The organism is Paenibacillus sanfengchensis (assembly GCF_036864765.1).
In the GTDB taxonomy this organism is placed as follows: domain Bacteria; phylum Bacillota; class Bacilli; order Paenibacillales; family Paenibacillaceae; genus Fontibacillus; species Fontibacillus sanfengchensis.
In genome coordinates this window covers 1-115,343 of sequence record NZ_JBAGJC010000012.1, presented here as the reverse complement: position 1 = coordinate 115,343, position 115,343 = coordinate 1, and the positions used below count along the sequence as shown (strand labels likewise).

92 protein-coding genes, 9 tRNA genes, 1 rRNA gene and 1 pseudogene (1 of these 103 running past the window's edge) are annotated in these 115,343 nt (G+C 53.5%); 26 read left to right on the top strand and 77 right to left on the bottom strand.

Going from position 1 to position 115,343, the window contains the following annotated elements; translation table 11 throughout:
• The 14 genes from rnr to secG form a co-directional block, all read right to left on the bottom strand.
• Nucleotides 1-1,961, bottom strand: partial view of a ribonuclease R gene (gene rnr / locus V4U84_RS21135; RefSeq protein WP_334077916.1) — the 5' portion only. Its footprint begins 673 nt before the window's first position; 1,961 of the gene's 2,634 nt are visible here — the first part of the coding sequence; it begins with the start codon at nt 1,959-1,961; its stop codon lies beyond the left edge, outside the window.
• Nucleotides 1,962-2,151: 190 nt separating this feature from the next.
• Complete coding sequence (locus tag V4U84_RS21130) at nt 2,152-4,518, bottom strand: ABC transporter permease (protein ID WP_334077915.1); 2,367 nt, start codon at nt 4,516-4,518, stop codon at nt 2,152-2,154.
• The gene (locus tag V4U84_RS21125; RefSeq protein ID WP_148455853.1) at nt 4,515-5,198 is read right to left on the bottom strand and encodes an ABC transporter ATP-binding protein; all 684 of its coding nucleotides are present in this window, start codon (nt 5,196-5,198) and stop codon (nt 4,515-4,517) included. The genes V4U84_RS21130 and V4U84_RS21125 overlap by 4 nt, the downstream gene beginning before the upstream one ends.
• 95 nt (nt 5,199-5,293) lie before the next feature.
• Nucleotides 5,294-6,550 carry a sensor histidine kinase gene (locus V4U84_RS21120; RefSeq protein ID WP_334077914.1) on the bottom strand — a complete coding sequence of 419 codons (1,257 nt, stop codon included), beginning with the start codon at nt 6,548-6,550 and terminating at the stop codon, nt 5,294-5,296.
• 4 nt (nt 6,551-6,554) lie between these two features.
• The gene (locus tag V4U84_RS21115; protein WP_334077913.1) at nt 6,555-7,253 is read right to left on the bottom strand and encodes a response regulator transcription factor; all 699 of its coding nucleotides are present in this window, start codon (nt 7,251-7,253) and stop codon (nt 6,555-6,557) included.
• Nucleotides 7,254-7,298: 45 nt separating this feature from the next.
• On the bottom strand, nt 7,299-10,079 hold the full coding sequence (locus tag V4U84_RS21110; RefSeq protein ID WP_334077912.1) for an insulinase family protein: 2,781 nt from the start codon (nt 10,077-10,079) through the stop codon (nt 7,299-7,301).
• Nucleotides 10,076-11,023 carry a radical SAM protein gene (locus V4U84_RS21105; RefSeq protein ID WP_334077911.1) on the bottom strand — a complete coding sequence of 316 codons (948 nt, stop codon included), beginning with the start codon at nt 11,021-11,023 and terminating at the stop codon, nt 10,076-10,078. The genes V4U84_RS21110 and V4U84_RS21105 overlap by 4 nt, the downstream gene beginning before the upstream one ends.
• A 3-nt stretch (nt 11,024-11,026) precedes the next feature.
• Nucleotides 11,027-12,436 (bottom strand): radical SAM/SPASM domain-containing protein, encoded by a 1,410-nt coding sequence (locus V4U84_RS21100; RefSeq protein WP_334077910.1) that lies wholly within the window; start codon nt 12,434-12,436, stop codon nt 11,027-11,029.
• Nucleotides 12,397-13,851 carry a radical SAM/SPASM domain-containing protein gene (locus V4U84_RS21095; protein ID WP_334077909.1) on the bottom strand — a complete coding sequence of 485 codons (1,455 nt, stop codon included), beginning with the start codon at nt 13,849-13,851 and terminating at the stop codon, nt 12,397-12,399. The genes V4U84_RS21100 and V4U84_RS21095 overlap by 40 nt, the downstream gene beginning before the upstream one ends.
• A 22-nt stretch (nt 13,852-13,873) precedes the next feature.
• On the bottom strand, nt 13,874-15,172 hold the full coding sequence (locus tag V4U84_RS21090; RefSeq protein WP_334077921.1) for a radical SAM/SPASM domain-containing protein: 1,299 nt from the start codon (nt 15,170-15,172) through the stop codon (nt 13,874-13,876).
• Nucleotides 15,173-15,205: 33 nt separating this feature from the next.
• Nucleotides 15,206-16,540, bottom strand: coding sequence for a radical SAM/SPASM domain-containing protein (locus V4U84_RS21085; RefSeq protein ID WP_334077908.1), 1,335 nt, complete (start codon nt 16,538-16,540; stop codon nt 15,206-15,208).
• Nucleotides 16,541-16,750: 210 nt separating this feature from the next.
• Nucleotides 16,751-16,879, bottom strand: a complete 129-nt coding sequence (locus V4U84_RS21080) for a hypothetical protein (RefSeq protein WP_263639022.1) — start codon at nt 16,877-16,879, stop codon at nt 16,751-16,753.
• A gap of 171 nt (nt 16,880-17,050) precedes the next feature.
• Nucleotides 17,051-18,778, bottom strand: coding sequence for an ABC transporter ATP-binding protein (locus tag V4U84_RS21075; protein ID WP_334077907.1), 1,728 nt, complete (start codon nt 18,776-18,778; stop codon nt 17,051-17,053).
• 280 nt (nt 18,779-19,058) lie between these two features.
• The gene (secG, locus tag V4U84_RS21070) at nt 19,059-19,292 is read right to left on the bottom strand and encodes a preprotein translocase subunit SecG (protein WP_334074058.1); all 234 of its coding nucleotides are present in this window, start codon (nt 19,290-19,292) and stop codon (nt 19,059-19,061) included.
• A 249-nt stretch (nt 19,293-19,541) separates the two neighbouring features.
• On the opposite strand from secG, the gene V4U84_RS21065 reads away from it, so the two are divergent.
• Nucleotides 19,542-21,569, top strand: a complete 2,028-nt coding sequence (locus tag V4U84_RS21065; protein WP_334077906.1) for a methyl-accepting chemotaxis protein — start codon at nt 19,542-19,544, stop codon at nt 21,567-21,569.
• Nucleotides 21,570-21,632: 63 nt separating this feature from the next.
• Here V4U84_RS21065 and V4U84_RS21060 read toward each other — a convergent pair whose 3' ends face one another.
• Both V4U84_RS21060 and V4U84_RS21055 read right to left on the bottom strand, forming a co-directional pair.
• Complete coding sequence (locus V4U84_RS21060) at nt 21,633-23,297, bottom strand: glycoside hydrolase family 13 protein (protein ID WP_334077905.1); 1,665 nt, start codon at nt 23,295-23,297, stop codon at nt 21,633-21,635.
• Between the two features lie 574 nt (nt 23,298-23,871).
• Nucleotides 23,872-24,414, bottom strand: a complete 543-nt coding sequence (locus V4U84_RS21055) for an ASCH domain-containing protein (RefSeq protein ID WP_416367281.1) — start codon at nt 24,412-24,414, stop codon at nt 23,872-23,874.
• 248 nt (nt 24,415-24,662) lie between these two features.
• Here V4U84_RS21055 and V4U84_RS21050 point away from each other — a divergent pair, with 248 nt between their 5' ends.
• The 4 genes from V4U84_RS21050 (at nt 24,663) to V4U84_RS21035 (ending at nt 29,373) form a co-directional block, all read left to right on the top strand.
• Entirely contained in the window at nt 24,663-25,703 is a 1,041-nt protein-coding gene (locus tag V4U84_RS21050) for a hypothetical protein (RefSeq protein WP_334077904.1), read from the top strand.
• Nucleotides 25,704-26,375: 672 nt separating this feature from the next.
• Nucleotides 26,376-27,716, top strand: a complete 1,341-nt coding sequence (locus V4U84_RS21045; protein ID WP_334074053.1) for an ABC transporter substrate-binding protein — start codon at nt 26,376-26,378, stop codon at nt 27,714-27,716.
• A gap of 89 nt (nt 27,717-27,805) precedes the next feature.
• Nucleotides 27,806-28,849: a GDSL-type esterase/lipase family protein gene (locus V4U84_RS21040; protein WP_334074052.1), complete on the top strand. Its 1,044-nt coding sequence runs from the start codon at nt 27,806-27,808 to the stop codon at nt 28,847-28,849.
• 179 nt (nt 28,850-29,028) lie between these two features.
• Nucleotides 29,029-29,373 (top strand): sigma factor-like helix-turn-helix DNA-binding protein, encoded by a 345-nt coding sequence (locus V4U84_RS21035; RefSeq protein WP_334074051.1) that lies wholly within the window; start codon nt 29,029-29,031, stop codon nt 29,371-29,373.
• 174 nt (nt 29,374-29,547) lie between these two features.
• On the opposite strand, the gene V4U84_RS21030 is transcribed toward V4U84_RS21035, so the two are convergent.
• Both V4U84_RS21030 and V4U84_RS21025 read right to left on the bottom strand, forming a co-directional pair.
• On the bottom strand, nt 29,548-30,630 hold the full coding sequence (locus V4U84_RS21030; protein ID WP_334074050.1) for an acyl-CoA dehydrogenase family protein: 1,083 nt from the start codon (nt 30,628-30,630) through the stop codon (nt 29,548-29,550).
• Nucleotides 30,631-30,722: 92 nt separating this feature from the next.
• Entirely contained in the window at nt 30,723-31,715 is a 993-nt protein-coding gene (locus V4U84_RS21025) for a phosphotransferase (protein ID WP_334074049.1), read from the bottom strand.
• 209 nt (nt 31,716-31,924) lie between these two features.
• On the opposite strand from V4U84_RS21025, the gene V4U84_RS21020 reads away from it, so the two are divergent.
• From V4U84_RS21020 to V4U84_RS21000, 5 genes are all read left to right on the top strand, one after another.
• Nucleotides 31,925-33,718 carry a cache domain-containing sensor histidine kinase gene (locus tag V4U84_RS21020; protein WP_334074048.1) on the top strand — a complete coding sequence of 598 codons (1,794 nt, stop codon included), beginning with the start codon at nt 31,925-31,927 and terminating at the stop codon, nt 33,716-33,718.
• Nucleotides 33,719-33,735: 17 nt separating this feature from the next.
• Nucleotides 33,736-34,545 (top strand): response regulator transcription factor, encoded by an 810-nt coding sequence (locus V4U84_RS21015; RefSeq protein WP_334074047.1) that lies wholly within the window; start codon nt 33,736-33,738, stop codon nt 34,543-34,545.
• A 130-nt stretch (nt 34,546-34,675) separates the two neighbouring features.
• On the top strand, nt 34,676-35,557 hold the full coding sequence (locus tag V4U84_RS21010; protein ID WP_334074046.1) for a carbohydrate ABC transporter permease: 882 nt from the start codon (nt 34,676-34,678) through the stop codon (nt 35,555-35,557).
• 16 nt (nt 35,558-35,573) lie between these two features.
• Nucleotides 35,574-36,401 (top strand): carbohydrate ABC transporter permease, encoded by an 828-nt coding sequence (locus V4U84_RS21005; RefSeq protein WP_334074045.1) that lies wholly within the window; start codon nt 35,574-35,576, stop codon nt 36,399-36,401.
• Nucleotides 36,402-36,430: 29 nt separating this feature from the next.
• A complete protein-coding gene (locus V4U84_RS21000; RefSeq protein ID WP_334074044.1) occupies nt 36,431-38,797 on the top strand; it encodes an FAD-dependent oxidoreductase in 2,367 nt (788 codons plus the stop codon).
• A 647-nt stretch (nt 38,798-39,444) separates the two neighbouring features.
• Here the strand turns inward: V4U84_RS21000 and V4U84_RS20995 are convergent.
• Nucleotides 39,445-39,678, bottom strand: coding sequence for a PH domain-containing protein (locus V4U84_RS20995; RefSeq protein WP_334074041.1), 234 nt, complete (start codon nt 39,676-39,678; stop codon nt 39,445-39,447).
• Nucleotides 39,679-39,834: 156 nt separating this feature from the next.
• Nucleotides 39,835-40,128 (bottom strand): hypothetical protein, encoded by a 294-nt coding sequence (locus V4U84_RS20990; RefSeq protein WP_334077903.1) that lies wholly within the window; start codon nt 40,126-40,128, stop codon nt 39,835-39,837.
• A 316-nt stretch (nt 40,129-40,444) separates the two neighbouring features.
• Here V4U84_RS20990 and V4U84_RS20985 point away from each other — a divergent pair, with 316 nt between their 5' ends.
• Nucleotides 40,445-40,633: a hypothetical protein gene (locus V4U84_RS20985; RefSeq protein ID WP_334074039.1), complete on the top strand. Its 189-nt coding sequence runs from the start codon at nt 40,445-40,447 to the stop codon at nt 40,631-40,633.
• A gap of 326 nt (nt 40,634-40,959) precedes the next feature.
• Here V4U84_RS20985 and V4U84_RS20980 read toward each other — a convergent pair whose 3' ends face one another.
• The 10 genes and pseudogenes from V4U84_RS20980 to V4U84_RS20945 form a co-directional block, all read right to left on the bottom strand.
• On the bottom strand, nt 40,960-42,225 hold the full coding sequence (locus V4U84_RS20980; RefSeq protein ID WP_334074038.1) for an ABC transporter substrate-binding protein: 1,266 nt from the start codon (nt 42,223-42,225) through the stop codon (nt 40,960-40,962).
• Nucleotides 42,226-42,253: 28 nt separating this feature from the next.
• Nucleotides 42,254-42,565 carry a hypothetical protein gene (locus tag V4U84_RS26995; RefSeq protein WP_416367284.1) on the bottom strand — a complete coding sequence of 104 codons (312 nt, stop codon included), beginning with the start codon at nt 42,563-42,565 and terminating at the stop codon, nt 42,254-42,256.
• A gap of 161 nt (nt 42,566-42,726) precedes the next feature.
• Nucleotides 42,727-42,996: pseudogene (locus tag V4U84_RS26990) on the bottom strand (group II intron reverse transcriptase/maturase); the annotation flags it as partial.
• On the bottom strand, nt 42,981-43,214 hold the full coding sequence (locus V4U84_RS26985) for a hypothetical protein (protein ID WP_416367280.1): 234 nt from the start codon (nt 43,212-43,214) through the stop codon (nt 42,981-42,983). The gene V4U84_RS26985 and the pseudogene V4U84_RS26990, both read right to left, overlap by 16 nt.
• Nucleotides 43,215-43,696: 482 nt before the next feature.
• Nucleotides 43,697-44,986, bottom strand: coding sequence for a phosphopyruvate hydratase (gene eno, locus V4U84_RS20970; protein WP_334074037.1), 1,290 nt, complete (start codon nt 44,984-44,986; stop codon nt 43,697-43,699).
• A 70-nt stretch (nt 44,987-45,056) separates the two neighbouring features.
• Entirely contained in the window at nt 45,057-46,604 is a 1,548-nt protein-coding gene (gene gpmI, locus V4U84_RS20965; RefSeq protein WP_334077902.1) for a 2,3-bisphosphoglycerate-independent phosphoglycerate mutase, read from the bottom strand.
• A gap of 1 nt (nt 46,605) precedes the next feature.
• A complete protein-coding gene (gene tpiA / locus V4U84_RS20960) occupies nt 46,606-47,358 on the bottom strand; it encodes a triose-phosphate isomerase (protein ID WP_334077901.1) in 753 nt (250 codons plus the stop codon).
• A 27-nt stretch (nt 47,359-47,385) separates the two neighbouring features.
• Entirely contained in the window at nt 47,386-48,567 is a 1,182-nt protein-coding gene (locus V4U84_RS20955; protein WP_334074034.1) for a phosphoglycerate kinase, read from the bottom strand.
• Nucleotides 48,568-48,805: 238 nt separating this feature from the next.
• Nucleotides 48,806-49,816: a type I glyceraldehyde-3-phosphate dehydrogenase gene (gap, locus tag V4U84_RS20950; protein WP_334074033.1), complete on the bottom strand. Its 1,011-nt coding sequence runs from the start codon at nt 49,814-49,816 to the stop codon at nt 48,806-48,808.
• A 91-nt stretch (nt 49,817-49,907) separates the two neighbouring features.
• Nucleotides 49,908-50,972, bottom strand: coding sequence for a sugar-binding transcriptional regulator (locus V4U84_RS20945; protein WP_334077900.1), 1,065 nt, complete (start codon nt 50,970-50,972; stop codon nt 49,908-49,910).
• Between the two features lie 732 nt (nt 50,973-51,704).
• Between V4U84_RS20945 and V4U84_RS20940 the strand changes: the two genes are divergently transcribed.
• Together V4U84_RS20940 and V4U84_RS20935 are read left to right on the top strand one after the other, a co-directional pair.
• Entirely contained in the window at nt 51,705-52,934 is a 1,230-nt protein-coding gene (locus tag V4U84_RS20940; protein WP_334077899.1) for an ABC transporter substrate-binding protein, read from the top strand.
• Between the two features lie 344 nt (nt 52,935-53,278).
• On the top strand, nt 53,279-54,613 hold the full coding sequence (locus V4U84_RS20935; RefSeq protein ID WP_334077898.1) for an extracellular solute-binding protein: 1,335 nt from the start codon (nt 53,279-53,281) through the stop codon (nt 54,611-54,613).
• 230 nt (nt 54,614-54,843) lie between these two features.
• On the opposite strand, the gene V4U84_RS20930 is transcribed toward V4U84_RS20935, so the two are convergent.
• From V4U84_RS20930 to V4U84_RS20900, 7 genes are all read right to left on the bottom strand, one after another.
• On the bottom strand, nt 54,844-56,550 hold the full coding sequence (locus V4U84_RS20930) for an ABC transporter substrate-binding protein (RefSeq protein WP_334077897.1): 1,707 nt from the start codon (nt 56,548-56,550) through the stop codon (nt 54,844-54,846).
• Nucleotides 56,551-56,653: 103 nt separating this feature from the next.
• A complete protein-coding gene (locus V4U84_RS20925; RefSeq protein WP_334077896.1) occupies nt 56,654-57,592 on the bottom strand; it encodes a carbohydrate ABC transporter permease in 939 nt (312 codons plus the stop codon).
• A 17-nt stretch (nt 57,593-57,609) separates the two neighbouring features.
• Entirely contained in the window at nt 57,610-58,569 is a 960-nt protein-coding gene (locus V4U84_RS20920) for an ABC transporter permease (protein WP_334077895.1), read from the bottom strand.
• 217 nt (nt 58,570-58,786) lie between these two features.
• On the bottom strand, nt 58,787-60,733 hold the full coding sequence (locus V4U84_RS20915; protein WP_334077894.1) for a glycosyl hydrolase: 1,947 nt from the start codon (nt 60,731-60,733) through the stop codon (nt 58,787-58,789).
• A 152-nt stretch (nt 60,734-60,885) separates the two neighbouring features.
• On the bottom strand, nt 60,886-62,457 hold the full coding sequence (locus V4U84_RS20910) for a response regulator transcription factor (protein WP_334077893.1): 1,572 nt from the start codon (nt 62,455-62,457) through the stop codon (nt 60,886-60,888).
• Nucleotides 62,435-64,237, bottom strand: coding sequence for a sensor histidine kinase (locus V4U84_RS20905; RefSeq protein WP_334077892.1), 1,803 nt, complete (start codon nt 64,235-64,237; stop codon nt 62,435-62,437). Before V4U84_RS20905 ends, V4U84_RS20910 begins: the two co-directional genes overlap by 23 nt.
• A gap of 89 nt (nt 64,238-64,326) precedes the next feature.
• Nucleotides 64,327-65,292 carry a glycosyl hydrolase gene (locus V4U84_RS20900; RefSeq protein WP_334077891.1) on the bottom strand — a complete coding sequence of 322 codons (966 nt, stop codon included), beginning with the start codon at nt 65,290-65,292 and terminating at the stop codon, nt 64,327-64,329.
• Between the two features lie 360 nt (nt 65,293-65,652).
• On the opposite strand from V4U84_RS20900, the gene V4U84_RS20895 reads away from it, so the two are divergent.
• The 3 genes from V4U84_RS20895 (at nt 65,653) to ade (ending at nt 68,608) form a co-directional block, all read left to right on the top strand.
• Nucleotides 65,653-65,727, top strand: a tRNA-Arg gene (locus tag V4U84_RS20895).
• A 319-nt stretch (nt 65,728-66,046) separates the two neighbouring features.
• On the top strand, nt 66,047-66,643 hold the full coding sequence (gene clpP, locus V4U84_RS20890; RefSeq protein ID WP_334074022.1) for an ATP-dependent Clp endopeptidase proteolytic subunit ClpP: 597 nt from the start codon (nt 66,047-66,049) through the stop codon (nt 66,641-66,643).
• A gap of 138 nt (nt 66,644-66,781) precedes the next feature.
• Entirely contained in the window at nt 66,782-68,608 is a 1,827-nt protein-coding gene (gene ade, locus V4U84_RS20885; protein ID WP_334077890.1) for an adenine deaminase, read from the top strand.
• Between the two features lie 1,003 nt (nt 68,609-69,611).
• Here ade and V4U84_RS20880 read toward each other — a convergent pair.
• The 12 genes from V4U84_RS20880 to V4U84_RS20825 all read right to left on the bottom strand — a co-directional run bounded on the left by V4U84_RS20880 (nt 69,612) and on the right by V4U84_RS20825 (nt 81,716).
• Entirely contained in the window at nt 69,612-70,712 is a 1,101-nt protein-coding gene (locus V4U84_RS20880; protein WP_334074020.1) for a PdaC/SigV domain-containing protein, read from the bottom strand.
• Between the two features lie 183 nt (nt 70,713-70,895).
• Nucleotides 70,896-71,945 (bottom strand): ABC transporter substrate-binding protein, encoded by a 1,050-nt coding sequence (locus V4U84_RS20875; RefSeq protein ID WP_334077889.1) that lies wholly within the window; start codon nt 71,943-71,945, stop codon nt 70,896-70,898.
• A gap of 121 nt (nt 71,946-72,066) precedes the next feature.
• On the bottom strand, nt 72,067-72,873 hold the full coding sequence (locus V4U84_RS20870) for an ABC transporter permease (RefSeq protein WP_334074018.1): 807 nt from the start codon (nt 72,871-72,873) through the stop codon (nt 72,067-72,069).
• Nucleotides 72,873-73,721, bottom strand: a complete 849-nt coding sequence (locus V4U84_RS20865) for an ABC transporter permease (RefSeq protein ID WP_334074017.1) — start codon at nt 73,719-73,721, stop codon at nt 72,873-72,875. The genes V4U84_RS20870 and V4U84_RS20865 overlap by 1 nt, the downstream gene beginning before the upstream one ends.
• Nucleotides 73,718-74,686: an ABC transporter ATP-binding protein gene (locus tag V4U84_RS20860; RefSeq protein ID WP_334074016.1), complete on the bottom strand. Its 969-nt coding sequence runs from the start codon at nt 74,684-74,686 to the stop codon at nt 73,718-73,720. Before V4U84_RS20860 ends, V4U84_RS20865 begins: the two co-directional genes overlap by 4 nt.
• Nucleotides 74,687-74,956: 270 nt before the next feature.
• Nucleotides 74,957-75,712 carry an SIMPL domain-containing protein gene (locus V4U84_RS20855; protein ID WP_334077888.1) on the bottom strand — a complete coding sequence of 252 codons (756 nt, stop codon included), beginning with the start codon at nt 75,710-75,712 and terminating at the stop codon, nt 74,957-74,959.
• A 212-nt stretch (nt 75,713-75,924) separates the two neighbouring features.
• Nucleotides 75,925-76,194, bottom strand: coding sequence for an HPr family phosphocarrier protein (locus tag V4U84_RS20850; protein ID WP_114497387.1), 270 nt, complete (start codon nt 76,192-76,194; stop codon nt 75,925-75,927).
• Nucleotides 76,195-76,301: 107 nt separating this feature from the next.
• Entirely contained in the window at nt 76,302-77,231 is a 930-nt protein-coding gene (gene whiA, locus V4U84_RS20845) for a DNA-binding protein WhiA (RefSeq protein WP_334074015.1), read from the bottom strand.
• 6 nt (nt 77,232-77,237) lie between these two features.
• Nucleotides 77,238-78,182, bottom strand: a complete 945-nt coding sequence (locus tag V4U84_RS20840; RefSeq protein WP_334074354.1) for a gluconeogenesis factor YvcK family protein — start codon at nt 78,180-78,182, stop codon at nt 77,238-77,240.
• A gap of 78 nt (nt 78,183-78,260) precedes the next feature.
• On the bottom strand, nt 78,261-79,154 hold the full coding sequence (gene rapZ, locus V4U84_RS20835; RefSeq protein WP_334077887.1) for an RNase adapter RapZ: 894 nt from the start codon (nt 79,152-79,154) through the stop codon (nt 78,261-78,263).
• Nucleotides 79,155-79,224: 70 nt separating this feature from the next.
• Nucleotides 79,225-80,175: an ROK family glucokinase gene (locus V4U84_RS20830; protein WP_334074013.1), complete on the bottom strand. Its 951-nt coding sequence runs from the start codon at nt 80,173-80,175 to the stop codon at nt 79,225-79,227.
• A 233-nt stretch (nt 80,176-80,408) separates the two neighbouring features.
• Nucleotides 80,409-81,716: a DUF438 domain-containing protein gene (locus tag V4U84_RS20825; RefSeq protein WP_334074012.1), complete on the bottom strand. Its 1,308-nt coding sequence runs from the start codon at nt 81,714-81,716 to the stop codon at nt 80,409-80,411.
• Nucleotides 81,717-82,173: 457 nt separating this feature from the next.
• On the opposite strand from V4U84_RS20825, the gene V4U84_RS20820 reads away from it, so the two are divergent.
• From V4U84_RS20820 to V4U84_RS20800, 5 genes are all read left to right on the top strand, one after another.
• Nucleotides 82,174-82,854, top strand: coding sequence for a response regulator transcription factor (locus V4U84_RS20820; RefSeq protein ID WP_334074011.1), 681 nt, complete (start codon nt 82,174-82,176; stop codon nt 82,852-82,854).
• A complete protein-coding gene (locus V4U84_RS20815; protein ID WP_334074010.1) occupies nt 82,851-84,266 on the top strand; it encodes a sensor histidine kinase in 1,416 nt (471 codons plus the stop codon). The genes V4U84_RS20820 and V4U84_RS20815 overlap by 4 nt, the downstream gene beginning before the upstream one ends.
• Nucleotides 84,267-84,793: 527 nt before the next feature.
• Nucleotides 84,794-85,708 (top strand): ABC transporter ATP-binding protein, encoded by a 915-nt coding sequence (locus tag V4U84_RS20810; protein WP_334074009.1) that lies wholly within the window; start codon nt 84,794-84,796, stop codon nt 85,706-85,708.
• Nucleotides 85,705-86,418, top strand: a complete 714-nt coding sequence (locus V4U84_RS20805; protein WP_334074008.1) for an ABC transporter permease — start codon at nt 85,705-85,707, stop codon at nt 86,416-86,418. The genes V4U84_RS20810 and V4U84_RS20805 overlap by 4 nt, the downstream gene beginning before the upstream one ends.
• Nucleotides 86,419-87,153 carry an ABC transporter permease gene (locus V4U84_RS20800; RefSeq protein ID WP_334074007.1) on the top strand — a complete coding sequence of 245 codons (735 nt, stop codon included), beginning with the start codon at nt 86,419-86,421 and terminating at the stop codon, nt 87,151-87,153. It abuts the gene before it with no gap.
• A gap of 80 nt (nt 87,154-87,233) precedes the next feature.
• On the opposite strand, the gene trxB is transcribed toward V4U84_RS20800, so the two are convergent.
• The 11 genes from trxB to V4U84_RS20745 form a co-directional block, all read right to left on the bottom strand.
• A complete protein-coding gene (gene trxB / locus V4U84_RS20795) occupies nt 87,234-88,190 on the bottom strand; it encodes a thioredoxin-disulfide reductase (RefSeq protein WP_334074006.1) in 957 nt (318 codons plus the stop codon).
• 135 nt (nt 88,191-88,325) lie between these two features.
• Entirely contained in the window at nt 88,326-90,080 is a 1,755-nt protein-coding gene (locus V4U84_RS20790) for a tetratricopeptide repeat protein (protein WP_416367279.1), read from the bottom strand.
• Between the two features lie 506 nt (nt 90,081-90,586).
• Nucleotides 90,587-91,411 (bottom strand): histidinol-phosphatase HisJ, encoded by an 825-nt coding sequence (hisJ, locus tag V4U84_RS20785; protein ID WP_334074005.1) that lies wholly within the window; start codon nt 91,409-91,411, stop codon nt 90,587-90,589.
• Nucleotides 91,412-91,426: 15 nt separating this feature from the next.
• On the bottom strand, nt 91,427-92,167 hold the full coding sequence (gene hisIE / locus V4U84_RS20780; protein ID WP_334074004.1) for a bifunctional phosphoribosyl-AMP cyclohydrolase/phosphoribosyl-ATP diphosphatase HisIE: 741 nt from the start codon (nt 92,165-92,167) through the stop codon (nt 91,427-91,429).
• Entirely contained in the window at nt 92,164-92,922 is a 759-nt protein-coding gene (gene hisF / locus V4U84_RS20775) for an imidazole glycerol phosphate synthase subunit HisF (protein ID WP_334074003.1), read from the bottom strand. The genes hisIE and hisF overlap by 4 nt, the downstream gene beginning before the upstream one ends.
• An 18-nt stretch (nt 92,923-92,940) precedes the next feature.
• On the bottom strand, nt 92,941-93,684 hold the full coding sequence (gene hisA / locus V4U84_RS20770) for a 1-(5-phosphoribosyl)-5-[(5-phosphoribosylamino)methylideneamino]imidazole-4-carboxamide isomerase (RefSeq protein ID WP_334074002.1): 744 nt from the start codon (nt 93,682-93,684) through the stop codon (nt 92,941-92,943).
• 247 nt (nt 93,685-93,931) lie between these two features.
• A complete protein-coding gene (gene hisH, locus V4U84_RS20765) occupies nt 93,932-94,612 on the bottom strand; it encodes an imidazole glycerol phosphate synthase subunit HisH (protein WP_334074001.1) in 681 nt (226 codons plus the stop codon).
• A complete protein-coding gene (gene hisB, locus V4U84_RS20760; RefSeq protein ID WP_334074000.1) occupies nt 94,613-95,242 on the bottom strand; it encodes an imidazoleglycerol-phosphate dehydratase HisB in 630 nt (209 codons plus the stop codon).
• A complete protein-coding gene (gene hisD, locus V4U84_RS20755; RefSeq protein ID WP_334073999.1) occupies nt 95,232-96,539 on the bottom strand; it encodes a histidinol dehydrogenase in 1,308 nt (435 codons plus the stop codon). Before hisD ends, hisB begins: the two co-directional genes overlap by 11 nt.
• A 41-nt stretch (nt 96,540-96,580) precedes the next feature.
• The gene (gene hisG, locus V4U84_RS20750) at nt 96,581-97,216 is read right to left on the bottom strand and encodes an ATP phosphoribosyltransferase (protein WP_334073998.1); all 636 of its coding nucleotides are present in this window, start codon (nt 97,214-97,216) and stop codon (nt 96,581-96,583) included.
• Nucleotides 97,217-97,522: 306 nt separating this feature from the next.
• On the bottom strand, nt 97,523-98,725 hold the full coding sequence (locus V4U84_RS20745; RefSeq protein WP_334073997.1) for an ATP phosphoribosyltransferase regulatory subunit: 1,203 nt from the start codon (nt 98,723-98,725) through the stop codon (nt 97,523-97,525).
• Between the two features lie 327 nt (nt 98,726-99,052).
• On the opposite strand from V4U84_RS20745, the gene V4U84_RS20740 reads away from it, so the two are divergent.
• Complete coding sequence (locus V4U84_RS20740) at nt 99,053-101,098, top strand: methyl-accepting chemotaxis protein (protein WP_334073996.1); 2,046 nt, start codon at nt 99,053-99,055, stop codon at nt 101,096-101,098.
• A 105-nt stretch (nt 101,099-101,203) separates the two neighbouring features.
• Here the strand turns inward: V4U84_RS20740 and V4U84_RS20735 are convergent, their stop codons facing one another.
• Nucleotides 101,204-102,421 (bottom strand): acyltransferase, encoded by a 1,218-nt coding sequence (locus V4U84_RS20735; RefSeq protein ID WP_334077886.1) that lies wholly within the window; start codon nt 102,419-102,421, stop codon nt 101,204-101,206.
• 313 nt (nt 102,422-102,734) lie between these two features.
• Between V4U84_RS20735 and V4U84_RS20730 the strand changes: the two genes are divergently transcribed.
• Nucleotides 102,735-103,259: a sigma-70 family RNA polymerase sigma factor gene (locus V4U84_RS20730; protein ID WP_334073994.1), complete on the top strand. Its 525-nt coding sequence runs from the start codon at nt 102,735-102,737 to the stop codon at nt 103,257-103,259.
• Nucleotides 103,252-104,646, top strand: coding sequence for a DUF4179 domain-containing protein (locus V4U84_RS20725; protein WP_334073993.1), 1,395 nt, complete (start codon nt 103,252-103,254; stop codon nt 104,644-104,646). The genes V4U84_RS20730 and V4U84_RS20725 overlap by 8 nt, the downstream gene beginning before the upstream one ends.
• An 85-nt stretch (nt 104,647-104,731) precedes the next feature.
• Here V4U84_RS20725 and V4U84_RS20720 read toward each other — a convergent pair whose 3' ends face one another.
• The 7 genes from V4U84_RS20720 to V4U84_RS20690 all read right to left on the bottom strand — a co-directional run bounded on the left by V4U84_RS20720 (nt 104,732) and on the right by V4U84_RS20690 (nt 110,854).
• A complete protein-coding gene (locus V4U84_RS20720) occupies nt 104,732-105,052 on the bottom strand; it encodes a carboxymuconolactone decarboxylase family protein (protein WP_334073992.1) in 321 nt (106 codons plus the stop codon).
• Between the two features lie 36 nt (nt 105,053-105,088).
• A complete protein-coding gene (locus V4U84_RS20715; RefSeq protein WP_334073991.1) occupies nt 105,089-105,610 on the bottom strand; it encodes an acyltransferase in 522 nt (173 codons plus the stop codon).
• The gene (gene ppaX, locus V4U84_RS20710; RefSeq protein WP_334073990.1) at nt 105,607-106,263 is read right to left on the bottom strand and encodes a pyrophosphatase PpaX; all 657 of its coding nucleotides are present in this window, start codon (nt 106,261-106,263) and stop codon (nt 105,607-105,609) included. Before ppaX ends, V4U84_RS20715 begins: the two co-directional genes overlap by 4 nt.
• Before the next feature lie 19 nt (nt 106,264-106,282).
• Nucleotides 106,283-107,317, bottom strand: coding sequence for a prolipoprotein diacylglyceryl transferase (lgt, locus tag V4U84_RS20705; protein ID WP_334074352.1), 1,035 nt, complete (start codon nt 107,315-107,317; stop codon nt 106,283-106,285).
• Nucleotides 107,318-107,328: 11 nt separating this feature from the next.
• Nucleotides 107,329-108,270, bottom strand: coding sequence for an HPr(Ser) kinase/phosphatase (gene hprK, locus V4U84_RS20700; RefSeq protein ID WP_334073989.1), 942 nt, complete (start codon nt 108,268-108,270; stop codon nt 107,329-107,331).
• A gap of 233 nt (nt 108,271-108,503) precedes the next feature.
• Entirely contained in the window at nt 108,504-109,622 is a 1,119-nt protein-coding gene (locus V4U84_RS20695; RefSeq protein WP_334073988.1) for an ABC transporter ATP-binding protein, read from the bottom strand.
• Nucleotides 109,623-109,744: 122 nt separating this feature from the next.
• Nucleotides 109,745-110,854 carry a PucR family transcriptional regulator gene (locus tag V4U84_RS20690; protein ID WP_334077885.1) on the bottom strand — a complete coding sequence of 370 codons (1,110 nt, stop codon included), beginning with the start codon at nt 110,852-110,854 and terminating at the stop codon, nt 109,745-109,747.
• A gap of 157 nt (nt 110,855-111,011) precedes the next feature.
• On the opposite strand from V4U84_RS20690, the gene V4U84_RS20685 reads away from it, so the two are divergent.
• Both V4U84_RS20685 and V4U84_RS20680 read left to right on the top strand, forming a co-directional pair.
• The gene (locus tag V4U84_RS20685; RefSeq protein ID WP_334077884.1) at nt 111,012-113,327 is read left to right on the top strand and encodes a nitric-oxide reductase large subunit; all 2,316 of its coding nucleotides are present in this window, start codon (nt 111,012-111,014) and stop codon (nt 113,325-113,327) included.
• Nucleotides 113,328-113,500: 173 nt separating this feature from the next.
• Nucleotides 113,501-114,232, top strand: a complete 732-nt coding sequence (locus tag V4U84_RS20680; protein ID WP_334073985.1) for a Crp/Fnr family transcriptional regulator — start codon at nt 113,501-113,503, stop codon at nt 114,230-114,232.
• Between the two features lie 86 nt (nt 114,233-114,318).
• On the opposite strand, the gene V4U84_RS20675 is transcribed toward V4U84_RS20680, so the two are convergent.
• The 9 genes from V4U84_RS20675 to V4U84_RS20635 form a co-directional block, all read right to left on the bottom strand.
• Nucleotides 114,319-114,391, bottom strand: a tRNA-Lys gene (locus tag V4U84_RS20675).
• A gap of 6 nt (nt 114,392-114,397) precedes the next feature.
• Nucleotides 114,398-114,483, bottom strand: a tRNA-Tyr gene (locus V4U84_RS20670).
• Between the two features lie 12 nt (nt 114,484-114,495).
• Nucleotides 114,496-114,568: transfer RNA gene (locus V4U84_RS20665), tRNA-Phe, on the bottom strand.
• A 77-nt stretch (nt 114,569-114,645) separates the two neighbouring features.
• Nucleotides 114,646-114,722, bottom strand: a tRNA-Asp gene (locus V4U84_RS20660).
• 13 nt (nt 114,723-114,735) lie between these two features.
• Nucleotides 114,736-114,811 (bottom strand) — tRNA-Thr (locus tag V4U84_RS20655).
• Between the two features lie 22 nt (nt 114,812-114,833).
• Nucleotides 114,834-114,909: transfer RNA gene (locus V4U84_RS20650), tRNA-Val, on the bottom strand.
• 7 nt (nt 114,910-114,916) lie between these two features.
• Nucleotides 114,917-114,993, bottom strand: a tRNA-Met gene (locus tag V4U84_RS20645).
• 17 nt (nt 114,994-115,010) lie between these two features.
• A tRNA-Ser gene (locus V4U84_RS20640) sits at nt 115,011-115,102 on the bottom strand.
• 117 nt (nt 115,103-115,219) lie between these two features.
• Nucleotides 115,220-115,343: ribosomal RNA gene (locus V4U84_RS20635) — 23S ribosomal RNA — on the bottom strand; the annotation flags it as partial.

Sequence of the window (115,343 nt, the reverse complement as noted above, 5' to 3'; positions counted from 1 at the left end):
TCGACCGTGTTCTCCAGCTCGATGAACATCCCGAAGCTCGTCACGCTGCTGATAATCCCGGGGAATTCCTCCCCGACCTTATCCAGCATGAACTCCGCTTTTTTGAGCTGTTCCGTATCCCGCTCGGCCTCCACGGCCACCCGCTCCCGCTCCGACGATTGCTGCGCGATTTCCTGCATGCGGCTGGCGAGATACTCCATCCGCTGCTCCGGCAGGGCTCCGCCGTGTTCGATGACCTCCCGGATAATCCGGTGGATCACAAGGTCCGGGTACCGGCGGATCGGCGACGTGAAGTGCGTGTAAAACTCCGCCGCCAGGCCGAAGTGGCCGGTGCTCTCGGCATCGTACTTCGCCTGCTTCATGGAACGGAGCATCATCGTGCTGATGACCGTCTGCTCCTTCGTGCCGTGGATATCCTCCAGCAGCGTCTGCAGGGCGCGGGGATGCACTTTATTGCCCTTCCCGCCCTTGACGGTGTAGCCGAAGTTGGCCACGAAAGCCATGAAATTCATCAGCTTTTCCTGGTCGGGATCTTCGTGAATCCGGTAGATGAACGGCACTTTCAACCAGTGGAAATGCTCCGCCACCGTTTCGTTCGCCGCCAGCATGAACTCCTCGATAATCTGCTCCGCAATGGAGCGCTCGCGCTTGACGATATCTACCGGCTTGCCGCTTTCGTCCACGATCACCTTCGACTCTTCAAAGTCGAAGTCGACGGCGCCGCGGCGCATCCGGTTGCCCCGCAGCTTCAGGGCCAGTTCGCGCATGAGCTGGAACGTCTCCACCAGGTGGCTGTAGCGCTCCGTGACTTCGGGATCCTCTTCCTGGAGGATTTTGCGCACATTGGTATAGGTCATCCGCTCGGTTGTGCGAATCACACTCGTAAAAATATCATGCTTCACGACCTTCATCTGGTCGTTGAATTCCATCTCGCAGGACAGTGTAAACCGGTCCACCTTCGGATTCAGTGAGCAGATGCCGTTCGACAGCCGGTGCGGCAGCATCGGAATGACCCGGTCGACCAGATACACGCTGCAGCCTCGGTTGTACGCCTCCTGGTCCAACTTGGAGCCTTCGCGCACATAATAGCCGACGTCCGCGATATGGACGCCCAACCGGATATGGCCGTTCGGCAGCCGCTCCACGTTGACCGCGTCATCGAGATCCTTGGCGTCTTCGCCGTCGATCGTCACGATGATTTTGTCGCGGAGATCGCGCCGCCCCTGCTTGGCGATTTCCGCCTCCTCGATCACGTCGGGCGCCTGCTGCGCCTCCGCCATGACGTCGTCGGGGAACGCCTCCGGCAGCTGATGCTTGCGGATGATCGACAAAATATCGACGCCCGGGTCATCCTTATGCCCGAGGATCTCGATGATTTCGCCTTCCGCGGCGGAACGGCCTTCCGGATAGTTAACGATTCGGGCAACGACCTTTTCCCCGTCCACGGCGCCCCCAAAGGCCTCCTGCGCCACAAAGATGTCACGGTTAATCCGCTTGTCGTCCGGAATCACGAACCCATAGGTCTCGTTGTGCTGGAACACCCCGACCACCTGGGTGATCGCCCGTTTTACGATCCGCACAACTTCGCCCTCGAGCTTGCCGCCGCCCGCGCTCTTGGAGCTGATCCGCACCAGGACCGTATCGCCGTTCATCGCGCTTTTCAGATCGTTCGCGTGGATGTAAACGTCGGGGTGCTCCCGGTCATCGGGGATCAGGAACGCGAAGCCTTTCGCGTGGGCTTGGAGCCGTCCCCGGACCAGATCCATCCGCTCCGGCACACCGTAGCGGTTCGTCCGGGTCAGGATAATCTGCCCCTCCTGCTCCAGCCGGTTCAGCAGCTTCAGGAACTCTTTAAAACCGGCGGCGTCCGCAATCTGAAAATGCTCCTCCAACTCCTGGTAGGTCATCGGTTTATAGGCCGTCTCCCGCATAAAAGCGAGCAGTTCTGTCTCTGTGATCAAATTCAATAAATTCACCTCAAACCGGCTTGTCCTGTAAGCCTGGATGTTTTATATTCGTACAATCCAAGAACTTCCTATATACGTATATAACCCTAGTATACACGAATTTCACATCCGGCATCCGTTTATCCGGGAATCCGCAAACGATGAACAGGCTCCGCCCGTCTGTAATAACGGGGGAGCCTGTTCGCTATAGTGAACTTACCACTTCGGAAACGCTCATTTGCTTAATACGCTTTAACGGCCCGACCACCGACAGCACCGTGACGCCTAGGATAATGAAGAAGATCAGCAGCATTTGCCCGGCAGGAAATCTCCAAATCAAATGAAGATCGGATAACATGCCGTTAATCAACACCCTTTGCAGCAGAATGCCGAAAACCAGACCGGCAAGGGCCCCGGACAACGAGTAGACGGCCGCCTCCGTGACCACCATCCGACTCAATTGCCCACCGGACATGCCAACCGCCCGCATTACTCCGAAATAACGGACTTTCTGAGCTACGCTAGTGTTCATCGTGTTCACAATGTTCAAAACGCTAATGAGACCGATCACCGCGACGAACCCGTAAATAAACACGGCCATCGTCAAGAATGTCTGATCGTTCTCGGCGTTTCGCTGCCGGCTGTCCAAGTATTCCACGTCGGGTGTAACCAACCCTTTGATCTTCTCCACAGTCCGGGTCTCATCCCGCCCGGTAAGCTGGACATCGATCGCCCTGTATCCCGACTGTCCGGTCAGCTTCGGGAACTGTTTCTCCGTGGTGATAAACGTTGCCGCCACGGTTTCGGACGAACTGAATGGAACCGTCCGAAGCACGCCCGTCACCTTTAATGACTGAACCCCTTGCGGCGTGTTTATTTTGACTTCATCCCCAACTTTGAGATTTAACGCCTCGGTTCTTCGGTTTTTGCTGAAGATGGATACCACTGCAATCACGCCGTTCTCTTCGTCCATTTTCGCTTCCGACAGCACCCCGTCGACAAGATCGTCCTTGGCCCAATTCAACTGGGTTTGATCGTAGGAAATGAGCCACGATCTTTGGCGGCCCTCCGTCGGTTTTCGGTTATCGAAATCCGCTTCCGCATACCCCATCATCCGCCCGTAAACATGCTTGATCCCGTCCATGTCCGTTAAAGCCTCATACGTCTCTTTGCCGATCACGCCTTCCTTGGCCGTTAGGGAAATATCCGGCGTGTAAGGTTTGGTCGTCTTAATGCTGGTATGCATAAAATCCACCAAAACCTGAAAACCCAGGAACAACACGATGCTGATGGCGATGGAAGAAGCCATTAATACCAGTGTCTTTTTCTTCATCATGGCATTATTGACCCCCAGCGCCAATTCCGCGCGGAACATCCGCGTCAGCAGACCGCGCTTCCGGCGTTTGCGCGGTTTGAATTCCTCGCTTCCGGTCACGGCGTTGACGGGGGAAATGCGGGACGCCTTTCGGGCCGGCAGCAGGGAAGCGATGTAGACCGTCAGGAAACCGACGACCACCCCGGCGGCGATCCCCAATACGCTTACGCTGAACAGCGGGATGTCCGCGAACAGCTCGTCATTATAGAACTTCAGTATCGCCGAACACGCAAATGTAATGAGCATCCCGGCCAGCACCCCGAGCGGAATGGCCATCAGCGTGATCCTCAGCCCCTCCCGCCGGACCAGTTTGCGGATCTGGGATGCCGACGCCCCGATACATCTTAGAAGTCCGAACTGCCGCACGCGGTCCATGACCGAAATATTGAAGATATTGTAGATCATGACTACCCCGGCGATCAGCACAATAAAGAATAAAACCGCGCCGGTGGCGTACAAACTCATGACCATATCGCTGCCGCCCTGACCGGTTACCGCCAGCAGCCGCGTGTTAAATCCGACCCGATCCTTGGGAATACCGAGGCGGTGTATGATGTCTTTGGCGGCGTTGTTCACATTGACCCCATCCTTGAATTGGACCAGCAGGGTCACTTTCTTCTCCCCGCCAGCGATGGTCTCCGCCGCCGCGGCGGACAACAGGACCCCGGGCGAGCCCGAAGCCTTGCGGCTGCTAAGGTCACGATAAACCCCGCTTACCACGAATTCCGTTTCCTTCAGGCCGGACAGGGCCACCTGTACCTTGTCGTTCAGCCTGGCATTCAGAAACAGCGGATCGGTCGCCCACTGTTCGATCATGATCTCATTGGGCTTGACCGGAAAGTGACCTTCCAGCAGGCGGACATTCATATTTTCAGCGAACTGTTCGTCAATCGCTCCGAATTCGCTGTCCACCCCTTTCACCGTTCCCTCCTTCAGCCCGAACCATCTTCCCGTTCGCTCCACGTCGAGCCGGGCCGATACGCCCTCAATCTCCTTGGCCGTGGGTGCCTCGATCCCCAAATGATAGTTGCCGAAGTCGTGAATCACCTGGGTCTTTTCGAATTTCAGCGCTACATCGAGCATGGAAAAAATACCCGTCACCAGCGCGACCGAAATGGCCACGCTCGCCACCGTCAGCCGGGTTTTTCGCGGGTGCGCCGATAAGTACTTTCGCACCAGCCCCAAATAGCTCTTCATTGGCTATCGCCCCCCAGTTCGGTCACGATGCCATCCTCCACGTTCAGCACCCGGTCGGCGACGGAGGCGAAGCCCGGGTTATGCGTAATCATCACCAGCGTCTGGTTGTACCGCTCCACCGACAACCTCATCAGCTTGATGACATCCTTGCTGTTTCTTGTATCAAGATTTCCCGTCGGTTCGTCGGCCAAAATGATCTTCGGCTTCGCCGCCAAAGCCCGGCCGATCGCCACTCGCTGCTGCTGTCCGCCCGAGAGCTGGCTGGGCAAGTGATGCCTTCGTTCGGCGAGCCCCAGCAGGTTGAGAAGTTCCGTCAAATAATCGGCATCGGGCTTCTTGTGGTCCAGCAGCAGCGGCAGCGTCATGTTCTCCTCCACGTTTAACTCGGGTACGAGGTTAAACGCCTGGAACACGAACCCGATATTGCGTCTGCGAAAGACGGAAAGCTCCTTCTCCTTCATCCGGAACACTTCCCTGCCGTCCAGAACCACGCTCCCCGCGCTGGGGAAATCAAGCGCCCCCAGCAAGTTCAGGAGCGTGCTCTTCCCCGAACCGGACGGCCCGACAATGGACACAAACTCCCCCTTGTTGATCGAGAACGAAGCGTTTTTGAGCGCTTCGACACGGGTTTCTCCTTGACCGTACGTTTTACTTAACCCGTTTGCTTTTAAAATTTCCATCATGGCTATCCCCCGGTCTATGATTGGTTAAGATAAGAACTTGCGCCTGCCCCATCATGTTAAACGCGGGAGCTTACCGGCCGATGAAATTCCGCTTACAAATTTGTAAGCTTCGGGAGATGGATCGTAAATTTCGCGCCTTGTCCGGGCTTACTGTCCAGTGAAATAAATCCGCCGTGCATCTCGATGATCGTCTTGGCCAGACTAAGACCGATGCCGGTGCCCTGCTTGTCCTGCGAAAAACGGCTGCGATAAAACGGATTGAACAGAAAATTGGCGTCATCAGGATGCACCCCTTCGCCGCGGTCGACCACCTCGATCTCCACCAGCAGCGGCGTTTCAGCAAGGCGCGCTGTGATTACGCCGCCCGGGGCGGAATGGTCGATCGCATTGGTCAGCAGATTGCTGACGGCCTCCAGCAGCCACTCAGGGTCGCAGGAAAAGCTCACCTGTCCGGCGCTTTCGAGATTGAGCCGTTTTTGCTCCCGCTCCAGACGAGTCTCCAGGCTGTCCGCCGCCCTGCGGATCAGCTCGTTCAACCGGACCGCCCGCTTTTGCAGTTCAATAATGCCGGCGTCCAACCGGGCCATTTTCAACAAATTCGCAATCAACCGCTGCATCCGCTCCAGTTCCTGCCCGCTTTTGTCTAGAAACCGGGTCACCGTGGCGTTGTCCACCAACTCCCCCTGCATAATTTCGTTGTACATAAACAGCGCGGACAGCGGGGTCTTGAGCTGATGGGAAATGTGCGTCATCGTGTCCTTCAAGAACAAGCGGTTCTGCTGCTCCTTATGGAGATGGGTCTGGAGGGAAGCGATCATCGTATTGATCGCCCCGGCCAGCCTGGACAAGCTACCCTCCTGGGTATCGTCGATCCGGGTCGACCTTCCCCCGTTCATGATGCGGTGCACTTCTTCCTGATACCGGTCGATCGTCCGGTACAAACGCAGGAGGAAACGCAGCACCGCAAGCAAAGCGAGCACGCCGGCAAGCGCCCAAGTCAGGCCGGTTCCGAGCGCATGAAGGCGGTATGATGACCAGACAGCCGGAAGCAGCCGCATCGCCGTGTCGGCCGTGTAGCCGGCGTCCGCGAGAATCGCCCTCCCGGCCTCGGCATCCTCCGCCTCTGCCGCTGCGGTGAATAGCGAGGCGATTTCCCCGCCGGTCAAGCCGGGATAAGCCCGCGTGATCCGCCCGGCCAGTTCGGCGTCCCGCTCCGTAAATACCCGCTGAATCCCGGCGGACTGACCGTAAACTAGCCATTGTCCCGCCAGCAAACCCGCGGCCCACACTAGCACCAGCGTCAGCAACAACGGCTTGACGCCTTTGTTGTTCAGTACGTCCATGGCCATTCCTTTACTTCACGACATTCCATCGGTATCCCATCCCCCTGATCGTAGTTAAAAATTCCGGATTCTTCGGATCATCCTCGATCTTCTCGCGCAGCCTGCTGATATAAACCGCCAGGGTGTTGTCGTCCACGTAGCTGTCGCGGCTGCCCCACAGCCTCTCCATCATCTGCTCCTTGGTCAACACGAGCTTCGGGTTGCGCATAAACAGACAGAGCAGGCGGTACTCGGCCGCCGTCAGATCCAGGTCGATTCCGTCCTTGATCGCGCGCCCCTCCAGCAGCTTGACCGTGATTCCGTTGCTTTTCAAGGTCGCTTCCTGTTCCGGCGGAGGCTCGAAGCCCGGCCCGGAGCGCCGCCAGGCCGCATTCATTCGCGAGATCAGCTCATTCAGTTTCAACGGTTTGGTCATATAGTCGTCTCCGCCGAGATCGAGCCCCATCACGACATTGGCTTCCTCGTCCGAAGCCGTCAAAAATATAACCGGCACCTCCGAGGTTCTCCGAATTTCGCGACACAATTCGAAGCCGCTGCCATCCGGCAGCATGACATCGAGCAACACCATGTCAAACGAATCGGCCGCGATACACGCTTCCGCTTCGGCCACCCCTCGAGTCACGATTACCTCGTACCCCTGCTTCTCCAGAAAATAACGCAAACCCTCGATCAGACTCAGGTCGTCCTCCACTAGCAGTATTTTTTTCATAGACACCCCTACCCTTGTACCCAAATGCCTGCCTTGCCCGTCCTCCTATGGGATCAGCAGCTCGTCGATCGACGAGAACAAGCGGCTGTTATTTTTTACCTCCTTGCTATTTCCAATTATACAATAGCTTCCGGCTTCGGCCACCTTGTCCGCCAGATCTGCAACCCGGAGAAGTTCTTCCTCTTCGGCGGTGTCATCCGCTCTTCCTGCGAAGGCGGACGACCGCTCCTCCCAGTTCCCCGGGGAAGTTAACTGTTTTACGGTCGCTAGGTCATTCCAAGGTGTGCTTCGCATAGGCTGTGTCCTTCCGTGATGGAGCCGGGCGTAATCCGTCAGGGCGTTCCTAATTGCCGCTAGGTTCGTCCGTATATACTTCCCCGTACTGCGAAACGCCTCCAGGGTCGGCTCCAGATGGGGGGCTTTCATGGCGGCGAGGAGCAGGTGATTCTCGATGACGCTCATTTCGCAAGCGTACACGTCCAATCGTTGACGCAATACAGGAAGAAGGTAATGATCATTAACTAGCCCGCATAAAGCTTTTAGTCGCGGCGAAGCCTTCAGGCCGCTTCCCGTCAGGTCCGAGCACAACACCATTTGTTGGGTGGGACTGGCGGAAATAAAGCCCTCGCGCCGTCCGTGTAGCGCCTTAAACTCCATTCCCGAGGGCCAGGCACAACCTGGATCGAGGGAGCGCACCATCCGCTCGATCGGTTGCAAAACGCTCCGTTGATCGCGCGCATACACGCTGACAATGAGCCGGGAACGGGTGAAGACTGCGGCTGCGATTTCGGAGAGACGCCGGGCGATCACATACGGTCCGCCGGCCTCCCGCAATAAGGCGGAAAGGCTGCGGTAAAACGCAATGCCCCTTAGCGCGTCTTTTTGATGGCTGCAGCCGGACGTGTACGATAAGGCCCGCAACAGGATTAAACTTCTGACATCGGTCATCAGGTTAAGGTCCAGGTTGGCTTTCATGATACTCAGCTCTCTTTCCAGCCGCAGACCGTCCGCCAGTAGGGAGGGGAAGTCCATCATGCGGCGGCATTCGTGCAACAACCGGTCGAACCGGCTCAGCGAGTCTCCGGAGAGGCTCACCCGCAGAAAGGACCTTCCTTTCGCTCGTTCCTCGTCCTGGCAGGTGGTGCAGCTTACCCGGATTTCTTCCCCGAAACCGTAAGCGGACAACCACAGGTTCATCGAGCGCGCCAAAATAGTGGCCCACGCCCATTGACCGGCCTTTAAGTCGCTGATCTCAAAATAAAGATGGCCATAATGTCCTCCGTCCATTTGCGGATACATGTAGCCGGCAATTCCGGCTATGACCGTTGGCTCGCATTCCAGCGGACGCTCAGGGGGCTCATTGGAAAGTCGGGAGGGAGATTGGACGGACAAAGGAAACGGGGGGGCGACGGTTCGCAGGGACTGTGGGGCGGCATCCACGGGGGCGGGAACACTGCTCGGCGAAACCGTAGCGGCGGCAGCCGGCGGCTCGGTGGCAGCAGTTTCGCCACCATGGGCATCCCGGCCCGGTTTAAGGCAGACGACCGCACAGCGGGAATCGCGAAACTGCGTTTCGAAAAGCGCGCTCCAGCGTTGGCGGTCCGTCCGCTCCGCGCTTTCCCGGATGTAAGCGAAGGCGGGCAACCCGCCGAAATGCGCCTCCACGAGATAATGTCCCAGTTTTAGCAAGCCAGCCCGGCCTCTGCCCCGGTCGATTAGCCGGGCGATGTAATTGGGGATGTCCGTGCGTCCCGCCTCAGGGCCGATGCGGTCGAGCAGCGCGGATGAATATCGGACGGCCGCCTCGCGAGCCTCGCCCGGACAGAAGCCGTACATGAGCGCAAGATAGGGGCGGAGCAGCGAGTTTTTAAAGACGGCTTTGCATATCTTGCCGGGACAATCGGCCGCCAAGTCGTCCGTCGCCGCTTCGGTCAATCGCTTTTCCAGCCAGTAGTAAGCATTGTACTCCCCCTGGGTTCGGGGCTTGGCCAACGGGTAATTGACGCCGATAAAATCATGCCCGCTTACGGATTCGTGGACGGCCGGATAGCCGCTTTCATAATAGGGAATCGGCCGGCAAAAGACCGGGTCGGATACGCTGGAGACGGCGGAGACAGCGGAGGCGTTGGCGGCGTGCCGAAACCCTTCCGTGAAGAAGCGGTCCACCGCTTCCAACACCCCGTCGTAATCCAGGTTGCCGTAGATAAACATGCAGCACCGTTCAGGGACGTAATACGTCTCGTGATACCCGATCACTTCTTCATAAGTCACCTTGACGATTTCCGCGGGTAACCCGCCGGCGATATTTCCATGCACCGAATTAGGATATAGCGTAAAAGGAGCCAGCTGAATCAGCCGATAGATCGGGGACGATAGCAAGTCCGTCACCTCGTTCAGCACGACCCCCCGGACAACCCGGCGTCCTTGTTTCTCTTCCGCCCGCCATCCCTCGCGCAGAAAGATCGTTTTGTCGGCCTTAAAAGCGGGGGTGAAGATGCCTTTCAACACAAGCCGGATTTGTTCGGGCTCCCCCCGCTCCAGAATAAACTCGTAACTGGTCTTATCCTGATAGGTGGCGGCGTGCCGCCGGAGTGCCCGCAACCCCTTGGGAGGCTCGGCGGCAATGCAATGCTCGACGATATGGGAGGCTCCCTTGTGATCGATGGCCGGAGTCCCCACCGTTATATTTACGGCGATTTCGGTGCTATGGCTGTCATGAAACAGCAGGAGGGTCATCCCGCTTTCGTGCCGGAATGCCCGCCCCTCCACTTCAACGCCGGCCTGGTTCAGGCCGGTCTGCTCTATCAGCCGAAAATTCATATTCATCCCCTTGCGGCTCCATAGGCCGATTCCAGCCGTTCCACCACTTTGTCCAGCTCGGGCAGCCAGCGTTCATCCCGAAACAGTTCGTAGCAGGCGTGGCAAGTATCCACCAGATTCTCTTCCAGAGGAATCGGTATGTTATGCTCTTTGATGTAATCGTAGTAGGGCTGGACGCCGTGCTTGCGGATAAAACGGTTATGCCGGTCCTGTTCCGCCCGTTCAATGAGCGAGGCCATGGATTGCTCGGCGAGCGAGCCCGTGAGCCGGCCGGGAACGTTCGAACACATGGACCCGCAGGGGTAGACGTTCCCCTCCGGAGTAACGATCAGCATGCCGCTGTCCCGGCAGGAAGTCATGGCCCGCTTTTCGTGGATAAAGTCTTCCTTTCTAAACATTTCCCGCGCGCGGCCGATCGGATAGCAGGTCTGTTCCATCAGGATCACCCCGGTGGCGGCATCCTGAATATGCTCCAGCAGCCCTTTCAGACGGGAACTGTTCTTCAACGAGGTGCAGCCGAGCACGATCTTCACTTGCAGCTCCTTGGCCGCATTCAACACATTGGCGATATTCTCGTAAGGAATGTACCGGCCGTGGAACTCGTCGGAGCTGATCTTGATATGTCTGACCCCGACGTTTCGCAGCGCATCCAAGATGACATAAGCCCGGTCGAAGGAACTCCCCCAATAGCCATTGCTGGTCAAGGTGATATTCATGCCCAGGCCATTAGCGTAGCTGGAGAGCTCGAGAATTTCGTCCAGGTAGAGCAGCGGCTCTCCGCCGGCCACACCCAGCATTCGCATGCCCAGCTCCTTGCCTTCCCGGACATAGCGCATCGCCTCCTCCAGTTCCATCTTCTCTTCCCGCTTCGGAGCGCAGTAATAAGTGCATATGTCGCAGGACGCACAGCAATTGTAGGTGTATAGCAACGCCAGCATATAATAAGACATCCGTTACCCCTCCTTAAGCTGAACCTTGCGATTTTTCATAAACGAATAATATTTTAAGCCGTATTCCGTGATCAGCTTCGCGTATTCGCACATCACGGAATCGTCCCGGTCCAAATAGCAGCCGCCTCCGCACAACCGTCTGGCCCAGCAGCCGAGGCATTTCTCCTCGGGCGCATATTTCCGTTGGAACCTCCCCCAATCAATGCCATCCCTGACGTTTCCGGCACGCTCCTCCGCCTGCCGTTCCGTAAAACTGCACTTGTATACTTCCCCTTCCGGCGTGAACTGCAGAGAGAACGCGTTGAAATAGGTGCATTCGCCTTTCAGCGACCTGTTGTCGATCGACTCGTACAGATCGGTAATCGAACGGATAATCTTCGAGTTCCCTTGACGCTCTTCTTCCTTCATCTGCTCCAGCAACCCGTCGAACTGTCTCCGCAACTCCCGCAGCGAAGGCGGATCGAGCGCAAGCTTGGGCGAGTCGGATTTGACCGGGTCGACAAAAACATGATTGAACCCCATCCGCCAAAGAAACTCGACATCCTCCCGCAGGGAATACACGCCCTGTTTCGTCAGCGTCATTCTGGCGATCAGATTGTGATATCCCCGCCCGCGAATGGCCGCCAAATTCTTCGCGATGGTTCGGAATGTCCCGCCGCCGCTGCCAAACCTGCGGTGCAGGTCATGCGTATGCTCTCCCCCGTCGATGCTGATGTTGACGTACATCCGGTTTTCCGTCAGCGCCCGCAAAATATCCTCGTCCAGAAGGGTCCCGTTGGTGGTAATGATGTAATGAATGCTCTTCCCCGCCTCCCGGGCCTTCCCGTTGATGTAGTCGACGGCGTAAAGAAACGTCTTCTTGTTGAGCAGCGGCTCTCCGCCAAAAAAATTCACATTATACTTATCCGCTTGCCGTGCCGCGTATTTGAAAAAATAATCAATGCACGCTTTCGCGGTCTCCTCCGACATCATCACTTTGTTCCGGAGCCCGTAGCCGCCGAAACAATAGGCGCACTGCATATTGCAGCCCTCGGTTAGGGACAGCCACAGTTTCGTCAGCGCCTTCCCGGCAAACCAGTCATCCTTGCTCACGCTCTTAGGCTTCCGAACCTGATGGCTCCGCGGCGTTGCCGGTGCTGTCCCGGCCGCGGACAGCTGGGACAACACGCCAAGGCATTCTTCGATTTCCCGGAGATCATCCCCTTCCGCAGCGAGTACGCTCCGCGTCGCCCCCTCATCCAGGCCCGTGTTCATCAGCCGCACGGCGTCGTGAACCAGTCTGTTCGCGCCGTAAACCATCCCCGTGTCTGTATCGTACAGATAATATTGCCCGTCCGTCGTATAAGGAAAATATTTCGGATCATGCATGGCGATCAGCTCCAATTGAAATATTGCTTGGCTTTTTCGGGACATTCCACCTGCATGCGGGCGTAGAACTTCAAACTCTGTTTCAACATGATTTTCGTTTTGGCGCACCAGGCTTCGGCCGGGACTTCCGGATCGCCGGTGTAAATCTCGTTCTCGTAGGCGCAGCCGTCGCCGCAGTAGAGCTGTGCCCAGCATGCGGAGCACTTGGAAACCCGTTCCTTTTTGAACCGGTTATCCAGCAGCGCCAACCCGGAATCTTGGATGCTTCCCAGCTTGTACTCGGGATTGCCGATGTACCTGTAACATCGATACGCATCCCCTTCCGGCGTGAATATAAAGGCCCCATTCTGCCAAAGGAAGCAGGAATCGGAGAACTTCTTCTTATGAATCCTGCCCGCAAGTCTGACTAAGCCATGATAGGTATAAGGCTTGTCGTCCATAATGTTGGCGAAGGTCATCGCCGCGAGCCTGCCGATCTGCTGCTCATATTCGGCAAAATCCTCATACTCGTAGATTTCGTCCTCATGAAACACCAAATTGGAATGCACCCGGTTGACCCCGGCCTCCCACAGCATCTCCACCGATGGCGTCAAAAAGGGGATGTCCCGCTTGCGGACCGTAATCTGCGAGGATAGCGGCGAGAACTCGCGTTTGAGCTCCGCTATATTTTGCAGAATGCGGCCAAGGCTGCCCCGCCCGCTGGCGAAGGGTCGGTTCCTGTTATGTATCTTCTCGATGCCGTCGATGCTGATGCTCACAAGAAAGTCGTTGTCCTTGAACAACCGCAGCAGCTTGTCATTCAGGATCGTTCCGTTAGTCGTAATGTTATACCGCACCCGGCCGCTATGACCGGACATCAACTGGTTGATGTATTCGACTGCGAAAAAAAGAACCTCCTGATTCATCAAAGGTTCCCCACCGAAAAAAGCGACATCAAACAGCTTTTGGTCTCTATTCAAATGAGCGTACCAATAATCAATGCACGCCTTGGCGGTTTCCCGGGTCATCAGCATGCGGCTGTGCCCGTAATCGCCGCCGTTGCCGAAACAGTAGGTACATCTCAAGTTGCAGTCATGGGACAAATTCAGCCATAAACAACCGCCGAAATACCCGTTTTGGGCGCTTTCATATTTTTCATCGAACAGCTCGTAGATTTTGTGTTTATGTTGCAGAAAGCCCTGTCGGTTAAAAGCTTGAATCGCCCCGACAGCCTCGTCGATTTCTGCTTCCGCATATTTGGGGGTTAACAATTCTCTCAGCTTAACCAGATCCTCTTCCCCGTAAATGTCGTAAATGGGAGAGAGATTCAAAATATCGTAAACCAGCTTGCCGATTCGGGACATTACCCCGCTGCTTCCGTCAAATACGAAATACTCTTCACTCTCGGTGAAAGTCAAAAAAGGACTCGCCAGCGTCGCAGCCCGGCCTTCGGGGCCGGCAACGGCTTGTTCCGTTCTCACAGGGATCCTCCTCCTTAAAGCTTCAGTATTTGCTGAACTCAAAACCTTCCGCCTGGTGGACAAGTGCGTCATAGATGTGCAATTTGAGCGAAAAGATATGGCGTTTCAGCTCGCATCGCAAAGCGCGCTGCTCCCGGTTGTCCCAGAGCTTGTCCGCCAGACATTCGCCTCCGCATAAATACCGGGCCCAGCAACCGTCGCATTCTCCTTCATCCGCCAGCCTTTGCTTCAGACCGTTAATGCTGCCCGGGTCGGCCCCCTGCTCGGTATCCCCTAGGCAATAGTCGTCCCACATCAACATGTCGCACGGATAAATTTTTCCGTCCGGAGAAAAGGCGACCCTACGGTTGAGCGTGCTGCAAACCTGGAGCACCGGTCTGCGGGTATGAAGCTTGTTCAAGTCCTTCAGCAGCGGATAGCAGCCTACCCGTTCGCCGGAGATCAACTTATCGAGCAGCAAATCCGCGAGCTGATCGTATTCCCGTTTCAGCTCCTCGATTTGTTCGGAAGTGAAGCACATGTCCTCGCGATCGCTTTTGACCTCGGTGAAGTGAATGTAATTGACGCCTCGCGCGAACAGATGCCGGGCGATTTCGGACAGGTTCATATTGTAAGGGGTTACGGTAACATTAATGCGAATGATCTCGCGCTCATCCAACGCATCCCAACGCTTCATAATCGCGTCATAGGCGCTCCCCCCGCTTCTGTCCCCTCGCAGGAAGTCATTCGTGGCCCGGTCGTGACTGTCCAGACTGATGATATAAGCCACATCGTATTGATGAAGCAGCTCCAGCGCCCGTTCCGTGAGCAAGGTGCCGTTGGTGGTTGTGGCGAAGCGCATCGTCTTGTTCCGTTTCCCGGCTTCCCGGGTTCCGTAGCTGGCGACCTCCTCGAACACCTTCAGGTTCATCAGCGGTTCTCCGCCGATGATCGTGACCTTGAGCTGGTCGTTGTCGCCCGCGTGATCCAGCACATAATCGACGACCTCTCTCGCCCGCTCCCGGGTCATCGCCCCCCGCTTGCCATGGCTGCCGCCTTCGGCAAAGCAATATTTGCAGTTCAGATTGCAGCCGTAAAACACATTGATATCGCAGCCCGCAATGTTCAAATCCCGGTCCATGTAATCCGCCTGGGCGGCTTCGATCCGCCGCTTGGCTTCGGCATCGCGCTGGGCATAGCCGCGAAGCAGCGCCGCATTGCCGTCCTCTTCCACGGCTCCCCGCTTCAGCCGGTCAACGGCGTCCTCGACCTCAGAGCCACATGCAAACATCATCAGCGAGTGGCGGAAGAAGAGATACGATTTATCCTTTACATGGATCATCTCAAGCACGATATCCATCTCCCTTCTCGGCGATTAGCCCATCCGGTACGCCAACTTAAATAGCTGAGGTTCTTTCTCATGCAAAGTGGCATAGAGCTTTAAATTCTCCCAGATGACCATGCGGGTAAACTCGCAGGAAATGTCATAGGGAGTATTCAAATCGCTGTGGTACATCCAATTCACTTGCGAGCATCCCACGCACAGATGCCGCGCCCAGCACTCAGAACATGCGGGAGGTTTCGGTTTGGCGTTATCGTACCTGTCCCAATCGATATCCGTATGGATGTTCCCGTAGTGAAACTTCGGGTCTTCAATCAATCTGTGGCATTTGTAAATCTCCCCGTCGGGCCCAACCATCAAGCTGTTTTTGGCGTAAAAAACACAGCTGTTATACTGGTGGTTATGCATCGCTTTCGCGTATTTGGTCAATGTGCCGACGTATCTTTTCCGCCGGTGGACGAAGTTGCCGTAGACTTCCCGGGCCAATCGTTCCAATTGTGGTTTCAGGAGCTCGAGATCCTCCGCGGTAACCTTGAATCTGTCGTCGGGGGAGGAGACCAAATCAAAGTTGACATTGCTGATGCCCAAATCCCACAGACTGTGCACCGTCTCGGCCAACTTCGGAACATGCTCGTGAACCAGTGTCAATCGGGCCGTAATCGGCAGACCGCTTCCTCCCAGGCGCGCGACCGACTCGCCGATCCTGTCGAAGCTGCTGCCTTTGCCGGACGCGAACGGTCTTGATCGGTCCTGGATCTCCTTGTCCCCATCAAGACTGATCGTGATTCGGAAATCATTGTCGGCAAACAGCCGCAGTAGCTCCTCATCCAGAATCGTACCGTTCGTGGTCATGGCGTAGCTGACATTCGCCCGGTCGCCGAGCACGCTGTTAATATAACTGACGGAGAACATCAACACCCGCTTGTTCATCAAGGGCTCCCCGCCGAAAAAGACGATTCTGTACTCTTCCGCTTCCTTGTCTGCCCGGGCATACCAGTAGTCGATAATTCGCTTGGCCGACTCGACCGTCATCAGCTTTCTCCGGCCCCCGTAGGCCCCGCCGCTGCCATAGCAGTAAACGCATCGCAGATTGCAATCATGCGAAATGTTCATCCACAGGGAGTCCAGTACCTTCCCCCCCTCCCAAGCTTCCAGGGAAACCTTACCGTAATGTGCCGCTTGTTTCCGCCGCTTCCTATCCATCTTCGCCGCCCACTGCCGTAACAACTCTAGCTGTCCGCGGACCAGCTCCTCCGAATAACGGCCGCCCAGTTCACGGCACGCCTTCTCGGCGTCAGAACCGTCCAGCCGATGGGCCAGCTCAAACAGCAGGTCGGAGTGTTCGAACAAAGCCGTCAATTCAGGCATAAAAATATACCTGGTCCCGCTGTAGTTATGCAGAGTGCATACCTCAGAATCCATGGTATTTATCATATGGGCTGCCGTTGTCCGGCTTCCCTCCCTAACCCGTATTATGGGAACCGGCTTCAACCGGCGGGTTGTCATCACCGATTGAAGCCGTCCATCAAAAAAACAACTGCTCATTTTGCCAAAAAAAGTGGAAACGATCTGCTTGAATTAATGATAAGTCGGATCACAAACGCCTACACAATCATCACAGACATCATCAGAGCCGCACAAAATCCATTCGTTCTTGTCCTCGTTGATTTCCTCGTTAATAGGTTTGATCAGCGCGTTTTCTTTCATGATCATTCTCCTCCTTTGATTTTTGGAACGATTGAAGCAAGTTGTTCGACAGAGCGACATGGAAAGTTATCAATCTCTTCCTGGCCAGTGAAAGAAATAACTTTCACAAACAAATATTACCAAGTTTATCCTACTATTTCAACCCTTTTATACTATTTTTTTAATATAAAGTTATATTATTACATTTTCTCTTTTCTCGTTTGTCGGGACGTTTGAACAGATTACGGCGGTGTGATATTTGGTGAACTCCCAATAATCGGCGAATTCGGTGAGATGCCCGTCTTCCAGATAAAATAATTTGTCGGCGTTCTCAATTGTATGCAGCCGATGGGCAATTACGATAACCATCCGATCCTCCGCAATCTCATCGAGCAGCTCCGTGATGATGCGTTCATTCTCCGGATCCAGAGCCGAAGTAGGCTCGTCAAAAATATAAAGAGACGGATTTCTGACCAAAATTCGAGCAATGGCGACCCGTTGTCTTTCTCCGCCGGACAGATTGATGCGCTCATTGATGATCGTATGGTAGCCCTGATCAAGCGAGGCGATTTTCGCATCGAGCTTTAATTTTCGGCATGCCTCCTTTATCGCTTCGTCTGCGATATGTGCATCTCCACACCGGATATTGTCCAGAATACTCGCGTTATATAAATCGATTTCTTGCGATATGTAGCCGATTTGCTCTCTTAGCCGGGCTACGCCAATATGTCCGATATCCCGCGAGTTAATGATGAGCTCCCCGCTTTGCGGGGCGTAAAGGCCAAGGATAAGCTTGATCAGGGTACTTTTTCCGCCGCCGGAAGGGCCTATAAAAGCAAACTTGCCCCGACCGGACAGATGGAAGCACACCCCGTTCAAAATCCTGCTGTTCCCATAGGCAAAATGTACGTCTTTGAACCGGATTTCGCCGATTGGGCCTATCGGCCGAACCTCCCCCCGATCCTCCGCGGACAGCTCGTCATACTCGGCGATCCGGCCGAGGATAGGAACGATCCGCTGATATTCAATATAGCTGTTGATTAGCTCATTAACGGGGCTGATGAGCTGCTGGATATAGATGCTCAGACTGATGACGGCCCCAAGGGTCAAGTTCGTACTCATGACCAGCCAGGTGCCATAGCCGTACGTTATCGACAGACACACGACCATCAGCAAAGAAGACAGGTTATTCACCAGAGTGATATACAGGGCGTAACGCCGGTTGTCATTCAAACTTTTGCTTAAGATGAGGTCAAAACGGGAGAGAAAGTAACTTTCGGAGAGAAACGTCTTGATCGTGGCAATGGAAGCGACCATTTGCGATACAGCCACACACATGGCGTCGTTATTTTGCTGAATATCCAGGGAGATTTTTCTGAATTTGTGCTTGACAGTGAACTTCAGGGCAAAAAACAGCGCATAGACCCCAAGAATCAGCAGGCTGATCCGGGCAGACATCATAAACATGCCGGCCAAAATCATAACAATCATGAATATATCCTTTATCAAAGAAATGAAAATGCTGCCGATAAACTTGCTGACCCCTATGCCATCATTGACGATACGGGAGACCACTTCCCCACCTTTCGCCGTATCGAAAAAGGTCATCGGAGCCCGCAGTACACTGCCGTACAATTTGGTCCGCAAATCATAGGTAATTTTCTCGGTGATGGTTCGAAACAGGTAATCCTTTGCGAAGCCCAATGTCGGCTGACAGGCCATCACCGCTACAAATATGCCGATGCCCGCGAGCAGTCCTTCCCGGGAGCGGTTGGGCAGCACATCGTCGATCAGATATCGGGAAGCCAGGGGAGTGGCAAAAACGCATAGCGTATAGAGGACGGTCAGCAGCAGACCAAGAAATTCGAGGGCCAGATACGGCTTAATCAGGAGGAAAATATTTCTCGATATCTTATTCATCGCAACAACCCCGCTATCTTTATTGGATTTGGAGAGAGGTCAAATGCAATCCCCTGTTTTTTCCTTCCCTTATAGATTAATGCAGATGTTATGGAAAGAACAATCATTTTAACAAAATTGCCTTTTTTATCCTTTCAGGATACATCAGGCATGCGTCGCATCACGGCAGGGACGCCTTTCCGATGATCCCCATTGACCGTTCCGAGCCTTCGCCTTTTACCACGCACAAAAAAGCCCCGTTTCCTGACGGAAACGAGGCCCTGATCTAAGCTTCAATTTACTAATGGACGACAACGGCTACGACGATCGCCAATATGAAAAAGCCTGCCGCCAATCCAACGGTCACCCGTTCGAGAACGAGTTCCATACCGCGCGCCTTAGTCTTACCGAAAAGATGTTCCGCTCCTCCGGAGATGGCACCGGAAAGACCTGCGCTCTTCCCTTTTTGCAGCAGAACGACCGCAATCAGACCGATGGAGAAAATTACGAGCAGCACTTCCAAAAACATATTCATCCAAATCCACCTCCTAAGTGGGAATACATGCTATATAAAACACAGTATTTATATTTTATCACACCATACCAACATTAACAACTCCGCTAGACAAGTAACTGAGTTTTGAAAATTTCAATGCCTTTTGTCATTTTTTGCTGGAAAATGCCGAAAATAGGACCTTTAAGTTTCTCACTATTGTACCAAAATACCCTATTTTTTCATGATACCATTAGTTGTATAATTCACAAGACTCATGGAGGTCAGTTTATGTCCACAAGCAAAGTCCCATCCCAGGCCCGATTTACCGTTAAGGGGAGAGGTATGCCTTTTCAAACCAAATTGTTAATTATCATTCTCGCGATTTCCCTCCTGCCTCTACTTGCCGCCAACACGTTCCTAATCGACTATTTCGGCCGGGAAACGAAGGACAACGCCGAGAAAATTGCGAAAAAAACGTTGGAGCTCCACATCTCGAAAATTGACGAATGGATGCAGTCCAAAATTTCGGCCGTGGAGGAATTAATCAAACAGAATTCTCAATTTCAGCACGTCCAGGCCGACACGATTTTTCCGATATTAAATATCTTGGAACAAAGCGATACCCAATCGGAGGGCTATAGTCTGATAGATCAAGGCGGTACACTCACGAATATGCAGAACATGACGGCGGACATGTCGAAGAGCGATTATTTTGTGAGAGCCAAACAAACCAAGACCCCGGCTATTGCCGAGATGTCCTATCTCGAGCCGTTGGACAAATACATCATCCCGGTGGTTGTGCCGATTAACGATAAAAGCGGCCAGTTCCTCGGCGGAGTCGCCTTCTCGGTCACGCCTGACATCCTCACAGAGCAGAGCAACAGCATTCACCTCGGCAAAACCGGCTTAGGCTATTTCGTTTCGGATACCGGCGTCTACTATAGTTACCCGGATGCGGAACGCTTCGGCAAGAATATGAAGGATTACGCCAAAAGCTCCGGAGAAAAGCTGGCCGTCGAGCGTATTTTGGGCCAAAACGAAGGTTCAATCACTTACAAGGACGGCTCCGGCAAAGAGATGATCGCTTACTTTGGAACCGTTCCTACTACCCAATGGAAAATGGTCATTACCGTTCCGAAGAGCGAGATCATGGCTGAGGTTCATCAAGCCCGGACGCTGTCCATAGTCCTGGTCGCTGCCGTCATGGTGGTCGTGGTCATCGTATCCGTGATTTTGGCCAAGCTGGTGGTGAAGCCGCTCCTTGCCGCCTCCCACGTCGTCAAAAGAGTTGCCGAAGGGCATCTGGATGAACGGGTCACCGTTAAATCCCGGGATGAAATCGGCCGGATGAGCGAAAATATCAATTTGATGATCGATTCGTTATCCGGTATGGTGCAGCAAATCCATCAGACCGTCGGGCGGGTCGCCACCTCCTCGGATGAACTTGCGGCCGCATCCCGCAAGTCATCGCAAGCCGCCATGAATATCCAGACGGATATTCAACATATGGCGAACGGATCCGCGTCCCAAGTCCAAGGTGCGGAGCAGTCGGCCCGGTCCACGGAAGAAATGGCTACCGGCGTCCAGAAGATTGCCGAGGCGGCCGGTATGATATCGGAGCAAGCCGAAACGGTGTCGAGCGAAGTCGAATTCGGTTATGTCGAAATTCAGTCCGCTATCGAGCAGATGAACATCATTCGTCAATCGGCGGACCAAACCGCGGCGGATGTCGAACAATTCGTCAATCGTTCCAGGGAAATCGAACAGATTGTCGATGTCATTTCCGACATTTCCAATCAAACCGCGCTCCTATCCTTAAATGCTTCCATTGAAGCCGCGCGTGCCGGAGAGCATGGGCGCGGATTCTCGGTCGTTGCCGGAGAGGTTAAGAAGCTGGCGGAGCAAACCAGCCAATCTATTTCACATATCGTCGAGCTGATTCAGTTTATCCAACATTCCAGTACTCAGGTAACGGGATCCATGAGAAGCAATATCACCGATATTTATAACGGAATTGACCGAATGAAAAAGGTCGGGGACTCTTTTGACCACATCCGCCAATCTATCCGTCAAGTCTCCTCGCAAATGCAGGATGTTTCGGCGACGACCGAGCAAATCTCGGCCGGAACCGAGGAGATTGCCGCCACCATGGGTGAAATGCTGACGGTGGCGCAACGATCGGCGGAGAGCGCCCTCTCGGTAGCGCAATCCTCCACGGAACAGTCAGCAATTATGGAAGGGATCGAAAGTGCGGCGCAGAACCTCAATGTGATGATGAACGACTTGAAGGAACAGATTCAGGTTTTTAAATCCTAATACTATGCCTATGCCAAGAACAAAAGCAGCCTATCCTAGAGTGAGGATAGACTGCTTTTTTGCTTAATTCATTTTGTAAACCCGTGCCTCGTAAGGACGCAGAGTCAATTGGTGGAAGTCTTCTTCGGCGGACACCTCGTAGTTGCTGATCAGCACTTCCCGGGTTTCGTACGCAATACGTTCGCTTAGCGCGAACTCCGCCGGTTTTTCATAGAAGTTCAAGATAACCAGCAGGCGTTCTTTATTCAAAGTACGGAGAAAAGCATACACTTGCTCATCCTCTGCATTCAGCAGCTTATAATCGCCGTACACGATGATTTCGTGTTTTTTCCGCAGCTCGATTAATTTCCGGTAGTAATGCAGGACCGAGTTCGGTTCGTTCAGCGCCCGCTCCACATTGATTTCTTTGTAGTTCGGGTTCACGGCGATCCACGGCTTACCGGTGGTGAATCCGGCTTGCGCTTCCCCGTTCCACTGCATCGGAGTCCGGGCGTTGTCGCGCCCCTTGGCGTAGATCGACTTCAGAATATCTTCCGACGCATGGCCTTTGTCAAGATATTCCCGGTACATATTGAGCGTTTCGATATCCCTGTATTCCTCAATCGTCTCAAACCGCACATTGGTCATCCCGATCTCTTCCCCCTGGTAAATATACGGGGTCCCTTGGAGCGTGTGCAGCAGCGTAGCCAGCATTTTGGCCGCAACATTATGATGCTCGCCGTCATGCCCGAATCTCGACAGGAGACGGGGCTGGTCGTGATTGTTCAAGTAAATGCTGTTCCAAGCCTTGCCGTGAAGTTGGGTTTGCCAGCGGCTGACGATCTCCTTGAACTTGGGCAGCTTCCAGGGCAACACCTCCCACTTGCCGGACGGCCCCGAGTCGATACCCATCAGTTCGAACTGGAACACCATGTTTAGCTCCCCGCGATCCTCACCCGCAAAAAGAACCGCATCCTCCGGCGAGACGTCGATCGTTTCGCCCACCGTCATAATGTCATACTTGGACAGTACCTCCCGGTTCATCTCCTGCAAAAACTCATGAACCCGCGGCCCATTGATATAATGTTCGCCGCCCCCCGACCCGTGGGCCGTGTCCGGAAGTCCCGGCACTTTGGAGATCAGGTTGATGACATCCATCCGGAAACCGTCGATCCCTTTGTCCAGCCACCAGGTCATCATGTCGTACACCTCGCGGCGAACCTTCGGATTCTCCCAGTTCAGATCCGGCTGCTTGGTCGAAAAAAGATGCAGGTAGTATTCGTCCGTCCGGGCATCATATTGCCAGGCCGGCCCGCTGAAGAAGGAGAGCCAGTCATTGGGCTCGCGGCCGTCTTTGCCCGGGCGCCAGATGTAGTAGTCGCGGTACGCGTTGTCCTTGGACTGGCGCGACTCCACGAACCAGGCATGCTCGTCGGAGCTGTGGTTCACGACGAGGTCCATGATCAGCTTCATCCCTCTCGCATGCAGCCCGGCCAGCAGCTCCTCCCAATCCGCCAACGTGCCGAATTCGCCCATAATGCCCTGGTAGTCGCTGATATCATACCCGTTGTCGTCGTTAGGGGACTCGTAAACCGGACACAGCCAGACCACGTCGACCCCCAACTGCTTGAGGTAATCCAGCTTGGATATAATTCCGCGCAAATCCCCGATCCCATCCCCATTGCTATCCATAAAACTCCGGGGATAGATTTGATACACAACGCTTTCTTTCCACCATTTTTTCTCCATTTCGCTTCTTCTCCTCTCGCGGGGTGCCCCGTTTTATCTTATTATTACCTTTTGTAGCCCTTATCTAATTGCTATAAGTCGACACTTTATGCGGTGCTTTCTACATGTGATCTACTTTCTTACCGTAAACGTTTACGTTACATACATAATTCCATTTGCCCACCGATAGTACTCTCGCGTCTTGGGTTTATATAAGACCTCAAAAGGCCGCTATGTGGACAACGGGGGTGAAAAATACCATAAGAGCGTCCGTTTAAACCACTATCGCTTCAATAGATTCGAAAAACGGGGACGTAAACGTTTACCTAAACTATAAAATACCCTTCCCTCGTTGTCAATGCGACTTGAGAGGGTGGGGCCCGTTTCTAACGGAAATGATAGCCGCTATTTTACGAAAAATAGCCCTTCCCGATTTCTGACGGACGTCATAGCGCCTATTTGCCACTCTTACCGCCAAAACGGCTGATTTTTACTATAATAGGGGCTATTATTTCCGTTAAAGCCAGTAGTGGGGCCTGTTAACCAGAAATAGCGGCTACTATTTCCGTTAGAACGGTTCAAGCCGGAACTCGTCCTACCAGCGGGCCTCCCAGTTCCACAGTCCCTGCTTCCCCGCAGCGGGGACCGGCTCCGGCAGCTTTCGCACTTCGGCCAGCTCCCATCCGTATCGCCCGAGCGCGAAGTCCCCGAACCGGTACTCTTGCCCAGCCACAACGAGAGCGCGATCTCCGCCTTCCCCGCCGGCTCCACGCTCCTTCCCGCCTTGACCAGCTTTACCGAGTTCGCCTACGTTGCCGCTTCCGCCACCTGCTCCCAGTCCGCCACCTTCGCCGACATCCAGCACGGCTGTTTCGCCATCATTGGCCATCACCGGGTAGCAGCCGGCCAACCTGCCGACCGCCACCACTGCGCCGGTCGGCAGGTTGGCCGCGGAGTAACCGGACGCCGCCAGCAGCGACCGCACCGGTTCCGCCAGGCAGGCCGCCCGATCCACCCGTTTTCCGGCATGAATCGCCAATTCCCCGCGGTAGTTCGTTTTCCAGCCCCGCGTTTCCAGGCGCTTCTCGCCTATGGCGATAAGCGTCGCCCACGGTTGGCGTATCGTAATGCAGCGCACGTGCATCGCTCCCTTCCGTTACTGTCCTCACATTCTCGTTCTTCCAACTCCTACTAATGTATAACAGAGGGCCGGGGATGACAAACCTTCGCGCCGGATGTCGTATGTCTTTTTCCCTGTTCCCCCGGAAAAATAGTCCAAAAGTTCCGTAGACATCATGGACTATTGGAACCTGCCGCACATTTGGATAAAATACCCTTAATTCGTATATCACATAAAATCACATCATATGGAGGGTAACAACGATCATGAGGAGAAATGGTCAACTTAAAGGATTTTTAAGAAAAGGCTTGATGCTGGTTTTGAGCTTTCTGATGATGACGATCGCCTTCCTGCCGGCGGGTTCCGCTCAAGCCGCCGACAGCAAGTGGATCAATGCGGTATGGAGCAAATACAAAAAATATAACACCACCGTAAATGCTTCCTACAACACCTATATGGCGCAGCTGATCAAGGACTACAATACATATTTCAAGAGTCAAAACGACCGGCTGGCGGAACTGGAGCGCATCGTATTGGAAGACCAGAAGAAGTGGAACGAGAAGTTTGAAGCGGATTGGACGGAACTTAAGGCACGGTATGAAAACAACGATGACTTAAGGGGTGAACTGCGGGAATTCGAACGCAGCATCAACCCGAATTCGCTCAGCAGCCCGATGGGAGTTTATGTACGGGCGGCCAACCGCAATTCGCTCAGCAGCACGATGGGAGTTTTCGCCCGGGCGATCAACGAGAACTCACTGAGCAGCTATATGTACGAATACAAAAAAGCGACCAACATCAATTCTTTAAGCAGCCCGGCTTATGCCCTGCACAAAACGGTGACGGACACCTACTTGTCCAGTCCGATGTATGCGTTGATGAAAAACTCCAGTACCAACTATCTTTCCAGCCCGATCTATGTCTATTCGCGCGGGAGAATCAGCAAGGCGAGTGCTCAAAAGCAATACGCCAAACTGTTTACCCAATACACGGCACAAATTTCCCAGGACTCGGCCACGTATAAGCAACAGATTGCCACGACGGCCCAATCCGCGCAGCAGAAGATTGAGGCGCTCTATCTGGATACGGTCAAACAGCTGGAAACGCAGCGGAACGAGACCTTGCAGGCCATCTCCGACAATCGCAAAAAATTGACCGGCGAAGGCTTCACCTGGGAACCGTTGCTGGTGGCCCCGGTAGAGGGCTCCACGGGAGCTTCGGCGGGATCTCAGGCGGGCAACTCGGCGAACCCTTCCGCGGAAAAAGCGCCGGATGCCAACCAGGGAACGACCGCGCAGCAGCCCTAATATCGACAACAAAGGACCGGCACCCGAGCCGGTCCTTTGTTCTGTCCGGATCGGCACCGTTCCTCCGCCGGAGGGCCACTATCCCACATGCCGGGGCATGGCCGAGCAAGTGCTTGGGATTGCCCAAGTACACCGGGGTTGTCCGTCTCCGGCGGTTCGCATTTCCGGATTCGCCATGCTTTTCGTGGCCGGGCCGCTTGGCGCGCCTGGGTCGGGAGCGGGGCCGCACGCCAGTGAGCGCGGGCCCAGGGGGCCTGCCGAATTAGCGGGAATTCCTCCCGTTAATTCGGCCAAACCCGCCGGCGGTCCACATTTACCGGGAATTCCTCCCGTTAATTCGGACCGCCAAGCCCTTTCGCCCCTATTGGCGCGGATTAGCTGGAGAAATTCCAGCTAATTGCCCCGCCAGGGGCGCCCCCCGCAACATTAACGGGAGAAATTCCCGTTAATGCCTCTCCAGCCTCTCCAGCCTCCCTCGCCTCCCTCCGCCTCCCAACCTCCCCATCCGCGGCCCCCTTTTTCCCCCATAGAACGATTTATTCCACTCTCTCTCCCTTTACGTAGATATGTTCCATGGACTTCGCGTTTTTGTTCCTTCTGGCGGTTTTTCCGGTCTGTTATCCTTGATCCATCAACATGAAATTAAGGATTAACTCAGGGAGGTTGGCGCTTTTGAAAAAGAAAGGTTGGGTCGCAGGATTCACCGCGTTTGTGCTCGTCCTGGGCTTATTGGCGGGATGCTCGGGCGGAGGAGACGGCAGCGGCGGCAATGCGTCCGGGAAAACCGGGGAGAACGCCGGCGGAAACGCCATATCGGGGAACGCGGTCACGCTAAAAATGTGGGGCGGGGTTCCGCCGGAAGCGGGGCCGCAGCAGGTCATCGACGCTTGGAACAAAGAGCATCCCGATATCCAAGTCGAGTACGTGCGCTTCGTTAATGACGACGACGGGAACCTGAAACTCGATACGGCGATGATTACCGGGCAGGATGTCGACTTGTTCGTCAATTATTCGATCTCCCAGGCGTCCAAACGGGTGGAATCGAACCTCGCCCTCGATTTGAGTCAATTCAGCGACTACAATATCGACGAGAAAATGGGGCCCGACGCGGAAAGCTGGAAGATCGACGGGAAGTATTACGGGATGCCGACCACAAAGAGCCCGTTCTTCATCGCGCTGAACAAGGATGCGCTGGACGCCGCAGGCCTGCCGGTTCCCAAGGACTGGACCTGGGACGAGCTGCGCGAATACGCCAAGAAACTGAAAACCGGCTCGAACTACGGGTTCATCCAGAACATGGAGCCGTTCGTCGACCCGATCGATTCCGTCCTGTCGCAGGAAGGATACACCAAGCCGGACGGCACCTCCAACCTGGATCACCCGCTCGTCAAAAAATGGCTGGAAACGCTCGAAACCATGATGAAGGAAGACAAGACCACACCGCCGCTCGGGGAACAGTTGACCTCCAAAATGCCGGTGGAGCAGGTCTTCCTCAGCGGAGAGGTGCCGATGCTCAATATTGGAGCGTGGCTGCTGCGCAGTTCGAACAACTTCACCGACTTCCCGCGCGATTTTAAAATCGCCTTCGCCCAGGTACCGCGGCTGGCGGACAGCGCGGACAACTATGTCACGCGCGGCGGTCTCGGCGATTACATTTCGATTAACGCCAAATCCAAGCATCAGGCGGAGGCGTGGGAATTCCTGAAATGGTATTCCGACGGCGGCATGGCGCCGATGGCCGCGGGCGGACGGCTGCCGGCCTCCAAGGATGCCAACCAGGAGGATGCGCTGACCAGCCTGCTCGGCGACAAAAAGGACACCTATGACCTCGAATCGCTCATGTACGTCATGTTCGAGGACAAAACGCCGACTTATGTGCGAAGCCTGCCGCAGGAGGTCATGGATATGCGGGCGCAGGAATACGAGAAGTTCTTCCTCGGCGCCCAGTCCCTGGACCAGACGATCCAGGCCATGGTGACGCGGCATAACGACTTTTTGAAGCAGAACAAATAAAACTAGAGGCTTGCAAGCTTAGGGGTCGTCGTTTCCGCGGCGGCCCCTTTTCCATGGCTGATTTCAAAACAGAAAGTGAGGGAGTATTTATGATCCATGAAAAAGTGGAACTGCACAATGTGGAGGAACTGGTTCGTGTGGAAGGGCGACCCGGGCTGCTGATGCAGCGCGTCCCCGAATCCGTCAGAGCCGGGTTACTGGAAAAAGGTCGCGAACAAATTCGCCGGGCCGCCCACCTGGAAATCCGCTTCGGCCTGGAAACGGGAACCGCGGCGATTACCTTGGCCAGCTTTGGCGGCATCAGCCAGGTTAAGGTGTTTTACGGCGATTATGAGGTGGAGAGCCGCCAAATCGGGGATACGCCGGCAACGATTGAAATCGCGGAGGAGGGACCGGAGCCCGGATTTCAATTCAGGCAACCTTGGTCCGGAGGGGTCCCTCGTCCCTCCTTCGGCCCCATTTGGCGGATCCTCGTACACGGCCACGAGGTCCACCTGCTCGGCCTTGAAGGCGAGGGACTCCGTCCCCCCGCTCCTCACGAACAGCCAGCCCTCCGCTATCTGGCCTACGGGACCTCGATCACCTTCGGGATCGCGGCTTCCTCGCCCGAGGTGACCTATGTCGCGCAAACGGCCTGGCGCCTCGGCTTGGACGCTTTAAACCTCGGCATGCCGGGCTCCGCGCATTGCGAGCAGGCGATCGCGGAGCATATCGCCGCCAGAGGCGATTGGGACATCGCTACGTTGTGCATCTCGGTCAATATGCTCAATCAAGGCATCCCGGCCAGCCGGTTCGCCGACCAAGCGGCGGCAATGATCCGGACGATCGCCGTCGCGCATCCCGGTAAGCCGCTGGTTTGCATCGGCCTGTTCCCGAGCTTCGCCGATCTCGGCTGGACTTGGCCGGAGCGCGAGGTGCGCTCCACCAGCGGCGAGTATCGGGCGGCGCTTCGCGACGCCGTGCAGCGCTGCGGGTTTCCGCAGGTCAAGTATGTGGCCGGCGGCGAGCTGCTGGACGATTGGCGCGGCTTGTCCCATGACCTGCTGCACCCGGCCGGCACCGGCATGGTCCAAATCGGCGAACGCCTCGCCCTGGTGTTGCGCCCTTTACTGCCCGAGGTTCCGAAGATATAGGTTCGCGTGAATCACTGAGAGGAGTATTCGTACTCTTCTTTTTTTGTATCCTCTGTATTAAAACTAAAAATGTTGGTATAATAAGAACATACGTTCTTGTTTTTATATCCTTTGGTTGTAAAATACCCTAATTATTACCCTATATATAAATAAATAACTATCACAGAGGAGGGGTTACTTTGGAAAAAAAGTATAGTACCGTTTACGAACAATACAGAAGCGAGATTTACCGCATTGGCTGGAGAATACAGTACCGTACGAAAAAAATAAGATATAGAGAACGCCCTCTCTATGAAAATAGCCAATTTCCTTCTCCTTACTTTACTCGCTCATCTGAAGAAAAAATAATGGTCAGAGATCTTATCGATCAATTACCTCCAAGAGGGAGATTTATTATAGAGAAGCTGTACTTTCAGAATCTAACCGAAGAAGAAGTCGCACAGCATCTGAATATTAGTCAACAGGCGGTGAGTAAATGCAAGAAAAAAATGATACAACTTCTATCTCAGACCGCGAATTATTGAAACTACTTGAGTCAGCCAAACAGCGGGATACGGAAGCCATGTTGAAACTCGTAGAAGTATTCAAGACAGATATCTTGCGTATCAGTAAATTTATTTATTTGCCGGAGGAGGATGCCGTGTCGGAGGTAACGCTGGAGTTCCTCGAGTATGTTCTAAATGCCGAGGTTTCTGAATTTAATGGCCCCCTTCCTCCTCCTCAAAAGAAACCAGCAGCACATGATGCGCAACGGTGTGCAGATCCCGCCAGATCCGATTGACGGCCGTGTCTTCCATCACCGCGTGCATGCCCAGATACGGGAACAGTTCGCCGGCGCAGCGGACGGCCGTGCGGGCGGCCTGTTTACTGATCCGCCCGATTTCCCGCTGGGCTTCTTCCGTCAGCGCACCGCCCTTCTCCACCTGTTCCCAGGACTCGCGAACCGCCCGGTAGAACGTATCGCGGGCTTGATTCCATTCCGTCTCCATCCGCTCGATCCGTTTGCGGACAAACGAATACCGTTCAGCTCGGGCAGCTTCCCATCCCGTCTTGTTCGCTTCCGCCAGACCGGACGCCTCGTCCAGGAAATGACGCACCAGCCCCAGGGCCATCGCCGCGAACGACGTCTCCGCAAACGGAAGGAACGGGTACCGGTAAATGGCGTGATCCCCGAACCCCTTTTGCTCCGCAAGATCAAACGTCCGCTCTTCCGGCACGAAAATCCGGTCCACCCTCATGGTATGAGACTCCGTCGCCTTCAGGCCAAAGGCGTTCCAATCCGGAACGATCTCCACCTGCTCCGGCTTAAACACAAACGAACGGACCGGTGCCTCCTCGTCAGGCTCCGCCTCTCCTGTGGCGATGCGGCAGTTTGCCGTAAACAGCGTCGCATAGGAAGACCCGCTGCAGTATTTCCACGAGCCGGTCACGGTATAGCCGCCCTCCGTCTTGCGGGCCACGCCCGAGGGTGCTCCGCTGCCGGCAACCACGGCCGCTCGGGGAGAGAACAACTCCCGTGCCACCTCCGGCTCCATATAAGCCGCAAACATGCCACCGCCCGATCCGATCGTCACCAGCCAACCCAAATTCCCGTCCAGCCAGGCGGCCTCCTCAAACACCCCCAGCGCTTCCGGAAGCGCCAGCATCCGGCCGCCCAATTCCTCCGGCACAAACAGTTTGAACCAACCAAGCTCATGAACCGCTTGTAGCAGACCAGGGTCCAGCCTTCTCGTCCGCTCCATCTCCGCCGAACAGGCGCGCGCCGTTTCCTCTGTGATCATCCCTAGTTCCCCCTCCGTATATAAGTCGCGAGCCCTTGGCGGATTCGCAAACACACCCAAACACTCCGAACGCTCCCGAACCTTGGGAAGCCTTACAATCCCTCAAGTATCGCCGGCAAATCCTTTACATGGCGAGCCAGCCACTCCATTTCCTTGGCGAACCGGACAGTCGTGTCTCCTTCCCTATCCATCTCCGCATGAATCCACCAGACGCATTCCATGTACCACAATAGCTGCATAGCCTCGGTCAAGAACCCCGGGGCCGCAGGCCGTTCTTCCGTATACCCTGCCATGAAGGCCCGGGCGAGCGAGGCATCCAACCGCCCCTGAACGTCGAGGGCGCAAGAGAGCACCGCCCGGGCCGCATCGAGCGCCGGATAATCGTAATTCAGCCGATCAAAATCAAGCACAGCCGCTACCCGGTCCTCAAAAAACAACAGGTTGTCCACCCACAAGTCCCGGTGCGCCCACCCCGTAGCAACGCCCGTAAACCGATCCATGTCCGCCCCTTCCGTCGCCCGGAGTTGGACTTCGATCTCCCGCACAAGGTGATCATCCCCCGCCGCCGAAGCCGTTTGCTTCAGGGATCGCCAAAGGCTCATCCGCTCCTCGCGGCTCGGCGGAACAAACTGCGGGCTTGCCTTCGCGCTCAGCGTCCCGTCGTTCAGCAAGTGATGCATCCGGGCCGTGACGAGGCCCAAGTCATGGATCTGCCGCTCACGGACCCGGCCGGGCGGAATCAGACTTCCCTCGCTAAACTCCATCACCAGAAAGCGTTCGCCGCCCTCGCTGGTCACAAATACCTCCCTGTGGTCCGACAGCAACCGGGGACATGGCAGCCCGCTCTCCCTTAGCCTCATCTGCTGCGAAACAGCCCGGAGCAATTCTTCCGACTTGTAAAGTCTAAACCGCTCCCTGTTGTACTGTTTGATCAGAAGCTGTCCCGCATCCGTACTCACTTTCCATTTCAGGTTTAACCATCCCCGCCGGATCGGCGTGCGTTCGAACACCTCGATCCCGAAGCGGCGGCGGAGACTATTCTCAATGTCTTCCCAAATCTGTTCTTCCGATTCCGTTGGATCCACCCGATTCACCTCACGCGGTGGTGCAATTTACTAATTTCCATCTTAGGCGACGTCCCGCCTTTTGTAAATCACCTTAAAAGCGCTCCCATCCAATAGAACAAATCTTTGTTCCTCTACAAAACAACGCAATTTACCCCAAGGCCCTCTGTCCCTTTTTCCCTATGCTATAATTGAAAAAACACCCCACCTTAAGGGAGGCGGCAGCCGAGATGCCACGAGCGTTCCGTTTTCTGATTCCCCAAAAGCTGAAGTACCGCTTGTTCGCCGCGTTTGTTTTTTTGATCCTGCTTCCCTTCTGCGCTTTGAACTTATATAACTACCAGCGGATCGAACTGCTCGTGCAGCAAAAAATCAGCCAGCAGAGTCATTATCAGCTGGAGCAGATGTACCGGACGCTGGAGGAACAGATCGGCGTGGCCTTTAAAACGCTAATTTTCCTGCAGCAGGACAGCACTGTCAAATCCGTGCTGACGCATCCCGAACAGCGCAACCCGCTGGAGAACAAGAGAATGATCGAGAGCATTTTCAACAATTTGAACAACAGCTTTTTCCTGTACAATCCCTCCGTGTACTTTACGCTTCTGGATTTAAATGAAAGCGTATACACGTCTTATTCGCCCAGAGCCGTGCTGGATTACCGGTCCATGAGGGACAATCCGGGATTCGCACGGAATTCCATGAACGGAGGCTCCTACCGCTGGGTGCCTAACGACGAAAATTACGTCCTCCGGGATATTTCGGCCAGTCCGTACCTGCTGTCGGTCTATGCTTATTTGGAGGATGCGCAAAAGACACCCTATGGCCTGGCCCGCATCAGCATCGACTACTCCTCCTGGTTTCAGTCGGCGCAGAAACAGTCGGCGCTACAGCAGGAGTATTTTCTGGTGACGAGCTCGGGGGACACGATTTCCCGGTCGGCGCAGGATAGCCGATTGTCCCACAGCGTCTTGTCCCGCATTTCCGCCCGGCCGGAGCAGAAGTATTTTATCGACAAGCCGTCCAATTCCCTGATCAACTACATTTATGTGGAATCTTTAGACTGGTACATCGTCAACCGCATCCCTCTCTCTGTGCTGTTCGTCGAGATCGAGGATTTGAAGCGGCAGTATTTTCTCACTTTCTTTTTGCTGATGGGCGTGTTCCTGGTGATGACCTTCCTTATTTCGGCGACGATTACCCGTCCGCTGTCCCATTTGCAGAACAAGATGAAGGCCGTCGTGCAGAAGAACTTGAAAATACGCCTGCCCGAACATAAATTCAGCGGCGAGATCCTGGATTTGACCCGGACCTTCAACACGATGCTGGACGATACGAACGAGTTGATCCGACGGCTGAAGGCCGAAGAACGGCTGAAAGAAGCCGTGCATTTTCAAATGCTGCTGGCCCAAACCAACCCTCATTTTTTGCTGAATACGCTTAATACGATCAAATGGATCTCCATCCGCCACCAGAATGAGGAGATTACGAACATCACGCTGTCCTTGGGCAAGCTCCTGGAAGCCAGTCTGAACACGGATAAAGATCTGATCCATCTTCAGGACGAAATGGAACTAGTCCAAGCCTACGTCCACATTCAACAGGTGAGGTACCGCGACAGGTTCGAGGTGACGTATGACTACGAAGACACCGTCCGGTATGCGCTCGTTCCGAAGCTCAGCCTACAGCCGCTGGTGGAGAACGCGATTATCCACGGGTTAAGCCCGCGGCCCGGTTCGGGGCGAATTCAAATCAGGGTCTATCAAGAAACGCCGGATCAACTGACGGTGGAAATCGCGGACAACGGCGTCGGCATGGAAAAAGCGCAAGCCGCCAAGGGAGCCCGCAGGCGACCGGGCATCGGACTCGGGAACATCCGGGAGCGATTGCGTCTTCTTTTTAAAGAGAAAGGCACAATGAAGATTTGTTCTTCCGATCAAGGCGTGACCGTCCGCTTATCGTTTCCGCTGCTGCTCTCGCCCCCTTACGCCCATGAGCCATGGAATCAAGCCCAAGGGCATTCCTAATACCGGGAGGAATATTCATGTGGAATGTACTGCTCGTCGAAGATGAAGTGTTCGTGCGGGAATCCGTGCGGGAAATTATCGCCTGGGAGGAACTCGGGTTCACGGTATCCGGGGAGGCCGGCAACGGCGCGGAAGCGCTGGAGCTGATTCGGCGGGAACCGCCCGATCTGGTCCTGACGGACATTATTATGCCCGAAATGGACGGGGTCGAGCTGTTGAAACGCAGCCGGGAAGAAGGCTACGACTCCCGCTTCGTCATGCTGACCTGCATGAGCGATTTCGAATACGTCCGCCAGGCCATGGAATACGGCGCATCGAACTATATTTTGAAGCTGTCGATGAGCGTGAACTCGCTGCGGGAGACGTTGCGAAAAATCAGCGCCGAATTGCAAAAGGATCGGGTTCAGGGAAACCGGCCGGCTGTGAGCCCGGCAAAATCGGCGTCCCGCCCGGCACTGCCGCCCCTGCTGCAAGAGAATGTGACCACCCATCCGGAAATCCAGAAAATCCTGCAGTACATCCACGTCAACTTCGCGCAGGATATCACCGTCAAATCCATGTCCCAATATGTGATGATGGGGGAGAACTACGTCAGCTCGCTTTTCAAAAAGAAAACCGGCCACACGCTCATCCATTACCTGCATCAAGTCCGGGTCAACCAAGCCAGCCGGTACCTGATCGAGACCGACCTGCCCGTACATGAGATCGGCCACCGGGTCGGATTCATGAACGACAATTACTTCATTAAAATTTTCAAACGGCTGACCTCGCACACGCCCAGCAAATACAGGCAGTTGAACAAAACGGATGATAGAACAAAACTGTAGGACGCTTTACCCGACCACCGCCGCAAATGCGCATTTCTGTCGCATGAAGTCGGTGGTTTTGTTTCTTATGCCCTTTGGGTCCCGCTGATAAGCTGTAGGGGAGATCAAGTTTAAAGGGAGTGGGGCTTTTGTGAAAACATCCTGGATGAAACGTCAGCAATATCTCGGCTACTTATTTATCGGGCCTAATATGTTGGGGGTGCTGCTGTTCTTTATTGTTCCTGCCGCGTATTCATTCTACCTCATGTTCACCGACTACAAGTTTATGAACCCGGATACGAATTTCATCGGAATGGCCAACATTCGGCGCATGCTTCAGGATGAGGTCTTCTATACCGCCATCGGGAACACGCTGTTGTTCCTACTGTCGGTTCCGCTGTCCATCGGCCTCGCTTTTATCGTCGCCGTCATGCTCAACCGTTCGGTTTTTCTCAAAAAGACGCTGCGCGCCTTGTATTTCATGCCCTACATTACAAGCGGGGTAGCCGTCGCCTTTGTCTGGATGCTGCTCTTCCACCCGAACAACGGCCCTATTAACGGCATTCTGCGCTCGCTGGGCGTGACCAATCCCCCGGGCTGGCTGTCCACAATGGACACGTCCATGTACGCCATCGACATCATCTGGATCTGGTTTATGCTCGGGTACAACATGATCATCTATCTGGCCGCCCTGCAGGAAGTATCCGGCGAACTGCTGGAAGCCGCCAAAATCGACGGAGCCCGCACCTGGCAAACGGTCCGCACCATTCTGTGGCCGCTCGTCAGCCCGACGACCTTCCTGCTGCTGATTACCGGACTGATTATGTCGATCAAGCAGTTCGGCATTATCCAGGCGATCACGCAGGGCGGGCCGGGCAACAGTACGACCGTGCTCTCGCTGTTCATCTACCAGAACGCCTTCCGTTATTACGAAATGGGCTACGCCTCCGCCATCTCCTGGGCTTTGTTCCTCATCATCCTGCTGTTCACCACGGTCCAATGGATGGGACAAAAACGCTGGGTCCACTATTAAGGAGGGAAAACCGACAATGACTAGAGCCCTGATGCAAAAAATCGTTCTCACGCTGCTTATGCTGTTTTTCAGCATCGTCATGATCGTTCCTTTCCTGTGGATGATCAGCACCTCGTTCAAAACGCCGGCGGAGGTGTTCCATTACCCGATCCGGTGGATTCCCACCGATTTCCACTGGGAGCATCATCTGAAAATATGGACAGGACCGAACAGCTTCGTGCATTATTACTTGAATTCGCTGAAAGTGGCGCTCCTCGGTACAGCCGGGGCGGTACTGCTCTCCGCCTTGGCGGCTTACGGCTTTGCGCGGATCGAATTTAAGGGCCGGAACGCGCTGTTCCTGATTTATTTGTCCATGATGATGGTTCCGCCCCAGGTTCTGTTCGTGCCCAAATTCATCATGTTCGACTGGGCCGGCATTTACAACACCCATTGGGCGCTGATTCTCCCGGGGATGTTCACGATTTTCGGCGTGTTTATGATGCGGCAGTTTTTCCTGTCGGTGCCTTACGAGATTTCCGAGGCCGCCTTTTTGGACGGAGCCGGGCATTTCCGCATCTTCTCGCAAATTATTCTGCCGATGGCCAAACCTTCGTTGGCCACGCTGGCCATCATCGATTTCTCCTGGCATTGGAACGATTACGAGAACGCACTCGTGTTTCTGATCGACCAGGATCTATTCACCGTTCCGCTCGGTCTGCAGAATTTCATTCTTGAAAATAACGTCGACTATAACGGCATGATGGCCGCGGCCACCGCCGGGATCATTCCGATGATTCTCGTCTTCCTGATCGGCCAGAAGTACATCATTGAAGGCGTGGCCAGCTCGGCGGTTAAGGGTTGAACCTAATGAGGAAGGGAGTGCTTTGGAACATGAAATTGGAAAAGGTTCATAACGATATCACCGTGGTCGGCGGAGGGCTGGCCGGCGTATGCGCCGCCGTGGCGGCGGCCCGGCTCGGGCGGAAAGTCGCCCTGGTCCACAACCGCGGGGTGCTGGGCGGCAACTCCAGCAGCGAGGTGCGGGTATGGGTCTGCGGAGCGACCGCGCACGGGATTAACCGGTACGCCCGGGAGACGGGAATCATGGGCGAAATGTTCGTCGAGAACCAGTACCGCAACCCCGACGGCAACCCGTACCTGTGGGATCTGGTTGTCCTGGAAACGGTGCGGGCCGAACTGAACATCTCGCTATATCTGAATACCGACGTGCATGAGGTCGAAGCGGAGGGGCCGGACGAAGACCGGCGAATCCGGTCGGTGACCGGCTGGATGATGGGATCGGAGCGGCGGATCACCTTCGAGAGCCCGATGTTTCTCGATTGTACGGGCGACGGACTCGTCGGGTTTCTGGCGGGAGCGCGGTACCGGATCGGCCGGGAAGCCCGGCATGAATTCGGGGAAGCGTGGGCGCCGGAGGAAGCCGATGAGATTACGCTGGGCAGCACGCTGCTGTTCTACACGAAGGACGCGGGACATCCCGTCAAATTCGTGCCGCCTTCGTTCGCCAAGGATATTACCCGAACGCCGATTCCGCTGAAGCGGATCATCCGCAGCGGGGACTCCGGCTGCCACTATTGGTGGATCGAGTGGGGCGGCGAACTGGACACGGTGCACGATAACGAGCGGATCCGCGATGAGCTGTGGTCCGTAATCTACGGCATCTGGGATTACATCAAAAATTCGGGCCGATTCGACGCGGACCGCCTGACGTTGGAATGGGTCGGCTCCCAGCCGGGCAAGCGCGAATATCGGCGATTTACGGGAGATTACGTCCTGACGCAAAACGACATTATCGCCCAGCAACGTTTTGATGACCGGGTCGCCTTCGGGGGCTGGTCCATCGACCTGCATCCGCCGCAGGGGATGTATGCCGAAGCCAGCGGCTCCAAGCATATGCACGCGGACGGCAACTACCACATCCCGTTCCGCAGCCTCTATTCCGCCAACGTGGCGAACCTGCTGTTCGCCGGGCGGAACATCAGCGCGACGCACGTCGCCTTCGGCACCACCCGGGTGATGGCCACCTGCGCCATCCTGGGGGAAGCCGCCGGAACGGCGGCCGCGCTGTGCGCCGAGCGGAACATGACGCCGAGAGAGATGTCCCGGCACCATACCCCGCTCCTGCAGCAAACGCTGCTGCGGCAGGACGCCTCCGTGCTGGGGCTCGTCAACCGCGACCCCGGCGATTTGGCCCGGCAGGCGGTCGTACGCGCCTCCTCGCATCTCTCGCGGATCGCCGTGGAGACCCCGCGGGAGGCCTACCCGCTGGAGAACGACATCGCCGTCCTGCTGCCGGCCGACCCGGGGCTACGCGGCAAGCTGGAATGGCTCGTCGACGCGGCCGGCCCGACGGAGATGACGGTCGAGGTGTGGAGCACCGGGCGACCGGAGAATTACGTTCCTGCCGCGCTAGAATACCGAGCCTCGGTGCAGGTTGCCGAGGGTCCGAAACAGTGGGTCGCGGTGGAGCTCGACTGGATGCCGGACGAAAGCCAGAACGCTTTTGTCATCGTGCGCGGCAATCCCTTGCTCCAGTTGTATCTGTCGAACTCCACAGTGACAGGCCTGCTTGCTTTTGAGCGGGGCGTAGGGTCCGGCGTATCCAAAGATTTGGAGGATCACGACGACACCCAGCCGGTCGTGGAATGGAGCATGAAGCGGCTGGCGCGCCGGCTTTTCTGCCTGCGGGCGGACTTCCCGACGGAGGCTTACCGCCCCGAACGGATCATCGATGGCTACAAGCGCCCGTATGGGGGGCCGCATATGTGGCTGTCCGGGCCGATGTCGGCGGCGACGGTGACGGCGGCGACGGTGACGGCGGCGGTGGATGCGGTGGCGCTGACGGCGGGGGGAGCGGTTACGGAGAGCGTGTCGGCGACTGAGGACGCGGTGACACCGGAGCAGCCTGCTCCCTGGATCGAGCTAAGCTGGGACCGGCCCCGGGAAATCCGGGAGCTGCACCTGATTTTCAATGACGATGTGAACGAGGACCTGATCAATCTGCATCATCACCGGACACCCTTCGAAGTCATCCCGGAACTGGCCAAATGCTACCGGATCGAGGCCCTGGCGAACGACGGAAGTTGGACCCCCGTGCTCCGCGAAACCGGCAACCGCCGGCGAAAACGGGTCCACACGCTTGCCCGCCCTTTGACCGCGGCGGCCGTTCGGCTGGTCATTGAAGAGACCCATGGCTCGGCTTACGCGGAGGTCATCGAAATCCGGGCCTATGAGTAGACGGCGGTAGTGTGCAGGCAGGCGTAGTGTGGAAGCGACCGTTGGGTGCAGAGGCCGTAGTGTGCAGGCGCCGTTGGGACCTGTTACAAAGAAATGGGGCCTTCTATGACTGCTAGCGTGGCATTAAAACTGACATGGGTGCTAACCTTGCCAGCCTTTATGAGACTTATTCGCCGGCTTTAGTGACGACGTGGCGAACTAGGCCTGGTACCCGCAGCTTCTCTTGCCGGCCGCCAAAATAACTGCCTTCTGGGCAATGACGTTGCATCAACCCTTCCTTGATGCTGCCCATTTGGGGCCAATCCGCCGCTTCGGCAAGCAACATGTCGAACTTAGATCGTCGTCTCCGCCTCTAAACCATGCTAACGGTCGCCACAGCCGTTATTTGCCCTGTTTGCGCTGAATCCAAATTCTAACGGCCGCCACGGCCCCTATTTCATATAAGTATGGCTGTTTTGGTCGAAATGAAGGTAAATAACGGTCCACACGACCGTTAAAATCCCATTACGTGATTCAATCGCAACATAACGGCTCTCACGGCCGTTAGACTTTCTAACTGCAGAACCTTGTTTAAAAGCCTGTACTTTTTTGCGAAGTTCTTTAAAAGCGATTAAGGCATCAAGCTCCGTTGTAATCATGTGTCAGGGTTAATGCAACGCAAGTGACTTTTGGGCCGTTATTTTGGCTCGATTCGGCTCCACGGCATAATAGCGGTCAAAAAGGGCCTTATTTACCTTGTACGAAACCCAGATCAGGGTTTGGGCCGCTTTTTTCCAAAAATAAGCGCCTAAAGAGCCAAATTCGACAAAATAGCGCCTTAAAAGACCCTTATTCACCTCCCCTACCTCAAAACGGAGTTGACCGCTGACAAATTTGCTCAAGTTTTCCGCACCGAAGCCTAATTGGCAGAAAAAGCGTCCAATTAGGCCGCTATTTTCGGAGAGCAGCCCGAGAAATCAGCCGGGCGTCGGCTCCAGTCCATACCTCAATTCCGGACCAACTTCACGTACGCCGTCCCCACGTTCTCCTACTCCACCTTAACCCACGATCGCATCGTTATTGGAATGGCCGCTAATTTCAAAAAATTCGGTCCCAGCTGGATAGGCGTTGGACCAGGTCGACCTGCTGGAGGCGGAGAAGTTCTCGTCATCCGAGAAATGCTCCACCTCGCCTAGCTTCTCCCCGATTTCCGCCGCGGGTACGCTTTCCTCCGTAACCCGATAACTGTCCCCCTGCCACCGGACGAAGGCATAGGCCCAATCCCCGCTGCCTGTAGCGGCCCGATCGGAGCAACCCGCGACAAGGCTCGAGAACAAAACCATAACCGCCAAAAACAGGCGTCCCAAAATTCCCACCCCGTTTCCTAAAGTAAAAGTCTGCATTTTTTACCATTGTACCTTGCATTTACTTGGGGTGGTACGTGCGAAAGGTAGAAGATTAGTTAGTGGAGTAAGGTGTTTTATCGGCGGGTTAGGAGGAACGGGCAGCGCGATTAAGCAGGGGGCCGGAATGGGCTAGGAAGTAGATTCCTGCATTTTTGCATCCTTTGCTTATGTTCTTACTTTCCGGCAACCTCGGCCCATTCCGGCCCGGTCAACTGCATACGCTGCCGACTTCCGGCTACTCGGGAGTGTGTCGCCGTCCTACTTGGAGCGAGCGCTTGCGTTTGTCCACCGGGGCGGGATCTGGATCGCCGGGCCTCCGACCGGCGGACGGACGGCCGAGCATACCGTTCTGACCGATGCCGGGCAAACCTTCGGCGTAGCCGCCCCGCTCTCCGCGCGGGGTTTGAGCCGGCCGGAAGCGACCTCGGTGGTCGGGGGCTGGATTTTTTGACGGAGCGGCCGATCTATTAGTGAGCGCGTGCTGGCCCCCAATACCAGTACAAAGAACCCCTGCAGGTAATGCAGGGGTTCTTGTCCAATCACGCATATTTGCATTCAGCGAGATCGTCCAATTAAAATTGTGTTAAATCGAGCAATATCGAATTACCGAATTGGATATATAGATAAAATTAATAAAGTGCAAAGGACTGATTTAGGTGCTTGTGGAAGTGATGTTTGGCACTTAGAGAGCTAAATGGGAAGGGTATTGGGAAATATGTCCCCAGTTCGTTTTCCGACCTACGCTTTAAAAAATATAAAAGTAAAAATGGTTATCTTCTAGTGATTGATAATAGTTTGAATCTCGTTTTGCAGTGAAGATAATAGCTCTTTCATATTTATATCGTCATTAATAGCCTTCCACAGTTGTTGATTAGCAATTTTGAAAATCTCGTCATTTTGCTCAGTACTTATTGGAATATTGGGAATATCTGACGGGGTAATACTATAAAATGCTTTCCAATTCTTATTAAGCTGACTATAGTATCCATCCCGTGACAGGAGTACGGAAAAATCGTTACTCGATTGATATGTGTTTGCAAATTCTGAACCATTGATATACTCAATAAATTTCCAACTTTCTTCCATTTTACTCGATCCGGAATAAATTCCAAAAAGGGCATTTGGCAAAATAGCTGAGGCGCTCTTAGAATAGGCTGGATCTACCGGCGCGGTGACAACGTCCCACTCGAAATCCGCATTTAATAGATCATCCATCAGATAGGAATAGTCAACCGTCATAGCTATGTTTCCGGATGTAAATGGAAAGTTACCGGGATTTTCTTCAATTTTATTAATGCTTTCTCTTGTTTTCAAAGTTCCCGCTTTAGCCCCTTCCAGAATAGGACCCAAAACATTCTCCCAACTCGAAGTATTTATTGTTGCTTGGCTTCCTGCTGTACCTATATAACGAACCCCTTGTGATGCTGCGATATCAACAGCCATACCAAACAAAGTTTTATCATAATATAGTCCTACAAAATCACTTTTATTTGTAGCAGATTTCGTTATAGTAGTAGCCAATTTAAAGACATCTTCCCAACTCACTCCATCGACTGGATAATCCACACCATATTGATCAAAAAGCCTTTTGTTATAAAATAGTGCCTTTGCTGAAAATGTTGGTGTTAAAGCATAAATGTTACCTTGACCTTTTGAGCGTAAATATTCCAGCAAATTGGGGTTTACTTCCTCAATTTTTAAATTTCTAGATTTGTTAATGTATGGATCAAGTTTCACCAACATTCCTTCAGAAATAATGGAGTCAAAAAACGTTTCCTCCACATAAACTATATCAGGTTGTTCGGTTTTTATTAACTGTTTAAGCGTTTTCTCGCTCAGTCCCTGCTTATAATAATCAGATAATGGTATGACTTCAAAATCTATATTGGGATGCTTTGCACTGAAGACATTTCCGTATTTGGTCATAAACTCATCAGTATCAAAATAAAGAACCCTGAGTGTAACATCTCTTTCCACTGGTCTATTCGCACACCCCGATTGCATCAACATAATGACCACAAGGATCACAATCCATCTTTTCATACTAAAATCTCCTTAATACAAATATTTATTAAAAAGATAATGCATTCTGTTTATTTTCCACGTACCACTTGGCTTGGGTCAAATACATGTTTTTGTAGTAACCATTTTTGCTCATCAGCTCAGAGTGTGAACCGCTTTCTATAATTTCACCATCTTTTAAAACAATAATATTATCTGCCTGTTTACAGCTCCCCAGTCTATGGGTCACAGTTATAGTAGTCATCCCTGCAGTGATCTTATAGAACAGATCCAGCATATTTGATTCAGCTATTGGATCCAGTGAAGACGTAGGTTCGTCAAAAAAAATAATTTCAGCCTCTTTAAATAGCGCTCTCGCAATTGCTATCCTTTGCCACTCCCCACCGGATAAGTCTATACCATTAGTAAATCTCTGTCTAAGCCATTTGTCTTCGATAGGAGGTTGTCGCTCTCAATTTGCTGGAGTATAGATAGCACCTTCTCATCCGAATCAAAGCTTTCCACGTCTGTTAAGCTTATATTTTCCCTAAGCTCCCGGATTTTCTCCTTAAACCGTGAGATCGTCTTGGGAGCCAGTCGAATCGTCGCCTGCTTAATGGATAGGAAGCTAAATCCGAGGAATTTGCGCCTCCATGGCCTGTCAACCGCACTTTTCTCCCGATTCACTTTTAGTTTCAGCTTTCCTTCTACAAAGCGAGTTATCGATTTCATTACACGTTCGCCTGCCCATCTACTCGCGACGAAGATGTTGCAGTCGTCTGCATAGCGGACGAATTTCAAGCCACGCTGGGAGCTCCTCCGTTTTGCACCACTCGGTTATAGGCGAGCCTAATGTTCTCTCCTTCGAGCATTCGCTCTAGCAAGTCGTTCTGTGCTTGGCGATAGGAAGGGGCGATTTGTGCCGGTGGATAGCTCGGCGCTCCAGCATACCCTGACGGCTTCACCGTTTCTCTTTGCTGGCAGCTCCCTTCCGGGATATTCGGCTGTCTTTGCTCTCCACTCGAACGCATCGGTTTCCTCTCTCCTTTCGGCTTACGCCCTTCCGCTTTCCGGCGTCCCGTACTTACGTACTATGGCCTCTGCTGACTCCTGTGGGTTCAGCGCAACCTCTCGGTTGCGGTTACGAAGTGACTTCGCATTTTTTTCCCACAGGCCTCCCCAGATAAGAGCGTCATCTTTCCGCCCGCGACCACTGGAGTCTATAAGATTAGCCCTTGGCGGCTTTGGATTTTGTTGTGTCTAGGCAACTCATCCGACTAATCCTGCCTCAAATCCAGTTCGTGTACCTTGGCCCGTGCTTTTGCCTCCGGCTTCCTTCAGATTCCACCTCGCGATGGACACCCTTGCTTTTGGCTAACGGTAGGCGCCTCGCCAGCCCCCGTTCAGGACTCTCACCCTAGAGATGACGCCCATGCTGGGCGTACAATAAATAGACCCGTCCGCTTAAGCGGACGGGTCTATTTTGTATGTGTATTGGCGCGTTATTTTGATCTTAAGAACGCTTCAGGTTGTAGAAGGATTTCAAGCCGTTGTATTGAGCCAGTTCGCCCAATTGATCTTCGATGCGGAGCAATTGGTTGTACTTCGCAATACGGTCGGTACGGGAAGGCGCACCGGTTTTGATTTGGCCGGCATTGGTAGCAACCGCGATGTCAGCGATCGTGCTGTCTTCGGACTCACCGGAACGGTGGGAGACAACCGCTGTATAACCAGCGCGTTTTGCCATTTCGATCGCGTCGAAGGTTTCAGTCAGCGTACCGATTTGGTTCACTTTGATCAGGATCGAGTTACCGATGCCGTCTTTGATCCCTTTTTCCAGACGCTCAGTGTTAGTTACGAACAAGTCGTCGCCAACGAGTTGGATTTTGTTGCCCAATTTTTCAGTGAGCAATTTCCAACCTTCCCAGTCGTCTTCAGAGCAGCCGTCTTCGATGGTGATGATCGGATATTTGTCAACCCAAGAAGACAAGAGGTCAACGAACTCAGCAGGCGTAAAGGATTTGCCTTCGCCTTCGAGATGATATTTGCCGTCTTTGAAGAATTCGGTGGAAGCTACGTCCATGCCCAGGAAAACATCTTCGCCTGGTTTGTAACCAGCTTTCGTAATAGCTTCCATAATGGAAGACAAAGCGTCTTCGTTGGAAGTGAAGTTAGGAGCAAAACCGCCTTCGTCGCCAACAGCCGTGTTCAAGCCTTTAGCTTTCAGAACGGATTTCAGGTTGTGGAAAATTTCAGCGCCGATACGAAGAGCTTCTTTGAATGTAGGAGCGCCTACAGGCAATACCATGAACTCTTGTACGTCAACGTTGTTGTCGGCATGTGCGCCGCCGTTAACGATGTTCATCATTGGAACCGGCAGTTGTTTAGCATTGAATCCGCCGAGGTAAACATACAGAGGCAGGTCCAAAGCGTCAGCTGCAGCGCGGGCTACAGCCATGGAAACGGCCAGGATGGCGTTAGCGCCGAGTTTGCCTTTGTTTGGCGTGCCGTCCAAAGCGATCATCAGTTTGTCGATGCCGAGTTGGTCCAGCGCGTCCATTCCGATCACTTCAGGAGCGATGATTTCGTTTACGTTCTCAACGGCTTTCAGAACGCCTTTGCCGAGGTAACGGGATTTGTCGTCGTCGCGAAGCTCAACCGCTTCGTGAGCGCCTGTGGAAGCGCCGGAAGGAACGATCGCGCGTCCGATGGCGCCGGATTCCAAGTATACTTCAACTTCTACTGTCGGGTTACCGCGGGAGTCGAGGACTTCGCGAGCGTATACGTCAGAGATAATAGTCATGTGTATATTCTCCTTTTGATTTTCAATTTTTTAGGATTGTACTGCTATCTATATCCAATATATCAAAATCTTAAGCCTTGCGGCCAGCAATCATCGATTGACCGGTCATTTCCGCCGGCTGCGGCAGACCCATCAGGTCGAGGAGCGTCGGTGCCACGTCGGCCAGAATGCCGCTTTCGCGCAGGATCACATTTTCGTCAGTGACGATAAACGGAACCGGGTTGGTCGTGTGCGCGGTAAACGGACGGCCGTTCTCGTCGAACACCATGTCCGCGTTGCCGTGGTCGGCGATGATCACAACGACCCCGCCTTTGGCCTTAACGGCGTCCACCACTTTGCCCACGCACTCGTCGGTCACTTCGACCGCCTTCTTCGTCGGTTCCAGCATGCCGGAGTGTCCGACCATGTCCGGGTTGGCAAAGTTCAGAATGATGGCGTCATGCTTGTCTGCTTCAATTTCCTTCACGCAGGCTTCAGCCACTTCATAAGCGCTCATTTCCGGCTTCAAGTCATAAGTCGCCACTTTCGGCGAATTGATCAGGATGCGAGTTTCGCCCGGAAGCTCCACGTCGCGCCCGCCGCTGAAAAAGAAAGTTACGTGCGGATACTTTTCCGTTTCCGCGATACGGAGCTGCTTCTTGCCTTGTTGTACCAGCACTTCGCCGAACGTGTTGTCTAGATTCTTAGGCGCATAGGCCACGAAACCTTCCACCGTTTCCGCAAACAACGTCAGGCAGACGAAGTGCAGATCCTTCGGAAATTTCGGTCCGCGGTCAAAGCCTTGGAAGTCCTTGTTCGTAAACACGTTGGACAACTGGATCGCACGGTCGGGACGGAAGTTCAGGAACACGACGGAGTCGCCGGATTCCACCAACGCGATCGGTTGGTCATGACCATCCACGATCACTGTCGGCATCACGAACTCGTCAAATACCGACTTCTCGTACGATTCCGTTACGGCCGTAACCGGATCGGTATACTTCGGACCTTCGCCGTATACCATCGCACGGTACGATTTCTCAACGCGTTCCCAGCGTTTGTCGCGGTCCATGGCATAATAGCGGCCTTGAACCGTAGCGATCTTGCCTACGCCTACTTCTTCAATCTTCGCGATCAGACGCTCGATGAAGCCTTTCGCGCTGTCCGGAGCTACGTCACGTCCGTCCAGGAAAGCATGGATATACACTTCGTGCATATCTTCTTTCTTGGCCAGGTCGAGCATCGCGAACATATGGTCGATGTGACTGTGCACCCCACCGTCGGAAAGAAGCCCGTACAAATGCAGTTTCTTGCCTTTCGATTTGGCGCTGCGAACGGCAGCAACCAGGGTTTCGTTCTGGAAGAACTCGCCTTCGCGGATCGACTTGGAAATACGGGTCAAATCCTGATAGACAATCCGTCCGGCGCCGATGTTCAAATGCCCCACTTCGGAATTGCCCATTTGACCTTCAGGCAAACCTACGGCTTCGCCGCAAGCGGTCAGGGTCGTATTCGGATATTGCTTCAGGTAACGGTCGTAGTTAGGCTTGTTTGCCTGTGCGACCGCGTTGCCTTCCACCGTATTCCGAAGTCCAAAGCCGTCCATGATGATCAGTGCTACTGGTTTTGGAGTGGACATCTTACTTTGCCCCCTCAACCAATTGAATATAGGAAGCCGGTTGCAGACTGGCACCGCCTACGAGCGCGCCGTCGATGTCGCTTTGGCCCATATATTCCTTCACATTTTCCGGCTTCACGCTACCGCCGTATTGAATGCGAATTTTGTCGGCTACTTCCGCACCGTACAGGTCTTTCACCAGGCTGCGGATATAGGAGATGACTTCATTGGCATCTTCCGAAGTGGAAGATTTGCCGGTGCCGATGGCCCAGATCGGTTCGTAGGCGATAACGACTTGAGCGGCTTGCTCCGCGGACAATCCCTTCAGGGCCGCTTCGGTTTGGACCTTCACGACATCCTTCGTTTGACCCGCTTCGCGCTCTTCCAGCTTTTCGCCGACGCACGGGATTGGCGTCAATCCGTGTTTGAATGCGGCATGTACCTTCTTATTGACGATTTCGTCGGTTTCGCCAAAATAAGCACGGCGCTCGGAATGTCCGATAATGACATAATCCACGCCCAGCTCTTTCAGCATTCCCCCGCTGATTTCGCCGGTGAATGCACCTTCGTCTTCAAAGTGCAGGTTTTGCGCGCCGATTTTGATCGACGTGCCTTTGGCGGCTTCCACCAAAGCCGGAAGATTCGTAAACGGAGCGCAGATCACGCTCTCTACGCCTTCAACTTCCGCTTTCCCTTTGATGCCCTCGAAGAAAGCTTTTGCTTCGGAAACGGTTTTGAACATCTTCCAGTTCCCGGCAATAATAGGTGTTCTCATGGAGCACACTCCTTCGTTAAAACTATCTTATTTATCGTTCAGAGCCACAACGCCCGGAAGCGCCTTGCCTTCCATGAATTCCAGGGAAGCGCCGCCGCCTGTGGAGATGTGGTCCATTTGGTCGGCCAGTTTGAATTTCTCTGCCGCCGCCGCGGAATCGCCGCCGCCGATAATGGTGTAGCCTGTTGTAGTAGCACAAGCTTCAGCCACTTCTTTGGTGCCGTTCGCGAAAATATCGATTTCGAAGACGCCCATCGGTCCGTTCCAAACGACCAGCTTGGAATTTTTGATGATTTCGGCATATTTCGCGCGGGTTTTCGGCCCGATGTCCACGCCTTCCCAATCCGCAGGAATGCTGTCGATGTCTGCATTTTTATGGTTGGCATCCGCGCTGAAATCGTCAGCGATGACTACGTCAACCGGCAGAACGAAGTTCTTGCCGAGCTTTTTCGCTTTCTCGATAAAACCGAGAGCTACCTCCAATTTGCTGTCATCCAGCAAGGATTGGCCGATTTCATAGCCTTGGGCTTTGAAGAAGGTATAAGCCAGGCCACCACCGATCAGAACGTTGTCGGCAATGTTCAGCAGATTGTCGATGACGTCGATTTTGTCTTTAACCTTGGAACCGCCGATGATCGCTGTGAAAGGACGGTCCGGATTCGACAAGGCCTTGCCGAGCACGGACAATTCTTTTTCCATCAAGAGACCGGATACAGCCGGCAAATGGTGAGCAATGCCTTCTGTGGAAGCATGCGCACGGTGAGCGGCACCGAATGCGTCGTTAACGAACAGATCGGCAAGCTCCGCAAATTGCTTAGCAAGCTCCGGATCGTTCTTTTCTTCACCCGGATAGAAACGAACGTTCTCAAGGACGAGAACATCGCCATTGTTCATCGCGGCAACTTTCGCTTTTACGGCATCGCCGATCGCTTCGTCCGCTTTGGCCACTTCCTTGCCCAGCAGTTCGCCAAGGCGCTTTGCAGGCAGCGTCAAACGCATATCCTCGTTCACTTGACCTTTCGGACGGCCCAAATGGCTCGCCAAAATCACTTTCGCGCCGTTTTCGATCAGATACTTGATTGTCGGCAGCGTTTCGCGAATCCGGGTATCATCGGTAATTTGGCCGTCTTGCATCGGCACATTGAAATCCACGCGGACAAACACGCGTTTGCCGGTTACTTCCACATCACGTACACTTTTCTTGTTCATCTCCACGTTCCTCCTAATAGGTAAGCGCTGCGCTTTGATACGCTCGGCACGGTCAACGCGCTGCGCATTTCCGGCTATACTACTTCGACGCTTGATTTCTCTCCTAAGCGGTACTGCTTCTCTATTTTTTTATAAAAAGGTGTGTGTGAATGTCGATAAAACAAAAAAATCATGAACCAAAGAGGAGTCCCTTGCAAAGGTTGCTCCTCTTTGGCGTGGTTATCAAAGAAATCGGGGATTACTTAACTTTTTTTGCGAAGTATTCCAAAGTACGAACCAATTGAGCGGTGTAGGACATTTCGTTGTCGTACCAAGCAACGGTTTTAACGAGTTGTTTGTCGCCAACAGTCAGTACTTTAGTTTGCGTAGCGTCGAACAGGGAACCGAATGTCATACCTTTGATGTCCGAAGATACGATTTCGTCTTCCGTGTAGCCGTAAGTTTCCGGATCGGAAGCGGCTTTCATGGCTTCGTTTACTTCAGCTGCAGTAACTTTCTTGTCAAGAACGGTTACGAGCTCAGTCAAGGAACCAGTCGGTACAGGCACGCGTTGTGCAGCTCCGTCCAATTTGCCTTGCAGTTCCGGAATAACCAGACCGATCGCTTTTGCAGCACCAGTTGTGTTAGGGATGATGTTCTCAGCCGCTGCACGAGCGCGACGGAAGTCGCCTTTAGCATGAGGAGCATCCAGCGTGTTTTGGTCGCCAGTGTAAGCATGGATCGTAGTCATCAAGCCTTCAACGATGCCGAATTTGTCTTGAAGTACTTTAGCCATAGGAGCCAAGCAGTTAGTAGTACAAGAAGCACCGGAAATTACGGTTTCCGAACCGTCAAGGATTTCATGGTTTACGTTGTAAACGACAGTTTTCATGTCGCCTGTAGCAGGTGCGGAAATAACAACTTTCTTAGCTCCGCCTTTCAGGTGAAGTTCAGCTTTCTCTTTAGTAGTGAAGAAGCCTGTGCACTCCAGAACGATGTCTACGCCAAGCTCGCCCCAAGGCAATTCTTCAGGGTTGCGGTTAGCCAGTACTTTAACTTCTTTGCCGTTAACTTTGAAGAAGCCGTCATGAACTTCAACTTCGCCTTCAAATTTGCCTTGCGTCGTGTCATATTTCAACAAATGAGCCAACATTTTAGCGTCTGTCAGGTCATTGATTGCTACTACTTCGATGCCTTCCACGTTTTGAATACGGCGGAAAGCCAAGCGTCCGATACGTCCAAAACCGTTAATACCAACTCTTACACTCATGAATAGATCCTCCCAGTGTTCGTTTTTTTTATTAATCAAGACGGGTGAAGTACCCGTCATGAGTAAACAGGTTCAGGCTGAATCTCATTGCTTAAGATTCCGTGTTCTTGTTCATGCTCTTGATACCTTCGAGTTCCTTCATAATATCCTCGGCCGCCGCTTCGTCCGTGACAAGAATATCTTCCTGTCCGTACAGCAACACCGCCAGGATCGCCTTCGCTTTGCTTCTTCCGCCCGCGATGCCGATGACCGTTTCGGTCCGTCGAATATCTTCCAGGCGAAGACCCAGGGTTAGCATTTTGTGAACGACGGCGCCATTCGCATTAAAATAGTAACCGAATGATTCCGCAATCGCGCCCTTGTTCTGCAGTTCCTGAACTATTGACTCCTCCAGCTTGCGACGCCGGGCCATCTCCATAGCGTCTCCGATACCGTGGACGACGATCCGCGCTTTGCGGATCATTTCAACGATGTCCTGGATGTTCGGATCACCCACTAACGATTCATACGCTTCCTTGCCGAGCAAATCGGGGACATGCAGCAGACGGTAGCCCGCCCCCACCCGTTTGGCCATAAGGGAAGCAATCGTGTTTGCCTGGATTTCCAGGCTTTCCCCGAGCCCGCCCCGCGCCGGTACGAACCAGCTCTGCTTGAGCGACAAGCCCGCCGGGTGACTCAATTGCTCCGCGACTTCGGCAATCGTACTGCCGCCGGTCACGGCAACGACATCCTCGCTGCGCATAACGCCGAGCAGCGCCTTGGCTCCCGCGCGGCCAAGCTCTTTCTTGGTCAACGGGGAAGCTTCGCTGTCGCCGGGAACAATCACCACTTTGCGAAGTCCGAAGGCTTCTCGGATTCTTTCTTCCCACTCGGACAATCCGAAGATTTCCTTCACTACCGGCTCCAGATCCTCCAGCAGTTTTCTGCCCGAATCACTGATTCTCATGCCTATATTCTCGATTTCAATCAGGCCCTGAGCCTTCAGGAGATCCGTCTCGGCCCGCAACACTCGTTCCGTCATGTTCAGGGATACCGCAAGCGTTCTGCGGCCGACCACATCCGACAACAAGATCTGGTGAAGAATGGTGTACCTTTTCTTGAGAATTTCCATGAGATCAGGAAGAAGCTGCTTTTGCATTTCTAAAATAGTTCGCATGCTTTCAACTCCTGCAAGCTTCGACTTCTCTCTCCTTCTCCTTGGCCTTAAAATGTCCCGGGTTAACTTTTTAAGTCCCACCGTTATTTTAACCAATTTTTAGAGTGGTTGCAAGCCTGACGTCCGTAGAATTCTCATTCTTTGGGCGTGTTATACAAACCTGTCTAAAAACGGGGGATTGTAATGGCCAACCATTTTTAACACTTGAAAATTACAGCCGGTGTAAAGGGTTCCTTTCACACGCTTGGCCTACAACTCATGGTTTGGTTCAAATTAACGGGATTTCTTCCCGTTAATTTGGTGTGTATACGGCTGCAGAGGCGATTTAGCTGGAAAACCTCCCGCTAATTCGTCTGAAATTGTGTATATCAGCAAAAGGGCTGCGAAATAGATGGAGCTTTTCCAGCTAAATCCGATCCAAGAGCCAAGAGCGGTATATTAACGGGAGATTTTCCCGGTAATGTTATAGATTCGGACGGTGGCACTTTATATCTACAATTGTGGATGTTAGCAACATATCTACGAAACCATTTCAGCATCCTTACCCAACGCCAAGCAATATGAATACAATGGGATTTCCCTCTTTTTTCAAAAATTTAGCGTTCCACGTGTCTATAGTATTGCATGCAAAAATATGTAAGCAAGGAAACAAGGAGGCAACCTTAGGTGCATCATATAGCGACAAAAATTGACTATCAATATTTCTGATATTAATATAAATAGTGGGAATAATTGAATTTATTGGAAGTGGAGTTGTTAAGGTTGCGCAGCTTTCTATTACTTCTTCTTACTTTAACTTTGACGATTTTATCAAGTTGTACCGAGAAACCGTTACCCCTGGAAAATAAAGAGGCGGTCAAATTAAACATCGGCTATTTCTCTGAGCAACACTTTGATGATAGATACGCTTCTCTTCTAGCGCTGGAATATCCGAATTTAGAGTATACCATCGTTCCAACAAGCGATATCTTAAGAAGAAAAGTAACCGTAAGTGAATGGGCGGAAAGCAATGATGTGGATATGATTTATTTGCCTTCAAATCAATTTCAGCAGGCTATAAATAACGGATTACTTCAACCCCTCGACAATTATATAGATCGGGAATCATTTCCTTTGGAAAATATGGTGCCGAGTGTCGTAGATTTAACAAAACAATATGGCACCGGCAAACTGTATGGATTGCCTCCTACTTTTTACAGCAGCGCTTTAGTATATAATCAGCAGCTTTTTGATCAATACGGTGTGAACTACCCCACTGAACAGATGACATGGGAAGATATTATCGTTCTGGCTAACCGGTTTCCAAAAGGGTTATCCCTACCCTATCCGTCCCCAGCCGATTGGTTGATCGACATAGGCCAAACCGAAAATCTTCATGTTTACAATGAGCAGACGAAAACCATCTCTTTAAACACCCCGTCCTGGGCAAAAGTACTAGAGTTAATAGAAGTACCATTAAAACGCGGGAATATTGCATTTAACGACATCAATAAAAATTCCTTCATTTCAGAAAATTATGCAATGGCTGTTGTTAATTACGAGGATGTTAACAGTTTAGAGCAGCAAGGCTCCGAACTAAAATGGAAACTGGTTACCATGCCAGTCAGTCCTGCTTCTCCCCAATCCGGTCACCATGTTTCGCTAGGGGGACTCTGGTCCATTCCCAGCACTTCATCACAAGCCGACGCTGCCTGGGAGTTGATCCGATTTTTCATGTCCGATAAAGTCGCGGAGTGGGAATATCGCTCCGTATACGGCTTCTCCTCGTTAATTTCTTATACTTCCTTAGGGGATCGTGACAGAAATTTTGAAGCATTTTACAAGCTGCGGCCCATAGAGAAAAACAATGTTGTTCCCGATCCAATGTATGATCTTATAAATGAATCCGTCGAACAAATCTTGTCCGGCCATAAAACGGTCCAAGAAGTTTTAGACGAGATGCCGAGTGAGTTAAGCCAGTAAGGGGAATGGGTTGTTTTAGGAGACATGTTGTAGATGGGGGATCCAATCTCCCTTTGTACGCTACGACATCCAACACAAAAATGACAAAGTTGACTGTACAAGGTACATTTTATAAGTCCGGTAATAAAAAGGAATCCGGGTCGTCATCAACTACGAAAAGAAATTCCGAAGCTACATGGTACACGAAAGATGGCGTATACTCCGATTCTGGATCGTACAGCTTGAACACAGCGTCGAGAACGTATTTTTCCGGCGGAAAGTACGCTCAAGATTACGCGTCGGATAGCTGGGGGTAATCTCTAAGGGTGGGCATCCCACCCTTCTTTCGCAAAGGGGAACTAAATATGCTCAGAGAAATTCGGATGTTATTATGCTTGCCGCTTATAACAATACTACTGTCAAGCTGCCAACCGCGTCAGCCGGAGGAGCCTGTCATTCTCAAAGTTGCTTATCCGTCCGCCAAGCAATTTTATGTTAACTTTGGTTATGCATTCGAAAGCAAATATCCCAACATCGATATTCAAGTGATTCCAAGCGATCCGGTATCCGAAGAAACGGGTTGGAATCGTGAAGGGGATGTTATTTACATAAATGGTATGGAGCAGTATAAGAGGGCTATTAAAAAGGGGATTTTAAAACCGATTTTTCCCCCGTTAACCAATGGAACGGAATCCGGCGATCTTTCTCCGATTGTTACGTCACTTTTGGGAGCCGCGTCGGACAACGGCCAGTATTATGCTCTTCCACCTACTTTCCATAGCGAGGCGCTTTATTACAACAAGAAGCTATTTGATGCTTATCATATCCCTTATCCCCGGAATGGAATGACTTGGGAAGAGGTGTTTGCATTAGCTGAACGGTTCCCGACTGAAGATGATCAGGGGGAACCCCTTTACGGAATACAAATGAACTATTATCGCAATGTTACCATAAACTTTATTTTAAAAGCGGGGCAAACAGAAAACCTAACTTATTTCGATCCAAAAACCATGAAAGTCACGATGAATACGGATAAATGGAAGTCCATCTGGACCGCCGCGGTGAAAGCTTTTCGTGCCGGGGTAGTTTATGATCAGGGAGAAGAACCCGATTCGATGGAACACCCCAAGTTTTTAACTGAAAATGCCGCTATGACCGTCACTTCCAATGCTCTTGCCTATAATTTTGAACCGTTCTCCCATTTTGAAGATGCTACCTCAATCGACTGGGGAATGGTTACAGCTCCGGTGGATCCTTTGAATCCGGATTATATGAATTTCTACGAAATATTTGACTTTTTTGGCGTTTCCTCAAGCACAGAACACGGAGCCGAAGCGATGAAATTGGTTAAATTCATAGCTGGAGATTCGGTGAACAGCCAACTATTGGCCAGGAACCAGCCAAATTATGGATTGCCCGCTGTAACCGATTACGTGGCGCAAGTTGGGGACCATGATTTGTCTCCTCTTTACACCCTTAAAGCAAATCCCAATTATGTTGACCTGTATACCCAAGTCGATGCCGAAGTTCTCGACGCCTTTCAGGATGCTGCCCAAGGCGTATTGGATAAGCTTCTGCAAAATGAAATCACTTTGGATGAAGCCCTTGCCGAGGTGGAAGTTAAGGGACAAGAGGCCGTTGACACCGCGGTCTTTACCCTTGAGCAAAAAAAGAAAAATAACCAAGGTGACCTCCAATAAATGCCGGACCACAATACATAAGAAAAACGCCTGACGGCGTCCTTTAGTGGCTCTGACTTCTACTTTGGAGTGATTGGAGGGATGGGTTCCCATCCCCTCTCAACCTTATCCGCCCACTTCGCCGCAAACTTGTATTCTGCCTTCGGCGTCAGGGGTTTTGTTTTTTTGGCCCCGCTCGCTCTCCGTCGTTGAACAATACAACGGCGAGCGAGCCGATCTTGGTTTTTACTCTATTTGGCTTCTCCGCTCCAAAGCTTAACCCGGTCTTTGACGAACTGGCCATAGGCTTCCTCCATCTCTTTCACACCGGCCTTTTCCAGCTCCGCCATATACTCGTCCCAGATTCTATCGAACTGGTCCGGTTTGGCCATAATGGCTTCCGGAACACGCTTCCAGGTAATATCCTTCATTTTTGCTCCGAGAATCGTGGCTACGCTGTCGCTAGGCGGAGATATGTTATAAACCGCACCCGCTTTTCTTTCCGGGAACTCTTCCTCTTTCGGGAACAAATCTTTCCAGTGCTCGATCTTGTAAGCCGCTAACGCTTCCTTCTCCGGCTGGCTGTAAGTAGCGGTCAATAACTCTTCGTTATTCTTGGTAAAGTAATTTCCGGTGGAGTCCTTGATTCCGTCCCCGTAATGAACCGTCAGGTTCCAATATAATCCAAGGCCGGATTCTTTCAAGTAGCTGTTGCCTTCTTTATCCATTTTTTGCTGCGTTTCCGGAGGTACTATTCTTTTGCCGTCCTTAACGATGTAGTCTGTTCCTTCAATGCCCCAGTTAATAAGGATTTGTCCTTCTTCGGAGGCCAAGTAATCGAGGAACTTGATCGCCTTTACCGGGTCCTTGCACTTGCTGGAAATCGCTATGCCGTAACCGCCGTCAAAGCCGGCCGGCCAGAAGCTGGTATCCTTGTATTCTTTGGAAACCGTCACCGGATAATGACCGTAAGTTTGGTCGAATTTCTCGGCCGATTTCAGAGCCTGTTGCGCCTCGCCATAGTCCCATGCCGGATCGATCAGGCCGAGCACCCGGCCGGAAGCGACCTTCGCTTTAAACTGGTCCGTCTTTTGAACAAAACTTTCCTTATCCAGCAAACCGATATCGTTCATATGGTTCAGCCAGCGGAAATATTCCCGTTCCTCCGGACGGCGGAAATGGTAAGTCACATCAAAGGTGTTCTGATCGACGTAATATTCACCGTCATCCGGTGCGCCTGTCGTAAAGAAACCCATATTCGTCACCTGATACATATGCCAATCATCCGCGTTGAGCGTTAGCCCGATATTTTTGTTGCCGTTCTCATCCGTCGGATGCTTGGCCAAATAATCCTTAATGACCTTCTCGTAATCCTGAACCGTGCGGATTTCCGGGTAACCCGCTTCTTTCACGACGCGATGCTGGAGCTGGAAGCCATACTCGGCTTTTAATTTCCGCTCGTCGACCGAGGACCAGGTCGGAATCGCGTAGATCGATTGGTCTTCCAGGCTGTATTTGGTGCGAACGATCTTGTCGCCCAACATCTTTTTGATGTTCGGAGCGTGCTCCTCGATCAAATCCGTCAGATCGAGTACCGCACCTACGTCAACCAGCTTGCCGAGGTCCGCCTTGGCCGCGATGAGGTCCGGAACCTCGCCGGTGGCCGCCATAATCGACACCTTTTGAACGGGATCGCCTACCGCGAATTCCGCGTCCAGGATGACGCCCGTTTTTTCCGTGATCACCTTCCCTATTCGATCCTGCATATTATTCCAGTTGGAGCTGGCATCTTCGGAAAAATAGGTTAACGTAACGGGGCCGGACTTTGAGCCGCCTGCCGGATTAGCCGAATTTCCTCCATCGCCGGACTTGTTGCTACCGCTACAGCCGACGAGCTGGCCGAGCAAGAGCACGGCCGCCAGCAGAGAGACCGCCGTTCTTTTGGATTGGATCTTCATGATAGCTAAACACTCCTTTTAAAATGATTGGGTTACGGAACGGAATCACCTTAACATACCTGCATTCCACCCATTGCAGGCTCTTTCGCAAATCCTCGGCGCATCAGCTTTTCACGGCGCCCAGTGTCATACCTTTAACAAAGTACTTCTGCAAAAACGGGTACACGACAAGAATCGGCACGGTCGCGATAATGGTGATCGCCATCTTAACGGAATCCGGCGACACTTGAGCCATCAATTGGTTCATATTATCGCCTCGGACGTTATTGGCGTTCGTCGTGGTGCTCTGCAAAACTTTCATCAACTCATACTGCAGCGTGGTCAGACTGTCGTTGGAGCCGTTGAAAAGGTAGGTATCGAACCAGGAATTCCATTGGTTAACGGCGAGAAACAGCGCAACGGTGGCAAGCGCGGGTTTGCAGAGCGGAAGAATGACCCGCCAGTAAATCGTAAAGTCGTTCGCGCCGTCGAGTTTAGCCGATTCTTGAAGCGCATAAGGGATTCCATCGATGAACGAACGAATGACGAAAATGTTGAATGCGCTTACGAGCCCCGGCAGAATATACACGGCGAACGTATTGATCAGGTCCAGGTTCCGAATCAGAATGAAGCCCGGGATCAATCCGCCGGATACGTACATCGTGATAGCCAGAAACACCGAGACAAAACGTCTTCCTTGAAAATCCTTGCGGGCCAGCGTATAGGCAACCATCGAGCCACTGACCAGGCCGGCCAGGGTTCCGACGACGGTGCGGAGTACCGAGATTTTAAACCCGGTAACAAGCCCGGTGTAACTAAAGATCAGCTTGTAATTTTCCAGGGTAAATTCCCGCGGAAAAATAGTGAGTCCGCCTCGGACGGTATCTACGGAATCATTAAAAGAAATAGCTAGCACATTCAAGAACGGGTACAGGGTGACGACCGTAATAATGACGATCAGCACATACACAACCGTATCGAAAATCCAGTCCCGGAGAGGCCTGGAAGCCAGCTTCGACCTCTTGGCTTTGATATGAGCGGTAGAGGAACCGGCTGTTTCCATTTCAAAATCCCTCCTTATTACATGATGCTTTCATTGGCAAATTTCTTGAACATGCCGTTTGCGACAAACAGCAGGATCACACTAATCACCGAATTGAAGATATTTATGGCGGTACCGAAAGAATAGCGTCCCATGGACAAGCCATAATTTAACGCATATAAATCCAGCACTTCGGAATAATCGCTCACCATATGGTTCCCTAGCAGGAATTGCTTCTCGAACCCGATCCCGACCAGATGACCGATCGACATAATCAGCAGAACGATGATCGTCGGCCGAATGCCCGGTAACGTGATGTGCCATATTTGCTTCAAACGGCTCGCTCCATCCACCCGCGCCGCCTCATACAATTCCGGTCCGATGCCGGAGATCGCCGCCAAATAAATAATCGCGTTCCAGCCCGTCTCCTTCCAGACATCCGCTCCGGTCACAATCCCCCAGAACAGATGGCCATTCGACATAAATTGGATCGGTTCCTTGATGATATGAAGGTTCATCAACAAAGAATTGACAACTCCGCCGTCCGTCGACAGCATCTTGGTGACGATCCCGGCCGCCACGACCCAGGATACGAAATGCGGCAGATATGAGACCGTTTGCACAAACCGTTTCATAAACTGAATGCGCACCTCGTTAAGCAGTAAAGCGAAAAATACCGGAAACACGAAGCCTGCCACAAGCCCCATAAAACTCATAGCGAGCGTATTTCTCAGCACAAGGTAGAAATGGTCGTCATGAAACAGCATTTGAAAATGCTCCAGACCGACCCATTTTTGCTCCAGAAACCCCTTGCCTGGCTTATAGTTTTGAAATGCCATCGTCCAGCCCCAAAGCGGCAAATACTGAAACACGAAAACCCAAAGTACAAAAGGAATCGACATCATATAAAGGTATTTCTGGTTTTTGAATATTTTCCATTTTTGCGGTTTGTTTCTTGGCCCGATATCGGTTTGACTTCTTGCTGTTATCGCTTTCATCAGCTTGTTCCCCCCTCTCAGCAATAATTATAAAGCGAACGCTGGTTAGGAAACATAACGCGGATTCCGCACAAATTCATTCTAAAATCTTCAATGCTTTCAGAAACAATCACTGATTTGCAAGCAAATAAACTGAATCCCCCTGACGGTTGCAGCATCCGCATGACCGTACAGGGGATTCCGTTCCTTACTATGATCCGCCGGGCAAACCGCCGCTTCAGCCGGGGTTCTTCGCCGTGGATGCCACGTGCGTCAGCTTCACATAATCTATACTCACCCCGCCCCCGAGAGGCTGGATATCTATCGTGTTCTCGCCCTTTTGAAGGGTAATTTGTCCCAAAGCAACATTCTTCCACATCTTCGTTCCCGTAAATGTAGGATTCATTGCCGGTCGGTTGTTCACCATGACTTTGCTCTTCTTCCCACCGTTGTCCGCCTTGTAGCGAACCGTAAGCGTGTATGTTCCGGGCGCAACATTCGCCTTGATCCGCAGCTTTCCTCCCGCTCCTTCCGGACCGGTGACAGAGCCGTCCCTTGCATGACTATTCTGTCTATTCAGGGACATCCCGACCGATTCGCTATGCTCCGCTTGATACGTAAGGCTGGAGTACAAATCCGCCGGAAGCTCATCAAGTGTCAGAACGTAGTCGTGGTGATATATCTTTTTCAGATGCTCCAAAGTATTTGTCTTACCGTCCCTTATATGTTCGCCGGTCCATGTGTTGAAGAAGTTCCAATCGGCACCATACGCCCGCAGCAAATCGGGGTCCGGAATGGGGCCATTCTCCGCCAGGGCCACGATTTTCTTATGGTTCGTCAAAGTAAGAAGATTGTCGTATTTCGCGATGTTCGGGTGGTAGTCGCCCGCAGGGTTGTAAATATCGACACTTACGATATCCACGACTTCGTCGCCAGGATACCAATCCTTCTTCTCGGAGTTCCATACCCAAATCAAATTGTTCAGCTTATGATGGTTGGTCAACCGATCATACATCAGTCTGTACAGCCGCTTCGCCGGCTCCGGGCCTTTCGCCCCCCACCAGAACCAGCCGCCTTCCGCTTCGTGCAGCGGTCTCCATAGCACCGGTATATTATGATCCTGCAGGCGCTTCAACTGAACCGCGATCGCGTCAATGTCCCGGATGAGGAGCCTGTAGTCCTCGGAATCCGGATGCTCGAGTGCGTATTCTACGTCAAAGGTCGTAAACTCGGTATAAAATCCTCGCCACCATTCGCGTCCGGGATCGTCGCCTCCAATCCCCTTCGGCGCGTTCCAGTGCCAGAGCAAAGACACGATACCTCCGCGTTCATGCCATTGGATCAACTTCTCGATTTCCGACGAGGTTGCGCCCTTTTCGACACGGGAAGGAGAGTAATCCATCAGGTCGCCGGATAAAATCGCCGGGGATTTGCCGGTCTGCTGCTTAATCCACTCCGCATCCTCAAACGTTTGTTGTCCGGAAATGATCTTCCGTCCATACTGGTTAAGCATATAGTTCATCAGCGCCCTTGCTTCGAGCGTCGCGTCCGGATTGGTCAATACGTCGGTCGCTTTCTCATGACCGGGTACGGGGGGGGCCGCCGGTTCTAGCTTGATATGTTCAATGCCATAGTAACCCCATCCCCGCAAAATTTTGACGGTATTGCTGCCGGCGTTCAGCATGACTTTGGTGATCATCTTTTCCGCCCGGACCGTGCCTGCCGCCGGCGCATCGAGTGTCAGTTCCCCGGCTCCCGCACCATTTATCTGGATGGCCGTCACTTTGTCACCGTTCCCCTGGGGAAGATAATACCCCACACTCAGCTTATATAGGCCCCCCTCGGGGACGTTTACAGTGAATGTCGCACTTCCGACCGGCTTGGTAGCGTTTGCAACTTCCTCGAAAAAGAAGGAAATATAGCCTTCGCCGTCATACAAGGTGTCCTTCTCTTCAGGGACGCGGCCACGCTTCTCGATTCCATACCCTTCCAGAACCGCCTCTTTATAAGTAACGGTTACGGCCTTCGCCGGTTTGGCGGAAGCCTTCACGGTCGAGGAAGAAGCCGCTCCCACCGAACCGGTATACCCCATCGTCCCCAACCAGAAAAACAGTGTCAAACAAAAAACAAAGCTTGTTTTTCCCCGTTTCGCAGCCAGTGCAAAAGGTTTTTGCATCCTGTTCATTTTCTGTAATTTCCCCTCTCTTACACTTGTTTTATTGGCACCGCTTTCACTTCTGTCGTTATCTCCTCCCCCTTCGTGCTTCAAGCATAAGGCATCTCGGAAGCGGGAGACCATATCGCGAATTCCGCCGGTTTTCATTCCAAAATCACCATTCATTTCAGAAACCGCCAACGATTTTCATGAGAACCGTTCTTTTGAAAAGATGACGGCGACTGTCCCTCCATCTTTTTAAACTTGTTGTGAAAATAATTCACGTTAGAATAGCCGGCCTTTTCAGCGACTTCATATACCTTCATACCCTGTGCCAGCAGCTCCTTCGCTTTTTCGATCCGAACCCTGTCAAGATAGGTGTTGAAATATTCCCCCGTCTGATTTTTGAAAAGCTGACCCAAGTAAGAGCTGCTATAATTGAATACTTCCGAAAGCGTCTCCAGCTTTAGGTTTTCGTTATAATGCCGTTCAATATAATCGAGCATTCGCTTGATTTCATTGTCCCGGCTGGAATAATCGGCACAACGGGCCAGTCTTTCCAATATACCGGCAACATAGGTGACGAGCTCCCGGAGGGTCCGTTGGCTGGTGATGCCCGTTAAAAATTCGGACGGCCCTCCCGCATAACCTGATTCTTCCCAAAGGGGGGCAGGGACTTTTCGGGACGTTTCATTTGCGAGGTAAAAGAACTGTTCCCGAATTTCCGCCTCCCCCTTCCCCTCGGCTACCATCTGTGCAGCCGCTCCGTCCAGAAGCGACTGGATCGCCTCCGTATGTCCCACATCTACCAAATAGTAAATACGGAAGGCCAATTCCTTCTTGTCCGGCAAATTACCGCCTAGAGCAGCCGTTAGGTAGCTGGGTGGAGTCTCCGATGTAAGCAGCCTTCCTTTATCGTAGAAAAAGCTGCGTTCCAACAGGGAGCGGGCGGTCTGAAACGAATCAGGGATATCGCGAAACAGCCCCACCGTTTGGCCCGCCGCGGCATTCATCTCCCCTCGCAGCTCCTCTGCCAGGAGTTGCAGTTCACGGTAAAAGCGAGCCCGTTCGACATCGCCCACAGGCGGGCTTCCAAGGAGCAGCACGATATACGAGGCAAAGGCCAAAACGACGCTGCGGGCGTCCGAGGCGTATGTCTTGGCCAACCGCTCCCGAAAGCGGCCAATTCGCTCGTCCTTCTCCGACCGGATGCCCGGAAAATCCAACATGACGACCTGATACCTCGGCCAATCCATTCCAAGCGAGCCGGACAAGGTGTCGAGGGCCCCGCCTTCCGCTTCAAACGAACCGGACAGCAGAGAATACACCAACCATTCCCGGGTGTACGTCTCCCGCTGTACCTGTTTCTCCAGTTGTTCCGCAGCCAGTCGGGCATGGAGCTTTTCAAGAAGGGCTGACATTTCCTCTTTATTAACGGGCTTGAGCAAGTACCCCTCGACGTCATACTGCAGCGCACGGCGGGCATATTCAAAGTCGGCATACCCGCTGAGCACGACCGCATGCACGTTCCATCCCCGCTGACGAATCTCTTGGAGCAGTTGCAATCCGTTCATCCCGGGCATGCGGATATCAACCACAAGCAAGTCAGGAACCACTTCTTCAAGAGCCCGAAGTGCTTCTTTTCCGCTAGCCGCGGTATCCGTCACCTCATAGCCCAGCTCCTTCCACGGAATCAAGGTTTGCAGGCCAAGACGCAGTTTTGGCTCATCGTCAACGATCATCACTGAGAACATTCGATTCTCCTCCCCTAGGTATGCAAAATGAAATCCGGGTTCCCTCACCCTCTTTGCTTTCAATCGAAAGTCCCGAGCCTTCACCATAGGTAAGCCTCAGGCGGTCATGGACATTGCGGAGCCCAATCCGCTGACCGGTTTCCTCCGGTTCCTGGAGCTCTCTTACCAAGCTTTCAAGTTTCCCCGGCACAATCCCTGCCCCATCGTCCGAAATCTCCACAAGCACCTGGCCGTCTTCGCTATAGTCCGCCCGTATAGTGATAGATGTGGGGCCGTCCTCTTTCTGATCCAACCCGTGGAGAATGGAGTTCTCCACCAGCGGCTGAATGATCAGGGGCAGGATCTCGACCTCCCCAATCCCCGGCGCAAGTTCCAGCTTATACTGCAGCCGGTCCTCATAACGGAATTTTTGCAGCTCCAAGTAACAGCGAACCATGGCAATCTCCTCGGAAAGCGGAATTTTTCCGTTGCCGACTTCCAAACTGCTGCGGATCAACGTGCTAAGCTGCCAGATCGCCTGCGCTATATCTTCCTCTCCCCGCAGATGGGCCTCCATCCGAATCGATTCCAGCGTATTGAACAGGAAATGGGGGTTGATTTGGCTGGCCAACATCTTAAACTTGATCTCGCTTTGCTTTTGCTCCAGCAGCCGCTTCTGCCGGTTGGTCTCCTCCACTTCCAGCATCAGTTGGCTAAGCCTGCCGACCAGAGCGTTGAACCGGTGGGACAGCTGGCCGATTTCATCTTTGCCGTCCAAGTCGAGATAAGCATTCCAGGAACCTGTTCCGACTTTGGACATATGCTTGCTCAAACGCAGCAGCCGGCCCGTTATGAGCGATGCCGATGCCTGGACGAGCAAGACGGCGACGACGAGGCAGCCTCCGATGACCAAGGCGGCTAGCCGGATAACACCGTTTGCATCACGGACGATGTCCGATACGGAAAACACCGAGATCACCCGCAAGCCGTTCCAACTGCTCTGCGGAATTAAACTGGCGATGACGACCTTGGACGCCTTCCCGTCCATGACGGCATCGAAGCTTCCTTCGCTTTGCGTAAGCATACTGTCACCGGCGTGCACTTCGGCGAGATTTTTGCCGTACAGATTCGGCCGGTTTGCTGCCACGATATTGTTGTGGTCGTCAACGATCATGGTTTGAAAGGATTCCTGTGAAATAATCGAGTTCAGCAGGGCTGTATTAACATTGATGACAAGCACGCTTTCCTGACCGGGATCGTCGAGGCTGATTTTTCTCACCAAGCTCAGGTAGTACTTCTGATCCCGCTCATCCTGTATGAATCCCCAGCCGGCCAGCCCTTTTTTGCCCAAAGCCACCTTGTACCAATCCGCCTGTTCCGTCTTGGCATCGGGTTGCATGAACTCCCAGTTGTTCAGCATCGTCGGGTTTGGCGTATAGAGCCGGATGGCTTTTACCTCCTTGTACAGCCTCATGTAGTCCCGGATTTCCGTATATTGGCGGTAGGTCTGGATCACCTCGATGTAACTGTCGTAGCTGCGGCTCACCACCGATTTCAATCGGCTGTCATTGGAAAGTTGATAGGAGATATCGAGCGGCACCTTGATGACTTCTTCGGTCCGTTTCCGTACGCGATCCACATTGTCCGCCGCTTGCTTGAAGGCATCCTTGACCATGATTTCGCGCAGCTTGCCGGTAAAGAATACCCCGCTAACCAGCAGCGGAATAACCGCGACAGTGATAAAGGTCAGAGACAGTTTGTTCCTAAGCTTAATGTCGTTCAATACTCTGACAAAGTTCATGTCTTCCGCCCCTCGGTGTCATGAATACAAAAACGGCCCCTTTTCGACAAGGGGCTGTTTACGCTTCTTCGCAAAATTTCCTCAACGGATTAATATAGCTTAGGCAGCCGATCCAGTGTAACGGCGTATTCGTGATGGTAAGCCCGGCGCAGTTCTTCCTTCGACGTGAACAACTCCGTCTTGCCGAAATCGTTGGACCAGGTCATGAACCACAGCCACGGAATTCGCGATTCCGCAAGATCGGGCACACTGGGGATGGATCCGATTTCCCCCAGAGCCGCCAGTTTCTCCGTCGGCGTAATTTGGATCAACTCCTCGTACTCTTTCCGAAGGTCGGTATGCTCATGAGCCGGCGGGTACAAGTCCCTGGAGATAATATCCACTTTATCATCCCCGACATACCCTTCCGGCAGCGGCGAATTCCAAACCCAGATCAAATTGTTCAGCCCATGGAAACGAGTGTACCGGTCATACATGAGAAGATACAGCTGTTTGGCCACTTCCGGGCCCTTGCTGCCCCACCAGAACCACTCCCCTTCCGCTTCATGAAAAGGACGCCACAATATCGGAATCCGTTTATCGCGGAATTCCTTAAGGATGTCGGCCACATAGTCCATATCCGACAACAACGCCTTGTGCTCGGCGGTTCCTTCCACAATCGCCCGAGAAGCATCAAAATCGGTATGCTCCGCATAGAAGCTCTTATCCTTCCCGCCGAGCGGAGAGAACCAATGCCAGGTAAATGTGAGCAATCCTTTTTCGTTGGTCACCCAATCCCAGGCGTTTTGCAGCGTATTTTTGTTTTCATTGACTTCAAGCAAACATTCCTCGCCGCTCATTTCATAGTTAATGTTCGGGGAATAGCTCAAGAGTTCGAAACCGCAGAGGGCGGGGAGCTTCCCTGTCGCCTCTCGAATGTAATGCAGTTCCTCCTGTGTTGTGGTTTGCGTATGCTGCCCCGTGATAATGCCTTTGCCGGACAACCCGCTCAAATAATTTAATAGCGCTTTCACTTCTTCAGTTGCTTGGGGATTGCAAGGAACAGCTTGAGACATGGTAAGTCCATCCTTTCTTTTACTCCGGTAATTGATTTTAATAACATCGTTGTTATATTTGTTATTAGCACATTATTTTATTGACAAAACAAATATACTCCTTGTTAAGATAAAGGTCAATTACTACACAAAAAAACAATTTTATTTTGACTAACAAAATTTTATAGTATTGCTATTATTGTTATTTTAGTTTTCATTACAAAAGGCATTTCGATCTAAAAATTTTCAAAACTGCTTTCAAAAAAACCGAAGAAACACCCAAGTTTTACAAACCCCAATTGGTGCCTTTTAACAGCGCAAAATATAACTTGCAATCCGTAAACGGATGTCCTATAATAAGTTTTGTTGTTCTTAAATCATGCGCCCGTGGTCCAATGGATATGACGTAGGCCTCCGGAGCCTGAGATCGAGGTTCGATTCCTCGCGGGCGCGCCATCTTACTTAAATGACAGACATCCGCAGCACTGAACTGGGTTGCGCAGCCTGTTATCATCATCGCCCTGAGTTTGGGCTTTTTTATTACCTAGAGTTTGACTTTCTTTGACTTTCTGTTTGAAATTGTTTATGATGAGGTTAATATTCATCGATTCCGTCAATTCTTTAATTGATTGAACCGATTGGGCTCAAGGCTGACACACGGCCTTTCCCGGGATATAAGTCTGGCGCGAACGGGCTACGGGATTCCCGACGATGCTTGGGCCAGGAAGTGGTTCTGATTTATTAAACTTGATCCATTAATGAGGAGGTTTTATCGGTGAGTTATATTCCTATGGTCGTTGAACAAAGTAACCGCGGCGAACGCGCTTACGACATTTACTCCAGACTGCTGAAGGACCGCATCATTTTCTTGGGCTCCCAGGTGAATGACGTTGTCGCCAACTCCATCATCGCTCAGATGCTGTTTCTGGACGCGGAGGATCCGGGGAAAGACATCCATTTGTACATTAACAGCCCTGGAGGTTCCATCACAGCCGGTATGGCCATTTTTGATACGATGCAATTCATTAAGTCCGACGTTTCCACCATCTGCGTGGGTCTCGCGGCTTCCATGGGCGCCTTCCTGCTGAATGCCGGTGCGCCGGGCAAACGCTACGCGCTGCCGAACAGCGAAATCATGATTCACCAACCGCTTGGCGGTGCCGAAGGCCAGGCTACGGATATCGAAATCCGGGCCCGCCGCATTCTGAAAATGCGCGACAAGCTGAACAAAATTTTGGCGGAACGGACCGGTCAGCCGTTGGAACGGATCGAAAAGGATACGGACCGCGACTACTTCATGAGCGCCGCCGAAGCCAAGGAATACGGCTTGATCGACCGCGTGATCGAGAAGGTTACGCCGCAGGGCGTGTAATCGAATAACCGCTAACGGCAAGACTGCCTCACGAGCCCTTGCGCTCGGCGGGGCAGTCTTTTTCTTGCTTTTACGCGAATTCGGTGGAAGAATAAGTACATTACTTTTTAGCCAGTTTACCCAGCAAGGAGTGAGCGAATGAAACCAGTCAAGAGAAGCAAGTTAACCGAAGTGAGCCGTCAACTGGCCGAGGTGGCCGCGGGCACCCGCAAAGCCGATCTGGTCGTGAAGAACGGAACTCTGGTCAACGTTTATACGGGAAAGCTCCAGGCGGGCACGGATGTCGCGATCGCCTGCGGAAGGATCGCTTATGTCGGCGATGCCAGCCATACGATCGGCGAGCGGACCGCGGTCATCGATGCGGCGGGACGGTTTATCGTTCCCGGGCTGCTGGACGGCCACATGCATGTCGAGAGCACGATGCTCTCGGTCACCGAATTCGCCAAAGCGGCCTTAGCCAAAGGGACGACGGGCGTGTTTATGGATCCGCATGAAATCGCCAACGTCTTCGGAGCGGACGGGGTACGCTGGATGCATGAGGAAGGCCGGGGACTGCCGCTCAAGGTATATACGACCTTCCCTTCCTGCGTTCCGGCCACGGATCATCTGGAAGATGCCGGGGCGGCCCTGGATGTCGCCGACATTGAAGACGGGATGACCTGGGATGGCGTCGAAGGCCTCGGCGAGGTCATGAACTTCCCAGGGGTCGTGTACGGCGATCCCAAAATGACCGGCGAGATCGCGGCCACGATCCGGGCCGGCAAGGCGGTCACCGGGCACTTTCCGAGCGAGGAGGAGCCGCTCCTCCAGGCTTATATCGCCTCCGGGGTGACCTCGTGCCACGAGACCGTCACGAAGGAGCAAGGGCTGCTCAAGCTGCAGCTGGGCATGCACCTGATGATCCGTGAAGGATCGGCCTGGCATGATGTGAAGGAAGTGATCAAGGTCGTGACCGAAGACCATGTCTATCCCGGCAACATCATGCTGGTGACGGACGACGTGTACCCGCAGACCCTGATTGAGAAGGGGCATATGAACCATGTCGTCCGCCGGGCCATCGAGGAAGGCGTCGATCCGGTGACCGCCATCCAGATGGGGACGATCAACACGGCGCGTTACTTCCGGGTCGACGGGGACGTCGGCGGCATCGCGCCGGGCAAATGCGCCGATCTGCTGCTGATCGGCAGCCTTGAGCGCATGGAACCGTCCACCGTGATCGCGGACGGTTCGGTGGTGTACGACGGCGGCCAGCTTCGGCTGGACTTTCCGGATTACGCGTATCCGGAGGCGGCCCGCCGGTCGGTGCACCTCGCGCGGCCGCTGGAGGCGCGGGATTTCGCGCTGCCGAGCGCGAAGCGCGGCGCGGCCGCCGGGCCGGCCGAGACCCGGGTCAATGTGATCCGGGTCATCGAGAACAGCGCGCGCACGGCCCGTGGCGGGGCGCGCCTGGCCGTCGAAGACGGCTTCATCCGCCCCAGCGTGGAGCGGGATGTCCTTGCGCTGGCCTGCATCGACCGTCACCGCGGCAGCGGCGAGATCTCGCTGGCCTTCGCCCAAGGCTTCGGCCTGAAGCGCGGTGCGGTCGCCTCGACCGTGGCGCACGACAGCCACAATCTCCTGGTCATGGGCGCCGACCCGGAGGATATGGCCTTTGCCGCCAATGAGCTCGCGCGTCTGGGCGGCGGCATGATCGCCGTATTGGACGGCCAGGTCCTGGCGGCCGTGCCGATGGCGATCGCCGGGCTCATGTCCGACCAGCCGCTTGAGGTCGTCGTCAAGCAGGTCCAGGCGCTGGAAGAAGCCTGGCGGACGCTCGGCAGCCCGCTGAACGCCCCGTTCATGACGTTTTCGCTGATCGCGCTGCCGGTCATCCCCGAGCTGCGGATCACGAACCGCGGTCTGGCGGATGTGGAGCGATTCAAGCTGATTCCTGTCGAAATCGCGGATGAAATGAACCTGCCCTAATGCGCGAAAACTCGGCATAAACGGGAATTCTTTCCGTTAAATCCGGGGATTTCGACCCTCATGTCCTAGCGTTGCAATAAGCAATTTGATCACGAAGAATAACTGGGGAAATTAAGCCTGCGCATTCTCCTTTTAGGCCGCCGGCTTCCCTATGTGAACCGTGCAGGTGGTGTGCAGGTAAATAAGGGCGTTATGCGGCGCTATTTTGTCGAATTCGGCTGGTCGATGTGAAATAGCGGCTTTTTAGGGTCCTATTGTTGGAAAAAGCGGACCCAACCATCATTTTGGGGCCAGCAACAGGACAATAAGGCCCTTTTTGATCGCTATGATTCCCCCGAAGCCGAATCGGGCGGAAATAGCGCCGCAAAAGCCACTAGCGATGAACTAACCCTAACATGAAAGAAGAGGGTGGTTAAAAATGGGAGCCCCATCTTACGCAAGGCGTAGTCTTCCTTTTTTTTCGGGGAATTTTATTTTGCCTTTCCAGCTGGTACTAATGCCTGAGAGGACTCTAACGGCTGTAGCAGCCGCTATTTAACGAAAAGTAGCCCTTTCGAAATTCTAACGGTTGTGAGCGCCGTTATTCCCCTGGATTCTCGCCTTAACAGCCTGTTTATGCGAAAATAGGCGCCGTGGCGACCGTTAGAATGGGAAATTGGCGTTTTCAGGACAAATAACGGCTGTGGCAACCGTTAGCGTTAATTTTCGTCTTTCTTGCAAGGCTGCTCATGCGACGGCGGTTAGGGAAATGGGACACGCCGGATCCAACTCGCCACACCGAGGCGACAAGTTTCAAAATAAGTAGCACCCTGTCAGGTTTGATGCAACTTCAGTGCTCAAAAGGCCGCTATTGAGGGGGCGGCTAGAGAAGTTGGGTACGCGCCGACCCAGCTCACCACGCCGACCCAGCAAGGGGTTCCCGCTATTTTTGCGTCCATCGGATACTCAGCAAAAAAGCCTGCCGAATCGGCAGGCTTTTACTTTATTGCTAAACCTCTTTCCTCTACCTGATCCCCAGCTCAGGGAAGGAGAAATAAAACTCGGGAAAGCCGAACACGTATGGCAGATAGTCATACAATTGGAAAAAGATGACCACCCCGTTCTCCTTCAAATAGAAGTCGGGATTGTTCCCGATCGTTTCGAAACCGCCGAAATACCCCTCCGTCGCCTGCAACTGTTTGGCGATTGATGGATCAACGATGCTGCGAAATCCGGGATTCGCCCGGAGCACTTCGTCCAAGGTCAGCAGCTTGCCATCGCTCAGCCGGAAAGTTAGGCCTTCCCGGAAACTGATCCCGTGTGCTCCGCCGGTATAGGCGTATGTTTGTTCCAAGATGCTCAGCAGTCCGCCCCGGTTATAGGTCACGGTATAGTTCCCCAGGTATTCGTAAGGACTGCCGTTCGGTGACGGTTGATTCTCCTGGGCCTCCTTCAAGGAGGCTTGAACGAATTTTTCCGCTCTGGATTGCAGCAGGGCGTTGATTTTGCCCTCCGCCTCCTTGCTGCGAAGCCCGCTGACCTGCGGATACTCCACTTTGATTGTCGCTTCGGGAACATTTTTCTCAATCGTCCGCGTTTCGATCCGGATGTCATTCAAGCGGTGCGGAATCAGGTCTAGAGTCTTTCCCGCATCTTTCCAGGAGGAGGTGAAGCCCAGATGATCGGTCAGCACTTTCACCGATACATAAGGTTGCCCGTTCACGACCTTCCATTCATAAGGAAGCACCTGCGTGCTGCCGTCCACAACCGCCTTGGCCCCCGTTTCGGCGGGTTGAAGCGTTACGGTTACGTTTTGCTTCTTTAACGTATACGTGTTGGTCCCGGCATCCTGTTTGACCTTCACTTTAAGCCCCTTGCGGATCAGCTCCAACGGCAGCAGTACATCCTCCTGCCCTTGCAGCCCCTGCTGTTTCAGGCCTTTCCCTTTCAGCGTAATGTTAACCGGCTGCCCTTCGCGGATTGCAGAAGACTGCCCCTGGGGCAACAGAACGCCGGTTGGGCGCGCAGCCGGGAGGGCCGATGCTTCCAGACCCCCTATGCCATAGGGCAAAGCCAATGCAAATGCCGCAATCAGGGTACCCGTGATCTTCACAAACTTGTTCATAAGGTAGCTCACCTCTTCTTGGAGTTACCCCAATTATTTCCCCGCATGGCGAAAAACATGCTTCTTTTCCTTCCGCGCCGCCTTAAATCAGCCACCAGGAGGTTTTCTGCCTGTATATTTGTACATTTACCCGTTTCCGGGCAAAGAAAAAAAGCGTGCTTCCACGCTTTTCCCCCGACTCGGTTACTCCCGACCGCTCTTTAGCTCGGTCCAGAAACGGTCGTAAATTTGCAGTTTATCGCCGACATCGCCCAACCATTCGGTCCGGGACAATTCCTCCGGCGACAAATTGATCATTTTATCGCTATTGTATTCCTCGCTGTGGAACTCATGGGCTTTCGTATTCGGGTCGCTGTATCCGATCGATTCATAGTTTTTGGCGCTGTTCTCCGGCTCCAGCATAAAGTTGATAAACTTCTCCGCCAGTTCCTGATTTTTGGCGCCTTTCGGAATCGCGTAGTTATCGGACCAGATCGTTCCGCCTTCCTTCGGCACGACGTAAGCCACGTCCGGGTTGTCTTTGGCGATAAACGAGGCGTCACCGGACCATACCGTGCCGATCCAGCCTTCTTCCTGAATCATTTTTTGCTTAATGTTGTCCGTATCAAAGGCCAATACGTTCGGCAGCAGGTTTTTCAGGTCCTCCACCGCGGCGGTAATTTCGGTTTCATCCGTGGAGCTGTTGGATTTGCCGGCTTTTTTCAAAGCCATGCCGATCACTTCGCGGTTGTCGTCGAGCAGGAGCACCTTTCCTTTGTAGGCCGGATTCCACAGGTCTTCCCAGCTGTCGATTTCCTCTTTGACGTACTTTTTGTTGTAGGCGATCCCCGTTACGCCGGAGGTATAGACGATAGAGTATTTATTATCCGGGTCAAACGACGGATTCTTGAACGCTTCATCCATGTTCGCGAAATTCGGGATATTGCCCTTGTTCAGCGGGGACAGCAGATCCTGCTTGATCATCGTCGCGACCATGTAATCAGATGGCTGGATCAAATCATAACCACTGCCGCCGGCTTTAATTTTGGCCAGCAGGTCCTCGTTATTGGCAAACACGTCGTAGTTGATCTTGACATTGTATTCCTTCTCGAAAGCGGCAAGCACGTCCGCGTCAAAGTTGTCCGCCCAACTGTAGATATTCAGCGTCTCCTTGGAAGAACCGCCGCAACCGGATAATACCGCAAGCCCCATCGTTACCGCCAGCAACAGGCCGGCCCACTTCATTTTTTTCAATTCTCGATCTCCTCTCTTCTCCCCGCCAAAATAACCGGATCTGCGACCAATAGGGTGGTATAGCCGCTTTACCGGACGTAATAAGCGAATTTAGATTCATGTTCTTGGATATGCCACCGTCCTAGAACGGCAGGACCGATTGTTTCTTCTGCCCTTTACCTCTATTCAAAACGAATTGGGCCATGAAAATCAAGGTTACGCTCACAAGAATCAATATCGTACACAATGCGTTAATTTCCGGGGAAATACCCCGTTTGACCTGCCCGTAAATGTAAATCGGCAACGTTGTCGAGTTCGGCCCGCTCACAAAGAAACTAACCATAAAATCATCCAGCGACATCGTGAATGCGATCAAGGCCCCTGAAATAATGCCCGGCATAATTTGAGGCAGCGTCACATGGCGGAAAATTTGCCAGCCGTTGGCGCCCAAATCCTGGGCCGCTTCCTCCAGTTGTCCCCCCATGCCCGACAGGCGCGTCGTAATAATGACGAACACATAAGATATACAGAAGGTAATATGTGCGATAATTATCGTTAGTTTACCGAGCGGAATGTGAAACTGGGTAAACAACACCAACAGCGACAAACCCATAATGATATCCGGGATAATAATCGGTAAATACAGCAGCCCGCCCATGCCCGCCTTCATCCGGCGGCTGACCTTTCGCATCGTAAGCGCGGCCATCGTGCCCAGCAGGGTCGAAACCACAGTCGAGATCAAGCCGACAGTCAGCGTATTGGCAAGGGCCTCCATGACATGCCGGTTGCTGAACAGCGATGTGTACCAGTCGAACGTAAAGCCGCTCCAGTCCGCGGCCAGCCGAGAGCTGTTAAAGGAATAGACGATAATGACAGCGATGGGCACGTAAATAAAAATCATGACCAGCAGGGAATGAATCCCGAGCAGCGGATGACTTTTACTCTTCATCAGCGTCCCTCCTTGACCTTTAAATACCTGGCCGTCATGGCCTTATTGAACAAAGCGATCAGAATCAGCGAGGTGATGACGAAAATGACCGACAGCGCCGAACCGAACGGCCAATTCCGCGCCCCCAGAAACTGGCTTTGAATAATATTGCTGATCATGGCCGATTTGGCGCCGCCCAAAATATCGGTCACCACAAACATCCCCGTCGTGGAAACGTAGACCAGCACGGAGCCGGTCATGATGCCCGAGCGGGTTTGCGGCAGCGTGATGTGCCAAAAAGCCTTCCAGCCGGTAGCCCCCAGATCGCTGGCCGCCTCCAGCAGCTTCTTGTCCATCTGTTCTAGCGCCACATAAATCGGAAGCACCATAAACGGGATAAACGTATAGACCATCCCCAGCAGTACGGCGCCTTTCGTATAAAGCATTTGCAACGGCTCCTGAATGAAGCCGAGATCGATGAGCAGATTGTTGACCACGCCTTGCGTCCGGAGCAGCAGCACCCAAGCGTACGTCCGGATCAGGAAATTGATCCAGAACGGAATCGTGATTAACGCCAAGCCCCAGGTCTGCATTTTCGGACCGGCATTGGCGATATAATAGGCCAGCGGATAGCTGAGCAGCAGACATAATACCGTCGTCAAAACCGATAAGACAATCGTATCCCAATAGATCCCCAAATACAGCGGATCAAAAAACGTGGCGTAGGCATCCAGATTAAAATCGAACACGACATTGCCGAGCTCATCCCGGCCCATAAAAGAAATCCCTATCACGATCAGCATCGGAACGACCAGAAACAGGCTCAGCCACAGGAGGACCGGCATCAGGCCCAGGCTTGATTTCTTCATGACCCGATAACCACCTCATCCTCGGTATTCCAGGCCACGCCCACCTTTTCCCCAACGTTCCACGGACGGTCATCGGTAAAATCAAAAGCGATGGAAACGGTCATCGGTTCGTCATCCAGCTGAACGATCAGCTTATGTATGCTCCCCAGATAGAGGACATCAAGCACTTCCCCCGTCCGCTTCGCCCCTTCCGTTCCGCGAATGGCCACCAGCTTCTCCGGACGCACGGCAAACAGCCGCCCATCCTGTGAGAAAATGTTATTCTCACCCACGAATGTAGCGGAGAACAGGGTCGTCGGTTTGGCGTAAATTTCCCGCGGCGTGCCGATCTGTTCGACCTTGCCGCCGTTCATGATCACGATCCGGTCTGACAGCATCATCGCTTCTTCCTGATCGTGAGTGACGTATACAAAAGTAATCCCGAGGCTGCGCTGCAAATGCTTCAGCTCGGACTGCAAGTTTTTGCGGAGCTGCAGATCGAGCGCGCCGAGCGGCTCGTCCAGCAGCAATACCTTGGGCTTGTTCGCAATCGCCCGGGCGATCGCCACCCGCTGCTGTTGTCCCCCCGAAAGCTGATGCGGATACCTTTTGACGAGCGGGGTCAGCTGCGTCATCGCGACCGCTTCCTCCACGCGCGCCTGCTGCTCCTTTACCGGGAGCTTTTTCATTTTCAGCCCGAAGGCGATATTGTCTTCCACCGTCATATGCGGAAACAAGGCATAATGCTGAAAAACGAGGTTCAAATCCCGCCGATTCGGGGGCAAGCTCGTCAGATCAGCTCCGTCCAGCAGGATCTTCCCTTGGGTCGGTTGCTCGAATCCGGCGATCATCCGCAGAATCGTCGTCTTGCCGCAGCCGCTCGGGCCCAGCAAGGTCAGGAATTCCCCTTCCTTAATGGTGAGCGAAAGCGGATGCACAACGACTTGTCCCTGAAAGTGCTTCTCCACTTCGGACAGTTCAATCATTTATGCATCAACTCCTTTTAGTGGTGTGATTAACGTAAAACCTACCTCACTAAGAAAAAAAAGCCATATCCATTGGTATGGCTTTAGCAGGTCGATCGATTCATTTTTTGCATATTCACTATACCTTGTTTTGGCGCGGGTTACAACACTTTTCTTGCTGCGACGCGGGATAGAGCGGGAATTCTGCTGTAGAAATGTCACAACTTCGGAGGACTAAAAAAAATTAACCGGGTCCCCCTCCTTCATTGGGGGACCCGGTTCGAAGGCACCTTACTTCATTTCATACGTTACGCTCAGCGTCGTCTTCAATGTGACCTCGCCCGGCTCGATGGAAGTCGCTGCGCCGGAATCCGAAGAAGCCTGGGCCATCTCTTTCTGCATATAAATCGGCGTTTCGCCTCCCCCGGATTGAGTCACACTCACCACGACGCCCAACTGGCGTTTAACCGCTTTGGCGATCGCCGCGGCTTTCATGTCCGCATTCGCCATCGCCTTTTCGATCACTTGCTCCTGATATTGGTCGGGGTTCTCCGCGCTGAAACGAATATTGTCGATGCGGTTCGCTCCCGCTTGGGAGGCCGCGTCGAGAAGCTGCCCGACTTTGCTCAAATCCCGGTAAGTCACGTTTAACGTATGCTGTGCGATATATCCTTTGACCTTCTGGCCTTCTTTCTCGTTATAACTGTAATTCGGCTGCACATAAAACTGGCCGGTTTGAATGTCTTTCTCATCAATCTTCCAAGTGTCCTTCAGTAGAGTGGTCAGTTTGGCGATCTTCGCCGCATTGGCGCTCTGCGCTTCCTTCGCCGTGTCCGCCTGGGTTTCAACGCCGAACGACAAGTACACGATATCCGGCTTCACGCTGATTTCCCCGCTGCCTACCACATTGATTACATTCCGCTGCAGGTCATTCTCCGCCGCATACACCGAAGTGGGTTTATTGATCGAGCCGCTTAAAAACGTTCCTCCGACAAGCATCGTTCCGGCAACCAGCACCGCGCCAACAGGTTTCATCCAGGTTTTCATCATAGACCCTCCATTTAAGTGGTATTTTACCTTCTAAACGCAGTACAAGAATAAATGTTGCAGCTATGGAAAAAGTTTATATAAAAATTGAACTATTTATTTACACGCAGCTAATTTTGCCGTTAATCGAACGCTTTTCAAGCACAAAAAAATGATCCCATTCATCCGAATGGAATCATCTCTTGTCTTTCTCTGAATCGAAAAAAAACCGATTATTGGTTCTCCAATTCCTCTTTGCTAACCAAATTGATTAAAGCGTTTGCAGCCTGCTCAGCGTCCGCACCCTCCGCGCTTATGTAGATCTCCGTGCCGGTGCTGATGGCAAGGCTCATAATCCCCATAATACTTTTGGCATTCACTTTTTTATCGTCTTTCTCGACGAAAATTTCGGACGAGTATTTATTCGCTTCCTGAACGAAAAGCGCCGCCGGCCGGGCGTGAAGACCCGTTTTCAGACGAACGGTTACCGGGTTTTTGATCATCAAACCTTACCCCCTAATACAATTTCGATCACGTGCCCACAAATGTGAACAATTATAATTTATATCATTATAGCATACACAGCCCGCGGCACACTAGCAAAACAACTTTAGCTCCCGCGAATTTTTTCCGCCAGCTCGTCGATTTTGCGCAGCCGATGGTTCACGCCGGACTTACTGACCGTTCCCTTCAGCAGTTCTCCGACTTCCTTCAGGTTCATATCCGGATGGGCGAGCCGGACCTCGGCCACTTCACGCAGCTTGTCGGGCAGGTTTTCAAGACCCACTTCCTTCTGCAGCAGTTTGATATTATCGATTTGCCGCACCGCCGCGCCGATCGTCTTATTCAGATTGGCCGTTTCGCAGTTGACGATCCGGTTTACGGAATTGCGCATGTCGCGCATGATCCGCACATCTTCAAACTTGAACAAAGCCTGATGCGCTCCGATAATGTTGAGCAGCTCGATGATTTTCTCGCCTTCCTTGATATAAAAAATAAAGCCCTTCTTCCGCTCGATGCAGCGTGCATTCAGATGGAACTCGTTCGCCAAGTCGACCAGCGATTTGCAATGCTCCTCATACATCGACGAAATCTCAAGGTGATAGGAAGATCCCTCCGGGTTGTTGACGGAGCCTCCCGCCAGGAAGGCCCCCCGGAGATAAGCCCGCTTACAACAGTTTTTCCGGGTTAGCTCCGGATTAATCCCCGGCGTAAAAATAAATCCCTCCGAAACGATCCGCAGTTCCTTCAAAATCTCCTGCACCCGTCCCGGAATCCGCACGATGTATACATTGTTCTTCTTAAGCCGCATTTTCTTGCGGACCAACAGTTCCGTATGAATTTGAAAATGCTTCTTCAGCAATGAATAGATCCGCCTTGCTATCGCGGCGTTTTCCGTTGAAATATCCAAAATGACCTTTTTGTTCGAAACCTGTACCGATCCGTTCATCCGGATCAAGGCGGACAATTCCGCCTGCTCGCAGCAGGAATCGGCTTCGACCATGGTCAATTCTTTTTTGGTTTGCGCCGCAAACGACAAGGAAACTCACCTCTTTCGTAAAATCCAGTTCTGCACCAACTGATAAATATGATGGCTTAATTTATCCGCATCATGCCTCAAATATCGCCGGAATAAAACGAGCGTATCGGCAATCACCTTATAGCCCCTGCCCGTGACGACATCCCAGTCGACCTGAACGGGCTTGGCGCCTTTTTCGGCGTAGAAATCCTGAACCTGGGTCGGAATCTCCCCATCGTTTACAATGACATAATCAAATAAATGATGCCCTACATGCTCATAGACGGCCTGCAAATGGTCACTGACCGTATAATCGTCGGTCTCTCCCGGCTGTGTCATGACGTTGCAGACGAAGATTTTAATCGCATTCTCGTTCTCCAACACCGCTTCGGCCAGCTTCGGCACGAGCAAATTCGGAATGATGCTCGTGTACAAACTCCCCGGCCCGATCAGGATCGCGTCGGCTTCACGGATCGCCTCCACCGCTTCAGGCAGCGGCTCCACTTCCTCCGGCTCGAGAAAGATCCGCTTGATCTTGCCGCCGGCTTCGGGGATTTTGGACTCCCCGGTGATGATCGTCCCGTCATCCATCTCCGCATGAAGTACGACCGCCTGCCCCGCGGCGGGGAGCACCCGTCCCCGGACGGCGAACACGCGGCTAAGCTCCCGCACGGCGGTAACAAAATCGCCGGAAATATCGGTAATCGCAGCGAGTATCAGGTTGCCGAGGCTGTGCCCTGCAAGACCCGACCCCGAAGAAAACCGGTAGCTAAGCATATCCGACAGGAGCGGTTCCACATCCGCCAGCGCGGTCAATACGTTGCGGATATCCCCCGGAGGCGGCATCTGCAGCTCGCTGCGCAGGATGCCGGAGCTGCCCCCATCGTCCGCTACGGTAACAATGGCCGTGATATCGAGCGGTCTTTCTTTCAATCCGCGAAGCATGACGGATAAGCCGGTCCCCCCGCCCATCACGACGATCCGCGGCACTCTTTCTTCGTTGGCCCGATTGATCACTTCTGACTCACCTCTTGATTTTCTGAGCGGCCTCTAATGCCGGTCCCGGCCTTCGTCCCGGTGGCTGACGCGAACCGTTTCCGTTTCGCTGGTTCCGAGCATCCGGCCCAAATATTCGGCGATGGCGACCGAACGGTGTTTCCCGCCGGTACAACCGATGCCGATGATGACCTGGCTTTTTCCCTCTTTATGATATTGAGGCAGCAGAAAGTGCAGCATATCCAGCAGTTTGGTCAGGAAAGCCTGGGTTTCCGGCCACTTCATAACATATTCATATACGTCACTGTCTTGTCCGGTGTGTGGACGAAGCTGCTCGATATAATGCGGGTTCGGCAAGAACCGGACGTCAAACACCAGGTCCGCGTCGATCGGTATGCCGTATTTAAATCCGAATGATGTAATATTGACGGATAGATTGCTGCTCTCCAAGTGGGAGAAGCGGGTAATAATTTTCTCCTTCAACTGCGCAGGCTTCATATTGCTCGTGTCGATCACCTGCGTGGCCGACAGTTTGAGTTCCTCCAGCATTTTGCGCTCCAAACGGATGCCGTCGAGCGGCATGCCTTCCGGAGCAAGGGGATGGCGCCGGCGGCTTTCCTTATACCGCTGCACCAGTACGGCGTCGGTGGCATCCAGGAACAGAATTTCGCTCTTGATCGTAAAATGGTCGCGTATATAAGCCAGCGACTCCGACAGGGCCGTGAAGAATTCCCGGCCGCGCAGGTCAATAACCAGCGCCACCTTGGCGATTTTCCCTTTGGACTGTTCGATCAGTTCGGCAAACTTCGGGATGAGCACCGGGGGTAAATTGTCAACGCAGAAAAAACCGAGATCTTCCAGGCTACGAACGGCCAGCGACTTACCGGCACCGGACATGCCCGTGATAATCAACAGATTGGCGACCGGGGAACCATCTTTTTCCGGCATCCTTTTCCCTCCTCGCAATTTCTCCTAATCCTATATATATATTATATTATACTAAAGAAATTAATCCCTATCAGGAACGGAGAAAGAGACCCGCCGCTCCTACCATACCGGCGTCGTTGCCGAGGGTCGCCGGAACGATTTGCACGCCCTTTTGAACCGGCTCCGGCGCATGCTTCGCGAAGACGCTGCGGATTTCGTTGAACAGAATATCCCCGGCTTTCGAGACGCCGCCGCCGATAATGAACAGCTCGGGATTCAGGACCACGGCCACCGAGGCCAGCGATTTCCCGAGATAGAAGGCGGCCCGGCTCACGATGCGAATCGCGAGCTCGTCGCCGGCTTTCGCTGCGTCGAACACGTCCTTCGCCATGATGTTCTCGACCAGCGAGAGGGAAGTGCGCTCGCCGCGCGCTACGGCGTCCTTGGCCATCCGGATAATGCCGGTAGCCGAGGAAACGGTCTCAAGGCAGCCCATCTGACCGCAGCCGCATTGAATTGCTTCCAGATCGGGCACCACATGCATATGTCCGAGTTCTCCGGCGAGGCCCGAGAAACCTTGATAGATTTTGCCCTCAATAATAATGCCGCCGCCGACGCCCGTTCCGAGCGTATAGCACACGCAGTTGTCGACGCCCTTGCCAGCGCCGCCCCAGGCTTCGCCCAGCGCCGCCACATTGGCGTCGTTGTCTATTTTGATCGGCTTGCCCAAACGCTTCTCCAGGAGTTCACGAATCGGAAAATCCTTCAAACCTACATTCGGCGCCAAAATGATGATCCCATCGCGCACGTTCGTGAAGCCGGCCACTCCGGCGCCGACGCCGGCTACTTGCTCCCACTCAAAAGGAGATTCTTCCACAATCAGACGGACGTAACGCTCGATATTGCTGACGATCGCTTCCCCGCCTTTGTCCGATTCGGTAGGCCCTTCATAAGTATGAAGAAGCCGGCCCTCCTCGCTGCAGATGCCGACTTTGATCGCGGTTCCGCCCAGGTCAACACCAATGTAGATTTTTTCAGACATTGTACAAGCCACCTTTTTCTATAAATAATAACGAATATTAATATACCTACGTACCCACTATAAGCGAACCCTCCCATTCGGTCAAGAGACGGCGGGTGTCCGAAAATCCAGCAGGGACAAGGCTTCCGAGCAGTATGACAACAATCACATTCATAGGAAAAAGAAACCGCCCCAGTGCCCGCATCCAGCGGGACCAAGACGGTATCGAACATGAAAACAGCGGTTTTCCGGATTCAGGACAAAATCCGCTTCTGGCCTTCCAGCGCCCGGATCGGCGCGATGTTCTGGGTAAACTCCAACGTGCCGAGGTAACGTCCATCCGTGGCGCGGACCGCAAAGTAACGGATATAGACGAACTTGTCTTTAAACGGAATCCAGAAATCTTCGGCATCCTTTTTGCCGGCCTTGAAATCGGCCAGCAGCTCATTGACGACATGAACGCTTTGCGGCGGGTGGCAGTTCTGCACCGTGCGGCCGATTACCGCTTTCGTGCGGGCAAAAATCCGCTCCTTGCCATGCGAGAAGTAACGCACCACATCGTTCTCGTCGATAAAGGTCAAGTCCACCGGCAGGTGATTCATCACGGCTTCCAACTGCTCCATCGAAAGAATGCCGGTCTCAAATTTAACGAAACCCTGCGGTATTTCGGCTTCAGCTTCAGCTTCTGCTTTGGCTTCCAATCCGGCCCCGTTACCCCCTGCTCCCCTCTCCTCGCCAGTCGTCCCGGCCCCCGGCAGCGGAACCCGTTCCGGAACCCATTCTTTCTCGGGAGCGGTCAGGCAAAAGCCGATCTGATCACTCTCCCGGGCGATCTTCAGCCACTCATCCTCCGTCAGCTTCTCCAGCGCCATCGGCAGCAGGATGTTTTCTTCCTTGAAGATCATCGCATTCACTTCCTGAATGATCCGCTCCACATCGGTGCACATCATCTCTTTGTCCCCGTTGTAGGACATCAGGTTTCTTTTGACCTCCTTGATCATGGCGCGAATCGCGTCGTCCACGCCCCACATGACCTTCGTCGGCCCATAAATCCCGTATTTCTCAAGATAGGGAAAGAGAAGATTCTCCTTCCGGCTGTAATGCTTATCGAGGTCCAGCAGCAGGTTTAAATCCTCCACCAGCTTGAAGATGATGTCCTCGCCGTCTTCTTTGCGGAGTTTGTCCAGGTGCAGGCTCAGCTTGAAATTTACCAGCTTCTCGATCTCGCGGTTTTCCAGCTTAAAGGTGTGCACCGGATGCCCCGGCTGTTCCTCCGGTTGGGAAGGACGGTGGATTTCTTCAATAGAACCCTTAAAAATCGCCGTATGCACGGAGCATAGCCGCTGTACCTCCTCCACCGGAATCCCCTCTTCTTCCATCAGCGCATGTTCCATGGCGGAGATTTCCGCCACCGTGACATCGCCCACCGCTTCCTCAAAGCGGGCCTTCACTTCCTCCACATCCTTGCCTTGGTGCAGCTCTTTGATAATTTCCTTCAACAAAGCCTGACGCCGGGTTTGTTCCGGCACGGCATGCTCCCGGTTATTGATCAGCTCGCTCATCGTTCATCCTCCTCAAATATTTAAGTCTCCAAAAGCCGGCACTGGCTCCTATTACGCACGGTCGTGATCCGATTAATGATAACAATTCTCAATACGAAAATAGCACAGCCGAACCACTCGACTTGTGATTAGAATCACTTGGTTTTACCGGGTTGCTACATGCATTAACGGGAAAATCCCCCGCTAATTTTCCATGCTCGGTCCTTGAGTCCAATTTAAATGGAAAAGCTCCATTTATTTCGCGGTCCAACCGCCAATACACGCATTTCACAGGAGGAATTTGCGGGAGATTTTCCAGCTAAATGACCTCTACTTCTGCACAGGCACGAATTAATGGGAGGAATTCCAGTTAATTCAGCGGCTATCTACGCGAACCAATCGTTCAATTTATATAGCAATGAGAGTTTCTTTTTTTCTATGAATTTGCCACAATAGAGTCGGAAAGGAATGATTCCGTATGACGAATGAGAAGACGATTCTATATATTGAAGATGAAAAAGAAATCGGAGAATGGGTACAAGAGGACTTACGGGAGCGCGGCTACGGCGTCATCTGGCTGACCAACGGAGATCGGGCTGTCGACGAGGCGGCTTCGTGCCAGTTGGTCATCCTGGATGTGATGCTGCCCGGTCTGGACGGGTTCACGGTTGGCCAGCGGCTGAAGAAACAGTATCCCGGCCTCCCGATCCTTATGCTGTCGGCCCGGACCTCCATCGACGACAAGCTGCAGGGACTGCAGTTCGCGGACGACTACCTCACGAAGCCGTTTCATCCGGACGAGCTGGCCGCCCGAGTCGAGGTGCTGCTGCGGCGCAGCGGAGCCCCTTCCGCCGAACCGCTGCAGCTCCGCCATCTGCTCATCTACGAGAAGGAGAATATCATCAAAAATCGGGAGAGCGGCGAGGAAATCGTGCTGACCGGCAAGCAGTTTCATATTTTTCAATACCTGCTGCGCCATCTCGGTCAAATTATGACCAAAGAGCAAATCTTCGAGGCAGTCTGGGGGGAACCTTATCTGGATGGTGACAAAACCCTCATGGTTCACATCCGCCATCTGCGGGAGAAGTTGGAGCGAGACCCGGCATCGCCGGAAATCATTGAGACGATCCGGGGGATCGGGTACCGGGTGCGGGCATGAAGCCTTACGTCAAAACCAAGTTCCGGAACTCCCTGCTGTCCCGTTATCTGATGATCATCGGGTTTGCCCTCGTTCTCGTTCCGATCTTGATCCCCGTCAGCTTTGCGGCTTCCTGGGGCGTCAATCGGCTGCTTTTCCCCCCGGCTCCCGGGACCGTGGAAACGGTGCGCGATTACGGCTCGGGTCTGGATCTGGAAACCATGTGGCACGGGGAGGCTCAGGCCTTGGGCGGAAAAGATCCGCAGGCGATCGACGGAAGGCTCCGGCAGTTGAAGCAGGAGTATCCCGACGCTTCCCTGTTCTGGGTCGACGGCGCGGGGCAGACCCGCCTCCAGTTGCCTGAACGGAGCGGTTTGCCGGCCAAGTGGTCGGCGGAGGACGCGGTAGCTTATATGAAAAGGGCCGTCAACGCCGATCCTTTTACGATCGTGGCCTTTATCGGCTCCAAGAAAAGTCCGGGGAACCAAGGCTTTATGGTCTTTGAGCTCCCTCGGGCCCATATGTACAAATCGTCGACCGAGCGAAACGGGGACTCCCGCTTTTACGGGTTGTTTATGTTCATGATGTTTGCGTTTTTCATCCTGATTTCCTACTTGTTCTTCCGGGATATCCGGACCCGTCTGCTTCGCCTCGAAACGGGGATGGCCCGGACCGGACCGAACGGGCTGCCGGTGCGGGTCGCCGAGGGGCGGCCGGACGAAATCGGCCGCCTGGAACAGGCGTTTAACCGGATGGTTGGTGAGCTCGGCCAGAGCCGTCAGCGGGAGCGCGAGGAGGAGGAGCTCCGCAAGAGCCTGATCGGCAATCTGTCGCATGATTTGCGTACCCCGCTGACGGTGCTCGGCGGCCAGCTTTATTCGTTCCGCAAGGAACCGCTGTCCGAACAAGGTCGTGAAGTCCTAGCGCTGATGGAAGTCAAAATCAAGGATCTCAGCACACTGATCGACCATCTTCTGTCGTACAATCTGCTCTCGAGCGGCCGGTATGCTCTGAACCCGGAGGACCGGGACGTCCTCCGCATCGTCCGCGTCAGCGCCGCAGCCTGGTACCCGCTGTGGGAAAAGGCCGGCATCGAAGCCGACATCGACCTGCCGGACGAACCGCTGATCTGGAACATTGACGAGCAGGGCTTCCGCCGCGTGCTCGACAATCTGTTCCAGAATCTGGTCCGGCATGCCGGCTCCGGCGGGTACGTCGGCATTTCGCTGGCGGAGCGGTACGGCAAGCCCGCGCTGGTGATCGCCGACCGCGGCCCCGGCCTCGGCGCCGTCTCCCCCTCCAAGGGAGCCGGCCTCGGACTACAGATCGTCGATCTGCTGCTGCGGGAAATGAAGCTGCGCCGGGAGACGGAGTCTTCGCCGGAGCGCGGCACGCGGACTTACATCTTTACGGCGGCTTCGGCCCGTTCGTAAAGTAAAATGCCTTGCGAGTAAAAGCCTGCAAATCTGCAGGCTTTTTTCTAGTGCCTCATCAGACCATCGCAGTAGGAGAAAATGAGAATACGCTGCTTCACATGTGATTTCGAGCGAGGTGCTCAATAAGTACGCAGTCTCACGTCCACAGCCATCCAAATCGTATTTAGTCCACGGCGATCAAGGTACCTAGCGCACTTCCAACCTTCAACACTTCCAACCCCAAAAGATGCAAATCTGCAGGTATTTAGGCCGATCCACGAGGGGTTGCGAAAAAAGATGCAAATCTGCAGGCATTTCTAGCGATTTTAGAGAAGCGAGCCGGTTTCGTCGAAAATTCCTGCAGATTTGCAGGAATTTTCAAATTCTTGTTCCGAACAAGAAAAAAACATGCAGATTTGCAGGAATTCTATTGTTTCAAGGTTGGCTGAGGGGTACGAGTGCCTCGAATCTTAACCAAAACTTAAACTGGGCCCCCCTTCACTCTTAACCTTCGGCAAGTATGATAGTTACCGAGGTGATACCACGTGAGTGAATTGATTATTCAAACGGAAGATTTGTCGAAAAAATACAAGGGACGCTACGCCGTCGATCATCTGAATCTGGAGATCGCCAAGGGGGACATCTACGGCTTTCTCGGCCCAAACGGCGCGGGTAAAACCACGACCATCCGCATGCTGCTCGGCTTGATCCAGCCCAGTGAAGGCTCGATTCGGATTTTTGGCCGCGACCTGCATAAGGAAAAGCTGGAGATCTTACGCCGTATCGGCTCCCTGGTCGAATATCCGTCCTATTACGGCCATCTGAGCGCGATCGACAATTTGGAAGCGATCCGCCGGATTCTGGGCACGCCGAAATCCCGAATCGACGAGGTGCTGGAGATCGTCTCTCTGACCAATGAAGCCCGCCGCCCGGTGAAGGGTTTCTCGCTCGGTATGAAGCAGCGGCTCGGCATCGCAGCCTCCCTGCTCGGCAGCCCGGATCTGCTCATTCTTGACGAGCCGACCAACGGGCTGGACCCCGCCGGGATTCATGAGATCCGCGAGTTGATCAAAAGCATGCCGAGTCAATACGGCATTACCGTCCTCGTCTCGAGCCACCTGCTCGGCGAAGTCGAGCAAATGGCCAACCGGGTCGGCATCATCCGCGAAGGGCGCATGGTGTTCCAGGACACGATCCATAACCTCAGGCTTCAGGCCTCGCACGATATGGAACTCCTGGTTTCCGAACCGGATTCGGCGCTGTGGCTGGCCCGCGATATGGGAGCCTCGGGGACCCTGAAGGAGGGGACGCTCGTCTTCCCGGGGATGAAGGATCCGCAGGTCGCCCTGCTCGTGAGAAGACTCGTCGAAAACGGGCATGACATTTACCGGGTCGAGCAAAACAAGAAATCGCTGGAAGACATTTTTATGCAGGTGATCGGGGAGGGGAGCCGGCCATGATGTTGCGCTCGTTATCCGCCGACTTTCTGAAAATCCGGCGCAAGGGGATCTGGTTCTTGATTTTCCTGGCCCCGATCGGGCTGGTGGCGATGCAGGCGCTGAACTTCGGGCTGCGGCTGGATTATCTGAAAGAACAGTATGCGGGTCACCTTTGGGAAGGGCTGATCGATAATGTGGCTGACTTCGTACCCATCGCCCTCTACCTGGGCGTCACGCTGATCAGCTCGCTCGTTGCCAACGTCGAGCATCAGATGAGCTCCTGGAAGCAGCTGCTCGCGCTGCCGATCTCGCGGACCGCAGTGTTCAGCGCCAAGTTTACGCTTTGCTTTCTGCTGCTGACGGTTTCGTGCCTGCTGCTGCCGATCGGAACCGCGCTCCTCGGTTTGGCGCTCGGCTTCGGCACGGACATCCCCGTCGGGATTTTAGTGAAAGTCGGCTTCCTTCCCTTTTTGGGAGCCTTGCCTTTATTGGCGCTCCAGCTATGGCTGTCCTTGACGTTCCGCAACCAGTCGCTGCCCGTCTCGCTCGGCGTCGCCCTGGCGCTGATCTCGCCCTTCGCCTCCCAATTGTCGGAGTTCTTTCCGCTCAATTGGTCGCGTTTTAGTTACGAAGGGCCGCATACGGAATGGTTTGTCGGAGCGGGGATCCTTACAGGCCTCATCATTATGCTCATGGGTCTGATGCATTTTAACCGAAAGGATGTGGATTAGATGGTCACCTTTTTTCGCGTCCTGTCGTCGGAACGCCTAAAAATGTCGAAATCGCGGATTTGGCTGGTTCTGCTGGCAAGTCCCGTCCTCTCGATCCTGATCGGCGTGCTCTCCAATCCGCCGGAGGGAACCGATCCGTGGACGGTGATCGCTGGAACGATGTCCATCCTCCACGGTATGTTGTTCCTGCCTATTATCTCCGGTCTGCTTCCGGCCTTCTTGTGCCGTTACGAGCATACCGGGGGCGGCTGGAAACAGCTCTTGGTTCTCCCGGTTTCCCGCACCTCCGTCTATCTGGCCAAGTTCTCCGTCGTGGCCGGCCTGCTGGCCGTCTGCCAAGTCATTTTCCTGGCCGCGATCCTGGTGGCGGGCAAGATTCAGGGCTTTGACGCCCCGATCCCTTGGAGCATGCTGATCGCTAGCCAGCTCGGTGGCTGGATCGCCTGCCTGCCGCTGGTCGCGCTGCAGCTTGGCGTCTCTTTGACCTGGGCAAGCTTTGCGGCTCCGCTGGCCATCAACGTGTCCCTGACGATTCCGAACATGCTGATCGTCAACTCCAGCACCTACGGCCCGTTCTATCCCTGGGCTCAGCCCGTTCTCGCCATGATGCCGAAAGGCATGGAGAGCTACGGGGCATTCAACCTGCCGCTGGAAAATCTGATGATCACCGTACTCGGCAGTTTCATCCTCTTCTTTGCCGCCGGCCTGATTTACTTCCGCCGGAAGGAGATTTAGGCCGGTTGTCGGCACCGATAAAAAACGTAAAGCCTCCGTCCCGGGGTCGATTACCGGAAGGAGGCTTTATTTATCGGGTCTTATTGGTTCAACGTTTCGCTCCAGTCATGCACCATGCTTCCTTCCAGGTACTTCTCGCAGTCCATCGCCGCCATACAGCCCGAACCTGCGGCCGTAATCGCTTGGCGATAGCGGATGTCCTGGACGTCGCCGCAGGCAAACACCCCGGGGATGTTCGTTTCCGTCGTCCCCGGCTTCACGACGATATAGCCTTGTTCATCGGTCCGGATCGCATCGCCCAGGAACTTCGTGTTCGGCGTATGTCCAATCGCCACGAAGACGCCGTCCGCCTCCACCAGTTCCTCCTGGTTTGTGGCATTGTTGCGCACCTGCAGGCCTTTGACCGTTCCGTTCTCCTCCGTGACGACAGCGATCGGCGTCCGATTGAGCGCCCACTCTACCTTCTCGTTGCCGCGGGCGCGATCCTGCATGATCTTGGAGGCCCGCAGTTCATCACGCCGGTGGACCAACGTCACACTGGACGCGAAACGCGTCAGGAAGCTCGCTTCCTCCATCGCCGAGTCACCGCCGCCGACCACGACGATTTTTTTTCCGCGGAAGAAAAATCCGTCGCATGTGGCGCACGTACTTACCCCACGGCCGACATTCTCCTGTTCGCCCGGAATGCCCAGATACTTGGCCGATGCCCCGGTCGAAATGATAATGCTCTCGGCCTCCAGCGTTTCGCCGCCCTCGATCCGGATCTTAAACGGGCGGTTCGAAAAGTCCACCTGTTCCACCCAGCCGCTGCGGAACTCCGCACCGAAGCGCTCGGCTTGCTTGCGCATATTGTCCATCAGCACCGGACCTTGAATCCCATCGGGGAATCCCGGGAAGTTCTCCACTTCCGTCGTTGTCGTCAATTGACCGCCCGGCTGAACTCCTTCGATGACCAGCGGTTTCAGATTCGCACGGGCCAGATAGATGGCCGCCGTAAGCCCTGCGGGGCCGGTTCCGATCACAATCGATTTGTACATGATTGCCTCCTCCTTGAATATGTAACTCGCATATTAGCTGTTCCGTTTAAGCATAATTCCTGCTGCTAGAACTCACACTTATACTAAGTTTTACCCAAGTTGGCTTCCCTTTACCCGCTTACCGGGGCCCCTTCCTTATTGAACGGAGGGGAAAATCGACTCCATTTTCTTCTTGACGCCGCATACCTCATCGATCCGCCGGGTATACCGGCGCGCCGTCGAGGCCGAAATACCGTAGCGCTCCGCCACCGCTTCGTAAGTTACCGGTCTGCGATGGATTTTGGACGTCAAATATTCCAGCGCCGCGGCCCACCCCTCAATATGTGTAATCGTCGGTGTTTCCGGGTACACTAAAGTTAAAAACTCCGCCCACAGCGTCTCCAAATCATGCTGCTGCTGGAGATCAAAGCTGCGTTTCATATGCCGCATCGCCAGATCGACGACCGCCTGCCACTCGCTTTTCCATACGGGCAGCCCTGAAGCCACCCGACTGGGGTCAACCAGCTTCGTCTGCTCCCCGGAGATGACCGGCAGCGGGTTATCCACGCCCAAATTACGAAGCACGAACAAGGCGATCTCCTTCAAATAGGAGTCTTCCTCGGGCTCGAGCAAAAAGGCCTTCAACGCCTCCTCCACTTCCCGGTCCGCAATCAGGCTGAACGCCTGAATGACCTGCAGCTTCGTTTTATAATCGCCGTGCCGCAGCGCCCAGAAGAAAGAGGACCGCACCAGCGGATTCTCCGTAATTTCGGCGGCCAGGCTTTCCGGCGTGGTGTCCCATTGTTTAAACTGCTCTTCAAAAGGAAGATGATAATGATAGCTTACGGTTTGAGCGATAGACTCCGGGTTCCCCGGGTTCTCGGATACCGCGTTGTCGCATAGCTCCAGCCATTTTAAATAATAATCCGCTACACCGCCTGATGGATCCAGCTTTTGAACCTGGCGCCACAACCGCTTCGCCTCATCGACGCGTCCGATTTGGTATGCCGCCACCGCCGCATAATGGTACAACGAAGGATCGCGGTCCATCGTCTCGTCCCGGAGCAGCCGTTTAAAATGCGTATAGGCCGCCCCGTGCTGGCCCAAAATCCCCATCGTTGTCGCCAGTTTGAACACATGCTCCTGGTGAAAAGGGACGATTTTGCTCAGGCGCTCTCCCAGCTCCAGCATAGCCCCCATTTCACCGGCGTGCTGATAGAAAATCGCCAAATTGCAAAGTCCGTGCAGATTCCCCGGCTCTCTCTCCAGCACCTCGGCAATCGTGTCCATCGCCTTTTGAAACCGGCCCAGATAGTAATAACCCAGGGCAAGATTGTTATGCGCCGCATGAAAATCCGGATGCTTCCGGACAATCTCCTCCAGCAGCTTCACCGCCTGCGCGAATTTGCCTTCCTCCAGCAGCTCGCGGGCCTGGTCATGCTCGACGACCCCTTCCATCGCCTTGATGCTCTTCAGCTTCGTTGGACGCTCCAGCTCATACTGGAGCAATTCCATCATCTCTTCCGCCTCCGTCAAAAACTGCCCGCTGGCGTCCTTCTCCAAATACGTAACCAGCGCTTCTTCCGCCGCTTCAAACATTTCCATATTCGCATAGTTATTTGCCATATAAAAATAACATTCCGTCATGCCAGGGTCGATTTCCTCCAGAACGACGGACAGTGCGGCGTTGGATGCCTCATAGTCCCCCATTTCCGACAAAATCCCCGCCATATTGCAATGGTTTACCGGATTGTTCGGTTCATACTCCACAGCTTTGCGAAAATACTTTAATGCCTTGTCGTAGTGGTAACGGTCCAATGAAGAGACAGCCCGCTCGAAGAAAAAGCCCGCATCCATCGAGATCGGCAGCACATTGTCCCGCTTCCCCTTCGGCTCTCTATTTTCTTTCAAACAAGGCACCTCCCTATTCTTACATCAATTCTTCTCTCCAACTCACAGTATACCATAGTGAAAGCTGTCCTCCCACGGAAAAAACGTGCGGAAAATAACGGTTTTTGCAAGTAAAGGAGCCTGGGCAGGGATTCATGGAAAGATATAGATTGAAAGAGCTGGGAAAATTAGGATATCGAAAAAAAGAGAGGGGAAATTTCGAATATGACGATTGTTGAGATGGAGGTAAGAGGGCTTGAGCGGAGGGGTAAATAAGCGCCTTATGCGGCGCTATTTTGTTGAATTTGGCGTTTCGGCCCAAAATAGCGGCGTTTTGGCGCCCTGCCCAGGTGGAAATCGGCCATAACCCGATTTCGGGGCCCGCAGCAGAGCAATAAGGCCCTTTTCGACCGCTAGGATTCCCGCGGAGCCGAATCGGGCTCAAATAGCGGCCGAAAAGGCACTAATGCGGCGGACGGCGAGAGCAATCCGGGGCTTCGGCGCCGTCCTCCAACAAGGCCGCTTGGCTATATTGTCAATGGAATCATCTTGCGGCTGCGCTTCTCAAAGGTGGCCAGCTCCCGCACGCCGAGTTCATGGAGGAGCGCTCTGGCCGTGTCCAGATGCTCGCTCAGCTTCATCGGGTCGTGCGCGTCCGAGCCTACCGTGAGCGGGATGCCCAGCTCCACCGCGGCCGCAAGCACCCGGCGGCTCGGGAACATCTCCGCCACCGGCTTGGACAGCCCGGAGGCGTTCAACTCCATCGCCACACCGGCCGCCCGCACCGCCTTCAAAGCGCGGCGCTCCAGCGCCGCCGTCTCCGCCTGACGGGCGTCGTCCGGCCGGTGGCCGAAGCGCTTGATGACATCCAGGTGGCCCATGATGTCATAAAACCCTGTCGCGGCGGCCTTCGCCACCGCGTCGTAGTACCGCTCGTAAACGGCGAACACATCCTGCCCTTCCCAGTGGTGAACCTGACGGAAGTCGGACACGTCCCACTCGCCGAGAAAATGCACCGATCCGATCACGTAATCCCAAGGATACGCACGAACGATACCCTCGATCTGCTCCTCCCAGCCTTCGATGTAGTCACCTTCCAGGCCGACTCTGACGTCGATTTGACCGCGATACTTCTCTTTTAAAGAGAAGGCCTCCTCCACATAGCGGGGCAGCTCTTCCATCGGCATGGCCATTTCCGGGTAGTAAGCCGCCGGATCGACATGCAGCAGCGGCATATGGTCGGACAGCCCGATCTGCGAAAGTCCGATCTCGATCCCCCGCCGCACGTACTCCTCGAGCGAGCCTACGGCATGCCCGCAGCGGGCGTGGTGCGTATGATAGTCGATCAGCATTCGCCCACCACCCGCCTAATCCCGGCGCGGCCGCTCATGGCGGCGCTCCAGTTCCCGCATGATATCGTCCAGCGGCAATTGGCGCTCGCGCAGCAGCACGAGCAGGTGGTAAATCAAGTCGCTGACCTCGTACCGCAGCTCGTCGTTGTCTCCGTTCTTCGCGGCGATGATCGATTCGGCGGTCTCTTCGCCGACTTTTTTCAAAATTTTATCCAGGCCCTTCTCGAACAAATACGTCGTGTACGCGCCTTCCGGCCGCTCCTCGTATCGCTCGGCGATCAGGCGTTCCAGTTCGGCCAGCACCGTGAATCGGGCAGTGTCGTTCCCGCCGCGCTCCGTTTGTGGAGCCGCCGGTTCGAATATCGTGTAGCCCGTCGTCCCCCGGTATGCCTCTCCAACCGCCGCCGTGCGGTAGAAGCAGTTGTCCTCCCCGGTATGGCAAGCCGGGCCTTTCCGGTCCACTTCAACAAGCAGCGTATCCCCGTCGCAGTCAAACCGCAACGCGCGGATGTGCTGGGTGTTTCCCGACGTAGCTCCTTTGTTCCACAGCTCGGACCGGGAGCGGCTCCAAAACCAGGTTTGCCCCGTTTCCACCGATTTGCGCAGCGACTCCCGGCTCATATAGGCCATCATCAGTACGTCCCGGCTCGCCGCATCCTGCACGATCGCCGGCACGAGTCCGTCCGCGTCCCACTTGATCGCCTGCTCCAGCTCTTCCAACGGCACCATCAGCCGCAACCCTTGTTGTTCCGTCATCGTATTTCCACCCCTCTCGACTTCAGATCCCGCTTCAAGTCCGGCACCGCGATCTCCTTATAGTGAAAAATCGTCGCCGCCAGCGCCGCATCCGCCAATCCTTCCGTAAACACCTCGTAAAAATCATCCGGCTTCCCGGCCCCGCCCGAGGCGATCACCGGGATCGTCACCGACCGGCTGACCTCCCGCGTCAGCGGCAGATCGAAGCCGTCCTTCGTGCCGTCCGCATCCATGCTCGTCAGCAGGATCTCGCCCGCGCCCCGCGACTCGGCTTCCCTCACCCATTCCAGCGCTTTAATGCCGGACGCCTTCCGCCCGCCGTGCGTGTAGACCTCCCATTCGCCCCACTCGGGGTTGAACTTGGCGTCCACCGCCACGACGATGCACTGGGAACCGAAGCGCCGGGCCCCGTCCGAGATCAGTTGCGGATTCAGCACCGCCGCCGTGTTGATGCCGATTTTGTCGGCTCCGGCCCGCAGGATGCGCTTCATATCGTCCACTTGCGAGATCCCGCCGCCGACCGTGAACGGAATGGCGATTTCCCCGGCGGTCTGCCGGACGACCTCGATCATCGTAGCCCGGCCCTCGTTCGAAGCCGAGATATCGAGGAACACGATTTCGTCGGCCCCCTCACGGTCATACAGCGCGGCCAGCTCGACCGGATCTCCGGCATCGCGGAGATTGACGAAGTTCACGCCTTTAACGACCCGTCCGTCCTTGACGTCCAGACACGGGATAATTCGCTTTGCCAGCATAGCTCCCCACTCCTTTTTCTAGTTCGCGCCGCCCGAAATCGCGGCGATGGCCTCAGCCAGATCGATGCTGCCAGTGTAGAGCGCCTTCCCGACAATTGCACCGCCGATTCCCTGATCCGCATAAGCCGCCAGCTTCAAAAGATCGTCTTGAACGGTCACGCCGCCCGAGGCGATCACGGTACGTCCGGAAGCTTGCGCCAGCGAGCGGATGGCCTCCACATTCGGCCCCTGCATCATCCCGTCGCGGGAGATGTCGGTAAAAATAAACGTCTCCGCCCCTTTGTCCGCCAGCTCCTTGGCCAACACCTCGGCCTGAACCTCGGACGTTTCCAGCCAGCCGCGCGTCGCCACAAAGCCGTTCCGCGCGTCGATCCCGATGGCGACCTTGTCGCCGTAGGTGCCGAGCACCGCTTCGGTAAACGCGCGGTCCTCGATCGCCGCGGTGCCGATAATGACCCGGCTGACGCCCAGGCCCAGCAGCCGCTCGACATCGGCCAGCGTCCGCAGGCCGCCGCCAACCTGTACCGGCACCTGCACGCTGCGGGCGATCTCGCCGATCAGCGCGTCGTTCACCGGGTGCCCCGCTTTCGCCCCGTCCAGATCGACCAGGTGGATAAAAGAGCCCCCCTGCGCTTCCCAGGAACGGGCCACCTCGACCGGATTTTCATTGTATACCGTTTCGCGGGCGTAATCCCCCTGCACCAAGCGTACGCATCTGCCGCCCCGGATATCGATGGCCGGATATATCACGAATGAAGACATGTCAGTTCCTCCTGCTACATAGTGTTAATTAATTTAACGGGAAAATTAACGGGAAAACCTCCCGTTAAAATTACCGCATGAGTCCCTTGGTTCCGATTAGCCGGAAAAACTCCCTCTATTTCGCGACCCAGACTCAGAAACAAATAAATTCAGGCCAATTAGCAGGAGTTTTTCCAGGTAAATCGTTTTTGCAACTGCGGAGGCCCCAAATTAACGGGAAGTATTCCCGTTAATAGCATCGATAGCCTTATCGCTGGCCGCTTTCCGCTCCCGCTCGCTCCGCCAGCGACAGGAAGTTGCGCAGCAGCCCCATCCCGAGCTCGCCGCTCTTCTCCGGGTGAAACTGCATGCCGTACACGTTCCCCCGGCCCACAATGGCCGTGACCGGGTGGCCGTAATCCGTTACGGCCAGCAGGTCCTCTTTCCGCTCCGGGAGCACATGGTAGGAGTGGACGAAGTACACGTGTCCCTCCTCCAGGCCCGCCAGGAGCGGATTGTCCGGCTGCAGGAACTCCAGCCGGTTCCAGCCCATGTGCGGCACCTTCAGGCCGCCGCGAACGCCGCCTTCCGCGCCGGCGCCGGCGCCGGCGTTGTCGCCGCCAAAGCGCACCGCCCGGCCCGGCAGCAGCCCCAGGCCCTCGTTGCGCCCATGCTCTTCGCTCTCGCCGAAGAGCAGCTGCATGCCGAGGCAGATGCCGAGCAGCGGCTTTCCGCCGGCGGCCGCCTGCCGCACCACGCCGTCCAGGCCCGAGGCGCGCAGGTGCTCCATGGCGTCGCCGAAGGCGCCGACGCCCGGCAGCAGCACGCCGTCCGCGCCGAGGATGGCGTCCGCGTCGCCCGTAACGAGCCCCTTGTAACCGAGGCGCTCGACCGCCTTGCTGACGCTGTGCAGATTGCCCATCCCGTAGTCAACAATGGCGATCGTCACCTACAGCACTCCCTTCGTCGACGGCACGCCCGTCACGCGGGGATCCAAGCTCGTCGCCTCGTCGATCGCCCGCCCGAGCGCCTTGAACACCGCCTCGATCATGTGGTGCGTATTCTGTCCGTAATGGACGATGACGTGCAGCGTAATCCGCGCCTCCAGCGCCAGCTTCCAGAGGAACTCATGGACGAGCTGCACATCGAAGCTGCCGACCCGGTCGGAAGGATACTCGGCGCGGTATTCAAAATGCGGCCGGTTGCTGACATCGATGACCACCTGCGCCAGCGCCTCATCCATCGGAATGAACACGCTGGCATAGCGCTTGATGCCCCGCTTGTCGCCGAGCGCTTCCCGCAGACACTGTCCGAGACAGATGCCGATATCTTCAACCGTGTGGTGATCGTCAATCTCAATGTCTCCGCGCGCCTGCACGGACAGATCAAAATGACCATGCTTCGTGAACAGATCCAGCATATGATTCAAAAACGGCACATCCGTTTCCAATTCGGACTTACCCGTACCGTCTACGGCGAATTGCAGCCGGATATCGGTCTCATTCGTTTTACGGCTGATTCCCGCGCGGCGCTCCCTGGCTTCCTCATGATTCGCACTATTCGCGTTATTAGTTGTCATCGTCTACCCCCGCCTTTCCTTCTTTACGCAGCCGGACTTCAATCGCCCGGGCATGGCCTTCCAGCCCTTCCCGCCGGGCAAGCTCCATGATGGTGGCGCCGTTTTGCAGCAGCGCTTCCTTGCTGTAGTAGATCAGACTCGATTTTTTGATAAAATCGTCCACATCGACCGGCGACGAAAACCGCGCCGTGCCGTTGGTCGGAATAATATGATTCGGTCCGGCAAAATAGTCCCCCACCGGCTCGGAGCTGTACGGCCCGAGGAAGATCGCCCCGGCGTTCTCGATCAAGCCGAGGTAAGCCATCGGGTCCTCCACGATCAGCTCGAAATGCTCCGGGGCGAGCCGGTTGATGACGCCGATCCCCTCTTCGATGGAATCGACGAGAATGACCGCGCCGTAGTCGCGCACGGACGCGGACGCGATGTCCCGCCGCGGCAGCTCCGCCAGCTGGCGCTCCACCTCCGCGCGGCAGGCCTGCGCAAACGCCTCGGACGGCGTCACGAGGATCGCCGACGCCATCTCGTCATGCTCGGCCTGCGACAGCAGGTCCGCCGCGACGTAGGCGGGGTCGGCGCTGTCGTCCGCCAGCACGGCGATTTCGCTCGGCCCGGCGATGCTGTCGATGTCGACGACGCCGTACACCTCGCGCTTCGCCAGCGCGACGAAGATGTTCCCCGGCCCGCAGATTTTATCGACCGGGGCGATCGTGGCCGTGCCGTAGGCCAAAGCCGCGATGGCCTGGGCCCCGCCGACCCGGTAGATCTCGTGCACGCCGGCCTCCGCCGCGGCGACGAGAATGTACGGGTCGATCCCTTCCCGTCCGCCGGTCGCCGGCGGCGTGACCATCACGATCTCCGGCACGCCGGCCACCTGCGCCGGGATGACGTTCATCAGCACCGAGGAAGGATATGCCGCCTTGCCGCCGGGTACATACACGCCGACCCGTTTCAGCGGACGGAGAATCTGCCCGAGCAGGCTACCGTCCGGCTGCAAATCCATCCACGAGTTGCGCTTCTGTCTGGCGTGAAACGCCCGGATATTCGCCGCCGCGGCCCGGATAGCCTCGACGAAGGACGCCTCCACCCGGCTGTAAGCGGCCTGAAGCTCCTCCTGCGTAACGCGCAGCCCGGCTGCCGTAAGGCGCACGCCGTCGAACTTCTCCGTGTAGCCGAGCAAGGCGGCGTCGCCCGCTTTTTTCACGTCCCGTACGATGGTCCGGACCGCTTCGTTCTGCTCTGCCGATCCGTATTCCACCTCACGGCGCAGGTCAAAATCCTGTGCTTTCACTATTTTCATTGCAAAGCCCTCCCCGGCCTTCTAACCTTCAAAACTGATCCTCAAACGTTGTTAGCGGTAATCACTTTTGCCAGCGCATCGCAAACGGCTTGAATTTCCGCGTTTTTCATCCGGTAGCTGACCCGGTTGGCGACCAGCCGGCTCGTAATCTCAAAGATGCTCTCTAACTCCACCAGCCCGTTCTCGCGAAGCGTCTGGCCGGTCTCCACCATATCGACGATCCGGTCGGCCAAGCCGATCAACGGCGCCAGCTCGATGGAACCGTTCAGCTTGATAACCTCAACCTGCTGTCCCCGCTCGCGGAAATACTGTGAAGCCACGTTCGGGTACTTGGTGGCCACCCGCTGATGAATCCCCGGCTTCCAGTCCGGCAGCGCGATGACCGACATCCGGCAGCGGGCGATTCCGAGATCCAGCAGCTCGTATACGTCCCGGTTCTCCTCCATCAACACGTCCTTGCCGACGATGCCGATATCCGCCACGCCGTACTCCACGTAAGTCGGCACATCCACCGGTTTCGCCAAAATAAACTCCATGCCGATCTCCGGCAGCGGAATTACGAGTTTGCGAGACTCGTCCACATCGGCCGGAATCCGAATTCCGGCTTCACGGAACAGAGCTGACGCTTTCTTATAGATACGCCCCTTGGGCATCGCCACTTTAATAATTTCGCTCATCTTCTTGACCTAAGTCCCCCTCCGGCTGCAACGGAGCCGATCGCCCGTTTGGGCCCGCTTCCGAGTGAGCGAGCCTCTTCTCATTAACGGGAAAAACTCCCGTTAATTCCGGCTAAAATCCCCCGCGCACCATATTTAGCAGGAAAACCTACCGCTAATTTGCCCTTCCGTCGGGATAATAGCCCAGAACGGAAGAATTAGCTGGAGGTTTCCCGTTATTGTTACGCCACGCCTACTCAAAGACAAAATAACAGGAGGTCCTCCCGTTATTTCAACCGAACCAACCGCAGCATAGCAAGCTACAGGCTAGAAACTCGTATACGTGCGAATCTCCCCGTAAGCCGGTCCGAGCGGCCCGCTCTGGATCTCCTTGGCGTCCGCATCGCCGAGCAGGTCGGCCGAACCTTCCACGCGGCGCAGGATCCCGCCGCGCCCCTCGCCCCGCAGCTGCTCCGCTTCGGCGAACGCCCGCTTCCGGTTCGCTGCGTCGTACTGCAGCAGCACCGGCAGTTCGCGATCGGCCTCGATTCCGTCGACGCCGTCGAGGATCCGGTTCGTCTTGAGCGCGAAGCCGGTCGCCGGGGCGGGACGCCCAAACTGCCGCAGCAGATTGTCGTAGCGTCCGCCGCTGCAGACGGGGAAGCCGAGCTCCGCGGCGTACCCCTCAAACGTCATCCCGGTGTAGTATGAAAAGTCGCCGATCATCGTCAGATCGATCATGACATGCTGCGCTACACCGTAATCCTCCAGCGCGTCCCATACCGCGCTGAGATGCTGCACCGCGTCCCGGGCCTGCGCGTTGCCGCTGAGCTCGAGCGCCTGCCGGCAAATCTCCTTGCCGCCGCGCAGGCGGAGAATGCCCTCGAGCTCCTCGCGCTGCCGCTTCGATAAAGACAAGCCGGCCAGCGTTTCCCGATAGCCGACATAGTCCCGGTGCAGCAACCCCTCTTTCAGAGTCTCCCGGTCCTCCTCCCGGCCCGGAATCGCCTCCTCCAGGAGTCCGTTCAGGAAGCCGACATGGCCCAGCGCAATCTTGAACGATTTCACGCCGGCCGCTTTGAGGGAAGCCACGGCCAAAGCGACTACTTCGGCATCCGCTTCGGGCGAATCGTCCCCCACCAGCTCTACGCCGGTCTGAAAGAATTCGGCTTCCCTGCCCGCCTCCTCCTCAATCGCCCGAAACACATTGGCGTGATAGGACAGGCGGAGCGGCAGCGGCTCCTCTTTCAGCATGGAGGCGACAACCCGGGCGATCGGGGCGGTCATATCCGAACGGAGGACCATGGTCGTCCCCCGGTTATTAAGCAGCTTGAACAGCTTCCGGTCGGAGGTGGAACTGGCCACGCCCACAGTATCGTAATATTCCATGGTCGGCGTCATGATTTGGCGATACCCCCACCCGGCCATACAATCCAGTACGCTCCGCTCAATCGCCCGCAGCTTCTCGGCCGCAAAGGGCAAATAATCGCGGACACCGGCCGGTTTTTCAAAGCCTTTCGGTTTCGACAAAACGCTCACCTCATTTATGCATGCTCAATCTTTTAACTTTAATATATTAAAGTGCTACCATACTACCAAACTAAAGATTATGCCATATCGTAACATATTTATTCTCGAAACGTCAACGCTCTCCCGAAGACTTCATTTCTTTATTTTTCCTTCCTTTATTTTACCCTTGAATTAGAAGATTTACATGCCCCTGTCTGTAGTCCCGCGACGGATTCCTCTTCATCAATTTTTCATTTTGCAAAAGTGGTAAAAGGTCTTAAAAAAATGAAGAATTTTGTCGATGATATCCCTAATTATATTTTTACTATAGAGGAGTGCTCGCGAGCGATGACAAAACTACACAACAAGCGCACCACCGAAAGTCAGACGAAACCGGCTAACAAAGTCGTTTTTTTCTCCATCAAAAATAAACTGATTGCGGCTTTCGCGTTCCTCCTTATCGTCCCTACCATTCTGCTCTCCACCGTTTCCTACAATACCGCCAAACAGAATGTAGACCAGCAGATGGTACAGACCGCCGAAGAGAATGTCCGGCTCCTGGACGCGCTGCTTAATGAGTATTTTGACTCAAAAAAGAAAGAAATCGAGGTGTTGTCCCAGAATGTGGACTTCACCAGCATTATTCAGCAAGGCACCCAGTCCAACCTGGGAACAAGCGAGAGTGTGCGAAAGCAGTTGCAGTTGACAAGAAAGGCTGACACCGACACGGAGATGGTGTTCGTCGGAACGAATCAAGGTCTATATATGGACTCTGCCGATGTCACCAAAATAGCAGCGGACTATAAGCCGACCGAACGGGGCTGGTACAAGCAGGCTGTAGCGGAGAAAGGAAAGGTTATCGTCACTTCCCCTTATGCTTCCGCTGTAACGGGCAATCAGGTCGTCACGCTGGCCAAATCCAGCCAGGACGGGCAAGGCGTGGTGGCCATGTCGGTGGCCATCGAGAAGCTGTCTTTGGTGACGAAGAGCGTAAAAATCGGTACGGAAGGCTACGTCTTCTTGCTTGATCAGGATAAGAAGTTCGTCTACCATCCCACGAGCGAAATCGGTTCTTCCGCCGAGAGCATCCCCGTGATTGCCAACATTTATAAAGAAAAGAGCGGAAGGCTTGATTATACGGGCGGCAATGAGGCCAAGAAGATGATTTTTACCACCAATGCGTCCACCGGCTGGAAAATCGCGGGTACCCTGTTTCAGTCCGAGGTTGCGGCGCAGGCGGCTCCGATTCTTAAATCAACGGTCGTTGTCCTTGTTGTCTCCATCATTGTGGGCGCTTTGTTCGTTTTCTTAATTATCTTTTCTATCCTGAGACCTCTCAGTCAAATCAACCGGGCTTCCCTGGCGATCAGCGAAGGGGATCTGACGCAGGATATTCATATCAAACGGAACGATGAGCTGGGGATTCTGGGGCGTAATTTTAATACCATGGCGGCTTCTCTGCGCTCTTTGCTCTATAAGGTTAACAATAATTCCATGCAGCTTGCGGCTTCCGCGGAAGAGCTCACCGCCAGCTCCGATCAAATTACGGCCTCCGGCAAGCAGGTGGCGGAGAACGCGCAAATGGTTTCGATCGGTACCGGCCAGCAGGTGACCGAAATCAGCGGTACCCGCGATGATATTAACCGGATGGCCGCTCAAATGCAGGCGATCTCCGGCAGCACGCATGACGTCGTCCAATCCGTGGAACATACGCAGCAGACGGCCGAAGAAGGCAATAACAGTGTGCAATCCGTGGTTGATCAAATGAAAGCCATCGGTGAAACCGTGAAGAAGCTGTCGCAGGAAGTATCCGGTCTGGGAGAACGCTCCAAAGAAATCGACAGCTTCACCCAAGTGATTACGGAGATTGCCAACCAGACGCATCTGCTGGCCTTGAACGCGTCCATTGAAGCGGCGCGAGCGGGTGAACAGGGCAAAGGATTTGCCGTGGTCGCCTCCGAAATCAAGAAGCTCGCGGACCAATCCGGCAGCTCCGCCAGCCATATCACCGAATCGGTAGCCGCGATTCAGCGGGATACCCAGGTGACGGCCGCCAGCATGGAGCAGGTGATCCATGAGGTGTTAAGGGGCGTGCAGATGGCGGATTCTGCGGGGGTCGCATTCGGACATATTCTCGATTCCATCACCGAAGTGACCCGCGAAATCGAACAGGTCTCCAAAGCATCCGAAGCGATGGTCGCCGGTTCGGTGAAAGTGATTAAATCCATGGAGGCTGTAGCCATGATCTCCGAGGATACCGCGGCAAGCATCGAACAAGTGGCCGCCAGCACGGAAGAACAATTGGCTTCTATGCAAGAGATCAGCGCCTCTTCGGCTCTCTTAAGCAAAATGGCGGAAGAGCTGCAGGAAACCGTAAGCAAATTTAAAGTGTAACAGCAAGCCAATTATAGAATCGTCCAGCTCCGCTGAAGTCTTAAATAACAAGGGGTGCCGATAAAGCCGTTCATCCGGCTCTATCGGCACCCCTTTAAATTATGCCTACATGTTTACATTCACGGATGCGGAAGTTGCGCTGTCCTGGATCGGCGATTCCCTTCTCTTCTTTAATGCCCCCGGGACACTGCCCAAAAACAACGCGGCGAAAGGCAGCTTTTTAAAGCAGAGATGCACGAAGACCCAGGAGAGAAGCAGCGTACAGGCCGAACCAGCCAGAATAAAAAAGAAGTAAGCGACCGCGATTTGGTCCCCCGCGAGCCGGTTGCGGAACATGCGATAAACCAGCAGGACCACCGGGTGAAACAGATAAATGGCGAAAGACAGTTCGCCCAGCCGGGTCAAAGCTTTGACCCAGAATTTGCTGCCTTTGCGGTGCACCAGGAATGCCGCCTTCATCAGAACCAGTGCCGAAAGCAACAGGTGCACGTTCCAGACGAATTCGAACGTTGTCGTTCCGGCCACGTATGCCTGGGTCCTGAGCGCGTAGTACAGCTGCACATCAATAAATGAGAGGATCAGCCAACTGCCCCAAAGCAAGACGGTGCCGGCTTTTTGCCGGGAGGTTGCCCGTTTCCAATCCGTCGTTAGCCAGGCTTTGATCGGTTCGAAATAGATCGCCACCACAGCACCGAGCATGTAGAACGACATATAGGAGGGCGCATAGCTTCCCTTGTTCGGCAGCTCAAGATAGTATTTATTCCAGAAGAAGAAGACCCACTGAACCGCCAAGCCCGCCGGAAAAATCCAAAATGCCGCCCATTTCTTATTCCGCATCCATTGCACCAAACCCAACAATAACGGGAACAAGATATAGAATTGGATGCTGATAAAAATAAAGTATAAGTGCGTATAGGCCGTCCCCGTCAGCAGCTTTACGCCCAGAGATTGCAGCAGCTGCGCAAAGGACTGGTTCAAGAAATCCTTTTGAATCCAAACCACCACGAGAAAATAACAGAAGGATACGAGAATATAGGGTAGGATGATATAGGTCAACCGTTTTTTATAAAAGCGTCCGATCAAGCTCCGGTTAACCGGCTTTTCATAATAGTTGTAGAAGAGAACGAAGCTGCTCAAAAAGATAAATGAGCTGGTACCGATTCTGAAAAAGATATTCATCCAGTTATAAAAATAAAAACCCGGCGCCCCCAATGCCTGCCACCCGGCAGCATAGGAAGTCGCGTGGACCTGGATGACGCTAAAAATCGCAAAGGCCCGAAAGATATCGAGCTGAGGCAGCCTTTCCTTCGCTTGCAGTTGCACATGATCAACTCCAGTCTGCATAGGTTTCCTGATATGACCTTTTCCGCTTCGCGCCAAACGCACGAATAGACATAAGTGAATATCATTAAGTTACCCTTTCAAGCTGAATTGAACCTGAAAATAGCTTCGCTTCGGCATTTTTGCCAAATTGCTCGCTATTATCATACCTTTAAAATCCAATTAAGGGAACGTATATAAATAAAACCGTTCTGATCGAACGAGCGTCTTTATAGTCAGGGAAGAAAAAATTACCGGCCGGTAATTCCCCGACGATCCATATTCATCAATATTTATTAGGAAGGAGCCCGCAGGCATGGAAGAACGAGAATGGGCCGCTGCCGCATGCCAGGGCGATGAGACAGCCTTTTACCATCTGGTATCCTCACAGAAAAGAAAGCTTTACGGCATCGCGTTCAGCTACTTGCGGAACGAATCCGATGCCTTGGACGCCGTTCAGGAGACGGTCTGCAAGGCTTGGGTGAAATGCAGGCAGCTCAAGGAACCGGATGCCTTTATCCCTTGGTTAATCCGCATTCTGATCCACGTTTGCATCGATGAACAGAAGCGGAGAAAACGCACCCTGTCGCTGACGGCATTGACGCAGCCTGGCTCGGGAGAAATGGTCAGCGTTCATAAGCTGGACCTGGAGATTGCCCTGGAGCGGTTAAAGCCGAAATACAGACATGTGCTGACTTTAAAATATTATCAAGATATGACCCTAACGGAGATTGCGCGGATTCTCGACCGACCGGAAGGAACCGTGAAGACCTGGCTGCACCAGGGACTGAAGCAGCTCCGGGGGCAAATGACTTGGGGCGGTGAGGTGTATTATGGCTGAGCATCAAAAAGAGGAATGGGAATTACCGCGTATGTTGGAGGATATCCGCCAAGCCGAAGCCCGGATTAGCGATCAAAACCTGGAATTGGCCATCCGCCAGGGCTTGGAACTGGGCAAAGTAAGAAGACGTAAAATTGGCCTTCGCCGGCGCATCACCCTCACTGCGGGAGCGCTGGCCTGCAGTTTGGCGGTTTTGTTCGCGTGGCAGCTCTGGCCACCAGCGGATTCGAGCCCTGGCACGGTCATGGGGAGTTCGCCAGCAGTTTCCTCCATTCCGAAGCATGTGCTGTCGATGATGCACGACGCGATGAAAAAGGCCGCCGAACAAGGCCTGTATCAGCCCATTAACAAGGCCACCGAACAAGACGGTTACCGTCTAACGGTCGATGGCGTGCTGGCAGACAAACGAACGATGATTGTTTTCGTTACCTCCGAGATTTTAAGCAATACCGTGACGGTTCAGAGCATACAAGGCAACTTTTTTAGTTCAAATAATGAACTGACGGAAAAACATGGTCTCTCATCGTTTGGCTCTAATTTAAGCTTACAGGATCAAAATATACAGAAAAAATCCTACTACTACACCTTACAGTTTAAAGATACCCCGGGTCAAATGATGTTTTCGGAGGAAGTGGAGTTAGACATCGACTCCTCCACCAAAAAATTAGAATTTAGAGTACCTATAAACATAGACAAAACCAAGTTCTCCAGCTTGGAAAAATCAGTACCTGTCCATCAATTCGCGCAAATCGGAGAACATAAGCTGGAGCTGACCCGAGCCGTTCTGAATCCTCTTAGCACCACATTGGAGTTTAAAGCAACCTCGAAAACACAAAACGAAGGTCTAAAAAATCTAAGGGATGCCAAGCTCTATCTGGGCGAGACCAGAAAGGACCAGTTCCAACCCTTTTTAATTTCTCGAGATACAATGATCGAGCTCATTAACGAAGTACCATCGTTATCAGCCATCCGTTTCGACAGTCTTTACTACACCGATTGGACCGAGTTTTCTCTCCGGGCCAAGGGGGCTAGCCAGATATCCGTATATGAGAAGGGAAAAGTTGCCATAAATACTGAGGAAAAAAAAGTAATCACACCCAACTCCCCGCTGCGGCTGCAGAAGGTCAGTTATACAAAAGATACCATCGAGGTGGTCATGGAGTATTTGTCAGATCGACTGAACCCCGAATCGTCCATCCACTTAGATACGATTTTTAGTGATCGGGACGGCAAAACTTATTCTATAGAAGGGGGCATTTTCTCGGATCCAAGCGCCCTACTTAGCCTAAAATCACAAGTATACCCTCAACCCTTAACCTTTTCATATAGGGCCGATACGGAAAAAAACATCGAACAACCCATAGAATTCCGAATCAAGCTCAAATGATACGCAAAAGGGGTTGTCTCCGCTTATGGGTAGTTCACCTACCGGGGAGACAGCCCCTTCTTTTACTTCTGAACCTTTACGCCCTTTACTCCTCGTCAAACGCCCGAATGGCTGCTGGCAATGCCTGAATAACTGCGTTTCCTACCGCAGGGAGTCCCACCAACACAGCGCTGATAATTTCTTCTCGCGTTGCCCCCAATGACTTAGCATGCTTTACATGAAAAGGAATGCCGCTTTCCAAACGCGATGCCGCAAGCACGGCAATGTAGGCCAGTTCCTCGGTTTTGGAGTCAAGCTTACCGACCTGGCCCAACTGCTGTGCCGTTTCCGTCCAAATCCGCTGATGCTCTGGGGCCTCCTTGATAAAAGTGTGAAATGCGCTGCTGACCGATGTCATCTCGCTCATTCTTGATACATCTCCTTTAAGAATGGAATAACTGCTTTATTCCAATTCCCCACTCTTATCTCGACTTCCTTCCGGATTCTTCCTTTCAATCACGCGCAGGGGATTGCCTCCCACAAACGTGCCGGGGGCCACATCTTTGTGGACCACCGAGCCTGCAGCTACCACCGCTCCGTCCCCGATCGTGACACCGGGCAAGATCGTCGTATTCGCTCCGATGAGTACCTCATCACCGATCCGCACCTCGCCCAGCCGATATTCCTTGATCAAGTACTCATGCGCGAGAATGGTCGTGTTGTACCCGATGACCGAGTTTCGACCGATCGTGATCAGCTCCGGAAAGAAGACATCCACCATCACCATCAGACCGAAGGCGGTATGTTCCCCCACTCTCATGCCGAGAATACGGCGGTAGATCCAGTTTTTCCAGGAAAGGATCGGACAATATCGGCTAAGCTGGATAAAAATAAAGTTTTTAACGCCCTTCCACGGGCTCACTGTCCGGTACAACTGCCACAACGCATTCGGCCCTTCCACCGGATACCGCGTGACCTTCCTCACTTGTTCACAGGCTCCCATCCCAATACGCCATACAAGTCGGTCATATCCTCGAGGATATAATCGGGGTTATATTTCTGGAGCACATCCACGCCCTTCAAAGACCAGGCGACTCCGGCGGCTTTCACGCCTGCCGCTTTTGCCGCCTGAATATCGGCGGCGCTGTCGCCCACCATCAGCGTCTTGTCCGGATCGGCGCCCAGGTTGCTTAGCGCGGTCAATACCGGCTCCGGATGCGGCTTGGGATGCGTCACGTCCTGAACGGTGACGATGGTGGACATATACTCTTTTAACGCGAAGTAGTCCAGGGCCCGGATGGTGGTCGGCTTAATTTTCGTCGTCACGATCCCCATGGTGATACCGCGCTCATGCAGCTGGGCGATCACTTCTTTGACCCGGGGGAACTCCCGAATCAGCGTGTCATGATGCAGGTTGTTATAAGTACGGTAGTCCGCCACCAGCTCAGTGACCTCCTCCCTGCCGGAGAAGGTCTGCATTTGCTGTTCCAGCGTTAGTCCCATATGGGGAATGATCTGTTCCCTCGAATACTTCTGCTGGGGAAAATGCTGCCCCAATACGTGCAGAAACGTATTTATAATCAGATCGTTTGTGTCGATGATCGTTCCGTCAAGATCGAATAATATGGTGTTTATCATGCAGCGGTTTCTCCTTTATCTACTCCTTGGGGGCCTGGGGCTTCTCCGATTCGCTCGAGTCGTGCTCCTCCTTCAAGTTCAACCCTTGCGCGTTTGACGCCGAATTCGCAGCCGGCTGCAAATTCTCTACCTCGCTGCTGCGTGTCGATACGATCGGATCACTATACCGCGGGAGGTTCTTAACCGTTCTGCGGCGTACAGTAATCAACACGATCGCGGCAACGATAATCAAAAGCGCCAGCAACTGCGAAATTCTCACGTTTCCATAGGTCGGGGCGAGATATCCTTGCTCAAAGCCGAGCCAGGTCATCGGCGCCCACAATCCGTTGACAAAAGAAGCAAGCCAGGACGCTCCCTGGAACGCCAGGCTGTCCGTTCTAAGCGCTTCGATAAAAAAGCGGCCAATGGAATACCAGATAAAGTAGGAAAAGAACAATTCTCCCGCCCGCAAAAACTTTTGTCTCCGCAGCACGAAGAGAAGGAGCAGGCCAACCAGGTTCCACAGCGATTCATACAAAAAGGTCGGATGATGGAACGTCCCCGCCACATTCATCTGGTTCACGATAAACGAAGGGAGATGCAGATGATCCCTTAAAAAAGCTTCCGTCGTCGGCCCGCCATAGGCCTCCTGATTGACGAAGTTGCCCCACCGGCCGATCATTTGACCGATAATGAGCCCAGGCGCACAGATATCGGCGATCCGCCAAAAGTTATACCCGCGCCGGCGAACGAAGATTACCGCACAGATGATCGCGCCGATTAAAGCGCCATAAATGGCGATACCGCCGTTCCAGATCTTAAAAATATCCAGCAGATTATTTTTATATTCGTCCCACTTAAACGCTACAAAGTAAATTCTTGCACCGATAATGGCCGAAGGGACCCCCAGCAGCAGCAGATCCATAAAAAACTCCTGCGGAATGTTGAAGCGTTTCCCTTCCCAAATGGCAAGCAGCAGTCCCATCAGGGCACCGGCTCCCAGAATCAAGCCATACCAACGCACGTCCAATCCACCGATCGAAAAAGCAATCGGGTTTAATAACAAGGTGCCCATCATTCACGCTCCTAATCCAAATCGTCCATATCTTCCGCGATCGTCTCCGTCAGCTTTGTCGTAAACTGAAGCGCGGCGTTGTAACCCATCCGTTTCAAGCGGAAGTTCATGGCGGCGACCTCAATAATAACGGCCAGATTCCGACCCGGGCGGACAGGGATCGTCACCAGCGGAACGTCGGTATCGATAATCCGCGTAGTCTCTTCATCAAGGCCCAACCGGTCGTATTGCTTCTCTTGCTGCCAGGCCTCAAGGCGCACGACAAGGGTAATTCTCTTGTTGTTTCGAATCGCCCCGGCCCCGAACAGCGTCATGACGTTGATGATCCCGACACCGCGGATTTCCAGGAGATGGCGGATCAGTTCCGGCGCTGTCCCGTGGAGCTGGTTATCCGACGTTTGGCGGATTTCCACCGCATCGTCGGCAATGAGCCGGTGGCCGCGTTTCACGAGTTCCAGCGCCGTCTCACTCTTCCCGATGCCGCTGCTGCCGGTAATCAGCATGCCGACCCCGTACACATCCACGAGCACTCCATGGATCGTCGCCGTCGGCGCCAGTTTCCGCTCCAGGAAACTGGTAATCCGGCTGGACAGAATCGTGGTTGCCATGCTGCTGCGCAGTACGGGAATATTCTTCTCCGAGCTGATGTCGATCAACTCCTGGGGAACCTCCCAGGATCTTGTGACGATAATGCACGGCGTCTCTTCACTGCTGCAAAGGCGCTCCATCCGGTCCTTCCGCTCCGCAAGCGGAAGCATTTCATAGAACGCCAGCTCGGTCTTCCCCAGAATCTGTACCCGTTCCGGCGGATGATACTCGAAATAACCGGCCATCTCCAAACCCGGACGATACAGATCGTCAACCGTAATGGCCCGTTTCAGACCCTGTTCTCCGGAAACTACCTCCAGCCCGAATTGGTTGACCAATTCGGATACTTTTACTTTTTTCGCCATGCTGCTCTTCCTTTCCCAAACGGCCTTACGGGTCCATAGCTAACCAACTGAAAAGCCAGCTCTATTCCGAAATCGGCCTGCAATAATATGTAAAGAAAAACCGCAACCTTTTACATCTCGTTGTCATTGTATTCATCGTAAAGGAAATTCCTCCGTAAATCAATCACGGGGCCGCACCTCCATAAAAAAACCGCCCCAAAAAAGGGCGGTTTGCTCAGTTCGCAGCTTATCGATTAGGAAAAGAATACGTTCAATTCGGATTCCTTATCGAAGATATGGATTTTGTTCATATCGATCGCCAATTTCACGTTGTCGCCTTCACGCGTGTTGGAACGACCGTCCACACGAGCGATCAACGGAGAGGTGCTGTTCAAGTACAACAGCATTTCGTGACCGAGGTTCTCAGTAACGTCTACCGTTGCGTTGAAGACCGTATTCGGGGAACCTTCCAAGAAGATTGGTTCTTCGTGGATGTCTTCCGGACGAACGCCCATGATGACTTCCTTACCGTTCACATAGCCTTTTTCTTTCAGAGTTACGGCTTTCCCTTGCGGTACTTCCACCTTCATGTTGTCGGCTTGGAAGTATACGGCACCGTTTTGCTCAACGATCTTACCGTTGATGAAGTTCATGGTTGGGGATCCGATGAATCCGGCAACGAAAATATTTTGCGGTTGGTTGTACAGTTCTTCCGGAGAAGCTGCTTGTTGAATGATACCGTCTTGCATAACGACGATACGGTCACCCATCGTCATGGCCTCGGTTTGGTCATGCGTTACGTAGATACAAGTCGTTTCAAGACGCTTAACCAGCTTCGTGATTTCCGCGCGCATTTGACCGCGCAGCTTGGCATCCAAGTTCGAGAGCGGTTCGTCCATGAGGAAGACTTGAGGATCGCGGACAATCGCGCGGCCCAAGGCAACCCGTTGACGCTGACCACCGGAGAGAGCTTTCGGTTTGCGATCAAGCAGATGTTCGATATCGAGAATCTTCGCAGCTTCACGAACGCGTTGATCGATTTCTTCCTTTTTCACCTTGCGCAATTTCAGACCGAACGCCATGTTTTGGTATACGTTCATGTGCGGGTACAAAGCGTAGGATTGGAATACCATCGCGATATCGCGGTCTTTCGGAGCTACATCGTTCACGACGCGGTCGCCGATATACAATTTACCTTCGGAGATCTCTTCCAGACCTGCGATCATCCGGAGTGTTGTAGATTTACCGCAACCGGAAGGACCTACCAATACGAGGAACTCCTTATCGGCGATATCCAGGTTAACGTCAATTACGGTTGCTTTGTCAGCACCCGGGTATTTTTTGTAGATGTGTTCTAAGCGTACGCCTGCCATATTTTTAGCCTCCTAAATAAATGATAATTAAAGGGATATGCAAAAATGTAATCGGATTCAATTCATGCTTCTATCTTACCTTCCTGGGCAAGAAAGCGCTATACACAAACTGCACAAAAATCCTAAGCCCTTTTTGTCAATTTGTACAATAACAACCCCAGCTTGACCAAAACCGCATCCTGAAAGCTTCGGACATCCAGCCCGGTCTCCTGTTTAAATTTATCGATCCGGTACAACAGCGTATTGCGGTGGATGTATAACCGTTTCGCCGTTTCACTCACATTGCAATCCAATTGAAAAAAAGTCTGCAGCGTCTTTCTCGTCTCTTCATCTTTTAATAGTTCCGACTGCCGTCCGATTTCCTCCACAAATTGCACACGCTGGTTGTCAGGGATGCTATAAATCAACCGCTCCAGGCGAAGCTTCCAGGGAAAATAAATATGCTCCGTGACATAAAACACCCTGCCGAGTTGAAGGGTTTCGCGCAAAGACACCGCTACCGCAGCCATATGCCTGTCTCCGGTAAACGGATCGCCCGCCGCCAATTGAAGGCCTCCGCCAACCCACTCATTGGTGATCAGTTCGTACAGCCCCTGACATAATGCATCCAACATGTCCCGTTCCGCTTCCTGGGTTGGCTCGCTTTCCTCGCGAAAATCCTGGAGAATGGCTTCATTGACCAGGATCAGCCAATCCTCTTTAATTGGGAGCAATACGATCTCCCCGCCAAAATAACTGCGCAGCAATTTATTCAGTTTAGCAAACTGGATACCGTCACCCGAGCTATGCTCAACGCTTAGCAAAAAAGGAAGCATCGTCCCTTGCAGATGCGTTTTCAAGCTCATATGATCCGGTACCGGGCATTCCAACTCCCCGCGATCGATTTGATCTTGAAGCCAATCTCCCATCTCCACACTGCGGGCTTCGTCTTCCCGTCTGGACGGCCCTGATGGCTTCGACTCCTGTCCATTATGGGCATACGTCAGCAATAGCTCGATCAGCTGTATTTCCCGCTCCGAAAGCTCTGCGATCTCCACTTCAAATACTTGAACTGTGGATAAACCCGAACTCCACCGCCCGAGCCATTTCCCATTATTCCGAATTACGCCGGAATGAGGTTGGCCTGAGGCCACCGTCATTTCGTTCCATGCCTGAAGCTCCATTTCCGTCAGTTGCAGCGGAGCCCCAAGGATCTGCTCAATCTGTTGTTTCAGCAAGTTCATATTCGTCATGGAGTGCCTTTCCTATCCTAATTTGAAGATTCAAAATCATTGTATCATATCATGGCGAAATTTTAACTTTCACCGCATTTGTAATGGCGATCACAAACTTCAATATGGGGCGGTCTTATGCTGGGATCTGACGAAAGGAAAGGAGATGTTTGCAACCATGAAGGTACCAGGCAATAAAGCGCAAAACGGATTCCTCAAGGGCATTTTGATCGCTACTTTAATCATCAGCTTTACCATATTAATTACCGGGGGATATTGGATTTTTAAGACGCAAGCCCCTACACCGCTAAAGATGGTAGACAGTCAAGGTCAAACCTTAACGACTCAAGACCAAATCGCAGGCGGGCAGGCCGTTTTCCAAAAGTACGGGCTCATGGATTACGCCACCGTGCTGGGCCACGGCTCCTATCTGGGCCCTGATTATACCGCCGAGGCATTAAAAATCGTCACCGATGCGATGCACAATCATTATGCTCAAACCGAGTACGGGCAATCTTACGATGAACTTAGCAAAGACCGGCAAACCGTTATTTTTGAAAAAGTGAAAGAAGAAGTGAAGCAAAACCGTTACGAGAAAGGAACCGAAGTACTGACCCTTACGGACGGACAGGTTGAAGGCTTAAAGCAGGTTCGCGCGCATTACGAGAAGGTGTTTACGGAAGGGGACGGGCTAGGCATCGCTCCGAATCTGATTCAGGATAGCAGTATGCCCGCGGAAGATCGCGCCTATATCGGCTCGGGAAATATGCGGCAGCAAATCGCCGATTTCTTCTTTTGGACCGCATGGCTTTCGGCAGCCCAAAGACCGGGGGATACGATCACTTACACCAACAACTGGCCTTACTTTGAAGATGCGGGCAACACGATGTCCTACTCCGCTGTTCTATGGAGCGGCGTCAGTGTCACCTTGCTGATCCTTGCCATCGGTTTTATTTTGTTCATCTATAACCGCTACAAATTGCATATGCACGAAGCATATACACCCGATAAGTTTCCAACCTTTAATCTATATAACATGCCGGTGACCTCAAGCCAGGTCAAAACAGGGAAGTTCTTCCTTATAGTTACTCTGTTATTCCTGATCCAATCCGGCTTTGGCGGGCTACTCGCCCATTATTATTCCGAACCTAACCAATTTTACGGTATGGACTGGATCGCCAGCTTATTCCCGTTCAATATCGCCAAGTCCTATCATCTGCAGCTCGTTATTTTGTGGGTTGCTACAGCTTGGCTGGGGATGGGGATTTATGTAGCTCCTCTCGTCGGCGGGAAAGAACCGAAACGTCAAGGTCTGTTGGTGGATATTCTGTTCTGGGCATTAGTTGTTCTGACAGCCGGCAGTACAATTGGCGAATGGTTAGGTGTAAAAGGGCATCTGGGAAACCTGTGGTTCTGGCTCGGACACCAAGGCTGGGAGTACCTGGAGTTAGGCCGCTTCTGGCAGATCTTACTCGTCATTGGGATGACGATCTGGCTGTATATCGTATTCCGCGCGATTCGCTCTGCACTCCGGAAAGAAACGGATAAAGGCGGGCTAACTCATCTGTTGTTTTACTCTGCCATAGCGGTTCCCTTCTTTTATATTTTTGCTTTCTTTTTCAATCCAACTACTTCGTTTACGTATGCAGACTTTTGGAGATGGTGGATTATCCACCTCTGGGTGGAAGGCATATTTGAGGTATTTGCCGTAGTCGTTATTGGCTTCCTGATGGTACGAATGAATCTGGTTACGAAGCAATCCACGATTCGCTCCTTGCTGTTCCAGTTTATTTTGCTTATGGGCGGCGGGGTACTAGGAATAGGACATCACTATTATTACAATGGGTCTTCTGAAATCTGGATCGCCCTGGGTGCCGTATTCTCCGCCTTGGAGGTCATTCCGCTGACCTTGCTGATCCTGGAAGCTTACGACCAATATAAAGTGATGAAAGATGGAGGAACGGCCTTCCCCTATACCTCCTCCTTCCGTTTCCTGGTCTCTACAGCAGTCTGGAACTTGATCGGGGCAGGCGTGCTTGGCTTCCTGATCAATCTGCCGGCTGTCAGCTATTTTGAGCACGGTTCTACCTTAACGACCGCACATGCTCACGGCTCGATGATGGGGGTCTACGGAATGTTCGCCATCGCCGTCCTACTCTACACGTTACGCAATATCGTTGAGCCGGATAAATGGAATGATAAGCTGCTGCGCCTGTCGTGTTGGGGACTTAATATCGGCTTAACCGGAATGATTGTAATCACATTGTTGCCCATTGGGTTCATGCAATTAAAGCATGCTTTTGACTTCGGTTTCTGGTCGGCGCGCCACTTCTCTTTCTATCAGCAGGGAGACGTAAATCTGCTCCTTTGGCTGCGGATGATTCCGGATACGGTCTTCATCGTTCTAGGGATTTTGCCGCTGCTATACGCGGTCATTCGCTCCATGTTTCACTTGCGCAAACCGAATGTGGCAGAAGAGCAAATATTCGACTAATGATTCTACCCAAACCGGTTCCTGGCTTTGTGATCAGGTTGGACCCGGTTTGGGTATTTTCTTTGCCAATATGTAATACACCATGTGATGCCTCACACAAAGCCGTGTTTTCTCTACCCCCTATAATAATCTTAAAGTTAACTTATTTAAATTTAAATAGGGAGGATTCCAAGATGGAGCTTTCCGTAGATGACCTGCGGTGCATCACCCTGCTTCATGACCTGGATAATGAAGAGATGACCCGGTTTCGCAACATGGCCATTCCGCGCATGATCTCACGTAAACAAGCGGTTTTTCACGAAGGTGAACAGGTCGAAGCCATTTATTTTATATTGCATGGACTCATTAAAGCTTATAAAACGGATGAGAAAGGGAACGAGCAGATCATTTCCTTGTTAAAAGCCGGAGATATGTTTCCCTACACGGGGCAATTTGATTCCGACTTGTATCCGACCACGTGTATGGCCCTGGTGGATACAAAGCTTCTGGCCGTGCCGATTCGCTCCTTCGAGCTTATGCTGGCGAGTACCCCCAGTATCGCCTTTAAAATGATGTCCGCCATGGGAAGTAAAATCCGTGAGCTGATGGATAAGCTTCAAGGATTTACCCACCGCAGTGTAGAGGATCGGGGCATTTCCCTGTTAATTAAACTGGCCGAGGAATATGGGATTGAACGGGATGGAGGAATCTATGTGGGAGTCCCCATGACTCACCAGGAAATTGCCAGCATTATCGGCCTAGCCCGGGAATCGGTCACTCGCCTGCTGAACAGCCTTCGCAAGGAAGGCATGGTGATTGTAAGCCGCAAAGGCTTTTACGTAAAAAACCTGCTGGCCTTAAAGGAACGCGTATGCGTCAAAGAAAACTGTGATCATTGCCGGCAACTAAAGCTTTACAACCGTTAAAACACCACCAAGATATTGCCCCGAAAAACAGCGGGAAATCAATACAAAAAAAGATCGCCAATCAAATGATTGACGATCTTTCGACATGAGCCATGAAGGACTCGAACCTTCGACACCCTGATTAAAAGTCAGGTGCTCTACCAACTGAGCTAATGGCTCAAAAACTGGTGGAGGCTGATGGATTCGAACCACCGAACTCGTAAGAGAACAGATTTACAGTCTGCTGCGTTTGGCCACTTCGCTAAGCCTCCAGGTTTAAAAGGTGGCTCGGGACGGAATCGAACCGCCGACACGAGGATTTTCAGTCCTCTGCTCTACCGACTGAGCTACCGAGCCATATGAAATTGGCAAAAAAATAAAGTGGTTAAGTTAGTAACTTTCCCACTTCGCTGTGGAAATATAGTTGTAATAAATGGCGGAGCCGACGGGATTCGAACCCGCGGTCTCCTGCGTGACAGGCAGGCATGTTAGGCCTCTACACCACGGCTCCGCATTGGTGAAAGTGGTGCCGGCGAGAGGACTTGAACCCCCAACCTACTGATTACAAGTCAGTTGCTCTACCAATTGAGCTACACCGGCATATCAAGTTGTAAATCTATAATGGTGGAGGCTGAGGGGATCGAACCCCCGACCCTCTGCTTGTAAGGCAGATGCTCTCCCAGCTGAGCTAAGCCTCCGAAAATATGGTAGCGGCGGAGGGGATCGAACCCCCGACCTCACGGGTATGAACCGTACGCTCTAGCCAGCTGAGCTACGCCGCCATATCAGATTTTACAAATGGCGGAGAGAGAGGGATTCGAACCCTCGCACCGCTTACGCAGTCTAACCCCTTAGCAGAGGGTCCCCTTATAGCCACTTGGGTATCTCTCCAAAGCCATAATTCAAGGTTAATCCTTGAAAACTGGATACGAAACGTGCTTTGCGTTTTAGTCTCCTCAAGTGCTCAGATCGGCTTGCTCAGCCTGACGCCACTTTTTGGAGTTATTTTTGGATAAGCCCTCGACCGATTAGTACCTGTCAGCTCCATGCATTGCTGCACTTCCACCCCAGGCCTATCAACCTCGTCGTCTTCAAGGGGTCTTACTAATTGGGAAATCTCATCTTGAGGGGG

What these genes read in the sequence shown, in the direction of transcription:
- V4U84_RS20930 (WP_334077897.1), bottom strand. Translation starts at nt 56,550, where the DNA reads ATGAAGATCCAATCCAAAAGAACGGCGGTCTCTCTGCTGGCGGCCGTG.
- trxB (WP_334074006.1), bottom strand. Translation starts at nt 88,190, where the DNA reads ATGTACAAATCGATTGTGATCGGAACCGGCCCCGCAGGGCTTACGGCG.
- V4U84_RS20805 (WP_334074008.1), top strand. Translation starts at nt 85,705, where the DNA reads ATGATGTTGCGCTCGTTATCCGCCGACTTTCTGAAAATCCGGCGCAAG.
- hisG (WP_334073998.1), bottom strand. Translation starts at nt 97,216, where the DNA reads ATGAGCGAAATTATTAAAGTGGCGATGCCCAAGGGGCGTATCTATAAG.
- V4U84_RS20860 (WP_334074016.1), bottom strand. Translation starts at nt 74,686, where the DNA reads ATGATTGAACTGTCCGAAGTGGAGAAGCACTTTCAGGGACAAGTCGTT.
- V4U84_RS20720 (WP_334073992.1), bottom strand. Translation starts at nt 105,052, where the DNA reads ATGAGCGAGATGACATCGGTCAGCAGCGCATTTCACACTTTTATCAAG.
- V4U84_RS21050 (WP_334077904.1), top strand. Translation starts at nt 24,663, where the DNA reads ATGAGGAGAAATGGTCAACTTAAAGGATTTTTAAGAAAAGGCTTGATG.
- V4U84_RS20900 (WP_334077891.1), bottom strand. Translation starts at nt 65,292, where the DNA reads ATGTCTCAAGCTGTTCCTTGCAATCCCCAAGCAACTGAAGAAGTGAAA.
- V4U84_RS20945 (WP_334077900.1), bottom strand. Translation starts at nt 50,972, where the DNA reads ATGCGAACTATTTTAGAAATGCAAAAGCAGCTTCTTCCTGATCTCATG.
- hisJ (WP_334074005.1), bottom strand. Translation starts at nt 91,411, where the DNA reads ATGCTGATCGACTATCATACGCACCACGCCCGCTGCGGGCATGCCGTA.
- V4U84_RS20980 (WP_334074038.1), bottom strand. Translation starts at nt 42,225, where the DNA reads ATGAAAAGATGGATTGTGATCCTTGTGGTCATTATGTTGATGCAATCG.
- V4U84_RS20915 (WP_334077894.1), bottom strand. Translation starts at nt 60,733, where the DNA reads ATGAACAGGATGCAAAAACCTTTTGCACTGGCTGCGAAACGGGGAAAA.
- hisIE (WP_334074004.1), bottom strand. Translation starts at nt 92,167, where the DNA reads ATGACGGAACAACAAGGGTTGCGGCTGATGGTGCCGTTGGAAGAGCTG.
- V4U84_RS21130 (WP_334077915.1), bottom strand. Translation starts at nt 4,518, where the DNA reads ATGAAGAGCTATTTGGGGCTGGTGCGAAAGTACTTATCGGCGCACCCG.
- V4U84_RS26985 (WP_416367280.1), bottom strand. Translation starts at nt 43,214, where the DNA reads ATGCGTTCGAGTGGAGAGCAAAGACAGCCGAATATCCCGGAAGGGAGC.
- V4U84_RS21080 (WP_263639022.1), bottom strand. Translation starts at nt 16,879, where the DNA reads ATGAAAGAAAACGCGCTGATCAAACCTATTAACGAGGAAATCAACGAG.
- V4U84_RS20830 (WP_334074013.1), bottom strand. Translation starts at nt 80,175, where the DNA reads ATGTCTGAAAAAATCTACATTGGTGTTGACCTGGGCGGAACCGCGATC.
- V4U84_RS20690 (WP_334077885.1), bottom strand. Translation starts at nt 110,854, where the DNA reads ATGACGAATATGAACTTGCTGAAACAACAGATTGAGCAGATCCTTGGG.
- V4U84_RS21065 (WP_334077906.1), top strand. Translation starts at nt 19,542, where the DNA reads ATGTCCACAAGCAAAGTCCCATCCCAGGCCCGATTTACCGTTAAGGGG.
- V4U84_RS20815 (WP_334074010.1), top strand. Translation starts at nt 82,851, where the DNA reads ATGAAGCCTTACGTCAAAACCAAGTTCCGGAACTCCCTGCTGTCCCGT.
- V4U84_RS21105 (WP_334077911.1), bottom strand. Translation starts at nt 11,023, where the DNA reads ATGTCTTATTATATGCTGGCGTTGCTATACACCTACAATTGCTGTGCG.
- V4U84_RS21015 (WP_334074047.1), top strand. Translation starts at nt 33,736, where the DNA reads ATGTGGAATGTACTGCTCGTCGAAGATGAAGTGTTCGTGCGGGAATCC.
- hprK (WP_334073989.1), bottom strand. Translation starts at nt 108,270, where the DNA reads ATGGCGAAAAAAGTAAAAGTATCCGAATTGGTCAACCAATTCGGGCTG.
- V4U84_RS20730 (WP_334073994.1), top strand. Translation starts at nt 102,735, where the DNA reads ATGGAAGAACGAGAATGGGCCGCTGCCGCATGCCAGGGCGATGAGACA.
- V4U84_RS21110 (WP_334077912.1), bottom strand. Translation starts at nt 10,079, where the DNA reads ATGAATATGAATTTTCGGCTGATAGAGCAGACCGGCCTGAACCAGGCC.
- gap (WP_334074033.1), bottom strand. Translation starts at nt 49,816, where the DNA reads ATGAGTGTAAGAGTTGGTATTAACGGTTTTGGACGTATCGGACGCTTG.
- V4U84_RS20955 (WP_334074034.1), bottom strand. Translation starts at nt 48,567, where the DNA reads ATGAACAAGAAAAGTGTACGTGATGTGGAAGTAACCGGCAAACGCGTG.
- V4U84_RS20905 (WP_334077892.1), bottom strand. Translation starts at nt 64,237, where the DNA reads ATGAACTTTGTCAGAGTATTGAACGACATTAAGCTTAGGAACAAACTG.
- secG (WP_334074058.1), bottom strand. Translation starts at nt 19,292, where the DNA reads ATGAATATGTTTTTGGAAGTGCTGCTCGTAATTTTCTCCATCGGTCTG.
- V4U84_RS20850 (WP_114497387.1), bottom strand. Translation starts at nt 76,194, where the DNA reads ATGATCAAAAACCCGGTAACCGTTCGTCTGAAAACGGGTCTTCACGCC.
- ppaX (WP_334073990.1), bottom strand. Translation starts at nt 106,263, where the DNA reads ATGATAAACACCATATTATTCGATCTTGACGGAACGATCATCGACACA.
- ade (WP_334077890.1), top strand. Translation starts at nt 66,782, where the DNA reads ATGAAACCAGTCAAGAGAAGCAAGTTAACCGAAGTGAGCCGTCAACTG.
- hisF (WP_334074003.1), bottom strand. Translation starts at nt 92,922, where the DNA reads ATGCTGGCAAAGCGAATTATCCCGTGTCTGGACGTCAAGGACGGACGG.
- V4U84_RS21005 (WP_334074045.1), top strand. Translation starts at nt 35,574, where the DNA reads ATGACTAGAGCCCTGATGCAAAAAATCGTTCTCACGCTGCTTATGCTG.
- V4U84_RS20925 (WP_334077896.1), bottom strand. Translation starts at nt 57,592, where the DNA reads ATGGAAACAGCCGGTTCCTCTACCGCTCATATCAAAGCCAAGAGGTCG.
- lgt (WP_334074352.1), bottom strand. Translation starts at nt 107,317, where the DNA reads ATGGGCACCTTGTTATTAAACCCGATTGCTTTTTCGATCGGTGGATTG.
- V4U84_RS20880 (WP_334074020.1), bottom strand. Translation starts at nt 70,712, where the DNA reads ATGAACAAGTTTGTGAAGATCACGGGTACCCTGATTGCGGCATTTGCA.
- V4U84_RS20695 (WP_334073988.1), bottom strand. Translation starts at nt 109,622, where the DNA reads ATGGCAGGCGTACGCTTAGAACACATCTACAAAAAATACCCGGGTGCT.
- hisA (WP_334074002.1), bottom strand. Translation starts at nt 93,684, where the DNA reads ATGTCTTCATTCGTGATATATCCGGCCATCGATATCCGGGGCGGCAGA.
- V4U84_RS20865 (WP_334074017.1), bottom strand. Translation starts at nt 73,721, where the DNA reads ATGAAGAAATCAAGCCTGGGCCTGATGCCGGTCCTCCTGTGGCTGAGC.
- V4U84_RS21115 (WP_334077913.1), bottom strand. Translation starts at nt 7,253, where the DNA reads ATGAAAAAAATACTGCTAGTGGAGGACGACCTGAGTCTGATCGAGGGT.
- V4U84_RS21120 (WP_334077914.1), bottom strand. Translation starts at nt 6,550, where the DNA reads ATGGCCATGGACGTACTGAACAACAAAGGCGTCAAGCCGTTGTTGCTG.
- V4U84_RS21085 (WP_334077908.1), bottom strand. Translation starts at nt 16,540, where the DNA reads ATGCCTGAATTGACGGCTTTGTTCGAACACTCCGACCTGCTGTTTGAG.
- V4U84_RS20825 (WP_334074012.1), bottom strand. Translation starts at nt 81,716, where the DNA reads ATGAGCGAGCTGATCAATAACCGGGAGCATGCCGTGCCGGAACAAACC.
- V4U84_RS21125 (WP_148455853.1), bottom strand. Translation starts at nt 5,198, where the DNA reads ATGGAAATTTTAAAAGCAAACGGGTTAAGTAAAACGTACGGTCAAGGA.
- tpiA (WP_334077901.1), bottom strand. Translation starts at nt 47,358, where the DNA reads ATGAGAACACCTATTATTGCCGGGAACTGGAAGATGTTCAAAACCGTT.
- V4U84_RS20740 (WP_334073996.1), top strand. Translation starts at nt 99,053, where the DNA reads ATGACAAAACTACACAACAAGCGCACCACCGAAAGTCAGACGAAACCG.
- V4U84_RS20840 (WP_334074354.1), bottom strand. Translation starts at nt 78,182, where the DNA reads ATGGGCGGGGGGACCGGCTTATCCGTCATGCTTCGCGGATTGAAAGAA.
- V4U84_RS20680 (WP_334073985.1), top strand. Translation starts at nt 113,501, where the DNA reads ATGGAGCTTTCCGTAGATGACCTGCGGTGCATCACCCTGCTTCATGAC.
- V4U84_RS20685 (WP_334077884.1), top strand. Translation starts at nt 111,012, where the DNA reads ATGAAGGTACCAGGCAATAAAGCGCAAAACGGATTCCTCAAGGGCATT.
- V4U84_RS21020 (WP_334074048.1), top strand. Translation starts at nt 31,925, where the DNA reads ATGCCACGAGCGTTCCGTTTTCTGATTCCCCAAAAGCTGAAGTACCGC.
- eno (WP_334074037.1), bottom strand. Translation starts at nt 44,986, where the DNA reads ATGACTATTATCTCTGACGTATACGCTCGCGAAGTCCTCGACTCCCGC.
- gpmI (WP_334077902.1), bottom strand. Translation starts at nt 46,604, where the DNA reads ATGTCCACTCCAAAACCAGTAGCACTGATCATCATGGACGGCTTTGGA.
- V4U84_RS21040 (WP_334074052.1), top strand. Translation starts at nt 27,806, where the DNA reads ATGATCCATGAAAAAGTGGAACTGCACAATGTGGAGGAACTGGTTCGT.
- V4U84_RS21075 (WP_334077907.1), bottom strand. Translation starts at nt 18,778, where the DNA reads ATGAATAAGATATCGAGAAATATTTTCCTCCTGATTAAGCCGTATCTG.
- V4U84_RS21090 (WP_334077921.1), bottom strand. Translation starts at nt 15,172, where the DNA reads ATGATCCATGTAAAGGATAAATCGTATCTCTTCTTCCGCCACTCGCTG.
- V4U84_RS20820 (WP_334074011.1), top strand. Translation starts at nt 82,174, where the DNA reads ATGACGAATGAGAAGACGATTCTATATATTGAAGATGAAAAAGAAATC.
- rapZ (WP_334077887.1), bottom strand. Translation starts at nt 79,154, where the DNA reads ATGCCGGAAAAAGATGGTTCCCCGGTCGCCAATCTGTTGATTATCACG.
- V4U84_RS20910 (WP_334077893.1), bottom strand. Translation starts at nt 62,457, where the DNA reads ATGTTCTCAGTGATGATCGTTGACGATGAGCCAAAACTGCGTCTTGGC.
- V4U84_RS20870 (WP_334074018.1), bottom strand. Translation starts at nt 72,873, where the DNA reads ATGAAGAGTAAAAGTCATCCGCTGCTCGGGATTCATTCCCTGCTGGTC.
- V4U84_RS21000 (WP_334074044.1), top strand. Translation starts at nt 36,431, where the DNA reads ATGAAATTGGAAAAGGTTCATAACGATATCACCGTGGTCGGCGGAGGG.
- V4U84_RS20855 (WP_334077888.1), bottom strand. Translation starts at nt 75,712, where the DNA reads ATGAAAACCTGGATGAAACCTGTTGGCGCGGTGCTGGTTGCCGGAACG.
- V4U84_RS20800 (WP_334074007.1), top strand. Translation starts at nt 86,419, where the DNA reads ATGGTCACCTTTTTTCGCGTCCTGTCGTCGGAACGCCTAAAAATGTCG.
- V4U84_RS20920 (WP_334077895.1), bottom strand. Translation starts at nt 58,569, where the DNA reads ATGAAAGCGATAACAGCAAGAAGTCAAACCGATATCGGGCCAAGAAAC.
- hisB (WP_334074000.1), bottom strand. Translation starts at nt 95,242, where the DNA reads ATGACAACTAATAACGCGAATAGTGCGAATCATGAGGAAGCCAGGGAG.
- V4U84_RS21060 (WP_334077905.1), bottom strand. Translation starts at nt 23,297, where the DNA reads ATGGAGAAAAAATGGTGGAAAGAAAGCGTTGTGTATCAAATCTATCCC.
- V4U84_RS20725 (WP_334073993.1), top strand. Translation starts at nt 103,252, where the DNA reads ATGGCTGAGCATCAAAAAGAGGAATGGGAATTACCGCGTATGTTGGAG.
- hisD (WP_334073999.1), bottom strand. Translation starts at nt 96,539, where the DNA reads ATGAAAATAGTGAAAGCACAGGATTTTGACCTGCGCCGTGAGGTGGAA.
- V4U84_RS21030 (WP_334074050.1), bottom strand. Translation starts at nt 30,630, where the DNA reads ATGATCACAGAGGAAACGGCGCGCGCCTGTTCGGCGGAGATGGAGCGG.
- V4U84_RS21100 (WP_334077910.1), bottom strand. Translation starts at nt 12,436, where the DNA reads ATGTCCCGAAAAAGCCAAGCAATATTTCAATTGGAGCTGATCGCCATG.
- V4U84_RS20935 (WP_334077898.1), top strand. Translation starts at nt 53,279, where the DNA reads ATGCTCAGAGAAATTCGGATGTTATTATGCTTGCCGCTTATAACAATA.